At 61.7% G+C, this 110,886-nt stretch carries 118 protein-coding genes (2 of these 118 only partly in view); 35 read left to right on the forward strand and 83 right to left on the reverse strand.

Annotated elements, in window-relative coordinates:
- Positions 1–1,924, forward strand: partial view of an RNA polymerase-associated protein RapA gene (gene rapA / locus ACT5M9_RS08420; RefSeq protein ID WP_457982026.1) — the 3' portion only. Its footprint begins 944 nt before the window's first position; only the last 1,924 of its 2,868 coding nucleotides appear in the window; its start codon lies off the left edge, out of view; it ends in the stop codon at positions 1,922–1,924.
- A 96-nt stretch (positions 1,925–2,020) separates the two neighbouring features.
- Positions 2,021–2,689, forward strand: coding sequence for a bifunctional tRNA pseudouridine(32) synthase/23S rRNA pseudouridine(746) synthase RluA (gene rluA, locus ACT5M9_RS08425; protein WP_457982025.1), 669 nt, complete (start codon positions 2,021–2,023; stop codon positions 2,687–2,689).
- Positions 2,690–2,749: 60 nt separating this feature from the next.
- Here the strand turns inward: rluA and ACT5M9_RS08430 are convergent, their stop codons facing one another.
- The 5 genes from ACT5M9_RS08430 to ACT5M9_RS08450 all read right to left on the reverse strand — a co-directional run bounded on the left by ACT5M9_RS08430 (position 2,750) and on the right by ACT5M9_RS08450 (position 7,516).
- Positions 2,750–2,938, reverse strand: a complete 189-nt coding sequence (locus ACT5M9_RS08430) for a hypothetical protein (RefSeq protein ID WP_457982024.1) — start codon at positions 2,936–2,938, stop codon at positions 2,750–2,752.
- A gap of 59 nt (positions 2,939–2,997) precedes the next feature.
- On the reverse strand, positions 2,998–4,929 hold the full coding sequence (locus ACT5M9_RS08435) for a putative bifunctional diguanylate cyclase/phosphodiesterase (protein ID WP_438550620.1): 1,932 nt from the start codon (positions 4,927–4,929) through the stop codon (positions 2,998–3,000).
- 25 nt (positions 4,930–4,954) lie between these two features.
- Positions 4,955–5,452: a putative pterin-binding protein gene (locus ACT5M9_RS08440; protein WP_438550621.1), complete on the reverse strand. Its 498-nt coding sequence runs from the start codon at positions 5,450–5,452 to the stop codon at positions 4,955–4,957.
- 95 nt (positions 5,453–5,547) lie between these two features.
- On the reverse strand, positions 5,548–7,182 hold the full coding sequence (gene groL, locus ACT5M9_RS08445; RefSeq protein ID WP_438550622.1) for a chaperonin GroEL: 1,635 nt from the start codon (positions 7,180–7,182) through the stop codon (positions 5,548–5,550).
- Positions 7,183–7,222: 40 nt separating this feature from the next.
- Positions 7,223–7,516, reverse strand: coding sequence for a co-chaperone GroES (locus ACT5M9_RS08450; RefSeq protein ID WP_005309514.1), 294 nt, complete (start codon positions 7,514–7,516; stop codon positions 7,223–7,225).
- Between the two features lie 241 nt (positions 7,517–7,757).
- Here ACT5M9_RS08450 and ACT5M9_RS08455 point away from each other — a divergent pair, with 241 nt between their 5' ends.
- The gene (locus tag ACT5M9_RS08455; protein ID WP_457982051.1) at positions 7,758–9,092 is read left to right on the forward strand and encodes an MATE family efflux transporter; all 1,335 of its coding nucleotides are present in this window, start codon (positions 7,758–7,760) and stop codon (positions 9,090–9,092) included.
- A gap of 27 nt (positions 9,093–9,119) precedes the next feature.
- On the opposite strand, the gene ACT5M9_RS08460 is transcribed toward ACT5M9_RS08455, so the two are convergent.
- On the reverse strand, positions 9,120–9,593 hold the full coding sequence (locus tag ACT5M9_RS08460) for an FxsA family protein (RefSeq protein WP_457982022.1): 474 nt from the start codon (positions 9,591–9,593) through the stop codon (positions 9,120–9,122).
- A 447-nt stretch (positions 9,594–10,040) separates the two neighbouring features.
- Here ACT5M9_RS08460 and aspA point away from each other — a divergent pair, with 447 nt between their 5' ends.
- The 3 genes from aspA (at position 10,041) to ACT5M9_RS08475 (ending at position 13,782) form a co-directional block, all read left to right on the forward strand.
- Complete coding sequence (aspA, locus tag ACT5M9_RS08465) at positions 10,041–11,480, forward strand: aspartate ammonia-lyase (protein WP_438550624.1); 1,440 nt, start codon at positions 10,041–10,043, stop codon at positions 11,478–11,480.
- A 129-nt stretch (positions 11,481–11,609) separates the two neighbouring features.
- Complete coding sequence (locus ACT5M9_RS08470) at positions 11,610–12,929, forward strand: anaerobic C4-dicarboxylate transporter (RefSeq protein ID WP_457982020.1); 1,320 nt, start codon at positions 11,610–11,612, stop codon at positions 12,927–12,929.
- Positions 12,930–13,056: 127 nt separating this feature from the next.
- Positions 13,057–13,782, forward strand: a complete 726-nt coding sequence (locus ACT5M9_RS08475) for a lipopolysaccharide kinase InaA family protein (protein WP_457982019.1) — start codon at positions 13,057–13,059, stop codon at positions 13,780–13,782.
- A gap of 44 nt (positions 13,783–13,826) precedes the next feature.
- Here the strand turns inward: ACT5M9_RS08475 and gshA are convergent, their stop codons facing one another.
- From gshA to ACT5M9_RS08495, 4 genes are read right to left on the reverse strand one after another with little or no spacing between them, the layout of a single operon-like run.
- Positions 13,827–15,425: a glutamate--cysteine ligase gene (gshA, locus tag ACT5M9_RS08480; protein ID WP_457982017.1), complete on the reverse strand. Its 1,599-nt coding sequence runs from the start codon at positions 15,423–15,425 to the stop codon at positions 13,827–13,829.
- 59 nt (positions 15,426–15,484) lie between these two features.
- Positions 15,485–18,298 (reverse strand): M16 family metallopeptidase, encoded by a 2,814-nt coding sequence (locus ACT5M9_RS08485; RefSeq protein WP_457982015.1) that lies wholly within the window; start codon positions 18,296–18,298, stop codon positions 15,485–15,487.
- Positions 18,299–18,327: 29 nt separating this feature from the next.
- Positions 18,328–18,765: a YqaA family protein gene (locus tag ACT5M9_RS08490; RefSeq protein ID WP_457982013.1), complete on the reverse strand. Its 438-nt coding sequence runs from the start codon at positions 18,763–18,765 to the stop codon at positions 18,328–18,330.
- A 10-nt stretch (positions 18,766–18,775) separates the two neighbouring features.
- Positions 18,776–19,741, reverse strand: coding sequence for an NADP-dependent oxidoreductase (locus ACT5M9_RS08495; RefSeq protein WP_457982011.1), 966 nt, complete (start codon positions 19,739–19,741; stop codon positions 18,776–18,778).
- A gap of 56 nt (positions 19,742–19,797) precedes the next feature.
- Here ACT5M9_RS08495 and ACT5M9_RS08500 point away from each other — a divergent pair, with 56 nt between their 5' ends.
- Positions 19,798–19,965: a hypothetical protein gene (locus tag ACT5M9_RS08500; RefSeq protein WP_197918577.1), complete on the forward strand. Its 168-nt coding sequence runs from the start codon at positions 19,798–19,800 to the stop codon at positions 19,963–19,965.
- A gap of 91 nt (positions 19,966–20,056) precedes the next feature.
- On the opposite strand, the gene ACT5M9_RS08505 is transcribed toward ACT5M9_RS08500, so the two are convergent.
- The gene (locus tag ACT5M9_RS08505; RefSeq protein ID WP_457982010.1) at positions 20,057–21,049 is read right to left on the reverse strand and encodes a Preprotein translocase subunit SecY; all 993 of its coding nucleotides are present in this window, start codon (positions 21,047–21,049) and stop codon (positions 20,057–20,059) included.
- Positions 21,050–21,290: 241 nt separating this feature from the next.
- On the opposite strand from ACT5M9_RS08505, the gene ACT5M9_RS08510 reads away from it, so the two are divergent.
- A complete protein-coding gene (locus ACT5M9_RS08510; protein WP_438550632.1) occupies positions 21,291–21,653 on the forward strand; it encodes a hypothetical protein in 363 nt (120 codons plus the stop codon).
- A gap of 339 nt (positions 21,654–21,992) precedes the next feature.
- Positions 21,993–22,190, forward strand: a complete 198-nt coding sequence (locus ACT5M9_RS08515; RefSeq protein ID WP_457982009.1) for a hypothetical protein — start codon at positions 21,993–21,995, stop codon at positions 22,188–22,190.
- Between the two features lie 18 nt (positions 22,191–22,208).
- Here the strand turns inward: ACT5M9_RS08515 and ACT5M9_RS08520 are convergent, their stop codons facing one another.
- The 4 genes from ACT5M9_RS08520 to rpsF form a co-directional block, all read right to left on the reverse strand.
- Positions 22,209–22,952, reverse strand: a complete 744-nt coding sequence (locus ACT5M9_RS08520; protein ID WP_457982008.1) for a ferredoxin--NADP reductase — start codon at positions 22,950–22,952, stop codon at positions 22,209–22,211.
- Between the two features lie 112 nt (positions 22,953–23,064).
- Positions 23,065–23,511, reverse strand: a complete 447-nt coding sequence (gene rplI, locus ACT5M9_RS08525; protein WP_349919632.1) for a 50S ribosomal protein L9 — start codon at positions 23,509–23,511, stop codon at positions 23,065–23,067.
- Between the two features lie 49 nt (positions 23,512–23,560).
- On the reverse strand, positions 23,561–23,791 hold the full coding sequence (rpsR, locus tag ACT5M9_RS08530) for a 30S ribosomal protein S18 (protein ID WP_005313392.1): 231 nt from the start codon (positions 23,789–23,791) through the stop codon (positions 23,561–23,563).
- Positions 23,792–23,823: 32 nt separating this feature from the next.
- Complete coding sequence (gene rpsF / locus ACT5M9_RS08535) at positions 23,824–24,210, reverse strand: 30S ribosomal protein S6 (protein WP_349919633.1); 387 nt, start codon at positions 24,208–24,210, stop codon at positions 23,824–23,826.
- Positions 24,211–24,445: 235 nt separating this feature from the next.
- On the opposite strand from rpsF, the gene ACT5M9_RS08540 reads away from it, so the two are divergent.
- Both ACT5M9_RS08540 and ACT5M9_RS08545 read left to right on the forward strand, forming a co-directional pair.
- Positions 24,446–25,669 carry an Nramp family divalent metal transporter gene (locus ACT5M9_RS08540; RefSeq protein ID WP_457982006.1) on the forward strand — a complete coding sequence of 408 codons (1,224 nt, stop codon included), beginning with the start codon at positions 24,446–24,448 and terminating at the stop codon, positions 25,667–25,669.
- Between the two features lie 106 nt (positions 25,670–25,775).
- On the forward strand, positions 25,776–26,624 hold the full coding sequence (locus ACT5M9_RS08545) for an alanyl-tRNA editing protein (RefSeq protein ID WP_457982004.1): 849 nt from the start codon (positions 25,776–25,778) through the stop codon (positions 26,622–26,624).
- Between the two features lie 19 nt (positions 26,625–26,643).
- Here ACT5M9_RS08545 and ACT5M9_RS08550 read toward each other — a convergent pair whose 3' ends face one another.
- The 5 genes from ACT5M9_RS08550 to rnr all read right to left on the reverse strand — a co-directional run bounded on the left by ACT5M9_RS08550 (position 26,644) and on the right by rnr (position 31,798).
- Positions 26,644–27,480, reverse strand: coding sequence for an EamA family transporter (locus ACT5M9_RS08550; protein WP_457982002.1), 837 nt, complete (start codon positions 27,478–27,480; stop codon positions 26,644–26,646).
- Positions 27,481–27,577: 97 nt separating this feature from the next.
- Positions 27,578–28,030: a GNAT family N-acetyltransferase gene (locus tag ACT5M9_RS08555; RefSeq protein ID WP_457982000.1), complete on the reverse strand. Its 453-nt coding sequence runs from the start codon at positions 28,028–28,030 to the stop codon at positions 27,578–27,580.
- Positions 28,031–28,086: 56 nt separating this feature from the next.
- Positions 28,087–28,653 (reverse strand): Crp/Fnr family transcriptional regulator, encoded by a 567-nt coding sequence (locus ACT5M9_RS08560; protein ID WP_457981998.1) that lies wholly within the window; start codon positions 28,651–28,653, stop codon positions 28,087–28,089.
- Between the two features lie 5 nt (positions 28,654–28,658).
- Complete coding sequence (rlmB, locus tag ACT5M9_RS08565; protein ID WP_100861589.1) at positions 28,659–29,408, reverse strand: 23S rRNA (guanosine(2251)-2'-O)-methyltransferase RlmB; 750 nt, start codon at positions 29,406–29,408, stop codon at positions 28,659–28,661.
- Positions 29,405–31,798 (reverse strand): ribonuclease R, encoded by a 2,394-nt coding sequence (gene rnr / locus ACT5M9_RS08570; protein WP_457981996.1) that lies wholly within the window; start codon positions 31,796–31,798, stop codon positions 29,405–29,407. The genes rlmB and rnr overlap by 4 nt, the downstream gene beginning before the upstream one ends.
- 133 nt (positions 31,799–31,931) lie before the next feature.
- Here rnr and ACT5M9_RS08575 point away from each other — a divergent pair, with 133 nt between their 5' ends.
- A complete protein-coding gene (locus ACT5M9_RS08575) occupies positions 31,932–32,954 on the forward strand; it encodes a GGDEF domain-containing protein (RefSeq protein ID WP_457981995.1) in 1,023 nt (340 codons plus the stop codon).
- Between the two features lie 65 nt (positions 32,955–33,019).
- Here ACT5M9_RS08575 and luxS read toward each other — a convergent pair whose 3' ends face one another.
- The 8 genes from luxS to ACT5M9_RS08615 form a co-directional block, all read right to left on the reverse strand.
- On the reverse strand, positions 33,020–33,529 hold the full coding sequence (luxS, locus tag ACT5M9_RS08580) for an S-ribosylhomocysteine lyase (RefSeq protein WP_457981994.1): 510 nt from the start codon (positions 33,527–33,529) through the stop codon (positions 33,020–33,022).
- A gap of 18 nt (positions 33,530–33,547) precedes the next feature.
- Positions 33,548–34,171, reverse strand: coding sequence for a transglycosylase SLT domain-containing protein (locus ACT5M9_RS08585; protein WP_457981992.1), 624 nt, complete (start codon positions 34,169–34,171; stop codon positions 33,548–33,550).
- 26 nt (positions 34,172–34,197) lie between these two features.
- Positions 34,198–34,536, reverse strand: a complete 339-nt coding sequence (gene glnB, locus ACT5M9_RS08590) for a nitrogen regulatory protein P-II (protein ID WP_005308848.1) — start codon at positions 34,534–34,536, stop codon at positions 34,198–34,200.
- Between the two features lie 9 nt (positions 34,537–34,545).
- Positions 34,546–36,168 carry an NAD+ synthase gene (locus ACT5M9_RS08595; RefSeq protein WP_457981991.1) on the reverse strand — a complete coding sequence of 541 codons (1,623 nt, stop codon included), beginning with the start codon at positions 36,166–36,168 and terminating at the stop codon, positions 34,546–34,548.
- An 86-nt stretch (positions 36,169–36,254) separates the two neighbouring features.
- Positions 36,255–38,354, reverse strand: coding sequence for a prepilin-type N-terminal cleavage/methylation domain-containing protein (locus ACT5M9_RS08600; protein WP_457981989.1), 2,100 nt, complete (start codon positions 38,352–38,354; stop codon positions 36,255–36,257).
- Between the two features lie 12 nt (positions 38,355–38,366).
- A complete protein-coding gene (locus tag ACT5M9_RS08605; RefSeq protein WP_438550647.1) occupies positions 38,367–39,494 on the reverse strand; it encodes a hypothetical protein in 1,128 nt (375 codons plus the stop codon).
- 1 nt (position 39,495) lies between these two features.
- A complete protein-coding gene (locus tag ACT5M9_RS08610) occupies positions 39,496–40,140 on the reverse strand; it encodes a PilW family protein (RefSeq protein ID WP_457981987.1) in 645 nt (214 codons plus the stop codon).
- Positions 40,134–40,667, reverse strand: a complete 534-nt coding sequence (locus tag ACT5M9_RS08615) for a GspH/FimT family pseudopilin (protein ID WP_520395675.1) — start codon at positions 40,665–40,667, stop codon at positions 40,134–40,136. Before ACT5M9_RS08615 ends, ACT5M9_RS08610 begins: the two co-directional genes overlap by 7 nt.
- 94 nt (positions 40,668–40,761) lie before the next feature.
- Here ACT5M9_RS08615 and ACT5M9_RS08620 point away from each other — a divergent pair, with 94 nt between their 5' ends.
- Positions 40,762–41,145 (forward strand): type IV pilin protein, encoded by a 384-nt coding sequence (locus ACT5M9_RS08620; RefSeq protein ID WP_457981983.1) that lies wholly within the window; start codon positions 40,762–40,764, stop codon positions 41,143–41,145.
- Position 41,146: 1 nt separating this feature from the next.
- Here the strand turns inward: ACT5M9_RS08620 and ACT5M9_RS08625 are convergent, their stop codons facing one another.
- The 12 genes from ACT5M9_RS08625 to murJ all read right to left on the reverse strand — a co-directional run bounded on the left by ACT5M9_RS08625 (position 41,147) and on the right by murJ (position 55,044).
- The gene (locus tag ACT5M9_RS08625) at positions 41,147–41,569 is read right to left on the reverse strand and encodes a type IV pilin protein (protein ID WP_457981981.1); all 423 of its coding nucleotides are present in this window, start codon (positions 41,567–41,569) and stop codon (positions 41,147–41,149) included.
- Positions 41,551–44,922: a pilus assembly protein gene (locus tag ACT5M9_RS08630; RefSeq protein ID WP_457981980.1), complete on the reverse strand. Its 3,372-nt coding sequence runs from the start codon at positions 44,920–44,922 to the stop codon at positions 41,551–41,553. The genes ACT5M9_RS08625 and ACT5M9_RS08630 overlap by 19 nt, the downstream gene beginning before the upstream one ends.
- A gap of 14 nt (positions 44,923–44,936) precedes the next feature.
- Positions 44,937–45,407: a PilX N-terminal domain-containing pilus assembly protein gene (locus ACT5M9_RS08635; protein WP_496590647.1), complete on the reverse strand. Its 471-nt coding sequence runs from the start codon at positions 45,405–45,407 to the stop codon at positions 44,937–44,939.
- Positions 45,408–45,412: 5 nt separating this feature from the next.
- A complete protein-coding gene (locus ACT5M9_RS08640) occupies positions 45,413–46,495 on the reverse strand; it encodes a PilW family protein (RefSeq protein ID WP_457981978.1) in 1,083 nt (360 codons plus the stop codon).
- Positions 46,492–46,911 carry a type IV pilus modification protein PilV gene (pilV, locus tag ACT5M9_RS08645; RefSeq protein ID WP_457981976.1) on the reverse strand — a complete coding sequence of 140 codons (420 nt, stop codon included), beginning with the start codon at positions 46,909–46,911 and terminating at the stop codon, positions 46,492–46,494. Before pilV ends, ACT5M9_RS08640 begins: the two co-directional genes overlap by 4 nt.
- Positions 46,902–47,414, reverse strand: coding sequence for a GspH/FimT family pseudopilin (locus ACT5M9_RS08650; RefSeq protein WP_457981975.1), 513 nt, complete (start codon positions 47,412–47,414; stop codon positions 46,902–46,904). Before ACT5M9_RS08650 ends, pilV begins: the two co-directional genes overlap by 10 nt.
- A gap of 187 nt (positions 47,415–47,601) precedes the next feature.
- Positions 47,602–48,537 (reverse strand): 4-hydroxy-3-methylbut-2-enyl diphosphate reductase, encoded by a 936-nt coding sequence (ispH, locus tag ACT5M9_RS08655; protein WP_457981973.1) that lies wholly within the window; start codon positions 48,535–48,537, stop codon positions 47,602–47,604.
- Positions 48,537–48,989, reverse strand: coding sequence for an FKBP-type peptidyl-prolyl cis-trans isomerase (fkpB, locus tag ACT5M9_RS08660; protein WP_438550657.1), 453 nt, complete (start codon positions 48,987–48,989; stop codon positions 48,537–48,539). The genes ispH and fkpB overlap by 1 nt, the downstream gene beginning before the upstream one ends.
- Complete coding sequence (lspA, locus tag ACT5M9_RS08665; RefSeq protein ID WP_457981971.1) at positions 48,986–49,495, reverse strand: signal peptidase II; 510 nt, start codon at positions 49,493–49,495, stop codon at positions 48,986–48,988. Before lspA ends, fkpB begins: the two co-directional genes overlap by 4 nt.
- Positions 49,495–52,356: an isoleucine--tRNA ligase gene (gene ileS, locus ACT5M9_RS08670; RefSeq protein WP_457981970.1), complete on the reverse strand. Its 2,862-nt coding sequence runs from the start codon at positions 52,354–52,356 to the stop codon at positions 49,495–49,497. Before ileS ends, lspA begins: the two co-directional genes overlap by 1 nt.
- On the reverse strand, positions 52,356–53,330 hold the full coding sequence (ribF, locus tag ACT5M9_RS08675) for a bifunctional riboflavin kinase/FAD synthetase (protein ID WP_457982049.1): 975 nt from the start codon (positions 53,328–53,330) through the stop codon (positions 52,356–52,358). Before ribF ends, ileS begins: the two co-directional genes overlap by 1 nt.
- Positions 53,331–53,481: 151 nt before the next feature.
- A complete protein-coding gene (murJ, locus tag ACT5M9_RS08680; RefSeq protein ID WP_457981968.1) occupies positions 53,482–55,044 on the reverse strand; it encodes a murein biosynthesis integral membrane protein MurJ in 1,563 nt (520 codons plus the stop codon).
- Positions 55,045–55,235: 191 nt separating this feature from the next.
- On the opposite strand from murJ, the gene rpsT reads away from it, so the two are divergent.
- Positions 55,236–55,499 carry a 30S ribosomal protein S20 gene (gene rpsT, locus ACT5M9_RS08685; RefSeq protein ID WP_005308808.1) on the forward strand — a complete coding sequence of 88 codons (264 nt, stop codon included), beginning with the start codon at positions 55,236–55,238 and terminating at the stop codon, positions 55,497–55,499.
- A 49-nt stretch (positions 55,500–55,548) separates the two neighbouring features.
- Here rpsT and ACT5M9_RS08690 read toward each other — a convergent pair whose 3' ends face one another.
- From ACT5M9_RS08690 to rppH, 8 genes are all read right to left on the reverse strand, one after another.
- Entirely contained in the window at positions 55,549–55,851 is a 303-nt protein-coding gene (locus ACT5M9_RS08690; protein ID WP_457982047.1) for an ArsR/SmtB family transcription factor, read from the reverse strand.
- A gap of 40 nt (positions 55,852–55,891) precedes the next feature.
- Entirely contained in the window at positions 55,892–56,824 is a 933-nt protein-coding gene (gene nhaR, locus ACT5M9_RS08695) for a transcriptional activator NhaR (RefSeq protein WP_457981967.1), read from the reverse strand.
- Positions 56,811–57,215, reverse strand: coding sequence for a hypothetical protein (locus tag ACT5M9_RS08700; RefSeq protein ID WP_457981966.1), 405 nt, complete (start codon positions 57,213–57,215; stop codon positions 56,811–56,813). The genes nhaR and ACT5M9_RS08700 overlap by 14 nt, the downstream gene beginning before the upstream one ends.
- Positions 57,212–58,402 carry a Na+/H+ antiporter NhaA gene (nhaA, locus tag ACT5M9_RS08705; protein WP_457981965.1) on the reverse strand — a complete coding sequence of 397 codons (1,191 nt, stop codon included), beginning with the start codon at positions 58,400–58,402 and terminating at the stop codon, positions 57,212–57,214. The genes ACT5M9_RS08700 and nhaA overlap by 4 nt, the downstream gene beginning before the upstream one ends.
- A 248-nt stretch (positions 58,403–58,650) precedes the next feature.
- Positions 58,651–59,445: a thymidylate synthase gene (thyA, locus tag ACT5M9_RS08710; protein WP_457981964.1), complete on the reverse strand. Its 795-nt coding sequence runs from the start codon at positions 59,443–59,445 to the stop codon at positions 58,651–58,653.
- Positions 59,442–60,269 (reverse strand): prolipoprotein diacylglyceryl transferase, encoded by an 828-nt coding sequence (gene lgt, locus ACT5M9_RS08715; RefSeq protein ID WP_438550664.1) that lies wholly within the window; start codon positions 60,267–60,269, stop codon positions 59,442–59,444. The genes thyA and lgt overlap by 4 nt, the downstream gene beginning before the upstream one ends.
- Positions 60,270–60,346: 77 nt before the next feature.
- On the reverse strand, positions 60,347–62,617 hold the full coding sequence (ptsP, locus tag ACT5M9_RS08720; protein WP_438550665.1) for a phosphoenolpyruvate--protein phosphotransferase: 2,271 nt from the start codon (positions 62,615–62,617) through the stop codon (positions 60,347–60,349).
- 13 nt (positions 62,618–62,630) lie between these two features.
- Entirely contained in the window at positions 62,631–63,158 is a 528-nt protein-coding gene (gene rppH, locus ACT5M9_RS08725; RefSeq protein WP_457981963.1) for an RNA pyrophosphohydrolase, read from the reverse strand.
- A gap of 734 nt (positions 63,159–63,892) precedes the next feature.
- On the opposite strand from rppH, the gene mutH reads away from it, so the two are divergent.
- Both mutH and ACT5M9_RS08735 read left to right on the forward strand, forming a co-directional pair.
- Positions 63,893–64,567, forward strand: a complete 675-nt coding sequence (gene mutH, locus ACT5M9_RS08730) for a DNA mismatch repair endonuclease MutH (protein WP_457981962.1) — start codon at positions 63,893–63,895, stop codon at positions 64,565–64,567.
- 83 nt (positions 64,568–64,650) lie between these two features.
- Entirely contained in the window at positions 64,651–64,980 is a 330-nt protein-coding gene (locus ACT5M9_RS08735) for an isoamylase early set domain-containing protein (protein ID WP_438550668.1), read from the forward strand.
- Positions 64,981–65,085: 105 nt separating this feature from the next.
- Here the strand turns inward: ACT5M9_RS08735 and rplS are convergent, their stop codons facing one another.
- The 5 genes from rplS to ffh all read right to left on the reverse strand — a co-directional run bounded on the left by rplS (position 65,086) and on the right by ffh (position 68,605).
- Entirely contained in the window at positions 65,086–65,433 is a 348-nt protein-coding gene (gene rplS / locus ACT5M9_RS08740) for a 50S ribosomal protein L19 (RefSeq protein ID WP_005313505.1), read from the reverse strand.
- Positions 65,434–65,468: 35 nt separating this feature from the next.
- On the reverse strand, positions 65,469–66,215 hold the full coding sequence (trmD, locus tag ACT5M9_RS08745; protein WP_438550669.1) for a tRNA (guanosine(37)-N1)-methyltransferase TrmD: 747 nt from the start codon (positions 66,213–66,215) through the stop codon (positions 65,469–65,471).
- A 34-nt stretch (positions 66,216–66,249) separates the two neighbouring features.
- Positions 66,250–66,771 (reverse strand): ribosome maturation factor RimM, encoded by a 522-nt coding sequence (gene rimM / locus ACT5M9_RS08750; RefSeq protein ID WP_438550670.1) that lies wholly within the window; start codon positions 66,769–66,771, stop codon positions 66,250–66,252.
- Positions 66,772–66,795: 24 nt separating this feature from the next.
- Positions 66,796–67,044 carry a 30S ribosomal protein S16 gene (rpsP, locus tag ACT5M9_RS08755; RefSeq protein ID WP_010673084.1) on the reverse strand — a complete coding sequence of 83 codons (249 nt, stop codon included), beginning with the start codon at positions 67,042–67,044 and terminating at the stop codon, positions 66,796–66,798.
- Between the two features lie 184 nt (positions 67,045–67,228).
- Positions 67,229–68,605 carry a signal recognition particle protein gene (gene ffh, locus ACT5M9_RS08760; RefSeq protein WP_457981961.1) on the reverse strand — a complete coding sequence of 459 codons (1,377 nt, stop codon included), beginning with the start codon at positions 68,603–68,605 and terminating at the stop codon, positions 67,229–67,231.
- Positions 68,606–68,951: 346 nt separating this feature from the next.
- On the opposite strand from ffh, the gene ACT5M9_RS08765 reads away from it, so the two are divergent.
- Together ACT5M9_RS08765 and ACT5M9_RS08770 are read left to right on the forward strand one after the other, a co-directional pair.
- On the forward strand, positions 68,952–69,743 hold the full coding sequence (locus ACT5M9_RS08765; protein ID WP_438550672.1) for a cytochrome C assembly family protein: 792 nt from the start codon (positions 68,952–68,954) through the stop codon (positions 69,741–69,743).
- A gap of 38 nt (positions 69,744–69,781) precedes the next feature.
- Positions 69,782–71,062 carry an HlyC/CorC family transporter gene (locus tag ACT5M9_RS08770; protein WP_438550673.1) on the forward strand — a complete coding sequence of 427 codons (1,281 nt, stop codon included), beginning with the start codon at positions 69,782–69,784 and terminating at the stop codon, positions 71,060–71,062.
- A 31-nt stretch (positions 71,063–71,093) separates the two neighbouring features.
- On the opposite strand, the gene ACT5M9_RS08775 is transcribed toward ACT5M9_RS08770, so the two are convergent.
- Positions 71,094–71,561 carry an Rrf2 family transcriptional regulator gene (locus ACT5M9_RS08775; RefSeq protein WP_349919680.1) on the reverse strand — a complete coding sequence of 156 codons (468 nt, stop codon included), beginning with the start codon at positions 71,559–71,561 and terminating at the stop codon, positions 71,094–71,096.
- 111 nt (positions 71,562–71,672) lie between these two features.
- On the opposite strand from ACT5M9_RS08775, the gene hmpA reads away from it, so the two are divergent.
- A complete protein-coding gene (hmpA, locus tag ACT5M9_RS08780) occupies positions 71,673–72,866 on the forward strand; it encodes an NO-inducible flavohemoprotein (protein ID WP_457981960.1) in 1,194 nt (397 codons plus the stop codon).
- Between the two features lie 76 nt (positions 72,867–72,942).
- Here the strand turns inward: hmpA and ACT5M9_RS08785 are convergent, their stop codons facing one another.
- The 6 genes from ACT5M9_RS08785 to ACT5M9_RS08810 all read right to left on the reverse strand — a co-directional run bounded on the left by ACT5M9_RS08785 (position 72,943) and on the right by ACT5M9_RS08810 (position 77,971).
- On the reverse strand, positions 72,943–73,599 hold the full coding sequence (locus ACT5M9_RS08785) for a tetratricopeptide repeat protein (protein ID WP_457982046.1): 657 nt from the start codon (positions 73,597–73,599) through the stop codon (positions 72,943–72,945).
- 369 nt (positions 73,600–73,968) lie between these two features.
- Entirely contained in the window at positions 73,969–74,904 is a 936-nt protein-coding gene (gene mdh / locus ACT5M9_RS08790; RefSeq protein ID WP_457981959.1) for a malate dehydrogenase, read from the reverse strand.
- A gap of 242 nt (positions 74,905–75,146) precedes the next feature.
- Complete coding sequence (gene artM / locus ACT5M9_RS08795; RefSeq protein ID WP_457981958.1) at positions 75,147–75,809, reverse strand: arginine ABC transporter permease ArtM; 663 nt, start codon at positions 75,807–75,809, stop codon at positions 75,147–75,149.
- A 2-nt stretch (positions 75,810–75,811) separates the two neighbouring features.
- Positions 75,812–76,462: an arginine ABC transporter permease ArtQ gene (artQ, locus tag ACT5M9_RS08800; protein ID WP_438550678.1), complete on the reverse strand. Its 651-nt coding sequence runs from the start codon at positions 76,460–76,462 to the stop codon at positions 75,812–75,814.
- A 3-nt stretch (positions 76,463–76,465) separates the two neighbouring features.
- Complete coding sequence (locus ACT5M9_RS08805; RefSeq protein WP_457981957.1) at positions 76,466–77,206, reverse strand: transporter substrate-binding domain-containing protein; 741 nt, start codon at positions 77,204–77,206, stop codon at positions 76,466–76,468.
- A gap of 24 nt (positions 77,207–77,230) precedes the next feature.
- On the reverse strand, positions 77,231–77,971 hold the full coding sequence (locus tag ACT5M9_RS08810) for an ATP-binding cassette domain-containing protein (RefSeq protein WP_438550680.1): 741 nt from the start codon (positions 77,969–77,971) through the stop codon (positions 77,231–77,233).
- A 200-nt stretch (positions 77,972–78,171) separates the two neighbouring features.
- Here ACT5M9_RS08810 and argR point away from each other — a divergent pair, with 200 nt between their 5' ends.
- Positions 78,172–78,642, forward strand: coding sequence for a transcriptional regulator ArgR (gene argR / locus ACT5M9_RS08815; protein ID WP_005308670.1), 471 nt, complete (start codon positions 78,172–78,174; stop codon positions 78,640–78,642).
- Positions 78,643–78,822: 180 nt separating this feature from the next.
- On the opposite strand, the gene ACT5M9_RS08820 is transcribed toward argR, so the two are convergent.
- From ACT5M9_RS08820 to glnK, 5 genes are all read right to left on the reverse strand, one after another.
- Positions 78,823–79,728, reverse strand: coding sequence for a Dyp-type peroxidase (locus ACT5M9_RS08820; protein ID WP_457981956.1), 906 nt, complete (start codon positions 79,726–79,728; stop codon positions 78,823–78,825).
- 81 nt (positions 79,729–79,809) lie between these two features.
- Entirely contained in the window at positions 79,810–80,844 is a 1,035-nt protein-coding gene (locus ACT5M9_RS08825; RefSeq protein WP_457981955.1) for an ABC transporter ATP-binding protein, read from the reverse strand.
- 42 nt (positions 80,845–80,886) lie between these two features.
- A complete protein-coding gene (locus tag ACT5M9_RS08830) occupies positions 80,887–82,512 on the reverse strand; it encodes an ABC transporter permease (protein ID WP_457981954.1) in 1,626 nt (541 codons plus the stop codon).
- A 39-nt stretch (positions 82,513–82,551) separates the two neighbouring features.
- On the reverse strand, positions 82,552–83,559 hold the full coding sequence (locus ACT5M9_RS08835; protein ID WP_457981953.1) for a Fe(3+) ABC transporter substrate-binding protein: 1,008 nt from the start codon (positions 83,557–83,559) through the stop codon (positions 82,552–82,554).
- Between the two features lie 247 nt (positions 83,560–83,806).
- Positions 83,807–84,145, reverse strand: a complete 339-nt coding sequence (gene glnK / locus ACT5M9_RS08840; protein ID WP_011704615.1) for a P-II family nitrogen regulator — start codon at positions 84,143–84,145, stop codon at positions 83,807–83,809.
- Between the two features lie 201 nt (positions 84,146–84,346).
- Here glnK and arfB point away from each other — a divergent pair, with 201 nt between their 5' ends.
- Positions 84,347–84,763, forward strand: a complete 417-nt coding sequence (gene arfB / locus ACT5M9_RS08845; protein ID WP_438550685.1) for an alternative ribosome rescue aminoacyl-tRNA hydrolase ArfB — start codon at positions 84,347–84,349, stop codon at positions 84,761–84,763.
- Positions 84,764–84,794: 31 nt separating this feature from the next.
- Positions 84,795–85,286 carry a methylated-DNA--[protein]-cysteine S-methyltransferase gene (locus ACT5M9_RS08850; RefSeq protein ID WP_457982045.1) on the forward strand — a complete coding sequence of 164 codons (492 nt, stop codon included), beginning with the start codon at positions 84,795–84,797 and terminating at the stop codon, positions 85,284–85,286.
- A 432-nt stretch (positions 85,287–85,718) separates the two neighbouring features.
- On the opposite strand, the gene ACT5M9_RS08855 is transcribed toward ACT5M9_RS08850, so the two are convergent.
- From ACT5M9_RS08855 to ACT5M9_RS08885, 7 genes are all read right to left on the reverse strand, one after another.
- The gene (locus ACT5M9_RS08855; RefSeq protein WP_438550686.1) at positions 85,719–86,915 is read right to left on the reverse strand and encodes a NupC/NupG family nucleoside CNT transporter; all 1,197 of its coding nucleotides are present in this window, start codon (positions 86,913–86,915) and stop codon (positions 85,719–85,721) included.
- 182 nt (positions 86,916–87,097) lie between these two features.
- On the reverse strand, positions 87,098–88,033 hold the full coding sequence (locus ACT5M9_RS08860) for a LysR family transcriptional regulator (protein ID WP_457982044.1): 936 nt from the start codon (positions 88,031–88,033) through the stop codon (positions 87,098–87,100).
- A 76-nt stretch (positions 88,034–88,109) separates the two neighbouring features.
- Complete coding sequence (locus tag ACT5M9_RS08865; protein ID WP_457981952.1) at positions 88,110–88,646, reverse strand: glutathione peroxidase; 537 nt, start codon at positions 88,644–88,646, stop codon at positions 88,110–88,112.
- A gap of 66 nt (positions 88,647–88,712) precedes the next feature.
- Entirely contained in the window at positions 88,713–89,276 is a 564-nt protein-coding gene (locus tag ACT5M9_RS08870; RefSeq protein WP_457981951.1) for an NnrU family protein, read from the reverse strand.
- A 210-nt stretch (positions 89,277–89,486) separates the two neighbouring features.
- Positions 89,487–90,620: a glycerate kinase gene (locus ACT5M9_RS08875; RefSeq protein WP_457981950.1), complete on the reverse strand. Its 1,134-nt coding sequence runs from the start codon at positions 90,618–90,620 to the stop codon at positions 89,487–89,489.
- Between the two features lie 9 nt (positions 90,621–90,629).
- Positions 90,630–91,892, reverse strand: coding sequence for a GntP family permease (locus ACT5M9_RS08880; RefSeq protein WP_457981949.1), 1,263 nt, complete (start codon positions 91,890–91,892; stop codon positions 90,630–90,632).
- A 119-nt stretch (positions 91,893–92,011) separates the two neighbouring features.
- Entirely contained in the window at positions 92,012–93,127 is a 1,116-nt protein-coding gene (locus tag ACT5M9_RS08885) for a sugar diacid recognition domain-containing protein (RefSeq protein ID WP_457981948.1), read from the reverse strand.
- A gap of 213 nt (positions 93,128–93,340) precedes the next feature.
- On the opposite strand from ACT5M9_RS08885, the gene ACT5M9_RS08890 reads away from it, so the two are divergent.
- The 3 genes from ACT5M9_RS08890 (at position 93,341) to ACT5M9_RS08900 (ending at position 95,061) form a co-directional block, all read left to right on the forward strand.
- Positions 93,341–93,715: a YacL family protein gene (locus tag ACT5M9_RS08890; protein ID WP_349919707.1), complete on the forward strand. Its 375-nt coding sequence runs from the start codon at positions 93,341–93,343 to the stop codon at positions 93,713–93,715.
- 51 nt (positions 93,716–93,766) lie between these two features.
- Entirely contained in the window at positions 93,767–94,057 is a 291-nt protein-coding gene (locus ACT5M9_RS08895) for a hypothetical protein (RefSeq protein ID WP_349919708.1), read from the forward strand.
- Positions 94,058–94,230: 173 nt separating this feature from the next.
- A complete protein-coding gene (locus ACT5M9_RS08900; RefSeq protein WP_457981947.1) occupies positions 94,231–95,061 on the forward strand; it encodes a CPBP family intramembrane glutamic endopeptidase in 831 nt (276 codons plus the stop codon).
- A 75-nt stretch (positions 95,062–95,136) separates the two neighbouring features.
- Here the strand turns inward: ACT5M9_RS08900 and ACT5M9_RS08905 are convergent, their stop codons facing one another.
- From ACT5M9_RS08905 to ACT5M9_RS08925, 5 genes are all read right to left on the reverse strand, one after another.
- Positions 95,137–95,556, reverse strand: a complete 420-nt coding sequence (locus ACT5M9_RS08905; protein ID WP_457981946.1) for a DUF4426 domain-containing protein — start codon at positions 95,554–95,556, stop codon at positions 95,137–95,139.
- Positions 95,557–95,575: 19 nt separating this feature from the next.
- A complete protein-coding gene (yggU, locus tag ACT5M9_RS08910; protein ID WP_457981945.1) occupies positions 95,576–95,869 on the reverse strand; it encodes a DUF167 family protein YggU in 294 nt (97 codons plus the stop codon).
- The gene (locus ACT5M9_RS08915; RefSeq protein WP_457981944.1) at positions 95,869–96,420 is read right to left on the reverse strand and encodes a YggT family protein; all 552 of its coding nucleotides are present in this window, start codon (positions 96,418–96,420) and stop codon (positions 95,869–95,871) included. The genes yggU and ACT5M9_RS08915 overlap by 1 nt, the downstream gene beginning before the upstream one ends.
- A 25-nt stretch (positions 96,421–96,445) precedes the next feature.
- Positions 96,446–97,270: a pyrroline-5-carboxylate reductase gene (proC, locus tag ACT5M9_RS08920; RefSeq protein ID WP_457981943.1), complete on the reverse strand. Its 825-nt coding sequence runs from the start codon at positions 97,268–97,270 to the stop codon at positions 96,446–96,448.
- Positions 97,271–97,479: 209 nt separating this feature from the next.
- Complete coding sequence (locus tag ACT5M9_RS08925; RefSeq protein WP_457981942.1) at positions 97,480–98,199, reverse strand: YggS family pyridoxal phosphate-dependent enzyme; 720 nt, start codon at positions 98,197–98,199, stop codon at positions 97,480–97,482.
- A gap of 39 nt (positions 98,200–98,238) precedes the next feature.
- Here ACT5M9_RS08925 and tapT point away from each other — a divergent pair, with 39 nt between their 5' ends.
- The 3 genes from tapT to yaaA are packed head-to-tail and all read left to right on the forward strand — an operon-like array spanning position 98,239 to position 101,216.
- Positions 98,239–99,273 carry a type IVa pilus ATPase TapT gene (gene tapT / locus ACT5M9_RS08930; RefSeq protein ID WP_438550699.1) on the forward strand — a complete coding sequence of 345 codons (1,035 nt, stop codon included), beginning with the start codon at positions 98,239–98,241 and terminating at the stop codon, positions 99,271–99,273.
- 26 nt (positions 99,274–99,299) lie between these two features.
- A complete protein-coding gene (locus ACT5M9_RS08935) occupies positions 99,300–100,409 on the forward strand; it encodes a PilT/PilU family type 4a pilus ATPase (RefSeq protein WP_457981941.1) in 1,110 nt (369 codons plus the stop codon).
- A 33-nt stretch (positions 100,410–100,442) separates the two neighbouring features.
- Positions 100,443–101,216 (forward strand): peroxide stress protein YaaA, encoded by a 774-nt coding sequence (gene yaaA, locus ACT5M9_RS08940; protein WP_457981940.1) that lies wholly within the window; start codon positions 100,443–100,445, stop codon positions 101,214–101,216.
- A 181-nt stretch (positions 101,217–101,397) separates the two neighbouring features.
- Here yaaA and srmB read toward each other — a convergent pair whose 3' ends face one another.
- Positions 101,398–102,621 (reverse strand): ATP-dependent RNA helicase SrmB, encoded by a 1,224-nt coding sequence (srmB, locus tag ACT5M9_RS08945; RefSeq protein WP_438550702.1) that lies wholly within the window; start codon positions 102,619–102,621, stop codon positions 101,398–101,400.
- A gap of 127 nt (positions 102,622–102,748) precedes the next feature.
- Between srmB and ACT5M9_RS08950 the strand changes: the two genes are divergently transcribed.
- Both ACT5M9_RS08950 and brnQ read left to right on the forward strand, forming a co-directional pair.
- Positions 102,749–103,459, forward strand: a complete 711-nt coding sequence (locus tag ACT5M9_RS08950; RefSeq protein ID WP_457981939.1) for a tRNA1(Val) (adenine(37)-N6)-methyltransferase — start codon at positions 102,749–102,751, stop codon at positions 103,457–103,459.
- A gap of 236 nt (positions 103,460–103,695) precedes the next feature.
- Positions 103,696–104,958, forward strand: coding sequence for a branched-chain amino acid transport system II carrier protein (gene brnQ / locus ACT5M9_RS08955; protein WP_438550767.1), 1,263 nt, complete (start codon positions 103,696–103,698; stop codon positions 104,956–104,958).
- Between the two features lie 83 nt (positions 104,959–105,041).
- Here brnQ and ACT5M9_RS08960 read toward each other — a convergent pair whose 3' ends face one another.
- From ACT5M9_RS08960 to zur, 3 genes are read right to left on the reverse strand one after another with little or no spacing between them, the layout of a single operon-like run.
- Positions 105,042–105,269, reverse strand: coding sequence for a hypothetical protein (locus tag ACT5M9_RS08960; protein ID WP_457981938.1), 228 nt, complete (start codon positions 105,267–105,269; stop codon positions 105,042–105,044).
- A gap of 6 nt (positions 105,270–105,275) precedes the next feature.
- Positions 105,276–105,737, reverse strand: coding sequence for a chemotaxis protein CheX (locus ACT5M9_RS08965; RefSeq protein ID WP_438550705.1), 462 nt, complete (start codon positions 105,735–105,737; stop codon positions 105,276–105,278).
- Complete coding sequence (zur, locus tag ACT5M9_RS08970; RefSeq protein ID WP_438550768.1) at positions 105,727–106,185, reverse strand: zinc uptake transcriptional repressor Zur; 459 nt, start codon at positions 106,183–106,185, stop codon at positions 105,727–105,729. Before zur ends, ACT5M9_RS08965 begins: the two co-directional genes overlap by 11 nt.
- 372 nt (positions 106,186–106,557) lie before the next feature.
- Between zur and ACT5M9_RS08975 the strand changes: the two genes are divergently transcribed.
- The 5 genes from ACT5M9_RS08975 (at position 106,558) to ACT5M9_RS08995 (ending at position 110,133) form a co-directional block, all read left to right on the forward strand.
- Positions 106,558–107,295, forward strand: coding sequence for an SDR family NAD(P)-dependent oxidoreductase (locus tag ACT5M9_RS08975; RefSeq protein ID WP_457981937.1), 738 nt, complete (start codon positions 106,558–106,560; stop codon positions 107,293–107,295).
- A 10-nt stretch (positions 107,296–107,305) separates the two neighbouring features.
- Entirely contained in the window at positions 107,306–107,512 is a 207-nt protein-coding gene (locus tag ACT5M9_RS08980; protein ID WP_457981936.1) for a 2-hydroxymuconate tautomerase family protein, read from the forward strand.
- 80 nt (positions 107,513–107,592) lie between these two features.
- A complete protein-coding gene (locus ACT5M9_RS08985) occupies positions 107,593–108,507 on the forward strand; it encodes a LysR family transcriptional regulator (protein WP_457981935.1) in 915 nt (304 codons plus the stop codon).
- Between the two features lie 421 nt (positions 108,508–108,928).
- Entirely contained in the window at positions 108,929–109,981 is a 1,053-nt protein-coding gene (gene dusA, locus ACT5M9_RS08990) for a tRNA dihydrouridine(20/20a) synthase DusA (protein ID WP_457981934.1), read from the forward strand.
- A 2-nt stretch (positions 109,982–109,983) separates the two neighbouring features.
- Positions 109,984–110,133 carry a hypothetical protein gene (locus tag ACT5M9_RS08995; protein WP_457981933.1) on the forward strand — a complete coding sequence of 50 codons (150 nt, stop codon included), beginning with the start codon at positions 109,984–109,986 and terminating at the stop codon, positions 110,131–110,133.
- A 70-nt stretch (positions 110,134–110,203) separates the two neighbouring features.
- Here the strand turns inward: ACT5M9_RS08995 and ACT5M9_RS09000 are convergent, their stop codons facing one another.
- Positions 110,204–110,629, reverse strand: a complete 426-nt coding sequence (locus tag ACT5M9_RS09000; protein WP_457981932.1) for a hypothetical protein — start codon at positions 110,627–110,629, stop codon at positions 110,204–110,206.
- Between the two features lie 112 nt (positions 110,630–110,741).
- Positions 110,742–110,886 carry the 3' portion of a nucleoid-associated protein HU-alpha gene (gene hupA / locus ACT5M9_RS09005; RefSeq protein ID WP_005305063.1) on the reverse strand. Its footprint extends 128 nt past the window's final position, so the window shows 145 of its 273 coding nt (coding positions 129–273); its start codon lies off the right edge, out of view; the stop codon is at positions 110,742–110,744.

The raw sequence follows: 110,886 nt of genomic DNA on the forward strand, positions 1-110,886 counted from the left end.
GGATCAGCTCGGTCACCAGAGCCACTTCGCCCGTCTGCGCCTGCTCGACCCCGAGCGCTTCTACGATTACGACGCCTTCCTCGCCGAGGAGCAGGCCTATGGCCAGGTTGCCAGCGCAGCCCAGGAGCTGCTGGCCGGCGAGGCCTTGAGCGACGAGGCCAAGCAGATCCTCGCCAGCCAGCTCGATGGGCTGGATCTGGCCGATGCCGCCGCTCGTCAGCAGGCGGTCGGCAAGCTGCTGGATCAACATGGCACCGGCCGGGTACTGTTCCGCAACAGCCGCGCGAACATTCAGGGCTTCCCCGAGCGCCACCTCAACGTCTACCCCATGCCGCTGCCGGAGCAGTACAAGACCGCTATCAAGGTGATGGGCATGATGGGGGGCAACGGTGGCGATCTGCAGACCCGCGCCTTGCGCTACCTCTATCCGGAGAAGATCTTCCAGCAGTTCGAGGGAGATAACGCCAGCTGGACCCAGTTTGACCCGCGCGTCGACTGGCTGCTGGAACTGCTGCTCGGTGCCCGCCAGCAGAAGGTGCTGGTGATCTGCTCCGAGGCCGCCACCGCCCTGGCGCTGGAAGAGGCGCTGCGCACCCGCGAGGGGATCCGTGGCACCGTCTTCCACGAGGGCATGTCCATTCTGGAGCGGGACAAGGCCTCCGCCTATTTTGCCCAAGAGGAGAGCGGCGCCCAGGTACTGCTCTGCTCCGAGATTGGCTCGGAGGGACGCAACTTCCAGTTTGCCAGCCACCTGGTGCTGTTCGATCTGCCCCTCAACCCGGATCTGCTGGAACAGCGCATCGGTCGCCTGGACCGCATCGGCCAGCAGAATACCGTCGAGATCCACGTCCCCTACCTGACCGGTACCGCCCAGCGTGCACTGCTCTGCTGGTATCACGACGGCCTGGATGCCTTCGAGCAGACCTGCCCCACCGCCCGTCCCATCTTCGAAGCGGTGCGCGACGAGCTGTTCGAGCTGCTGGCCGCCAACGAGGAGAACCAGGAAACCCTGGATGCCTTGCTGACCAAGACCCGCGAGCTGCACGAGCCGCTCAAGGCCAGGCTGGAGCAGGGCCGCGATCGCCTGCTGGAGATCCACTCCAGCGGAGGAGCCGCCGCCCAACAGCTGGTCGACAAGCTGGCTGCCGAGGATGACGACACCGGCATGATCTCCTTCGCCCTCAAGATGTTCGACGAGATCGGCGTCAATCAGGACGATAGGGGAGAGAATGCGCTGGTGCTGACACCGGGGGATCACATGCTGGTGCCGAGCTTCCCGGGCCTGCCCCAGGATGGCATGACCATCACCTTCGATCGTCCCACCGCCCTGGCACGGGACGACATGGCGCTGCTCTCCTGGGAGCACCCCATCATGCGGGGTGGCATCGACCTGATCCTGGGGTCGGAGATAGGCGCGACCTCGGTTGCCCTGCTCAAGAACAAGGCGCTACCGATCGGATCCATCCTGCTGGAGCTTATCTTCGTGGCCGAGTCGGCCGCCCATCCCCAGCTCTATCGCTTCATGCCGCCGACTCCGATCCGCTTGCTGATGGACAAGAATGGTCAGAACCTCGGTGAGAAGGTGGCGTTCGATGCCTTCAACCGCCAGCTGACCCCGGTCAATCGCCACCTCGGCAGCAAGCTGGTGACGGCGTCCCAGCCGGTGATCCACGGTCTCATCGGCAAGGGGCAAGTCATCGCCGAAGAGCTGAAGGCGGGCATAGTCGACAAGGCGCGGGCACAGATGGCGCAGACCCTGCAGCAGGATCTGGACAGGCTGGAGGCGCTCAAGGCGGTCAATCCGAACGTGCGCGACAGCGAGCTGGATTATCTGCGCAATCTGCAGGCAGAATTGCACCACCTGATCGATCAGACCCAACTCAAGCTGGATGCAATCCGCTTTATCGTGGTCACCCATAACTGACAAGGTAGTGAAGGTGCATAGCCGGCTGCCGTGCACCTTATTTATCGTGGTCACCCATAACTCAGTCACTGATGGGGCCTGCCCCCTGGATGAAAGATGCAAGACGCTACATTTGAATACTCACCGCCTCTGGAACCCTGGCTCGATATCCTGTTCAAGGACAGGGACATCATGGTGGTCAACAAGCCCACCGGCCTGCTCAGCGTGCCCGGGCGCGGCCCCGAGAATGAAGACAGCGTCCTGCACAGGGTCAAGCAGCAACACCCCAAGGCGGCGGCGGCCCATCGACTCGACATGTCCACCACCGGGGTCATCGTCATCCCCCTCACCCCAAATTCCCATCGGGAGCTGAGTCGCCAGTTCCGCGAGCGGGAGACCGAGAAACACTACCTCGCCTGGGTGTGGGGGGAGCCTGAAGCGGACTCGGGTCAGGTCGATCTGCCGCTGTGCGTGGACTGGCCCAATCGTCCCAGACAGAAGGTGGACTTCGAGGAGGGGCGCCACGCCCTGACCCTGTGGGAGAAACTCAAGGTGGAGGATGGCAACAGCCTGATCAAGCTGACCCCCATCACGGGCCGCTCCCATCAGCTGCGGGTACACATGCTGGAGCTGGGCCACCCCATCCTCGGGGACAACCTCTATGCCCATCCCGAGGCGCTGGCTGCCGCGCCGCATCTTTACCTGCATGCGGCCAGCCTGACCATCACCCACCCTCGCAGTGGTGAGCGCATGAGCTTCGAGGCCCCCGCCCCCTTCTCGTGCTGAATCGGATCGATGTTGAACAAGAAAAGCCCCCATCCATGGATGGGGGCTTTTTTATCAGGATCAGACGTGGATATTGATGTTGCTTCCCAGTGACCCCGTCGCCGACGGAGTCGGTGCCTGGGCTGGCTGGGCGGCCGTCTGCAGCAGTTTCAGGGCGGTTTCCCCATCCTGAAGTTGCTGTTTTTTCGCCAGACTGGCCACCATCAAGGCAGAACCATATGACGAGGATGCAGTGCTAGAAATGTCCATTGTGTACCTCCTGCCTAAGCACTATCGGCCCCGATTCCCAAAACATGAGGCATTGACCATCAGATGAGGCATGCCTTGTCCGGTATCCGTCTGGCCAACCAGCGCTCCTCCATCTCCAGCAGGGTCTGATAGGCCTTCGCCGCCTGCTCCGGCCGACTGAACAGATAGCCTTGCCCGTAGAGATGGATGTCGGTCAGGGCGCGCAGCACGTCGAGCTGACCCTGGCTCTCTATCCCCTCGCACACCAGCTTCTTGCCCAGCATGGAACCCATCCGGCAGATATTGGCGACCAGCTCGGCCGCCTCCACCGAGGTGTCTATACCCTGTATGAAGGATCTGTCTATCTTCACCTTGCTCACCGGCAGCTTCTGCAGATAGCTGAGGGAGGAGTAACCGGTGCCAAAGTCATCCAGCGCCAGCTGGACCCCCTGTTGATTGAGGTCCTGCATCAGTTGCAGGGAGTTCTTCACCTCCCGCATGGTGGTGTCTTCGGTCACCTCAAGCACCAGGCTGGCGGCAGGGATGTGGTGGTCCATCAGAGCCTTGGCCACCAGTTTCAACAGGTTGCGCTGATACATGCCGGGGGAGATGTTGACGCACATCTGCAAGTCGACCAGCCCCAGGTGCTGCCACTTGTGCAACTGCTCGCAGGCGGTATTGAGGATCCAGCTGCCGAGTTTCTCCGCCAGCTGGAACTCTTCCGCCACCTGGATCACCTCGTTGGGCGGGATGAAGCCGAGCTCGGGATGACGCCAGCGCAGCAGGGCCTCCACCGCCTCGCAGCGACCGCTCTCCAGATTGACGATGGGCTGATAGTAGAGCTCGAGGGCGTTGTGCTCAAGGGCCATCACCATGTCTGAGGCCAAGTGCTTGCGCCTGGCGGTCTCATTGAGCAGGGAGTTGTCGTAGATGACATAGGGCACATGGGTCTTGCGGCTGTGGAATAGCGCCTGTTCTGCCCGGCTGAGCAGCTCCTGGGTCTGATTGCTGTCCATGGGGAAGAAGGCGATGCCTATGCCGACCTCCAGCCGGAAGGGGTAGTTGTCGATGAGAATGTCCTGCTTGAGGGCATAGAGTATTCTCGCCACCAGTTCCCTCACCTGCCGCAGATCGCTCCCCTCCCGCTGCAGCATGGCCAGTTGATCCCCCCCGAGGCGGGCGATCCACTCACCATTCTCGCACAGAGCGCTCAAGCGTTTCGCCAGCTCCTGCAACAGGATGTCCCCAGTGCTGTAGCCAAACTTGCTGTTGATGTCCCGGAAATCATTGATATCCACCAGCACCAGGCCGAATGGCGTATCCCGGCTGACGTAGGACTCCATCTTCTCCAGTAGCGCCAGCCGGTTGGCGAGGCCGGTCAGCGGGTCGATCCGGGCCATCCTGAAGTGCCGCCTGGCCTCACGTATCAGCAAGCCACTGAGCAGAATGACCGAGATCACCAGGCCGGACACCATGAACAGCAGCGCATTGCGCAACTGGCCGAAGCGCTTGTCATTGCCCGAATAGACGTTGATGTTGTTCTGCATCACGGAGGCGAGGGAGTAAGAGAGAGGCTCCTGCAGGGGGGCGATCCGCATCAGGATCTGCTGATAATCCGGCGTACCCGGCTTCAAATCCACCAGTTTAGGCTCAATCTCCCGAATGTTGCTCTCGGTCAATTGGACCAGCCTCAGGGTCTTTTGATTGTCCCCCAGGCTCTTGCGCAACTGGCCGCTCAGCAATATGGGGGTCCGGCTCCAGAGGATGTCGTAGCGCAGCAGCAGGGCATCGTGATCTATGCCCCCATAGTGGTAGATCTCCACCGCATTGAGGAAGCGACCCAACTCGAGTTGCAGTTGCATCAGGGCCCAGGAGACGTCATAGGTGTACTTTTCCATCACCCGGGTCGCATTCTGTATCTGCACCAGGCAGTACAGCGTGCTTCCCGTGAACAGCAAGATGGATAGATAGAGAACGCCGAGTAAGGGCCAGGCCCTGGTCTTCGCTTTCACCCTGAACTCCCGCAAGCCACCGTCATTACTGCTGAATATCGATCGAAGTCAACTGCCAGATCATCATGTCGGTGAACTCTGACCGTCTGATCTCCGGGTGCTGATCCAATGGCAGAATAAACCACAGGGGCCCCTTGTCACGTACCCGCATGGTCATCCCATCGTCCTGCCAGGCGAGGATGGGATCATACTGCTTGACCTTATCCCAGTTGACCCTGATCTGGAAACTGTTCAGGGCGGTGAGCGTGATGCTCTTGCCCTTGGCCCCCACCGCCGTCATCACGTCCGCCAGCTTGGGCCCCACGTATTTATGCGGCTTGTCCACCCAGGGATTGCTGGTCAGGATTTCATGCTGCGGCAGGGCCTGGATCATGGCCAGATCGAAGGCCACCTCCTCATTGCTCGGATCGACGGGTTCCACATCCCCCGTCACCTTGAGGATCACGGGACCGGTCGGGGCCGCCAACACCATGGCTGGCAGGCACAAGGAAAACAGTAATGGAATCAAACCTAAATTACGCATCTTCACCTCAGCTGATTTCACTATCAATAAATCCAGTTTAGTAGTACTAAAAAAAACGGCTCGCAAATGCGAGCCGTTTGATAACAATGGTGTGATTACATCATACCCATGCCGCCCATGCCACCCATATCAGGCATGGCCGGTGCATCTTTCTTCGGCAGCTCGGTGACCATGCACTCGGTGGTGATCATCAGGCCAGCGATGGAAGAGGCGAACTGCAGGGCAGAACGGGTTACCTTGGTCGGATCCAGGATCCCCATGGCCAGCATGTCGCCGTACTGTTCGGTGTAGGCGTTGTAACCGAAGTTGCCTTCACCGTTCTTCACCGCGTTGGCGATGACGGAGGCTTCTTCACCGGCGTTGATGACGATCTGACGCAGCGGGGCTTCCATGGCGCGCAGGGCGACCTTGATACCCACGTTCTGGTCTTCGTTGTCACCACGCAGGTTGGCCAGCTTGGCGGCAGCGCGTACCAGCGCCACACCACCACCGGCAACCACGCCTTCTTCCACGGCGGCGCGGGTCGCGTGCAGGGCATCGTCGACACGGGCCTTCTTCTCTTTCATTTCCACTTCGGTGGCGGCGCCAACCTTGATGACGGCAACACCGCCGGCCAGCTTGGCCACGCGCTCTTGCAGCTTCTCACGGTCGTAATCGGAAGAAGTCTCTTCGATCTGCTGACGGATCTGAGCCACACGGCTCTCGATCAGGGCAGCATCACCCACGCCATCGATGATGGTGGTGTTCTCTTTGGTGATGACGATGCGCTTGGCACGGCCCAGATCTTCCAGGGTCGCCTTCTCCAGCTCCATGCCCACCTCTTCGGAGATCACGGTACCGCCGGTCAGGATGGCGATATCCTGCAGCATGGCCTTGCGACGGTCACCGAAGCCCGGTGCCTTGACGGCAGCAACCTTCACGATGCCACGCATGGTGTTGACCACCAGGGTCGCCAGCGCTTCGCCTTCCACGTCTTCGGCGACGATGATCAGCGGCTTGCCAGCCTTGGCCACACCTTCCAGCACCGGCAGCATTTCGCGGATGTTGGAGACTTTCTTGTCCACCAGCAGGATGAAGGGGTCATCCAGCTCGACGGAGCCGGTTTCCGGCTTGTTGACGAAGTAGGGGGACAGGTAGCCACGGTCGAACTGCATGCCTTCAACGACAGCCAGCTCGTCTTCCAGGCCCTGACCGTCTTCGACGGTGATGACGCCGTCACGGCCCACCTTGTCCATGGCTTCGGCAATCAGCTTGCCCACTTTCTCGTCAGAGTTCGCGGAGATGGTACCCACCTGGGCGATGGCATTGCTGTCGGCGCAAGGAGTGGACAGGGCCTGCAGCTCGGCGACGGCAGCCACTACGGCCTTGTCGATACCGCGCTTCAGGTCCATCGGGTTCATGCCGGCGGCAACGGCCTTCAGGCCTTCGTTGACGATGGCTTGTGCCAGTACGGTTGCGGTAGTGGTACCGTCACCGGCGGCGTCGTTGGCCTTGGAAGCGACTTCCTTGACCATCTGGGCGCCCATGTTCTGGAACTTGTCTTCCAGCTCGATCTCGCGCGCAACGGAGACGCCATCCTTGGTGATGGTCGGGGCACCGAAGGACTTGTCCAGTACCACGTTGCGGCCTTTCGGGCCCAGGGTGACTTTTACTGCATCAGCCAGAATGTTCACACCTTCCAGCATCTTGATACGAGCGTCGTTACCAAACTTAACTTCTTTAGCTGCCATGTTCTTGAGTCCTTAAATCAATTCGGGGAAAAGGGGAGTATTACTCTTCGACAATCGCCAGGATGTCGGTCTCGGACAGGATCAGCACGTCCTGGCCATCCAGCTTCTCGGTCTTGACGCCGTAGCCTTCGTTGAAAATCACCTTGTCACCGACCTTGACGGCCAGAGCTTTGACATCGCCATTATCCAGAATTCGGCCAGTCCCCACGGCAAGAACTTCACCACGGGTGGACTTCTGGGCCGCCGTGCCAGTCAAGACGATGCCGCCAGCGGATTTGGCTTCAGCTTCGATGCGCTTGATGATGACGCGGTCGTGCAGTGGACGAATTTTCATCGATAACTCTCCCAAAATGAGTCTCTGTGTTGCTTGAGGAATGGCCGCACTCGGCCAAATTTGTTATGTCCCTGATCTGGGGCGAATTGGGTAGCCCTTCAAGGGCAAATACAAAAAAAATTTTTTCACGTACTATGAACATCTTTGATGGACGAGCGACCCGAACCAGGACGGTGAATGGACGCGGCCGGCGTGCTGGCCCTGCAGCAACAGAGACGATCCCTTGAGCCGACCCAATCCCATGCTGACCGCCCCCATGCCTGCCGTGCTGCTGCGCATGACGGGTCCCATGATACTCGGCATCGTCGCCATCCTGGCCTTCAACCTGGTCGACACCTTCTTCATCGGTCTGCTGGGCACGGAGGCACTCGCCGCCATCAGCTTTACCTTCCCGGTCACCTTCGTGGTCACCTCGCTGACCATGGGGCTGGGGGCTGGTCTGTCCGCCCTGCTCGGCCATACTCTGGGTCAGGGCCGCCATGACGAGGCGGCCCGCATCACCACGGACTGCCTGTTCCTCGCCGTCCTGCTGGTCACCCTGCTCTCCCTGCTCGGCGCCCTGACCATCACCCCATTGTTCAGCCTGCTGGGGGCCAGCGCCGAGCTCATCTCGCTGATCCACGACTACATGCTGATCTGGTATCTGACCGTGCCCCTGCTGGCCCTGCCCATGGTGGGCAATGCCGCCATCCGGGCCACCGGCGACACCAAGACCCCGAGCCTGGTGATGGCGGTGGCCGGTCTGGTCAACGGGGTGCTGGATCCCCTGCTCATCTTCGGCATAGGCCCCTTCCCCGAGTGGGGCATCCGCGGTGCCGCCATCGCCACCTCCCTCTCCTGGCTGATGGCGACCCTGGTCAGCCTGCATATATTGCGCAGGCGGGAACGGCTGCTGTCATGGCGCCTCTCCCCCCGCCCACGCCTGCTGGCCCACTGGCGCGCCCTGCTGCACGTGGCGGTGCCCGCCTCCTTCACCAACATGCTCAACCCCCTGGCCAACGCCGTGCTGATGGTCATCTTCGCCGGACTCGGCACCGAGGTGGTGGCCGCCTACGGCGCCGCATCCAGGGTGGAGGCCCTGCTGCTGATCGTGATGATGGCGCTCTCCTCGGTGCTGGCCCCCTTCGTCTCCCAGAACTGCGGCGCCGGCAACCCGGCCCGGGCCAGGGCCGCCCTGCTGCTCAGCATGCGCTTCGCCCTGCTGTTCCAGCTCGCCGTTTACGCCCTCATCTGGCTGATGGCCCCCCTCATCGCCACCCTGTTCAGCGACCAGCCCCAGGTGGTGCGGCTCATAGTGCTCTATCTGCATCTGGTACCCATCGGCTATGGCTTCCAGGGCATGGTGATGCTGCTGGCGTCCGCCCTCAACGGGGTGCGGGCATCCACGGTGTCATTTCTGTTTAACGGCCTGCGTCTGTTTGTCTTCTTGCTGCCAGGGGCCTGGCTGGGGGCAAAACTCGGGGGGGAACAGGGGATCTATCTGGGGATACTGCTGGCCAATCTGGCGGCCGGGGTACTGGCGTGGGCCTACGCCCACCGCCGCTTCGAGGGACTGTGCCACCAGGGGAGACCCTGAGGGCACAGTCGCGGGTCACTCCCGGACTCATTCCTTGCGTTCAAACTCCCCTTCTATGGTGGTGCCGCCGCGGTTGCCCGGCTGCGGCCCCTCACCCTGACCCGGTTCAAAGGGGGATGAGGGGTTCTGGAAGCCCCCCATCTGCATCCGGAACTGGCTGCTGCCCACCAGCTTGTCCGCCAGCCGGTTGCGCAGCCAGGGCTGCAGCAGCAGGATGCCGAAGAAGTCGGTCACGAAACCCGGAATGATCAGCAGCAGACCGGCCAGCGCCAGCATCATGCCCCCCATCACCTCGCGGCCCGGCATCTCCCCCTGCTGCATCTTCTGCTGGGCGCTGAACAGGGTCTTGATCCCCTCGCTGCGCACCAGGGAGGAGCCCAGCACTGCGGTCAGGATCAGCAGTCCCACGGTCGGCAGGGCGCCGATCACCGACCCCACCTCGATCATCACGGTGAGCTCCAGCACGACCAGGCCGACCAATAACAGTAACAACTTGCCCATATAATCCTCGGTGCGAGTAAAAGTGATGAACCCCAGGTGGCAAGGCGAGGGAGACCATCCCGGTGCCAGGCCACGGCGCTATCGGTTCTGACAACTAAAATGGGGCCCAGTGTCCATTTTTCAAGTCTGATGAGTGATACGGGTCGGGATTCAGACAAATATCTTCTTGAATAACTGGGATTGAAGTGGTTGTTCTGTCACAGTAATTCGCACAATTGCAGTATCTGTTTAATGACCACAAGTTATTTGGGGTCGGCTCAAATTTAGTGATCCAGGTCTAATATCAGATACCTCAATTGAGGTAATATCGTCTCCAATGATTACCCGGGGGCAACAGGCTCCCAACCGCCCCACTCGATGTGTGGTGCTTCAGGATGAAATGTGCGTAAGGAAGTCGCGCCACTCGGTGAGGATTGTTTCCATTTATCTGATTTCTGAGGCATTACAATGAGCGACATCAAGAACGTCCGCATTGAAGAAGACCTGCTGGGCACCAAAGAAGTTTCCAACGATCTCTATTACGGTGTGCACACCCTGCGCGCCGTCGAGAACTTCAAGATCAGCACCCAGAAGATTTCTGACGTTCCCGAATTTGTCCGTGGCATGGTGCTGACCAAGAAGGCCGCCGCACTGGCCAACGGTGAACTCGGCACCATTCGTCCCGAAATCGCCGACAAGATCGTCGAAGCCTGCGACCTCATGCTGAACACCGGCAAGTGCTTCGACCAGTTCCCGGTCGACGTTTACCAGGGCGGCGCCGGTACCTCCGTCAACATGAACACCAACGAGGTGCTGGCCAACATCGCCCTCGAGATCATGGGCCTGGCCAAGGGCCGCTACGACGTCATCAACCCCAATGACCACGTCAACAAGTGCCAGTCCACCAACGATGCCTACCCGACCGGTTTCCGCGTCGCCGTGGTCAACAGCACAGACACCACCCTGTTCGCCCTGGAAGGCCTGATCGCCGCCTTCGACGCCAAGGCTCAAGAGTTCAAGAACATCCTGAAAATGGGTCGTACCCAGTTGCAGGATGCGGTGCCCATGACCCTGGGTCAGGAGTTCCATGCCTTCGCCGTCACCCTGCGTGAAGAGATCAAGTCCATCAAGCGCTGCCAGGAACTGCTGCTGGAAGTGAACCTGGGCGCCACCGCCATCGGTACCGGCCTGAACACCCCGCCCGAGTACTCCGCCCTGGCCATCAAGCGCCTGGCCGAGATCACCGGTCGCGCCTATGTGCCGGCAGAGGACCTCATCGAAGCGACCTCCGACTGCGGCGCCTACGTGATGCTGCACGGCGCCATCAAGCGCCTGGCCATGAAGCTGTCCAAGATCTGTAACGACCTGCGTCTGCTCTCTTCCGGTCCGCGCACTGCCCTGAAGGAGATCAACCTGCCGGAAATGCAGGCTGGCTCCTCCATCATGCCGGCCAAGGTCAACCCGGTCATCCCGGAAGTGGTCAACCAGTCCTGCTTCAAGGTGTTCGGCAACGACGTCACCATCACCTTCGCCGCCGAAGCGGGTCAGCTGCAGCTGAACGTCATGGAACCTGTGATCGGCCAGGCCATGTTCGAATCCCTGAGCCTGATGGAGAAAGCCTGTGTCGCCCTGCGCGTCAAGTGCGTGGAAGGGATCACCGCCAACCCGGAAATCTGCATGAACCACGTGCTGAACTCCATCGGCATCGTGACCTACCTGAACCCCTTCATCGGTCACCACGAAGGGGACATCGTCGGCAAGATCTGTGCACAGACCGGCAAGAACGTCCGTGAAGTCGTGCTGGAGCGCGGCCTGCTGACCGCCGAGCAGCTCGACGAGATCCTCTCCATCGAGAACCTGATGAACCCGCAATACAAGGCCAAGCGCTACACTCGCGAAGCCGTATAAGCGGATCCATGGGCCGGGGATTACCCCGGCCCATAGAGTCAGTTCCCGATTGGTCTTCCACAGCCCCATCGGGAATTGGCTTTCCTGCCATATAAAAACCTAAAAAAACTGGAAATTGGAGTGTTCGCTATGATTGGAATCGAGTTACTCGTCGTGCTCGCCGCTATCTATCTGGGGGCCCGGATCGGCAGCATCGGCATCGGCTTTGCCGGTGGTCTGGGGGTGCTGGTACTGACCTGGGGTCTGGGCATGCCCATCCCGGGTGATCAGCTGGTGACCTATCTGCCCTGGGACGTGATCATGATCATCGCGTCCGTGATCTGCGCCATCGCCTGTATGCAACTGGCCGGCGGCATGGACTACCTGGTCTCCCTGGCCGAGAAAGCCCTGCGCAAGAACCCCAAGCACATCACCTTCGCCGCCCCGGTCGTCACCTATCTGATGACCATGCTGGCCGGTACCGGTCACACCGCCTTCTCCACCCTGCCGGTGATCGCCGAAGTGGCCAAGGAGCAGGGCATTCGCCCATCCCGCCCGCTCTCCATCGCGGTCGTCGCCTCCCAGATCGCCATCACCGCCTCCCCCATCTCGGCGGCCGTGGTGGCCTTCTCCGGTATGCTTGAGCCGCTCGGTGTCGACTACCTGACCCTGCTGGCCATCTGCATCCCGTCCAGCTTCATCGCCTGTATCCTCGGCGCCTTCGTGGCCAACATGCTGGGCAAGCCGCTGGAGCAGGACGAAGTCTATCTGGAGCGCAAGGCCAAGGGTCTGATCAAGCTGCGCGGCACCAACCAGATTGAGCTCAAGCCTTACGCCAAGCTCTCCGTCGGTATCTTCGTCGCCGCCATCGTCGCCGTCATGGCCTATGCCACCGCAATCTCCGGCAACGTGGGCCTGATCGCCAACCCGCCCATCCCCCGCGACGGCGCCATCATGGGCATCATGCTCTCCGCCGCCACCCTGATGGTGCTGCTGTGCAAGCTGGACGCCTCCCAGGTCACCAACATGCCGACCTTCAAGTCCGGCATGTCCGCCTGTATCTGCGTGCTGGGTGTGGCCTGGCTGGGTAACGTCTTCGTGAAGGGCAACATGGTCGAGATCCAGGCCTTCGCCGGCGATCTGCTGAACCAGTACAGCTGGCTGCTGGCCGTGGTGCTGTTCTTCTCCTCCATGCTGCTCTACTCCCAGGGGGCCACCACCAAGGCACTGATGCCTGCCGCCCTGGCCCTGGGCGTCAGCCCGCTGGCCGCCATCGCCTCCTTCGCCGCGGTGAGCGCCCTGTTCGTGCTGCCGACCTACCCGACCCTGCTGGCGGCGGTCGAGATGGATGACACTGGCTCAACCCGGATCGGCAAGGCGGTGTTCAATCACCCCTTCTTCATCCCGGGTGTGGCTACCATAGCCATGGCAGTGGCCCTGGGCTTCTTCTTCGGCGGCATGATCCTCTGATCCCGTCGTCGATCTCTGTGCATCAACGGCCCCGCGGGGCCGTTTTCTTTTTCCGGCATCCCATTCAGGTGCCATCAGCTTTCGAGGGAGACAATTAATCACCGTCAGCCATATTAAAAACAGCGCTATGACACTGACATCTCTGCATTTCAACGGAAGAAAACACTACTATCTACTGGTGAACGACGATCTAAAGCTGCCGACATGGACCCTGGCCCAGACCAGCCAGACCCGGCGCTTCGAAGAGCAGGGCAGCAGCCTGTTCTGGCACCATGACTCCAGCAACAGCCTCTGCAAGCTGGTCGCCGACAAGTATCCCCGCTGGACCCTGCGCTGGCTGTGCCGGGATCAGCTCAGCAAGCGGCTGGTCGGCCATATCGATGCCTTCCGGGAGTGGCGCAGCAACCGGCTGATCCGCCAGGCCGGTCTCAACGTGGTGCCCTGCAAGGCGGCCGGTCTGGCCCTCAACCCCCTCAATCCCCTCGGCTCCTTCCTCGCCGTGCAATACCTGCAGGATCACCAGGCTTGTGACGCCTATTTCCAGCGCGCCGACGAGGCGAGCCGGCTCGCCCTGCTGCGTCAGCTGGCCAGAGACATCTTCCAGCTAGCCAAACAGGGCTATTACCACCGGGATCTCCACCTCGGCAACCTGATGCAGGCCCCGTCAGGCGCCCTCGTCTGGATAGATACCCATGTGCGCCGCCTCCCCCTGTTGCAGAGCCAGCGCCGGCAGACGCTGATCGCCTCCCTGGAGCCCGGCAAGCTGTTTGGCCAGGGTTATCGTGACTACCTGCTGGCACAGCTGGAACGGCTGGTGATCGTCCATCGCGCCTCCCTGAAAAACGTCCCATAAAAAAAGCCGCTCCAGAGAGCGGCTTTTTCATCGATGGCTGGGCGTCAGACCGTGGTCTGGCGCGTGCCGAAGTAATCGGCGAGGAAGTCGTCGAACGACAGGCTGTCACCGCGCTCCCGCTCCCGCTGCTTGGCCAGGGAATCCCGCGCCTCACCGGCGAAGTAGGCCTCGTCCCAGTATTCCAGCTCACCGGCCAGCATCTGCTCACGGTAGCGGCTCGCCAGCTCGTCGCCGAAGCAGCCGTTGTCCTGACCGCTCGAAAGCAGCTGCTTGAGCAGGCGGGCGGAATAGGTCAGCTCGGGGTCGAGCAGCTTTTCCCGGTGCAGGGCCAGGGTCTCGCGGTAGCGGTTGCGACCACAGCAGCGATCCAGCAGCTCGGCCACCTGATCCAGCTCGCCGAACAGCTTGAGCCCGTACTCCTTAAGGCCGATGGGGTTGCCCTGCTCGTCTTCCAACTCCAGGCCAGGACGACGCCCCTCCAGCACCACCTTGTTCTGGTTGCGGCGATTGCGCGCCACCTCCTCGTCGGTCAGCACGGGGGACGGGCGCAGCAGACACCAGACCAGGAACAGATCGAAGAAGCGGATCTGATCCACCTCGATGCCGAACGGGGTGAAGGGATTCACGTCCACGGTGCGCAGCTCTATGTATTCGATGCCACGCTGCTCCAGCGCGTCCGACGGCTTCTCGCCGCTGCGCGGGGTGCGCTTGGGACGAATGGGGGCATAGAGCTCGTTCTCCAGCTGCAGCACGTTATCGTTGAGCTGGCGGTACTCGCCGTTCACCTTGACCCCGATCTTGGCGAACTCGGGATCATGGGTGTTGATGGCGCGGCGCAGGCTGCTCACATAGGCGGGCAGGTTGTCGTGGCTGATCTTGAGCCCCGCCTGGGCGCTGTTGGTGTAACCGAGATCGGACAGGCGCAGCGCGGTGGCATAGGGCAGATAGAGGGTCCCCTTGCCGGTCTTCTGGAACGGCAGGCTGCTCTTGCGCCCCTTCAGGAAGGAGTCGCAGATAGCCGGCGAGGCGCCGAACAGATAGGGAACCAGCCAGCCGAAGCGGTAGACGTTGCGGATCAGCCCCATGTACTTTTCGGAGATGAAGCGCTGGCTGCAGCAGCCCTCCCCCACCAGATCCTGCCACTCGCACCAGAAGCTGTCCGGCATGGAGAAGTTGAAGTGCACCCCGGCGATGACCTGCATCAGACTGCCGTAGCGGTTCTTCAGCCCCTGCCGGTAGAGGGTCTTCATCCGGCCGATGTTGGAGCTGCCGTACTGGGCCAGCCGGATGCTCTCCTCGTCCCCGACGAAGCAGGGCATGGAGAGGGGCCAGATCCGCTCGTCACCGAGGTGATGAATGGTGTGGCGATGGATGTCGCCGAGCTGCTCGATCAGGCTCTCGATGGAGTCGGTGGCCGGGGTGATGAACTCCAGCAGGCTCTCCGAGTAGTCGGTGGTGATGTTGCCATGGGTCAGGGCCGACCCCAGACTCTTCGGGTGATCGGTCTGGGACAGGGTGCCTTCCGGGGTGATGCGCAGGCATTCACGTTCTATCCCGCGGCGGATCCCCTTGAGGGCGGTGACCCGCTCCGGGGCGCCAAGGGCTGCCAACAACTCGGTGAGCGACAAGCTAGTAGTAGTCATATTCACGGCTCATGTGTGGCCGCCCCGCCGGGGCGGCGCTCATTATTTTGCACTGCCTGTCAGGGCAGTTGCAGTGGATAGATGGGAAGATGAAGCTCCGCAAGCGGTTTTTCAAGCTTTTGCTTGTCTCCCACCACCACTATCACCATGTCGGCCGGGTTCAGCCAACGGTCCGCACTGGCCTTCAACGTCTCGGGTGACACCGTCTTGATCAGCTGGTTCTGGGCCTGCACATAGTCCGGCTTCAGGTCATACATGATCATCTGCAGCAGGAAGCCCGCCTTCTGGCCCAGGGTCTCGTAGGAGAGGGCATCCTGCTGGGAGACGGCGCTGCGCATATAGGCCAGCTCCACCGGGGTCGGGCCGCTCTTGCGATAGCCATCCATCTCCTTCAGGAACTGGCGGATCGCATCCACGGTCGCATCGGTGCGCACGTTGGCGCCGGTAGCGAAGACGCCCGCCTCGCGATTGGCGGAGAAGCCCGAGCTGGCCCCATAGGTGTAGCCCTTGTCTTCCCGCAGGTTGAGGTTGATGCGGCTGTTGAAGTTGCCCCCCAGGTTGAAGTTCATCAGGTTCGCGATGAAGTAATCCCCCGTGGTGTCAAACGGCATGGCGCGGCGGCCGATACGGATCACCGATTGGGGCGCCCCCGGCTTGTCCACCAGATAGATACCCGGCTTGGCCTGCTCACCCTGAGGCTTGAGATCCCCCAGCTTGGGCGCGGCCCCCTTCCACTGGGTCAGGAAGCCGAGTTCGGACTCGATCTGCGGCTGGGTCACATCCCCCGTCACCACCACCTTGGCATTGGTCGGGTTGTAATAGGTCTGATAGAAGCGCTTCACGTCCGCCAGGGTCAGCTTCTCCACATCGGCCAGCACCCCGTTGGTCGGTTGGCCGAGACGGCTCTGCTTGCCGTACACCAGCTCGCGGAACGCCTGACCCGCCAGCCACTCCGGCTGCTGCTCGCTCTGCTTCATCCCCTGCAGCATCTGGGCCTTGAGTCGCTCGAAGTCCGCCTCCCGCATGCCGGGACGCTCGAACACCTCGCGTACCAGCGCCAGGGTCTGGGGCAGCTTGTCCGTCAGGCTGCTGATGGTGATGAGGTTGTTGTACTGGGCGGTGGAGACGCTGATGCTGGCGCCGAGTTTTTGCAGCTCGTCGCTGAGCTCGGCCTCGGAGAGGCGCACCGTGCCCTGCTCCAGCATGGCTGCGGTGAGGCTGGCGAGCCCCAGCTCCCCCTTGCCCTCGGCCCGGATGCCGCCCGGCAGGGCGATCATGATAGAGACGGCCGGGATCTCGTCACTCTGGGTGCCGATGATCTCGATGCCCTTGTCCAGCTTGCCGTGCCAGATGGCCGGCACCTTGACGCTGACCGCGTCCCCCGCCTTGGGTTGCACGCTCCGATCGAAGTTGTCCTTCACCGGGCGCAGGGCCAGGGGCCCCCCGTGCTGGCTGTAATCCGGCAGTTCACGCTTGGCCGGGGTGAAGTTCGGGGCGGCGGCCTGCCAGTCCGTCTTGCCCTTGGGCACCACGCTCAGCACCACGGCGGGTTTGCCCGCGATGAACTTGTCGTAGGCAGCCTTGACGTCAGACGCCTTGACCTCTGCGATGGCATCCAGGTTCTTGAACACATAGTTGGGATCCTGGGCCAGCACCTGGCCCATGGCGAGCTGGCTCACCTTGCCCTCTATGCTGTCCAGCCCCCAGATGGCGGCGGAGCGGTAGCTGCTGATGGCCTTCTCCAGATCCGCAGGCTTGACCCCCCGGCTGGCGAAGTCGGCGATCACCTTGTCCACCTCCCCCTTGAGGGTCTTGAGGCTGCCATCCACCGCCGGGTTCGGGTAGGCGTAGACCGTCAGGGTACAGGCCAGCTCCTCGCAGGAGTGACCGGCCCCCACCTCGATGGCCTTGCCGGTCTTGACCAGGGACTGGTAGAGCATGGAGCTGGCGGAGCCGCCGAGCACGTCGGCGAAGATGTCCAGCGCCGGCTCCCTGGGGTCGCCGAGGGCCACGGTCGGGTAACTGATATAGAGCAGCGGCAGGTGCACCTTGTCTTCCAGGGTGACATAGCGGGTCTTTGGCAGGGTGGCAGGTTCGGGGGTCGGCTCGGCCACGTCCGGGCCGCGGGGAATGGGGCCGAAGTACTGCTCAATCCAGGCCAGTGCCTGCTTGCTGTCGAAATCGCCCCCCAGGGTCAGGGTCGCGTTGTTCGGTCCGTACCAGCGCAGGAAGAACTGCTTGAGGTCATCCACGCCGACCCGATCCAGGTCCTCCACATAACCGATGGGCTGCCAGGAGTAGGGATGGGTGCGCGGGTAGAGCGCCTCCCCCACCTTCTCGCTCACCAGGCCATAGGGCTGGTTGTCGATACGCTGGGCCCGCTCGTTCTTGACGGTGGCGCGCTGGATCTCGAACTTCTTCTGGCTCACCGCATCGAGCAGGAAGCCCATGCGATCCGCCTCCAGCCAGAGCACCTTCTCCAGCTGATTGGCCGGCACGGTTTCGTAGTAGTTGGTTCTGTCCTTGTTGGTGGTGCCATTCATGTCACCACCGGCCTCGTTGATGATCCGCATGTGTTCCTGGTCACCCACGTGCTTGGAGCCCTGGAACATCATGTGCTCGAAGAAGTGGGCGAAACCGGACTTGCCCACGGTCTCGCGGGACGAGCCCACGTGATAGGTGACGTCGAGGTGCACCAGGGGATCGGACTTGTCCGGTGCCAGGATCACGGTCAGGCCGTTATCCAGCTTGTACATCTGGTAGGGAATGCCGAGCTTGCCCTCCTGCTTGACCTGTTCCGACACCAGAGTCGGGGCCGCCAGCGCGGGCAGGGCGAAGCCCAGAAGAAGGCTTAATGGGATGAGTTGCTTCACGGTTACCTCGTGAGTGAACGAAAAAATAGCTAGAAGATCTGCCTGGCCAGCAGAAATACCAGGGCATAACGCAACAATTTGCCAAGCCCGATCAAGACAAGGGAGCGCCAGAACGAGAGGCGCAGCCAACCGGCCAGCAGACAGAGACCGTCACCTATCACCGGCGTCCAGGCAAGCAGCAGACACCAGTGACCATGGAGTTTGAGCCAACCGAGTGCCTTTTGTTCCCCACGGCCTTGAAAATCTTCCGGTTTCTTCTTGAAGGTGGCGAGCCAGCCGAGCCACCAGGTGGTCATGGATCCCAGGGTGTTGCCGAGGGTCGCCCAGAACAACAGGCTGGCCATGCTCCACTGGTTCTGATTGGCCATTACCCCGAGCAGCACTTCCGAGCTGCCGGGCAGCAGGGTCGCCGAGGTGAAGGCGCTCAGAAACAGCCAGCCCAGCCCGGTTTCCAGGGACTCTATCATGCGGGCTTCCTTATGCGGGATAGTGCGCGGCGGCAGGCATGCGCAGCACCAGCTTGCCACGGGTGTGACCCGCCTCGATGGCCTGATGGGCCAGGGCCCCCTCCGCCAGCGCGTACTCACCCGCCAGGGTGATGTGGGCATCCCCCTGACGCAGCAGGATCAGCATCTGGGCCAGTTGCTTGCTGTCGGGATGCACCAGCATGCCGCTCACCTTGATCCCCTGCTCGACGCCGGCATCCTTGATGAGCTGGGCCGTGATGGTCGGCACCGTCACCAGCTGGCCACCCGGCTTGACGCAGGCGAGCGCCTGCTTGCCGCTCTCACCCCCCATCAGATCCAGCACCAGATCCACCTGGCCGACCTGGGCCACCCAGTCGGCGTCGTGGTAATCCACCATGAGATCGGCGCCGATGCCGTGCAGGAAGCCGTGATTCTCCTTGCTGGCGGTGACCACCACCTCGGCGCCGTAGGCGCTGGCGAACTGCACAGCCAGATGACCCACACCGCCGGCGCCCGCCAGGATCAGCACCCGCTGACCACGCTTGAGGCCACCGTGCTCGAACAGCCCCTGCCAGGCGGTGAGGCCCGCCAGCGGCAGCGCTGCCCCTTGCTTGAGGCTGACCCCGTCGAGTTTGACCAGCTCGCGCTCGCTCACCACGATGGATTCGGCATAGGCGCCTCCCGCCAGCGGGAAACCCACCATGCCGCACACCGGCTCCCCTTCCTTGAGGGAGGTGACACCGGGGCCCAGCTTCTCGACCACCCCCGCCACGTCATAGCCCGGGGTCCAGGGCAGCTTGTCCTTGTTCTGGGCTGCCGCCCAGCCGAGTCCGGCCCGGGTCTTGGCATCGATGGGATTGACACCGGCGTAACAGATGCGCACCCGCACCTCTCCCTCGGCGGGGATCTTGTCCTGCGAAGGCTTGAGCTGGAGTACCGAGGGGGCGCCGAATGCGGTAATCTGTAGCTGCGTCATTGCACAATCCATCCTGTTGATTGATCAAGGACTCACAGAATAACAGCGAGGACCATATGGCTCGAATGTTTCTTATTCCTCTGTTGCTGGCGCTGGGGTGGTGGGCCTTCCTGCTCTACTTCCGGATCCCGCTCAAGCAGGGGGCCAAGGGGTTTTACTGGATCATCGGCCTGGGCGGCGGACTGGCCGCCTTCCTCAGCCTGATGATGGTGCTGACGCACTAGCCCAGCCCGGCAACGAGGAGGCCACCCTGAGGTGGCCTCCGTTTATCCAGATTGATGATGGCCTCCCGGCGACAAGGCACCGGCTGCACACTCAGCCCGCCTGCGTGCTGAGGTGATAGTGGCGATTGCTGCCCTGCCCCAGCACCCCTTCTGCCAGCAGATGCTGGAACACCCTGTCCACCTCCTCCAGCGGCAGGGCCAGCGCCTCGGCCACCTTGCGCTTGCTGCACCTGGCCTCACCGCTCTCCAGCAGGCTGCGCACCCTGGCAACCAGGGCGGGCTCGGGGGCCGGCTTAGCGATCACCTGGGGCTCCACGGGGGCCATAGGGGTCGTCTCTGCCGCCCTCTGTTGCTGTTGTCGCTGCCACAGTCGGCGGAAGCGGTTCTCCTCCCCGATCAGGCTGACGAAGTAGGCACCGAAGGCATCGAGCAGGATGGATAGGAAGCAGACCAGCAGGAACTGCACCTGGCTGATGCTCATGCCCACCCCGTCCGCCAGGCTGCTCATCAGCCCCAGCATGGAAGATTGCTCGTTGAGGGGCTTGGCATCCCGCTCCTGGCGCAACTCATCCTGCTTCAGCCTGAGCTTGGTGTTGGCCTGCTGCAAGCCGTTGACGCCGCTGGAGATGCGCGCCATCTCGATGTACTTGCGGGCCGCCTCCTCGTTGAGCTGGATCTGCCGCTCTATGCTGGCGATCTGCTCATCGAAACGGGCTATCTCCCGCTCGTGGCGCGCCTGCTGGCTCAATATGGTGTTGGTGGCGCTGTTGATGCCGCCGATACTGCCGCCGATGGAGATGGCCGCCAGCACGCTGTAGAACAGCAATGACCAGAAGGCACCGCTGAGATCCCGGCGCGCCTTGCACTCCCCGTATTCGTACCAGACGTAGAACTTGCCCAGCTCGAAGATGATGGCAAGCCCGCCAAACAGCCACTTCATCAGCGGGTTGTCATCGATGGAGAGAAACAGCAGCAGGGAGAAGACGATGGAGGCCAGGATGGCCAGGCCGGTAAAGGAGTAAACGGTGCTGAGCGCGAACCACCCCTTGGGGTAGCGCAACGCGTCGGAGGCTTGTGTCGTCATGATGGCGGAAGATGTGGTGCAGAGGAAAAGTTGGCTGCCGATTATAGTCAGCCGGCCCGCAGAATGAAGGCGGATCCCCGGATTTCCTGCATATCCGCATTCGGATGGGCAGAACCCGACCGAATTGGACAAATTGCCTCCCCTCAGTCCCCCGGGCCGGGCGGCACTGGCACCACCGTTCCGCCGTGATTAAGCTAGGAGCGGATACAATGATCCCCATTTCACTGTCATCGAGGTCATCATGCGCACTCTCACTCCCCTGCTGCTCAGCTTGCTGTTTGTCCATGGCGCCGCGTCGGCGGCCCCCCCTCACCAGAACGACGACGGCATCAGGATCTCCACGGACAACGTCAAGGTGAACCTGGACTGGGACGAAAAAGAGTATCAATGGTGGCAGGACAACTGCCTGAGCGTCAGCACCCGCAACAGCCGCATTCAGCTCAACTGCGACAACATGGACGGCAAATACCGCGACCACTACAACCGCAGCATCCACAGCGGCAACAACCCCGGCAAGGGTCACGACAAGAACAACTGGGATGGCGACGACAACGTCAAATACAAGGAGAAGGGAAACGGCAACGGGAAGGGCAAGAACAAGTGATCCTGTGAGGGCCGCATCCTGCTATTCGGCATGGCGGCCCCCTCTCTTCGCCTCTCCTTCCATCAGCTACCGACAAGAGCACGATGCGGCCCTCTTCGCCCTAGCCGGTTCTTGGGGCAATCCAGCGCCGGGGTGCCAGCCGAGGTGTCGCCCGGGGAAAACCGGCCAATCCATTGAATTGTTTGAGAGATCCTGATAACTCTCGAAGAAACCGGCCCATTTGCGGTGGATAGCCGCCAATTCGCCACCAAGTTGGTGAGATCCGTCGGCGGATATCGTTCCGCTTTGGTTCAGGTTGAAGCCCATACACTTGGGCACCCTGCTACCAGAGAGGTCACCATGCGCAACTCCATTTCCCACCTGCTCTCCCGCTTGCTCAACAGTGGCGCGGCCTTTGATGCATCTCATGTCCATGGCGATGTCAGCAACCCGGGGACATCCTCGCAAGACACCAGATCTGGCGCCCAGCGGCAGAATAAGGCGTCATCTGAAAAGACGCAGCCGGATGACAGGGATCGTCAAACCGTCAAGGAGTAGTACGGAACGCCGCCTCCCCTACCAGTAATTCTCCATGCTGATGTTGCCGGGAGCGCGCCGCAGATTCTTGGCCAGTCCCAGCGCCAGCAAGGATTGCTGGGTCTCCTTCACCATGGCGGGATTGCCGCAGATCATCACCTGGCTGTGCTCGGCCGAAAACGCCATCCCCACCCGCTCCTGCAGGCTACCCGCATCGATGGCCGCCGGGATCCGCCCTTCCATGGCCCCCGGCCAGGCCTCACGGCTGACGAAGGGGACATAGCGGAAACGGGGCCCATGCTGCTCGACCAGGCTGGTGATCAGGGCCTGATAGGTAAGCTCCTCTACCTTGCGCACCCCGTGCACCAGTACCAGATTCTCGAAGCGCCGGAAGGCCTCACCCTCCGCCAGCATGGCGAGGAAGGGGCCGATGGCGGTGCCGGTGGAGAGCAGCCAGAGATCCCGTCCGGCGGGCAGTTCGTCCAAGGTCAGGAAACCGGTGGCCTGGGACTGCACCAGCAGGCTATCTCCGGGCTGGAGGGCGCCGAGGGAGGGTGTCAGCTCCCCGTCCGGGATCTTCACCAGATAGAATTCGTGATAGGGAGTCGTGGGAGGATTGACGAAAGAGTAGGCCCGCTGGACCCGTTGCTCGCCCCGTTGCAGGGCCAGCTTGGTAAATTGTCCTGCCTTGTAGGGGGCTAGCTCTGCCGCCACACGCAGGGAAAACAGGGTAGGCGTCCATTCGATGCGCTCGATAACCCGACCTTCGACCCAGGCTGCCATAGGGATCTCCGTCATAGAAACAGAGTTCCACTCTACCCCTTGATCCCCTCTTGATTCAAAAAGAAAAAAACCCGCGCAGTTGCGCGGGTTTTTTCTGCAAAGCGAGACGCTATTACAGAGCAACAACCTGGATTTGTACGGTTGCCTTGACGTCAGCGTGCAGCTGAACAACAACTTCGTACTCGCCGGTGTTACGCAGAACGTTGCCCATGCGGACTTCGCTCTTGGCAACGGCTACGCCGGCAGCAGTGATGGCTTCAGCCACGTCACGGGTACCGATGGAACCGAACAGCTTGCCTTCGTCGCCAGACTTGGAGGCGATGACCACGGCAGCCAGTTCACCCAGCTTGGCAGCGCGCTCTTCAGCGGCAGCTTTACCGGCAGCCAGCTTGGCTTCCAGTTCAGCACGGCGAGCATCGAAGGTCTCGATGTTGGCCTTGGTAGCCATAACGGCTTTGCCTTGCGGGATCAGGTAGTTACGGGCATAACCAGCTTTAACAGAAACTTGGTCACCCAGACCGCCCAGTTTGGCGATCTTATCGAGCAGGATAACTTGCATTACCTTTCCTCTATGAAAGTTGAGTTAGGCGTAAGCGCCGGACCGATTCTTACTTGTTGTGCAGATCGGTGTACGGCAGCAGAGCCAGGTAACGAGCACGCTTGATGGCGCGTGCCAGCTGACGCTGATACTTGGCGCGGGTACCGGTGATACGGCTCGGTACGATCTTGCCAGATTCAGTGACGTAGTTTTTCAGAGTAACGATATCTTTGTAGTCGATCTCGGTAACGTTCTCGGCGGTGAAGCGGCAGAACTTACGACGACGGAAATAACGTGCCATGGCCTTTATCCTCTATGGAATGATCTTAAGAATTACTCTTCGGAAGACGCTTCAACAGCATCTTCGCGGCGCTCGTCGTCGCGACGGGTGAAGCGCTCTTCCTTGGCCTTGGCCATCGGAGAAACTTCAGTCACGGCGTGCTTGGTGCGCATGATCATGTTGCGGATAACGGCATCGTTGAAGCGGAAGTTGGTTTCCAGCTCATCGATAACGGCCTGCTCGGCTTCTACGTTCATCAGAACATAGTGAGCCTTGTGCAGCTTGTCGATCGGGTAAGCCAGTTGACGACGGCCCCAATCTTCCAGGCGATGAATGGTACCACCGGAGGTGGTGATGGCGCCGGTGTAACGCTCGATCATGCCAGGTACTTGCTCGCTCTGGTCCGGGTGAACCATGAAGACGATTTCGTAATGACGCATTTTAGCTCCTTACGGATTAATTCAGCCTCTGCCCAGGTGCAGCCAGACCTCGGAGGCAAGGAACATAGTGGTGTTTTGACGCTGCTTTCTAGGGCGGCGTATTGTACGAAATCACCTCTCCCACTGCAACCGGCGTCGACATTTGTTTTTATCGATGGATCTGATGCAAAACTTCAATTGATAACAATTATCATTTAGATCCATACTATCTTCAGGACATTCTGGAGGGTGATGCATGCAACCCGCGCTGAGTACGGCCATTCCGGCCCGCAAATTCAAACTGACCCTGCTGGGGCCGGCCTTCATCGCCGCCATCGGCTACATAGATCCGGGCAACTTCGCCACCAATATCCAGGCGGGATCCACCTTCGGCTATCAACTGCTGTGGGTAGTAGTGTGGGCCAACCTGATGGCCATGCTGGTGCAGACACTGTCCGCCAAGCTCGGCATCGTCACCGGCAAGAACCTGGCGGAGCACATTCGCGACAAGTTGCCCAAACCCGCGGTCTGGGCCTACTGGGTGCAGGCGGAGATCATCGCCATGGCCACGGATCTCGCCGAGTTCATCGGCGCCTCCGTCGGCTTCAAGCTGCTGCTCGGGGTCACCCTGCTGGAGGGGGCCTGCATCACGGCCGTGGTCACCTGGGGCATCCTCATGCTGCAGAGCCGCGGCCAGAAGCCGCTGGAGTTCGCGGTGGGTGGCCTGCTTCTGTTCGTGGCCGCCGCCTATATCGTCGAGCTGGTGTTCTCACGCCCTCACCTGCCGAGCCTGCTGGAGGGAGCCCTCTTCCCGGGCCTGCCCAACAGCGATGCGGTTTACCTCGCCGCCGGGGTGCTGGGGGCGACCGTCATGCCTCACGTCATCTACCTGCACTCGGCGCTGACCCAGCACACTCATGATCAGGGCACGGTCGCCCAGCGCCTGCACACCACCAAGGTGGATGTGGCCATCGCCATGACCATAGCCGGCTTCGTCAACCTGGCCATGATGGCCATGGCGGCGGCCGCCTTCCACGGCACCGGCAACCAGCAGGTGGCCGAGCTGGAGACCGCCTACCAGACCCTGACCCCTCTGCTCGGCCCTGCCGCGGCGACCCTGTTCGGCCTCTCCCTGGTGGCCTCCGGCATCTCCTCCACCGTGGTGGGGACCCTCGCCGGTCAGGTGGTGATGCAGGGCTTCGTGCGCTTCAGCATCCCGCTCTGGCTGCGCCGGGCCATCACCATGGCCCCCGCCTTCGTGGTGATCGCCATGGGGCTCAACACCACGGAGATCCTGGTGCTGAGCCAGGTGATCCTGAGCTTCGGCATCGCGCTGGCCCTCATCCCCCTGCTGATCCTGACCGGGGACCGAGCCCTGATGGGCCAGCATCGCAATCACCCGGTGACCCAGGCGCTGGGGCGTCTCATCGTCGCCCTGGTGATCGGCCTCAATGCCTATCTGCTGGTCTCCATGATCTAGCGTCCAATCTGGCACTTCCAGACGGGCTTATTAACGCGGGTTAATGAGCCCGTCTGCACTTTGGCGTATGCTGCGGCTTTCTTCACCCATCACCTGGGAGCCATTTATGGAACATAGCCGCGCCAGCTTCGTGCTGGGCCATCACCAGGAGCGGGCCAATGTGGTCTATTGCCAGGCCGGCGAGCCGACCCTGCTGGTGACCGACCTCACCCCCTTCCATCCCCAGAGCCACCTCTGGCCCGATCAACCGGGAGACACGGGCACTGTTTGCTGGGATGGCGGTGAGGCTGATGTGGGCCCCTGCCGTATGGGCGCCATCAGCCCGGAGGGAGAGTTGTTCGTAGATCTCGATATCCCGGTCAAACGCGGTGCCGAAGGCTGGGCCTTCGTGGTGGTGCATCCGCTGGCAGGCAGACATGAGCTGGCCGTCGGCAGCATGGTCGAGCTGAGGGTGGATGCGAAGGCCCGCCATACCCTGAGCCTGGGTCACAGCGGCTGCCACCTGGTAGCCCTGGCCCTGAACCGAGTGCTGATGCCTTACTGGCGCAAGGAGGTGAGTGAGCGGGATGCCCTGGGCCAACCGGATTTCGACCGCCTCGCCATCCAGTCTTCCCGGGTCGAGCCCCTGGGCTCCCGGGAGCAGTACCGCATAGGTAAGAGCCTGCGCAAGAAGGGGGTAAACGGCGAAGCCCTGCTGGCGGAGCTGCCTCTCATCGAGCAGAAGGTCAACGCTCAGCTGGCCGCCTGGCTCGCCAGTGGCGGCGAGATCCGCCGCTCTCGTGCCGGCGATGCCATCATCGACTCCCGCTACTGGCACTGCACCCTGGAGGGTCAAGAGCTGACCATCCCTTGCGGCGGCACCCATGTCGGCAGCCTAAGCGAGCTGGGCCGGGTCAGCGTGCAGCTCAGCCCCTGTGAGGAAGGCTTTATCCTGCTGAGCCGGGTTTCCCCTTAGAGAGCGCGGGCCGGCCTGGTCAGCCGAGGCGGATCAGCAGGATGCCGCCGAGGATCACTAGGGCGGCCACCACCCTGATCCGTCCCAACCTCTCCCCCAGCCAGAGCCAGGAGAGCAGCACCGCAAACAGCACGCTGCTCTCGCGCAGGGCCGCCACCAATCCGATGGGGGCCTGAGTCATGGCCCAGATAACGATGCCATAGGCAAGCAGTGACAGAGCCCCGCCGATCGCCCCCGAGTACCAGTCCGCCCGGTTCAGGCTGCGCAAGGAGGTACGGCTCTGCCAGCGCATCAACAGCGGCATCAGCAGCGCCGTCAGGGTGAACAGCCAGAGGGTGTAACGTATGGGCTCACCGGCCGAGCGGGCCCCCATGCCATCGGACAGGGTATAGGCAGCGGTGAACATCGCCGTGATCAGCACGGCGACCAGTGCCGCCGGCGCCAGCCTGATGCCACCGCGCCAGGCCATCAGCAAGACGCCGCTCACCAGCACCAGGGCCCCCATGGCCGCAGATGGCCCAGGCCACTCCCCCAAGAGCAAGGCCCCGAGCAGCAGGGTCAGCAGGGGCGCACTGCCTCGGGCCAGCGGATAGACTTGGCCAAATTCCCCCAACCGATAGGCTCGGCCGAGGAACAGGCAGTAGCCGCTGTGCAGCAAGATGGAGAGTGCGAGCCAGGGATATTCGGCCGATGCGGGCAGCCCCACCAGGGGCAAAAAGGGCAGGCAGAACAACCCGGAACAGAGGGAGACCAGCAGCACGCTGACCCGGCCCGCGGCCTGGCGCTTGGCCAGCGCGTTCCAGAGCGCGTGCAACAGGGCGGCCAGCAGTATGGCCGCGAAGATGGAAGGGGTCACGACAGGGCTCCAATCGGTTCGGGGCTGGCATCATACCCGTTTGTGGCGCACCGATGTGGGAGCCATCTCATGAAGGTGCCCTGTACTTGATATCGGCTCAGAGAGCCTTGCGCATCCCCATATGAGGAATGTCGTCTTCTATATAGCCCTCTCCTTCTGCCACGAAGCCGTGCTGGCCGTAGAAGCCCTGCAGATGAGCCTGGGCGCCGAGCCAGATGGAGTGCGCCGGCCAATGACGCTCACAGCCTCTGACGGCTTCGGCCAGCAGGCGGTGACCCAGGCCATCCCCGCGAGAGCGGGGCGAGGTGACGACCCGGCCGATGGCGCTGCCCTGCTCGTCCCCTATGCCGGGGGCCATGATGCGGGCATAGGCCGCCAGATGCCCCTCCTCATAACCGAGCAGGTGCAACACGCCGTCGCGGCGATCCAGCCCGTCCAGATCCTGGAAGGGGCAGGTCTGCTCCACCACGAACACCTCGGCGCGCAAGGCAAGCAGCTCATACAGTTCGTCCGTGGTGAGGTCACACCAGGGCTTGAGACTCCAATTCATCGACAACTCCTTAACGATCCGGCCCGCCAGCATAAACGGCCGGGCCAGCGTCGGCATTAACCTTGGTTAAGACCCTTGAGCCGCTTGCGAATGCGGCTGAGGCTGATGGGGCTGATGCCGAGGTAGGCGGCTATCTGGTGATCCGGCACCCTGGCATTCAGGGCGGGGAAGCTCTGCAAGAAGTGTTGGTAGCGGGCCTGGGGGCTCTCGGTCAGCAGCAACAGCTCTTTTTCTTCCTTGATCCTCAACTGCACCGCCAGCAGGTGGTGATACCAGTCCGGCCAGCAGGAGAGCGTGCGCAGGGAGGACAGGGAGAAGAGCTGCAACCGGCAGGGCTCCAGCGCCTCCACGCTGTAGCGGGCGGGTTCTCCCGAGAGCTGATGGTGAAAGTCGATGAACTCGTCCCCCTCCCAATAGAACTCCTTGATGTACTCGCGGCCGTCCGCCAGCACTACCTTGGCCCGCAGCAGTCCCTGCTCCACCCTGACCAGTAGATCCGGGCTCTCCCCCGCATGCCAGAGACAGGATTTGGGGGCAAGCGTCAGCGAGCGGGCAAAAGAGAGGAGGCGCTCGGCCTCCTGCTCATTCACGACCCTCTCCAGACTGAACTGGGGTCTGTCCATCTGGCTCAGCCGCGGCGCTGACGCACGGCTTCGAACAGGCAGACGCCGGTCGCCACCGAGACGTTGAGGCTGGAGACGGCCCCCGCCATGGGGATGCTCACCAGCTCGTCGCAATGCTCGCGAGTGAGGCGGCGCATGCCCTTGCCCTCGGCCCCCATCACCAGCGCCATGGGGCCGGTGAGTTTGGCCTGGAACACGTCGTGATCCGCCTCGCCGGCGGTACCGACGATCCAGACGCCGCGCTCCTGCAGCTCCCGCAGGCTGCGGGCCAGGTTGGTGACCTGGATGAGGGGCACCACCTCGGCGGCGCCACAGGCGACCTTGCGCACCACGGAGGTCAGGCCTGTGGCCTTGTCCCGCGGCACTATGACCGCATGAACGCCAGCCGCATCGGCGCTGCGCAGGCAGGCGCCGAGATTGTGCGGGTCGGTCACCCCGTCCAGCACCAGCAGGAAGGGCTCGGCCTTTTGCTCGGCCAGGCCGTCCAGCAGGCTGGCCAGGTCGTGCTCGGCCAGCTTGGGTGCCTCGATCACCTTGGCCATGATGCCCTGATGATTGTTGCCCTCTGCCTTGTCGTCGAGTGTCTTGCGGTTCACGCTCTGCACCTTGAGGCCGAGGGATTCCAGCTCGTCCAGCAAGGGTTGCAGCCGGTCGTCATCGCGGCCCTTGAGGGCCCATACCTCGATGAAACGCTCCGGGGTGCGCTCCAGCAGCGCGGATACAGCGTGGATGCCGTAGATCAGTTCAGTACTCATTTAGTGCTCTTGGCCTTGTCGCGGGCCTTCTTGCCCGGTCGTCTGTTGCTGGGTTTGGCGCGGCCGCCCTTGTCGGCCTTGACGCCCTCCTTGCTCTCCTTGCGTTTCTCGTGGCGCTGGGCGCTCTTGGCCTTCTCTTTCTTGATCTCGGCCTGCTTGCGCGCCATCTCCTTGGCGTTCTTGCCGGTGGCCTTGAGGGGTTCTTCCACCATCACGAAGTCGATCTTGCGATCGTCCAGGTTCACGCCCATCACCTTGACCCTGACCTTGTCACCCAGGCGGTAGCGGCGGCGGAAGTTCTCGCCGATCAGCTGCTGGTGCAACGGGTCGAACTGGTAGTAGTCGTTGGTGAGGGTGCTGACGTGCACCAGGCCGTCGATGTGGATCTCGGCGAGGCGCACGAAGAAGCCGAAACCGGTGACGCTGGCGATGACGCCGTCGAACTCGTCACCCACGTGATCCAGCATGTACTCACACTTGAGCCAGTCGGCCACGTCCCGGGTGGCGTCGTCGGCACGGCGCTCGGTCATGGAGCAGTGCTCGCCCATGGGATCCACTTCGTCCAGCTGGTAGTGATAACCACCGCTCGGCGTCCACTTGTGGCGCAGGTTGCCCTGCTGCTCCTTGGCGGTCTGGTATTTGATCGCGCGGTGCAGGATGAGGTCCGGATAGCGACGGATCGGCGAGGTGAAGTGGGCGTAAGACTTCAGGGCCAGACCGAAGTGACCTATGTTGTCGGCCTGATAGACGGCCTGACGCATGGAGCGCAGCAACATGGTGGAGAGCAGCTCCGCATCAGGGCGCCCTTCAAACTTGGCGGCCAGCTCGGCGAAGTCCTTCGGCTCGGGCTCGAGTCCCCCCTTGAGCTCCAGGCCCAGTTCGGCCAGGAAGTCGCGGAAGCCGGTCAGACGTTCCTCACCCGGACGATCGTGGGTGCGGAATAGGGCGGCGGCCTCGTTCTTCTCGATGTAGCGGGCGGCCGCCACGTTCGCCTGGATCATGCACTCTTCGATGATCTTGTGGGCGTCGTTGCGCACCAGCGGCACTATGCGATCGATCTTGCGCTGGGCGTTGAAGATGAAGCGGGTCTCCTCGCTCTCGAACTCCACGGCGCCGCGCTGGTGACGGGCGTGCTTGAGGGCCTTGTAGAGGTTGTTGAGCTCCTCGATGTGGCCGATCAGCGGCTCGTACTGCTGACGCAGCTTGGGCTCACCATCCAGGATCCCCGCCACCTTGGTGTAGGTCATGCGGGCATGGGAGTTCATCACGGCCTCGTAGAACTTGTAGCCGGACATGCGGCCGGCGGCGGAGATGGTCATCTCGCACACCATGCACAGACGGTCCACTTGCGGGTTCAGGGAACAGAGGCCGTTGGAGAGCACCTCAGGCAGCATGGGTACCACGAACTCGGGGAAGTAGACTGAGTTGCCGCGCTGATAGGCCTCGGCATCCAGCGCCGTGCCGGGACGCACGTAGGCGGACACGTCGGCGATGGCCACCCAGAGACGCCAGCCGCCACCGCGCTTGGCCTCACAGAATACGGCGTCATCGAAGTCGCGGGCATCTTCCCCGTCTATGGTGATGAGCGGCAGGGCGCGCAGGTCGATGCGACCCTCTTTGGCCTTCTCCGGCACCTGCTCGCCCAGACCCGCGATCTCCTTGGTCACTTCTTCCGGCCAGGTATGGGGAATGCCGTGTGTGCGCAGGGCTATCTCGATCTCCATGCCAGGGGCCATGTTCTCCCCCAGCACTTCCAGCACGGTGCCGACCGCGTTGAAACGGGCGCTGGCGCGCTGGTTGATGCGCACGACGACGACCTGGCTCTGGCGGGCTCCCTTGTTCTCCCCTTCCGGGATGATGATGTCCTGGCCGATCCGGCTGTCATCCGGCACCACGAAACCCACACCGTTCTCGACGAAGTAGCGACCGACGATGTCTGCCTCGCGGGACTTGAGCAGACGCACCAGACGCGCCTCCTGGCGGCCCTTGCGATCGATCTCGGTAGGCTGCACCAGGGCGTAGTCACCGTGCATCAGGCGCTGCATCTCGCGGTTGTTCAGGAAGAGATCCGCTCCACCACCTTCCGGGCGCAGAAAACCGAAACCGTCCTTGTGGCCGAGCACATAGCCTTTCACCAGATTCAGACGATCCGGCAGGGCGTAACATTGGTTGCGAGTGAAGACCAGCTGTCCGTCACGCTCCATGGCGCGCAGACGACGGCGCAAGGCTTCCAACGGCTCTTCGTCGGTCAGCTTGAGGACCTTGGCCAGCTCTTCCCGGGACATGGGTTTCTCATGGCCCTTGATGAGCTCCAGCAGCATCTCGCGGCTGGCGATGGGGTTTTCGTATTTTTCGGCCTCGCGTTGGAGGAAAGGATCTTTTTGAGACATAAGCAGGCCTTTGAATAAGGAATAACGCAGACATTATATCGAAGGGGGGAGCTAATGGCATCCATCGACTGCCTTTTGGCCAATCTCTCTGTCATACTGACCGCAGTTTGCAGGTATGTGAGACTCGGAACTCATGAGCAAGGATTCGTTTGCCCAATCTGCCGCCTATTTGAAGCAGGCGGTTCCCCTGATGATCAAGTATCAAATCCCCACCACCCCGAATAATTACCATCTCTGGTACAACTACGTCTCCGGCGACATGCCCGAGCTCAACAGCGCCGTCGATCAGGCGATCAAGCAGCAGGGCACCTTCTCCCTCACCACCTGTGAGCGCCTCTACCATCAGCATCTCGCCACCCAGGACGAGCAGCAGATGGAGACCATGAAGCTTAACCTGGCCGCCATGGCCAATGAGCTCAGCCACTCCATGCAGGATGCCCTGGTCGACACCGGCCAGTTCCAGGCCATGCTGGACAAGAGTTTCGACAAGCTCAGCCTCATCGACGATGAGGGGATCAGCCTGGATGACACCATGGCCATACTGCGGGAGCTGGTGCGCGAGTCCAGGGACGTACGCCTCTCCACCCTGCATTTTCGCAATCAGCTCAGCAGCGCCGAGAAGGAGATCAAGGAGCTGAAGGAGGCGTTGAGCGAGACCCGCAAGCTGGCCACCGAAGACACCCTCACCAGTCTGCTCAATCGACGCGCCTTCGATCTGGAGGTGGACAGCCTGATCCGCAGCCGTCAGCCCTTCTCCTTGATCATGGTCGACATCGATCGCTTCAAGAACTTCAACGACGAATATGGCCATCTGCTGGGGGATCAGGTGCTGCGCATCTTCGGCAAGCGGCTGAAGGAGGCGAGCAAGGAGGGGATCACCGCCTACCGCCTCGGCGGCGAGGAGTTTGCCCTGCTGGCACCGCGCCGCTCCCTGGCGCTGACCCGCCAGATGGCGGAGAGCCTGCGCCGGGCCATCGAGAAGATGTCCATCCTGGATCGCAAGTCCGGCCGGCGCATCGATCACATCACCGCCTCCTTCGGCGTGGGTGAACACAGCGGCCAGGAGACGGCGGATGCGTTGATCGAGCGCACCGACAAGTTGCTCTACAAGGCCAAGGCGCTCGGCCGCAACCGGGTGATGCCGCTCCCCGCCTGAGCGCCCAATGACAAGAAGGCCGGTCAAGATGACCGGCCTTCTTCATTTCACAAGCACACTCGACCTCAGAGGCTCTTGAGCTTCTCTTCCGGCAGGGCCAGTTCGTCGTTGTGGTTGACGCCGATGCCGCGCTCCAGCACCTGGCGGGCGATGTCGTGGGCCTCCTCCAGGGAGTGCATGGCATAGGTACCGCACTGGTATTCGTTCAGCTCGGGGATCTTGCCCTGTTCCTGCACGGTCAGCACGTCGCTCATGGCGGCTTTCCAGGCGGCACCCACCCGGGCCTCATCCGGTGCACCGATCAGGCTCATGTAGAAGCCGGTACGGCAGCCCATGGGGGAGATATCGATGATCTCGACGCCGTCGCCATTGAGGTGATCCCGCATAAAGCCAGCGAACAGGTGCTCGAGGGTGTGGATGCCGCGCTCGGAGAGGATCTCCTGGTTCGGCACGCAGAAACGCAGGTCGAACACCGTGATGGTGTCCTTGTGCGGGGTCTGCATGGTCTTGGCGACCCGCACTGCCGGGGCTTCCATACGGGTATGGTCGACGGTAAAACTGTCCAATAACGGCATTTCTGACTCCTGATTTGGTTACGAGAACCAGCCCCCGCTGGGAAGCTGATCCTTGCATTGTCGATACTGGGCGCCGTAGCGCTGGGCGCGGGCCTCCACCTTGCGGGAGACCTTCATCAGCCACCCCTTGCTGCGGTAGCTGCCACGCCGGTAGCCACCCCAGCCTTCATGGTAATTGAGATACTGGCCGTAGGCATCCCACTTGGAGGTGCCGTTCAGCCGCTGGGCCTTGTTAGTGTACCAGCCCATAAAATCGATGGCGTCGGCGAAGTCATCCCGATCGCTCCAGCCGTTGCCGGTCTCCCGCTGGTAGTCATCCCAGGTCTCATCCTTCACCTGGGCATAGCCGTAGGCGGAGCTGGCGCGACCCGTCGGGATGAAGAGGAAATACTGCATCGGCGGCTGGGCATCGTGTACGAAGGAGGACTCCTGATACATCATGGCCATCACCACCTGCACCGGTGTGCCCCAGCGCTCGTTCATCCTGAGCGCCGCCTTGTGCCAGTCCGGCTTCTCTCGAAAGATCTGGCACAGGTTCTCCGGCTGGGCTGGCGGCGTGGTGCTGCAGGCGGTCAAGCCCATCAGCAGGCCCATCGCCACCACGAAGCGTGTCCCCATCAGCGGGAGAGCCACTTCGCGCATGTCAAACTTCCGAGACAAACCCAACATCAAATAGCGTCTTCGTTCTCTTCACCGGTACGAATACGAATGACACGTTCCACCTCACAGACGAAGATCTTGCCATCACCTATCTTGCCGGTACGGGCGGTGTTCTGGATGGCTTCAAGGCAAGCGTCGAGGTCCTCGTCCTGCACCACCAGCTCCACTTTGACCTTGGGCAGGAAATCCACCATGTACTCGGCACCACGATAGAGCTCGGTGTGGCCCTTCTGGCGGCCAAAGCCTTTGACTTCGGAGACGGTCATGCCGTTGATGCCGATCTCGGCCAGGGCCTCGCGCACATCGTCCAGCTTGAACGGTTTGATGATGGCTTCAATCTTCTTCATGGTGACTCCTTACCAGTTCTGTTTGCCAAACCCGGATGTGATGGGGTAACGGCGATCCTTACCAAAGTTGCGGGCCGTGATGCGGGGCCCGACGGCCGCCTGACGGCGCTTGTATTCATTGAGATCCACCAGCCGGATCACCTTGCGCACCACCGCCTCCTCGAAGCCTTCCGCCACCAGCTCGGCGACCGAGGCGTCCTCCTCCACATAACGCTTGAGGATGGCATCCAGGGTGTCGTAGGGGGGCAGGCTGTCCTGATCCACCTGATCCGGTGCCAGCTCGGCCGAGGGGGGACGGTCGATGACCCGCTGCGGGATCACGTAATCGACCGTGTTGCGATATTCGCATAGCTTGAAGACGAGCGTCTTGGGGACGTCTTTCAGCACATCGAAACCGCCAGCCATGTCGCCGTACAGGGTCGCATAGCCCACCGCCATCTCGCTCTTGTTGCCCGTGGTCAGCACAATGCGGCGGCGCTTGTTGGAGAGCGCCATCAGGAGTACGCCGCGGCAGCGGGCCTGCAGGTTCTCTTCCGTGGTGTCTCTGGTCGTGCCCTCGAACAAGGGGGCAAGCTGGGTCATGAAGCCCTCGAACATGGGTTCGATGGAGATGATGTCAAACTCCACCCCCATCCGCTCGGCCTGCTCCTTGGCATCCTCCACGCTCATCTGGGCTGTATAGCGGAACGGCATCATCACCGCCTGCACCTTGTCGGTGCCGATGGCATCGGCGGCAATGGCCAGGGTCAGGGCGGAGTCGATACCGCCGGAGAGGCCCAGCACGGCGCCCTGGAAACCGTTCTTGGTGACATAGTCGCGCACCGCCAGCACCAGCGCCTGATAGACCTCGGCAAGGGGCTCGAGGGAAGCGGCGGGTTCTTTCTCCTTCACCGGCTGGCCCTGCTCGAAGCGTACCAGCGCCAGCTCTTCGGCAAAGGGAGCCAGCTTGTGGGTCAACTCGCCCTGGCCGTTGAACACCTTGGAGCAGCCGTCGAAGATCAGCTCATCCTGACCGCACACCTGATTGAGGTAGACCAGCGGCAGACCGGTCTGGTCGCAGCGCTCCTCTATCAGCTCGCGGCGGATCCAGGGCTTCTCTCTGTCATAAGGGGACGCGTTGATGGTGAGCAGCAGCTCGGCACCGGCGCTCTTGGCTGCCATGGCCGGACCCGGTTGCCACAGATCTTCGCAGATAAGCAAGCCCAGCCGATGACCTCGGAACGGCACCACGCAAGTCTCTGAGCCTGCGCTGAAGTAGCGCTTCTCGTCGAATACCCCGTAGTTCGGCAGATCCTGCTTGAAGTAGCGGGCCGTAAGCCTGCCCTGCTCGAAGAGAGAGGCGGCATTGTAGAGCGCCCCCTCTTCATGCCAGGGATGCCCCACCAGGATCGCGCACTGGCCTGCCCAAGCAGAGATGCGAACCAGCGCGGCCTCGACCCGGATCATCAGGTCGGCCCGCAGCAGCAAGTCCTCCGGCGGATAACCGGTCAGCGCCAGCTCGGAGCAGACCAACAGGTCGGCACCCTGGGCGTCCGCCTCGGCGGCCGCGGCCAGCACCTTGTCACAGTTGTCTTCGATGGCGCCTACCGTCAGATTTAACTGGGCAAGCATCAGAGAGAGGGCTTTTGCCATGGCGATGCGTCTTGAATTCGAAAATGATGGGGAATGATAAAGAAAAGGCGCTGGCTGTGCCAGCGCCTTGACCCCGCGGACCGTCTCTAAGGAGAGCAGGTCAGGTTTGCTGCATTGGTGACACCGTTGTCCACCAGCAGGGTGCAGGGGCCGCTGATGACCTGACCGCTGGCCGGTGGCGTCATGGGGATGCTCAAAGAGCTGGGCTTGAGCAGGAAGGTGGTGTTGCCCGAGTAGGAGAAACTCACCACCAGAGTGCTGTTCTGCGCCGCCGTACAGGTGTATATGGCCGTCTGGTTATCACTGCTCGGCTTGTCTATCTGGCAACTTGCACCAGTAGTCGAGGTACTCATCGACAGGTTATTGAATACATTCTTCTTGCAGGAGGTGGGAGTTGGGTCATTGTTCTTGGTTTTCTCCAGGCACTGGATCTTGCCCGTCACCGTCAGCGGGGGCTGTGTCACCGCGCCGGTATCTATCTTGACGACCAGTTCAGTACCAAGAGCCAGACTCTGATCCCTCGGAGAGATCAGGGTGGCGGTGATCCCCGAATTGCCCTGATAGACGGTGGCCTTTACTTTCACCTCCTGCAGATTCTGGCTGGCATCCTTGGTGGATTTTTTGGTCGCCAGATAACCTCGGCTGTAGCTGCCGAAATAATAGTTATTGAGATCGACTATGGTATCGACCGGTTCATTGCTGACGGTGGCGTAATCAGTCACTGCACCCGTCAACTGACCGCTGAGCGGGGTCATGGACCACTCCGCCAGCATGGTCAGGTTGATATCCTGAAAGGGCACTCTCGCCAGATAGCCGGTCACGCTGGTATCGATCCCGGTCAGGTAGGTCGGGTTCAGGATATCGACGTAGATACCGCGGGCAATCAGCTGGCGCGTCCCCGTGCTCACCGTGATCCCCGTGCTGTTATCCCCGCCAGCCGCGACATTGGCAGGCGTTTGAAGCCAGGTCGGAAAATCGCTGATCGTCGGTGCTGTCGCCGTCGGGTTTGATGTCCAGTTCAGGGTCTGCTTCTGCCAGTCAATATAGGTCTTGACCACATATTGGATGTAATTCTGGTAGCTGACCTGATTCGCCGACTTTGCCAGGAAGTCCGAGGTGGTGACGATGACCTTTACCAGGTTCCAATCCGGCAGGGGGCGATAGTATCCATCCAGCCGAACGAAACGGCAGGCATCGATATAGCTCCCGCTGCCGACCAGACTGAGAGAACTGTTGTAACGCTGGCGGCCGGTATTGAGCGGCGCATAGTAGCTGGTGAAACTCCCCCCCGAACCATCAAAATGATCCTTGCAACAACTGGTACAGAGCGCGGGCTGGTTGTTGCCGCTGACGGTCCCGGTTTGTTTGCTCTGCAGTGCGCCAATGTTCCAGTACAGCTGATTGGAGGTGGTGCTGTATGCCTGACCGGGCAGATAGGCACTGAGAGTTGAGCCATAACTGCAGCCGCAACTGACCGAGGTCATGTCTTGCTGGATCTGCTGGGTATTCCCCTGTACGGCCGGCTTGTAGGTCACAGTTTCAAACTGGACCTCCTTACCAACCACATTGTTCTTGGCCACCACGGTTGGAGAAGGCTTGCTGGTCTCCTGCTTGCTGCCGTTGCCAAGATCGATGGAGATGACATCTGGTGCCACCCCTGGGGTATAACTTATCTTTGGCCCTTCCCGGGTTGTGTCCAGCCCGCCATTCAACTGCTTGGCCGTCAGCGATTCCATGGGTGAGACATAGCCAGTGAGCGCCACGGAAGCCGTTCCACCTTCACTGTTGGTCCAGCTGACCGTCGTATCGATCTGTTTTCGCCCCGGATAGTTAAGCAAATACCCTGCCGGGGCCATGTTCTGCCATGCAGAGGTAGCCCCGTTCCAATATTGATTGGTCACCGTCCAAGCCAAGGTATAACTGTCGCCGGATTGGCTCTTGGTCGCATTGCCGCTAGCGATGGCGTTATAAGTCGTGAGCGGCGCAGTCGCCGTTACCAGGCCGTTGAAATTTTGAAACTCATCTATCTTGGACTCGGCGAGGCGCATGGCTATTTCATAGCGCCGCCCATCCTGGGAAGCCGTCAGCGTCGACTTGGAAAGTATCACCAGACCGGCTACACCCACCCCCAGTACGACCAGAGTCACCAGAATCTCGAGCAGGCCAAATCCCTTTTGCCATTTCATCTTTTTCATCCTCTACCAGTCGCGCCAGCTACCCGGCACCTGCTTAAGGGTCTGGAAGGCGGCACCAGTCTTGATGTTGCTCAATACTGCCTCATCATATTTAGCATCGTAGGTGCCATTGGACTGACCCAGCTTGAAGTTCGCTGCCAGCGCCCCGTTGACAATGGCCCCACCGGTGAGCTTGATATCCGTGGTTGCGGTAGCAGGGTTGGAAGAGTATGCAAATACCAACCCATATAGCTGGCGGTTGCCATTGATGGTCAGGCTGCCATCCTTGATGATAAGCACGACGGGGGCAGCTTGAGAGCCGATATTGGCCCCGGGGCTGCAATCACCCTTGACGATGATGAGCCCCGTCGTGGTTGGCCCCAGCCCGTTGCAGTTATTGACGATCTGATTGGCCTTGGACTCTATGTTCGACCAGCCAGCTGCGTCATTGTTCTCATTGAACAGATACCAGACCAGATCGCTCGGAAAAGCGGGATCACTGTCTTTGATATCCGATTGCTTGTTGCCCGCCTGACTGATGTTGGCACTGCAACTGCCGGAGTAATCCCCCTGATTACAGGTCTGGCCCGAGCCGTTATTGAGATCTACATAGTCATTGGTCCAGATGGAGAGCGGCACTCCCAGCCCTCCCCCATTGGGATTAGCCACCACGGTAAAATTCCCGCCGACGGCCATGCCACCGGCAACGGTCAGGGGGGCGGCGGGAGTTCCAGCCAGGACACTGCCCTGAACATATTGCGCCTCAACCACGGCTTGGGCCTGACTGTTATCCAGATTGGCCACAGAGCGGATACGCACCGGGGCGATGAGTGCTGTCCCCCCGACCACCACAGGGAATGGGGTAACACATTCCACCGTCAGGGTATAGGACCCACCAGCCCCTGATGGAGACCATGAACTCCCTGACCAAGCAGGAGATGAAGGGCAAGAAGAGCCCTCACCGGATACTCGGCCAAAACCATAGGAAAGCCCCTGCTCTGCCAGCGCCATCACCTGCCGATAGAGCGTTTCGTTCAGAGTGACCCGTCGATCGGCCACCAGCAGTTTGCCGACCAGCAGGGAAACCGCCAGCAGGATCAGCACCAGGATCAGGGTAACCGTGAAGGTAGTGAAACCAGTCTGGGTTCTCATGTCAGTACCCATTGTTGCGCAGTTTGATATCGCGCTGCAGATTCAAGGTCAGCGCAGTATTGTCCTTGTATTGCCCTGATATATTGAGCTGGATGGCCCTGGCGCCACTCACCTGGCTACTCGCGAGCAAGCTATAGGTAAGCTGAGTAATCTCTATGGTGTTGTCGGTAGAAATGAGGCTTCCGCTATCGCAAGCCGCACTCGCATCAGTCGCCAACTTGACCCCTTTGCTGGCAGTGCTGTAACTATACAGGCGAGTTTCAAGACCGCTGGAGGCACTGTTGTTGAGCACCCCATTTGCATTGTCGTCATAACGGATTCTGATGCAGCGATAAATCTTGGAGCCCGTAGCAGTCTCATCCAGCAAATCGCTGCTTGCGTCGAAATAGAAAGGGGAAGGCGCTGCCCCCGAAACCAGTCGGGTGGCGGTGGCCGCACTGGCATCATAGCCGGCACGTTCTATATCACGAGCCATCATGTCGGTGATGGCTTGCATCTCCTGATTGAGCCGACTCACCTTCATGGCCGTACTGTTTGCTCTGAGAATGGTCGCAAAAAGCGTCGTCACCGCTGCAACCAACAGCAAACCCGCTACCATGGCGACCATCAGCTCCACCAGGCTGAAGCCCGCATGTTTCCTCAACATGTCGGCACCCCGCTCACATTGCTGACAGCACAAGTCCGCACTCGACCAACACTATTGGTCACAACCTGCATTGCGTAGTTTCCTGATGAGATGGCGATATTGCCTGCTGTCAGAGAACCTCGGCGGGGAGATATATTGAGGGGTCTGATATTGGTTGCCGACTCGCTGTAGCTCACCACCAAGCTGATGCCGGGAAAATCGCTGGCGTCGGCACCCTTTCTCCCCTCGATGCTGGAACAGGTGTCAGCACAACTGGCACAGCTACCATCGATATGAACACGATAGCACCAGTTACTCGTCCCGCTGTTGAAAAGGAGAAGATCCAGCGACCTGTTGCGCTTGACCGCCTCTGACTTGAGCAGCATGACATCCGTATAGATGGCTTGAGTCGCAGCCCTGACCATATGCTCCTGCCGCAGTGAGTGGTAGCTGGGGACAGCCACGGCCAGCAACAAGGCGATCACCGTCAGCGCGATGAGCAACTCGATCAATGTGAAACCGGAATAATGTCCATCTGTGCGCACCATTTGGCTCAAGACTCCTTTCTTTTTGCTCGTGTCGGTAAGGCACATTGTCGGTACTATCCTATAGTATCAACCCGTTTCCAGAGGCGTGCAGCCCATGAGAACCAAACAATCTGGTATTACTCTCCTAGAACTGATGATCGTGGTAGCCGTTGTCGCCATCCTGGCGGCTATCGCCTACCCAAGTTTTACCGATGGATTGCAGAAATCCCGCCGCGCCGAGGCAATCAAGGGCCTGCTCACCATGCAGCTAAAGCAGGAGGAATATCGGATTACCAATTCTGAATACAGTAAAAATAAGGCGGATCTTGGTAATCCCCCTAGCGACTACTACAGTTTTGACGTCGTTTCGGCATCAACTAACACCGTAACCTACAAGCTGATAGCGCAGGCTAAAGGAGCCCAGAGCGGCGACACTGGTTGCGCCAATATGTATATCGACAAGGCCGATCAGAAGACGCCAGCAGAATGCTGGAAGTGAATTACCAACAGTCCGCTGCAGTATCGGAGGCGCCTGAAACGCTTTGTCGCCCGAACTGATCCAGCATCAGGATGCCACACTCATCGCCACCCATGCCCCCAGTAGGAGTAGCCGTCAGGGTGAAGGCCGCGCCACTGGCGTTCACGGCCAACTGGTAATAGGTCGAGCCACCACCTCGCGGCAAGGTACTCAGCCCGGCCGAAGCAAGATTGGCCGAGCCGTATCCCCCCGTCAGCGTGAATTCCCGCTCCATGTATTGGGCCGCTTCAACTAAAGCGGCCTTCGCCTCGGCCCGGCGTGACGCCGCGATATGACTCTGGTAGCTGGGATAGGCGACCGCAGAGAGGATCGCGACCACCACCACCACTATCATCAGTTCCAGCAGGGAGAATCCCCCTTCCTTACTCAGTCCAGCTGAATCCAAGATTGCCTTCCCCCTTGATCACCAGCCCCTTCTTCAAGGGTCACCGACACATTGCCACTGGAGCCGCTCATGTACTTGCGCTCCACCTCGCCATCCTCCACCACGCTCGGGGTCGTTGTCAGCTCATCAAACTGCTTGCCGCTGGCGGGCACCTTGGTGGTTCCCCCATTGCCATCGGGCACATCGACATAATCGTCATCGTTGATGGCATTATCGCCGTTGACATCGAACACCGAATAACTGAGGCGGGCCCCCGAGAAGGGATCGATCTCCATCAACCAGGAACGCCCACCGAAATCACAAGCATCGGATGAGGGGATGAGGGTGTTGAAGATCAATCGCTTGTGGCGATACAACATCTCCGCCACCTGACGCTCCCCCACCCCCTTGGCAAGGCCCGGCGAGATCAGCCGAAGTGACCACCCCTTGCGTGCGCTGTAATCCACAGTGCTGTTGGAGACTACCCGAACATTGAACTTTCGAGTGGTGCCATTGGCCGCCAACTCATTGGTGATCGACTGACTCTGCAGCTGATTGGCCGTGATGGTCGTGGTCTGGCCATTGGCATCCCAGATCCCGTACACGGCATCAACCCGAGGCGTGCTCGGCAGGCTCTTGTCATCGTTGGTAAAATAGCTCCCCGTGCCAAACAGGATCATGACCCCCCCATTGGGGTGGCGCAGCGCCAGTGGCCGGATCGTGATGGGCTGGCGAGTCGTGGCGGAGCAGGTACCATCACAAGCCTGATACAAGGGTGCCGCGACCTGGTTATTGCCATTCCCGGTAGTGAGCGCCGACTTCCATTGATTGCTGTTAGTGGCGGTCAGATCAAATTTCCACAGGTTGCCCTGCAGATCCCCCGCATAGACATAGTCGATCAGCTTGTCTCCATCCACATCTACCGGCAGTGGGCTCGACAGGCCATTTGGAGCCGTGCTCGAACCAACACCGGTACTCAGTTCCTTGATGAGGCTGCCATCCGCCAAGTCGATAACAAATAGCCTGGCGACCTGACTCTGGCTGTTGTAGCCGTTGGCCACCAGAGCTACCCACTTGTCACCGGCCTTGACCCTCCCCAGAGTCGGCACAGAGAGCGCTACCCCCATCTCGGCATTGCTACTGCTGTTGAACTCCCACATCACATTGCTGGCTGCCATATCCGCGGGGTTGGTCACGTTGAGGGCAAACACGGCCTTGCCACCGGCGCCCGTGCTGCCCAGCAGAACAGTCTTCCAGCCGCCATTCAGATAGGCATCGCCAACTCTGGGTGAACCATCCACATAGTAGCGATGGGCATAACCCAGTTGGGTCAAGGGGGCCAATCCCCCGAGCAGGGATGCGGGTACATAGGCCATGGTCTCCACGCCGTCGCTGGCCCTGAATCCATGCAACATACCGTCATTCGCCCCGACATAGAGCATGGGTGGACGTCCGGTCACCAGAGTCGAGCTCAGGAAGGCGGCATAGCGCTCCCGTTCGGTCTGGGTCAAGCCACCTGCCGAGCCATATCCATAATCCTGGCGTCCCACATAAACGGGATCCGAGTTGATGATGTCTCCCAATACCGAGCTGCGATCCCTGAAGGTCCCTCCGCGCCCCTGTTCACGACTGCGATCGCCACGCAGGTAGTTCACCCTGGCCTCACCCAGAGAGTCTCCACTGATGGCGAACAATGCCTTGTTCGTTGCATTGAGGTCACTCCAGGTGAAGTTGATACCGGCCCCCCCCTGCAAGGTGAAGATCCGGCGAGCAGCAGGAGCCGGCATGACGGCGGCCGCATCCCAAGTCTGGCTCTCCAGAGCCCCACTATCATCGAGCGGGATGGCGATGAGCTGACCGGACCAGTCCCCACTGTTGTAACGGGCCTGATAGATGTGAGTATTGCTGTCGAGCCGACTCGCGTTGGCCGTCACCGAACTGGCCGAGCTGGTGCGTGAGGCGATCTGGGCCAGGGTGTTGCTGAGGGCGGTGGCAAAGGTATCTGGGTCTGCGGCACTGAAGAAGCCTCCCTTGCTGTTGACTGCCGCATGCCACAGATCATCCACCTTCTTCGCATCGGAATCATAGGGATCAGGCCAAGTGCTCGGTACCCCGTTGACAGGGTTGAGAGTGCCATTGACGCCCAGCCCTACCGTGAAGTTGACCAGGTGCTGCCAATTCGCAGGATCCGCCGTGCTGGTCGGCACCTTGTTGGCCAGATCCGTGCGCAGATCCGTCTTCCAGTAATTGAGGGCCACGTCGGCCAAGGTGTCGGCGGTCCCATCCTTGTCCACATCACCGACCGCAGGACTCGGGTTGTAAGAGCGACCCTCACTCCAGTACCCGTCCGTCATCAGGATGTTGTAACTCTGGCGACAGGTCAGGTGCGCCGCCGTGCTGCCTGCGCTGGTTGCCCAGGGGCCGTTGTTGTCTGTTCGGGAGAAGTAGTTGCCCACATCCTGGAGACTGGTTCGCAGCGGGGTGTAATTTATGCCGTTGAATTTGCCGTTATAGAGGTCCGTGAAGAACCCGGTGCGCTGAGTACCGCTAAATGGAGCCACGCTGCGCAGCATGGTGCTGCCACTGTTGATGGTGGTGAACCCCACCCTGAGGGTATTCCCCTGACTGGCGAAGGCCCGCCCGACCCCGGCCCGGGCGGCCAGTATTCTGGAGCGGTAATAGGTATACCAGTTTGCGAAATTCTGGATCTCCTCCGCATAGGTACAGACGGGGGCGGTCTTGCAATCGCTGCGATTCGGCCGGCTGTCATAGGTACTGCCAGACTTGATCTCGACCCGGGTATAGCTGCCCGCCTTCTTCAGGTCACCGCTTCCCTTGTAGGAGAAATAAACGGCCGGCCAGAATGTCTCCTCGGCGTTCCTGTTGTAGCCGGAGGAAAAATTCGTGTAGTAGTCGGCCCGCTGCTTGTTATTTTTGGTCAGATCGCGACAGCCCGCCGTGGTGTTGGTCGGATTGTGCGGCGCGCAGCTGGTGCTGGCATTCGCCATCAGAGTGCCATCCGCATTGGCCCAGGGACGATAGGTCAACAGGGGGTTGTAGTAGAGCTTGTTGTTCTGACTCGAACGGCTGTAGGCGTTGAGATCATTCGTGGTGGCGAATGTGACCGTGCTGTTGCTCCAGTCATAGGTGCCATAAACCTCGTCGGCTCTGGGATAGATGAAGAAAATACTGAGGCTGGAGGGGACCAGCTCTTCCGGCATGACCTCGGAGAGCATCGAACTCGAGTTGTCCAGCGTGAACATGATATTGGGCTCGGCACGGGTGCCCAGATAGAGAGGAGTCTGGGCGATATCGAGCGCCCCCTGCGCCGTGAGCGGCAGCAACCCCAGCAGCATCCACGATGATGTACGCATCCTTGCTCCCCCTCCTAACGACTGTAGGTTGACTGCAACAGCACGAAACTCTCATTGGACAGGCCAAATCCCCTGGCCGTAATGCGATAGAGGCGACGTTCGCCCTGGGGCTCGTCCGCAGCCAGATTCTCAGTTCTGCTCTGGGTATATGGCAGGCGTTCGATAAAGTACTCGGGCGAGTGCCCTTGACCACCGATGTTGTGGCTGCGCCACGAGGTGGCCGATGCTAGCGGATCCACGGCCGAATCCACCAACTCATAGAGCCCTCCGCTGTTGTTGAAGGGCCCTGCCGTCCCCCCTTCGATATAGCGCTCGGCCCCCCGCAAGGCCGCCTCGGCGGCCTGAAATGCCTGCAGGCTCTCCTGATAATTCCCTGCCATTTTCTCCTGCAGCACGCCACCACGCATGGCGGCCATCGCCAACAGGCTCACCACCGCCAGGAAAATGAGGCTCAGAATGAGCACCATGCCTCTTTGTCTCATCATGCCTCCTAGGGGATCCGGTTGCGCAACGCTACCGTGGTCTCGGTGGCCCAATACCAGTGGTTGTCCGGGCTCTGGAAGGTTCCACCGGCGAAGCTGACCGACTGAGGCGAGGAGAGCACTCCGCCCTGGTTGCTGCGCAGCAATAATGCGATCCCGATACTCATCACATTGTCCCAGTTGTTCACGGAACCTGCGGCGACATAGGTGTCGGCAGCACGATCCCTGTTGCGATCCTCGCCATAGGTGAGCTGTAGATCGGTGATCCCGTCCACGACGGGAACGCCCGCTGCGCTGCCGTTCTTGCGATAGAGGGTCCAGGGACGATCGGCCGCCGGACGAGCTATGTAGTAGAGTCGCGTTTCCAGGCGATGAAGCAGCGAACCCGGTCCGAACCGTTCCTCGGCCGGGGCACTGCTTCCCCCCCAGGAGCTCACCGAATTCCCGGGTACATAGCTGTTGCTGTTGGAGTGGTTGATGTTGAGCTCCCCTCCGGCGGCCTGCACATTGGTGATCTGGAAGACCCTTGCCTTCTGGCAGTCGGATACCATGACGATGTCCCCCTCACAGAAATCGCTGTAAGCAGGCTTGTTGGGGGCGCAGTAGTTGGCCTTGGTCGACAGGAGCTGGGCAAACAACTGGGCGGCGCTGTTGTTGCGTATCACGGGGACGCCGTTGCCGACCGGGCTCTGGATCAGCAGCAGATCGCTGCCGCTGCGCGGTTTGGGTTCGCTCGCCACGAACAGACCCGAGATGGCCGAAGGCAGGGTACTGCCCAGATTGTCATAGCCACGGATCCGGATACTGAAGTCGTAGGGGGTCGTCGTGGCGCTCAGGGTGCTGGTGATGGTGACCCCCTGCTTGCTGATACACCCCAGATACCCGGCCTGGCGCAGCTCTTTTTGCAACAGGTTGAGGGCAAAGCGGCTCTCCTCCTGTGCCCTGGCAACCGCTTCGGTGATCAGGAAGGTACGGTGATTGCCGAGGAATACCTGGATGATCACCCCCACGGTGAACAGGGAGAGCAGCAGGGCTATCATCACCTCGACCAGGCCGACCCCGGCCTGATAGCGTCTTGAGGGGCCGTTCACAGCTCAGTCCTCACGACGAGGACACGCTGTGCGGGTTCGCCCGCCTGACGCCCCCCCTGCCATTGCACGCTGATGGTGGCCCGCCCCTGGCTGACGACCACGGCGCCATCCCCCTGCGGCAGGGAGCCGAGCGTCTGTTTCCAGTATTGAAGATCCGCCACGGCAGCCGTCGCCCCCGATGCCCGCTCGCCCAGTGCAATATCGTACTGGCCAGCCAAGGCGGCGCTGCGATTGGCCCGCATCAGATCGCCGATCAGGTTTGCATACTGGGTGGCTTCGGTACTGCTCAGGGCGGACTGGTTGCTCTTGAGAGCCTGCAACTGGAGTGTTGCCATGCCGAGGATGCCGACCGACAGCACCAGCACGGCGATCATCACCTCCAGCAACGAAAAACCAGTCTCGCGCCTCACAGGCATGCAGACTCCTCAACCGACGGATGGCCGGTTCCATTGATGCTGATATCCCGCGCCATCTCCCCCGAACAGGAGGTTGGCGTCAGGCTGAAGATATGTCCCTGGGGGGTACGGCCGTCGAGAAAGCCAGTGTTGGTAAAGCGCAACACTGCCGTGTCGCTGCTCAGGGTATTCCCTTCGAGCGAGCCAAACTGGCGGATCAGCTCCCCTGCATCCAGGCTACCGTTGCCATTGTTGTCGCTCCACACCTGCCATCCCCTCTCCCAGTGGAGAGCGGCATTACCGGCCTGAGCCGACAACAGCACATTCCGATTGCGTCGAACCGCCTCGCTGCGCGCCAGTTGGACTGATGCCACGAACTGATTCGCCTGGGTCGTCAGGTTCATGCTTTTGATCAAGGAGTTAAAGGAAGGGACTCCCAGCATGAGCAGGATAGACAAGAGTGCTACGGTGACCATCAGCTCGATGAGCGTGAAGCCGAGAGGCGCAAACATCCTGTTGTGCACCAGCCAAACCCTCCTTCGATTCCATCCATGGTTGGGGGCGGTATTGGTGAGATGATGAAGAAAGTTTAATCAGAGTTGCTGGTATTGTTAATGTCAGCAAGGCATCCAAATGAGAATATTTACTGTCTTTATATCTCCAAAACGAGACATCAGTCACAAAAATGCCGGCACTGGGCCGGCATATCAATCAGAGGATCCTCAGCTCGGGCGGCACCTCGAACACCACGTTCTCTTCGCGGCCGGGGTGTTCGGTTACTATCTTGCCCCCCAGCTCCCGCAGACGGGTGATGACGTTCTGCACCAGGATGTCGGGGGCTGACGCCCCGGCCGTCACCCCGATGCGTTCCACGCCGTCCAGCCAGTCCGATTCGATCATGGTTGCGTCGTCGATCAGATAGGCGCGTGCCCCCACCTTCTCGGCCAGCTCCCGCAGGCGATTGGAGTTGGAGGAGTTGCGCGAACCCACCACCAGCATGGCGTCCACCAGCCCCGCCATCTCCCGCACCGCGTCCTGGCGGTTCTGGGTGGCGTAGCAGATGTCATCCTTGCGCGGCCCCTGGATCCTGGGGAAGTGCTGGCGCAAGGCGTCGATGACGTCCGAGGTCTCATCCACGCTGAGGGTGGTCTGGGTGACGAAGCAGAGGTCGTCCGGGTTCTTCACCCGAAGTTTGGCCACGTCTTCCGGCGTCTCCACCAGATACATGCCCCCCTCGGGGTTCTCGTACTGACCCATGGTGCCGATCACCTCGGGGTGGCCGGCGTGGCCGATGAGCACGGCCTCGGAGCCCTTGCGACTGGCGCGATGGACCTCCATGTGCACCTTGGTCACCAGGGGGCAGGTTGCATCGAACACCTTGAGGGCGCGGGACTTGGCCATCTCGCGCACTGTCTTGGCGACGCCGTGGGCGGAGAAGATGACGATGCTGTCGTCCGGCACCTCGTCCAGCTCCTCGACGAAGACGGCCCCCGCCTCTTTCAGCTTGTTCACCACGTAGCGGTTGTGCACCACCTCGTGGCGGACATAGATGGGGGCACCGAACTTCTCCAGAGCGCTCTCGACGATGCTGATCGCGCGATCGACACCGGCGCAGAAACCACGGGGGTTAGCCAGCAGAATGTCCATCAGTGAACTTTCTCCTCATCATCCACACCCAGGATCTCCACCTCGAAGGTCACGGTGTGACCCGCCAGGGGATGGTTGAAATCGACGGTCACCGACATGCCTTCCACCGCCCGGATGATGCCGGGCAGCTCGCCGCCGTTGGGCTGATCGAAGATCATGATGGTGCCGACCTTGGGCTCCATATCGGCGCCGAACTTGGCCCTGTCCAGATGGTAGATGTTGTCGGGATTGGAGAGACCGAATGCCTGCTCCGGCGCCAGGGTGAAGCTCTTGGCCTCCCCCTGCTGCAGCCCCAGCAGGCACTGCTCAAAACTGTCCGTCAGGCTGCCATCCCCCATCCGCAGGCGGGCCGGCTTGCCGTGCAGCGCAGTGCTGTCGGCCACCGAACCGTCTTCCAGCTTGATGGAGAAGTGGAACAGCACGCTGCTATCAACGCCGATGGGTTGGCTCATGCGGCCTCTTCCTTTTTCTTCTCACTGCGAAAACCGTCCAGCACTATCATGGCGGCGCCGATGAAGATGAAGCTGTCCGCCAGGTTGAATGCCGGCCAGTGGGATCGCTGCCAGTAGAAGTCGAGAAAATCGACCACATGACCCAGCACCAGCCGATCGAACACGTTGCCGAGCGCCCCGCCGATGATGAGGGAGTAGGCGATACCGCTCCAGCGCTGGGTCACCGACTGCTTGCGCAGCCAGTGGATCAGCAGGCCGCAGATGGCAAACGCCAGCACCGCGAAGAACCAGCGCTGCCAGCCCCCCTGATCCGCCAGGAAGCTGAACGCCGCCCCCTTGTTGTAGACGTGTACCAAGTTGAAGAAGGGGGTGATCTCCACCCCCGGATAACCAAACGGCAACAACTTGACCACGGCGAGCTTGCTCCCCTGGTCCAGTACGAAGGCCAGCACCGCCAGCCACAGCCAACGCAGGCCGGTTTTTTGAGTGTCTTGAGTCATGTTCATCAGGCAAATTGACGCGTTTCGCCGTCACCCTCGACGTTGGTGACGCAGCGGCCACAGATCTCTTCGTGACCGGCGATGGTGCCCACGTCTTCCACATGGTGCCAGCAGCGGTCGCACTTGGCGGCGGCAGACTGGGCCACGCTCAGCCAGAGGTCGTCGCGCTCGGTCGCGACAGCGCCTGCCGGTGCGGCGTCGGCCACCACCACCTTGGCCTTGGAGGTGAGCAACACGAAGCGCAGCTCATCGACCAGGGCGTTCAGGCGGGCAGCCAGTTCCGGCTTGGCGAACAGGGTCAGTTCGGCCTGCAGGGAGCCGCCGATGCGCTTCTCGCCGCGAGCCGCTTCCAGCGCCTTGTTCACTTCCCCACGAACGGTCAGGATCTCGGCCCAGAAGGCATCGCTCATCTGTTCGCCCGCTTCCAGCCCGAACAGGCCGTCATACCACTCCTCGGTGAACACGAACTCGGTGCGATCGCCCGGCAGCAGGGCCCAGATCTCGTCGGCGGTGAAGCTCATGATGGGTGCCATCCAGCGCACCATGGCCTCGGCGATGTGGTACAGGGCGGTCTGGCAGGAGCGACGGGCCAGGCTGTCGGCCTTGGCGGTGTACTGACGGTCCTTGATGACGTCCAGGTAGAAGGAGCCCATCTCGATGGAACAGAACTGCATCAGCTTCTGGGTCACACCGTGGAAGTTGTACTCGTCGAACGCGGTCACGATCTCGGCCTGTACGGCCTTGGCACGACCCACGGCCCAGCGATCCACCACCACCATGTCGGCGGGGGCGACCATGTCGGTGGTCGGGTTGAAACCGTTCAGGTTCGCCAGCAGGAAGCGGGCGGTGTTGCGGATGCGGCGATAGGCATCGGCAGAGCGCTTGAGGATCTCGTCGGAGACGGTCATCTCGCCGGTGTAGTCGGTGCTCGCGACCCAGAGGCGCAGGATGTCGGCACCCAGCTTGTTCATCACGTCCTGGGGGCTGACCACGTTGCCGATGGACTTGGACATCTTGCGGCCCTGACCATCCACGGTGAAGCCGTGGGTCAGCACCTGGTTGTACGGAGCCTTATCCTTCATGGCGACGCCGATCATGAGCGACGACATGAACCAGCCACGATGCTGGTCGGAACCTTCCAGATACATGTCGGCCGGGTTGCCGTTGAACTCGGGACGGGCGTCCACCACGGAGGAGTGGGTAGAGCCGGAGTCGAACCAGACGTCCAGGGTGTCCGGCACCTTGTCGTAGTTGTCGGCATCTGCGCCCAGCAGATCGGCCTTGTCCAGATCCCACCAGGCCTGAATGCCTTTCTGTTCAACCAGCTTGGCCACTTCTTCCATCAGACGGACGGATTCCGGGTGCAGCTGCTGGGTCTCTTTATGGACGAACAGGGAGATGGGCACGCCCCAGGTCCGCTGACGGGAGATGCACCAGTCCGGACGGTTCTCGACCATGGCCTGGATGCGATTCTTGCCCCATGCCGGCACCCAGCCGCTCTGGCCGTGCTCGGCAATGCCCTGGGTCTCGATACGCTCGATCTCTTCCAGGGCGCGTTTGCGCAGACCGTTCTGCTCCATGCTGATGAACCACTGGGGAGTGGCACGGAAGATGATCGGGGTCTTGTGACGCCAGCAGTGCGGGTAGGAGTGGTTGAACACCTGATGATGCAGCAGGGCGCCGCGCTCGGTCAGCACATCGACCACGGCGGTGTTGGCCTTGAATACATGCTGGCCGGCGAACAGCTCGGTATCCGGCAGGTAGACGCCGTTGCTGCCAACGGGGTTTGCCACTTCCAGACCGTATTTCTGACCGACCACAAAGTCTTCCTGACCGTGGCCAGGGGCGGTGTGGACGATACCGGTACCGGCGTCCAGGGTGACGTGATCACCCAGCACCACGGGCACATCGTAGTGGTAGAAGGGGTGGTTGAAGCGCAGCAGATCCAGGGAGTGCCCCTTGGCATAACCCAGGTTGTGATACTGCTCGATGCCGGCGCGGTCCATCACGTCCTTGACCAGCTCGGCGGCCAGGATCAGGCGCTCGGGGTTGTCACCTTCCACCTGCACCAGGGCGTAGTCCAGCGCCTCGTGCATGGCGATGGCGCGGTTGGCCGGCAGGGTCCAGGGAGTGGTGGTCCAGATCACGGCAGAGAGCGGACCACGGCCGGTGTGACCTTCCGGGCAGTCGAACTTGGCAGCGACCACAGCCTCGTCGACGGCCTTGAAACGCACATCGATGGAGGGGGAGTTCTTGTCGTAGTACTCGACTTCGGCCTCGGCCAGGGCGGAGCCACAATCGGTACACCAGTGCACCGGCTTGGAGCCCTTGTGCAGGTGGCCGTTCTCGACGATCTTGGCCATGGAGCGGATGATGTTGGCTTCGGTGCCAAAGTCCATGGTCAGGTAGGGATGTTCCCAGTCACCCAGCACCCCCAGGCGGATGAAGTCGGTCTTCTGCGCCTCGATCTGGGTCTTGGCGTATTTGCGGCACTCGGCGCGGAACTCGGCGGCGGAGACCTTCTCCCCCGGCTTGCCGACCATGCCTTCCACCTTCAGCTCGATGGGCAGACCGTGGCAATCCCAACCCGGCACATAGGGGGAGTCGAAGCCCGACATGCCCTTGGACTTGATGATGATGTCTTTGAGGATCTTGTTGACCGAGTGACCGATGTGAATGCTGCCGTTCGCATAGGGGGGGCCGTCATGCAGAATGAACGAAGGCTTGCCCGCTTTGGCGCGGCGAATGGCGCCGTAAAGATCCTGATCGTACCAACGCTTGAGCATGTTGGGTTCACGCTTGGCCAGATCGCCACGCATCGGAAACTCGGTTTCCGGCAGATTCAGGGTGTGTTTATAGTCGCTCATCAGTCCTGGGTTCCCTTCTTTTCTAAAAGAGTGCTGGGTAAATTGAATGATGGCAGCCCGAACCAGGCTCGGGCCGCCAGGGCATCTCGTTCGATCTGCTCTTTCAAGGCGGTGAAAGAGTCAAATTTCTGCTCTTCGCGCAGCTTGTGGCGAAGCAGCACCTTGACCTGCTGACCATATAGATCACCAGAAAAATCAAATAGATGTACTTCCAATCTGGCTTGTGTACCGCTCAAGGTCGGCCGTACACCCACATTGGCGACACCGGGGAAGGTCTTGCCGGAACATAACACTTCCACCGCGAACACGCCACCGACCGGGATCACCTGCCGTTTCAAGGCGAGATTGGCAGTGGGAAAACCTATGGTGCGCCCCAGCTTGTCGCCGTGGGCCACCCGACCGCTGATGGCGTAGGGGCGTCCCAGCATCAGCTCCACCTCCGCCATGCGGCCGGCCGCGAGGGCCTCGCGCACCAGGGTGCTGCTGACACGCTGACGGGACAGCTGGAAGCTCTGGGTGCTGATCACCTCGAAACCGAAGCGTCGCCCCGCCGCCTCCAGCAGGTGGAAGTCCCCCTCCCGCCCGCGGCCGAAGCGAAAATCGTCCCCCACCACCAGGTAGTGGACGCCGAGTTTCTCCACCAGCAGTTGCTCGATGAAGGTGCTGGCCGCCTGCTCGGCGAAGCGGTGGGTGAAACGCACGCAGAGCATGCGGTCGATCCGCATGGCCTTGAGGGCTTCGTACTTCTCCCGCCAGCGGCTGAGACGGGCCGGCGCGGCACTGCCCGCAAACAGCTCGAGGGGCTGGGGTTCGAACAGCATGACGCAGGCGGGCAAGCCCAGCTGGGCGGCTTTTGCCTGCAACCTGGCCAACACCGCATGGTGTCCCTGATGAACCCCATCGAAGTTGCCTATGGTCAATACACAACCCCGGTGACGGGGCTTGATATTGTGAATGCCGCGAATAAGCTCCATCAGTGCCTTGTGCGTTGCTGCCATGGAAATCGGCGGATTATATATCAGGCGGCCAGCAGGATCAGCCCTCCTGGCCCGATTTCAGCGGCCAGGGGTCCGTTCCCCCCACCCTCGCCATGGCCCTGCCCGATGCAGAGCCACCCGAACAGCCTTACTGCTGACCCGATTTCAAGTGTCTTGGCCGAACGCCGAGCGCCAGCAGCACTACGCCGTACAGGGCGCCTCCTGCGCAGAGCAGCAGGGTCAGCTCCAGGCTGGCCTTGCCCATGCTCCAGGCACCCCACTGGGCGAGATCCGGCGACAGGTAGGCGAGCAGGCCGCCCATCAGCAGGGTCGCCGCCAGCAGCTTGAGGCAGAACACCCCGGTCTGGCGGGAGGGACGATAGACGTTCTGCACATAGAGCCCCTTGAACAGCAGGGCCGCGTTCAGGGTACCGGAACAGGCGGTGGCGAGCGCCAGCCCCACGTAGCCCAGGGGATAGATGAAGATGAGGTTGCACACCATGTTCGCCACCATGGCCATGATGCCGATCCGCACCGGGGTCTTGGTGTCCTGGCGGGCGTAGTAGCCGGGGGCCAGCACCTTGATCAGCATCAGGGAGAGCAGCCCGGTGGTGGAGGCCAGCAGGCTGGCGCTCGACATGCTCACCTCGTGCAGGCCGAACTCCCCGCGCATGAACAGCACCCGCAAGATGGGCTCGCGCAGCACGGCGATCCCCACCATGGCGGGCAGGCCGAGCAGCATCACCATGCGTACCCCCCAGTCCATGGTGCGGGAGAAGTCCACCGGATCCGCGTCCACATGCTTCTTGGCGAGCGCCGGCAGGATCACCGTGCTGATGGCCACCGCAAACAGGCCGAGGGGAAACTCCAGCAGCCGGTCCGAATAATAGAGGTAGCTGATGGCGCCGGTGGCCAGGAAGGAGGCGAGCATGGTGTTGATCAGCAGGTTGATCTGGCTGACCGAGACGCCGAACAGGGCCGGGATCATCAGGGTGCGGATCTTCACTACCCCGGGGTGATGCCAACCCCACTTGGGCCACACCAGCATGTTGATCTGGCGCAGGAAGGGGTACTGGAACAGGAACTGCACCAGGCCGCCGAGGAAGACGCCGATGGCCAGGGAGATCTCCGGGCGCTCCATCAGGGGAGCTATCCACCAGGCCGCCGCTATCATGGTGATGTTGAGAAACACCGGCGTGAAGGAGGAGACGGCGAAGCGGCCGAAGGTATTGAGGATGGCCCCCGCCATGGCGGTGAAGGTGATGAACCAGAGATAGGGGAAGGTTATCTTGAGCATCAGGCTGGCCAGCTCGAACTTCTCCGCCGCCGGTCCCCCGTGCAGCCAGTCCCAGAACCAGCCCCAGCCGAACAGGGCGGTCAAGACCCCCGAGCCCAGCACCCCGAGCAGGGTCACTATGGTGACTATGCCCCCCAGGGTCCCCGCGACCGCGGCCAGCAGCTCGCGCACCGCTTGCTCGTCACCGTTTTTCTTGTACTCCGTCATCACGGGCACGAAGGCCTGGTTGAAAGCCCCTTCGGCGAACAGCCGACGCAAGAAGTTGGGAATGCGATTGGCGAAGAAGAAGACGTCTGCGGCAACCCCGGCACCGAGCAGATTGGCGATGACCACGTCACGCACCAAGCCCATCACACGGGACGCCAGCGTCATTCCGGACACTATCATGCCGGATTTGATCAATTTCTTACTCAAGACGAGGCCTCTGGAACTGTCAGAAAGAAAAGAATGCTGGTAGAATCGGCCGACAGTTTAACCGTCTCCCATCTGACACACCACCGGGGGGCGGTGTTTATTTGCACAAATCATTTGACAATATGTGGTTGGGAAGGCATATTTCCGGGCCTTTTCAATACACTCGCTAAGACAGTTTTAGGAGTTTTACCTTGGCTAACATCAAATCTGCTAAGAAGCGTGCTCTTCAGTCAGAGAAACGTCGTCAGCACAACGCCAGCCGTCGTTCCATGACCCGTACCTACCTGAAGAAAGTGATCGCTGCCATCGCCTCTGGCGACAAGGCTGCTGCCACTGCCGCTTTCGCTGTTGCTCAGCCGATCATGGATCGTATGGCGACCAAAGGCCTGATCCACAAGAACAAAGCTGCTCGTCACAAGAGCCGCCTGTCTGCCCAGATCAAAGCTATGGCTTAATCAGCTTCGGCTGCATAAAGCTAAAAAAACCGGCCTCTTGGCCGGTTTTTTATTTGGGTTCGCTGCAATAGAGCCGGTGCAGCAGGCCAATCATCTCCCGCACCTCGACGCTTCGCAGGGAATAGTAGACCGTCTGGGCCGCCTTGCGTGTCGCCACCAGTTCATCACGCCTCAGCACCGCCAGATGCTGTGACAGGGCCGACTGACTCAGACCGAGCCGCTCGTTCAACTCCCCCACCGACAGTTCCCGCTCCAGCAGCTGACACAGGATGAACAGACGCCGTTCATTGGCCAGGGCCTTGAGCAGGGTGACCGCGCGCCCGGCATTCGCCGCCATCTCTTCCAGTCGCATCCCCTCTCCCTGCCCGGTTTTCATGTCGTCCCCCACCCTGTTAAAACGACAGGCTGGCGGGCTGGATGGTGGAAAGGTTCTCCTCACCGGCAAACAGGAAGGAGAAGTCACTCTCGCACACCCGCTTCACCGCAGGATGCTGGATCATCCGCTCGGCGAAGATGACGTAATACTCCTCCATCAGATCCTGGGTCTCTCCCAGCAGCATCACCTCCTCCCCCTCCAGGATCTCCTCCCGGTAGATGGTGGGTGCCATGAAGATGCCCTGGTTGAAGAAGCCGAACGCCTTCATCAGGGCCGCATCGTCGAACTCACCGAGGATGCTGGGGGAGATCCCCTGCTGCTCGAACCACTGAGTCAGCTGGCGGCCCATGGCGGTGCGCCGGCCCGGGATGAGCAACTTGCGCTCCTCCAGACAGGCAGGGAAGCCTCTCTCCGGCAGGGGCGCCTTGCAGAAGAAGCTGACCCCACAGCCGCCGAGGCGCTTGGAGAGCAGGCCCGCGTGCTGGCTGGAGTCCACCGGACAGTCGGAGAGGATCATGTCGAGCTTGTGCTCACTCAACTGCTCGAGCAGCAGTTCGTGGGTCGATTCGAAGCAGCGCAGGTGGATGGAACCATCGTTCGGGATGACGGAGAGCAGCACCCGGCTCGCGAGGCGCTTGGAGAGCGCATCGGCGATGCCGACGTCAAACAGGATCTGGCTCTCCTTGCGGTAGTTGACGATATCCAGCATCTCGTAGGAGAGGCTGAACATCTTGTCGGCGTAGCGAAACACCAACTGGCCGAGTTCGGTGGCCTCGAGGGAGCGGCCCTTGCGGATCAACAGCTTGCCGCCCAAACGCTGCTCCAGCAGCTTGATCTGGCCGGTGACCGTCTGGGGGGTAAGAAAAAGGGCTTCCGCCGCTTGTGTGACGGAGCCCTTCTTCTGTGTCATCCAAAAGTAATAAAGATGATTGTAATTAAGGTGTGACATCCGATGGGGTTCCCGCGGCAGGCGGGCTCCGGTAGCAGCTGAGTTCAACTGCCAGAATGTCATACATGTCGCTGATCGAGTCAACCTTGTTTGCGCTGAACTGCTTTTGCAGCACCAGTTTCAGGCTGGCCGGATCCGGCATCCGCTCACCGCAGTAGCGCTTGTTGGACTTCTTGACCCGCTCCCCCGCCCGGCTGCTGAGGGCCCGCTCGCTGAAGGTCTCACCGAACCGGGCTTTGGCCTGTTTGTCCCCCAGCATGAGGGCACTGTCGACCACCCCGTTCAGGTAGGCGGAGCAGCCGGGCGAGGTCGCATCCTGCTGACAATCCGCCAGGTTGTTCGCCCATATCGCCGGGCTCACCAGCAGGGCCAGCCATCCTAGTTTTTTCATAACCCCTCCGTGCTCTGATCCGCCTCCCGGTTGGGAAGGGATATCCGCAGGGCGAGATAGCCGACCACGGCCGCCAGGGTGGACCCCACCAGGATCCCGAGGCGCGAGTAGCTACCGTAGTCCAATCCGCCATGCTCGAACGCCAGCGATGCGATAAACATCGACATGGTGAAGCCAATGCCACACAAAATGCTGACGGCAAAGATCTGCTTGAAGTTGACCCCGCTCGGCAACTGGGCGACCCCCAGCTTCACCGACAGCCAGCTGATGGTGAAGATCCCGAGAGGCTTGCCGACGAAGAGCCCCAGCATGATGCCGAGCGGCACCGGGCTCAGCAGGGAGGAGAGCCCGATCCCGTCCAGGGAGACCCCGGCGTTCGCGAAGGCGAACAGCGGCAAAATGAGGTAGGCACTCCAGGGGTGCAGCGCATGCTCCAGATGCTTGAGAGGCGAGGCGTAGCGCTTGCCGTTCAGCGGGATCATGAAGCCCACGATGACACCGGCCAACGTCGCGTGGACGCCGGACTTGAGCACTGCCACCCAGAGCACCAGGCCGACCAGCATGTAGAGGCCGATCCTGTCTTCCCCGCGCCGATTCATCCACAGCAGGGTCAGGGTCGCCAGGACACCGACCGCCAGCGCCCCCAGGGAGAGCTGCTGGGTATAGAAGAGGGCGATGATGATGATGACGCCGAGGTCGTCCATGATGGCCAGGGCCAGCAGGAACACCTTGAGGCTGGTCGGTACCCGCTTGCCGAGCAGCGCCATCACCCCGAGGGCGAAGGCGATATCGGTCGCCGCCGGAATGGCCCAGCCCGCCCGGGTCACTTCATCGTCGTAGTTGAAGAAGGCGTAGATGAGGGCCGGGGCCAGCATGCCCCCCACGGCGGCGATGGCCGGGAAGGTGGCCTGTACCCGGGAGGAGAGCGCCCCCTCCAGCAGCTCGCGCTTCACCTCGAGGCCGACCAGCAGGAAGAAGATCGCCATGAAGCCGTCGTTGATCCAGAGCAGCAGCGGCTTGTCGATGTCGAGGGCCGCGATGCGCACCTGCACCGGCGTATTGAGGAAACTCTGGTAATACTCCGCCAGCGCCGAGTTCGCCAGGGCGATGGCCAGCAGGGCGGCCAGGATCAGGATGATGCCGGAGGCGGACTCCAGCTTGAGAAAGCGCTTGAATACATCACTCATGGTCTGACTATCCATAACATTGCATTTTTTTCAGTCTAGAGTCGGAGTGAGTCGATGAAAAATCGTTTCTAATTGCCATTAACAACGGGAAAACCGAAGGCAAACCGGCTAAGACCTGCTATAAGCACCGTTTTACTCCCTTTCTCCGCCCCGGTCACCATTCAATTTTTCGCATAAATACACAGATAACGGCATGAAAAAAGGCGCCATCAGGCGCCTCTCTCATCCATGACACCGAGCTGGCGTCGTCAGATGGCCACGGGGGCCTTGATGCCGGGATGGGGATCGTAGCCCTGGATCTCGAAGTCCTCGAATCTGTAGTCGAAGATCGAATCCGGCTTGCGCTTGATCACCAAGGTCGGCAGCGGGCGCGGCTCGCGGCTGAGCTGCAGTGCGGTCTGTTCCATGTGGTTGGAATAAAGATGCACGTCGCCACCGGTCCAGACGAAGTCCCCCACCTCGAGATCACACTGCTGGGCCATCATGTGGGTCAGCAGGGCGTAGCTCGCGATGTTGAACGGCAGGCCGAGGAATACATCGCAGCTTCGCTGGTAGAGCTGGCAGGAGAGCTTGCCGTCCGCCACGTAGAACTGGAAGAAGGCGTGGCAGGGGGCCAGGGCCATCTTGTCCAGCTCGCCCACGTTCCAGGCGGAGACGATGATCCGGCGGGAATCCGGGTTGTGCTTGATGTCGTCCACCGCCTTCTGGATCTGATCGATGACGCTGCCATCGGCCGCCGGCCAGGAGCGCCACTGGGCGCCGTAGACAGGGCCCAGATCGCCGTGCTCGTCGGCCCACTCGTCCCAGATGCTGACGCCGTGCTCCTTCAGGTAGGCGGTATTGGTGTCGCCGTTCAGGAACCAGAGCAGCTCGTGGATGATGGATCTCAGGTGGCACTTCTTGGTGGTGACCAGGGGGAAGCCCTCGGCCAGGTTGAAGCGCATCTGGTGACCGAACAGGGAGACGGTCCCGGTGCCGGTGCGGTCGGACTTGACCGTCCCCTCGTCCAGGATTTTCTGCATCAGGTCGAGATAGGCTCTCATTGCTTTGCCTCCTTGACGCCGTTACCGAACAGCTGTGGCCGCTTGTAGGCGACCCAGATCATCAGGGCGCCGATGATGATCATCGGGGTGGAGAGGATCTGGCCCATGCTGATCTCGTGGAAGTAGAGGCCGAGCTGGCTGTCCGGCTGGCGCACGAACTCCACCAGGAAGCGGAACAGGCCGTAGAACAGCAGGAACATGCCGGAGATGGCGCCCCGCGGCGGATTCTTGCGCCAGAACAGGTTCAGGATGATGAAGAGCACCACCCCTTCCAGGGCGAACTGGTAGAGCTGGGACGGATGGCGCGGCTCCGGGCCCGCCTCCGGGAATATGATGGCCCAGGGCACGTCGGTGACCCGACCCCAGAGCTCGCCGTTCATGAAGTTGCCGATGCGGCCCACCCCCAGCCCGAACGGGATCAGGGGCGCCACGAAGTCGGCGACGGTGAAGAAGTGACGCTGGGTCTTGTGGGCGAACCAGATCATGGCGGTGATGACCCCGATGAGGCCGCCGTGGAAGGACATGCCACCGGTCCAGATCTTGAACAGGTAGGTGGGATCCGCCAGGAAGAGATCGAAGTTGTAGAACAACACGTAGCCGATGCGGCCACCCAGGATCACCCCGAGGAAGCCGTAGAACAGCAGATCGGAGACCTCGTTGCGGGTCCAGCCACTATTGGGGGCATCGGCACGGCGACCCGCCAGCCACATGGCGAAGGCGAAGCCGAACAGGTACATGAGCCCATACCAGCGTACCGACAATGGTCCCAAACTGAATGCTACGGGATCGATCTGCGAGAAAACCCAATATCCGTCGTGCTGCATGGCGCGGCCTCAATCATGAGAAAAGCCGCATTCTCCGATCATTTGTCAGCAGGGACAAGGCATGATTATCAATCGCCTTACTTCGTCTTGTGACCGGCCCGCAGCAGACCGCCCAGGCCATGCTCCTCCAGATAGCGGGCAAACAGGCCGCGCAGCACGTGGGGATTGTCGTGTTTGAGACCGTCGGCCATCAGGGCCGTCAGCTCGTCGAGATGGGATTGGCGCAGCACGTATTTAATGCGGGAGATGTTGTGGGTGTTCATGCTGAAACGGCGATAACCCATGGCCAGCAACAGCAGTACCCCCACCGGATCCCCGGCCAGCTCGCCGCACACCGACACCGGCTTCTGATAGCGATGGGAGGCATCGACCAGCAGTTGCAGGGCGCGGATCACCGCGGGATGGAAGGCGTCGTAGATGCTGGCGACCCGGGCGTTGTTGCGATCCACCGCCAGCAGGTACTGGGTCAGGTCGTTGCTGCCCACGGACCAGAAGTCGATGAGGGGGGCCATCTCCGGCAGGATATAGAGGGCGGACGGTACCTCTATCATGACCCCCAGGCTCGGATACTTGATCTCGGCATTGCGGCTGGCCGCCTCCTCGGAGACCTCGCGCCAGGCCTGATCCAGCAACCGGCGGGAGGCGCGGATCTCGCCGACACTGCTGATCATCGGCAGCATGATGGCCAGGTTGTCCAGCCCCTCGCTCGCCCTCAGCATGGCCTTGAGCTGGACCAGGAACAGCTCGGGGTGATCCAGGGTGAGCCGGATCCCCCGCCAACCAAGGAAGGGATTTTCCTCCACGATGGGGAAGTAGGGCAGTTGCTTGTCCCCCCCCACATCCAGGGTGCGCATGCACACAGGTCTGTCTCTATAGGTCTCCAGGATGCCGCGATAGCGCGCCGTCTGCTCCCACTCCGAGGGGAAGCTCTCCTGCAGCATAAAGGGGATCTCGGTGCGATAGAGCCCCACCCCATCCGCCAGCGCGTTGAGGGCTATCTCGGTATCGGCGCTGAGGCCGGCGTTGAGCAGCAAGGAGACAGGGGTGCCGTCTGCGGTCTCGGAAGGCAGGTTGTCGACGCTGCGCACCAGGGTATCGAGGGCTTGCTCCTCGCTCAGCAGCTGCCGGTACTCGGTCAGGATCACCTGATTGGGTTCGATGAAGAGATCGCCGCTGTAGCCATCCACCACCAGGGTGCGGCCGCCTATGTCGCCGAGGGGCAGATCCACCCCCATGATGGCGGCGACCCCCATGGCACGGGCCAGGATGGCGGCGTGGGAGTTGGTCCCCCCCTTGAGCGACACCACCCCGCTCAGGAATTCCCGCGGGATCTCGGCGAGTATGGTGGCCGTCACCTCGTCGGCGACCAGCACCACGGGCTCCCCTATGGTGAGCTGCTCCGGCTCATCCTGCACCAGCCGGCTGATGAGGCGCAGGGCGATGTCCTTCACATCGGCGGCCCGCTCGCGCAGGTAGGGATCCTTCATCCCCTTGAACTGTTCGATCAAACGGTCGCTGATGAGCTTGACCGCGGAGATGGCCGTCCAATGCTCCTTGCCGACCTTGTTGCGAATAGGTTTGATGTAGCCGGGATCGTCCAGCAGGTGCAGGTAGATGTCGAAGATGGCGACCGAATCCTGGCTGTAGCTCTCGCGAAAGCGCAGGGCCAGGCTCTCCAGATCGTGGCGCACCTCCTCGATAGCGAGTTCGAGGCGAGCGAGCTGCTTGCCGTGATCCTCGTCCTTGCGGGGGGTGATGGAGTTCAGCGCCTTGCGCGGGCGCCACACCCAGGCCTTGGCGATGGCGATGCCGCTGGCCCCGGCGATGCCGCGCAGAGGCTTGCTCCAGTCGGTCTTCTGCAACCAACCCTTGGCCTGGGCCTGGGCGATGCGCGCCGCCAGCTGGGCCGCCAGGGTGACCATGAAGGACTCTTCCCCCTCATCGAACAGCCGGCTCTCTTTTTGCTGGACGACCAGCACCCCCACCACCTGGCGCTGATGCATGATGGGCGCGCCGAGGAAGGAACGAAACGCCTCCTCGGCCACGTCGGGCAGGAATTTGAAACTCGGGTGGGAGGGGGCATCCGCCAGGTTGATCAGCTCCTCCCGCTGACCCACCAGGCCGACGATGCCCTGCTCGAACGGCAGGGTGGCCTTGCCCACCGCCGACTCGGCCAGACCGTCGGTCGCCGCCAGCCGGTAGCGCCGCATCTCGGGCTCGGCCACGTACACGGAGCAGCAGTGCACCGTCATGGCGAGCCGGGTCTGGCTCACCAATGCCTGCAAGGCCTGCTCGAGGGTATTGGCCTCGGCCATGCTTTCGACGATGCGTCTGAGTTCCGTCAGCAACTAGCTGTGCTCCTTAGCGAGAGCGGTTACGCCGCCCATCCTTTCGATTAACCTGCACCACCGGCACCGGCATCGCCAGCGGGGCAAACTCTTTCATCACCCGGCGGTAGACTTCCCGCTTGAAGGAGACGACCTGGCGCACCGGGTACCAGAAGCTGACCCAGCGCCAGTCGTCAAATTCCGGATGGCCATGACAGCCAAACTGGATCCTGGACTCCTTGCCCGGGTTCAACTGCAACAAAAACCACTTCTGCTTTTGGCCAATACAGACCGGTGAACTGTCCCAGCGAACGAGTCGTTTGGGTAAGCGGTACTTCAGCCAGTTGCGGCTGGTCGCCAAGATGGTCACATCGTCGGGCTTGAGGCCTATCTCCTCATACAGCTCACGATACATGGCCTGTTCCGGCGATTCACCATCATCAACTCCCCCCTGCGGGAACTGCCAGGAGTGCTGCCCATAGCGCTTAGCCCACAAAACTTGTCCGTCACGGTTACAGATCACGATGCCGACATTGGGACGAAATCCGTCGCCATCTATCACGTGATCACCATATAAAGGCTGAATCTATAAAGGGATTGTTCCACATTCACCCCGTGGCAGCAAACAGGGACTGTCATCTTACATTCATGAATAACTTGCCATTTCAAGCCAAGTTATAAACAAATTTACGACATCAGTTCACCAAGTTGCCCACCCAGGTTGTGCATAAACCTGTGATCAAACAGGTATATACAGTACTTTTCTCTCAGGGTGCCAAATCAGTCGCTATCATACCCCAACTATGAAAAAACAAAATATTCATTTAAATACATATAGTTAATATTTAAGTGCTGGATCAAGATCCATGTCTTTTGGGGTCGAGGATCCTCATCGGTATTTGTGAACAAGTTCCGCTGCTCAAAGATCCACCAAGGCTAGTTTATCCACAAGCTCGGTGCATTATCTGCACCGATATGGCGGGTAAAATCGGTGGGTTCTCACATTTATTTCTATCCATGGCCCAGGATTGATCCCTTTATGCCAGTTATCCAAGATTTCTGTGGATAACTATGTGCAACAGCCAGGCCAAACCCTTGGACAACTTATTTCCAGCGGGATCCTGTACTTTCCAGAACTGGAAAAAATCATCAATTCCCTTTAAAATCATTCAGATAAATCATTATCGGCATTCATTCCCCCCCTGTGCATAGCCGGGCGAGGATCGGTTACAAAAACAGCGATCCTCGCGCCGGATCCCAGGAGTTGGAGTGAGCGCCCCGGATCAGGAGCCCCAGATGCCCAGCAATCCCCAGTCAGAGCAAGAGTTGCTGACCCGCGCCTATGCCATGGCGGGCCTGCCGCTGGCCCAGCTCGCGGCCAGCGCCGGGATCCCGGTGCCGCGGGATCTGCGCCGCGACAAGGGTTGGGTCGGCCAGCTGATCGAGTGGCAGCTGGGGGCCAGCGCGGGCAGCAAGCCGGAGCAGGACTTCCCGGATCTCGGCATAGAGCTCAAGACGATCCCGGTGGATCCGGCGGGCAAGCCGCTCGAGACCACCTTCGTCTGTGTGGCCCCCCTCATCGGTGTCAGCGGCCAGCGCTGGGAGGAGTCGAACGTGCGCAACAAGCTGTCACGGGTGCTCTGGATCCCGGTGGAAGGCAGTCGCGAGATCCCCATCGGCGAGCGCCGGATCGGCATGCCCCTGTTGTGGAGTCCGAGCGAGGAGGAGGACGACCTGCTGCGCCAGGACTGGGAAGAGCTGATGGACATGATAGTGCTGGGGGAGGTGGAGCAGATCAGCGCTCGCCATGGCCAGGTCATGCAGCTGCGCCCCAAGGCGGCCAACAACAAGGCGCTGACCCGCGCCATCGGCCGCAACGGCCAACCGATCCAGACCCTGCCACGGGGTTTCTACCTCAAGATAGGCTTCACCCACGGCCTGCTGCAACGCCACTTCGCCCTGCCCATTTGACCCTGGCTATCAACATTCCTGTCATAAGCTGGTATAAAAACAACCAGCAGTACTTTCTTCGCAGTCAATGACAAGGAGGCGTTATGCCGATCAACAAGCAGTTTCTCAAGTCCCGTCCCGAGGTCAAGGTGACCTTTGCAGTGGAAAAAGAGGCCGCCGGTGAGGCGGAGCAGATCTGGCTGCTGGGGGAGTTCAGCCAGTGGCACCCCATCGAACTCAAACGGATGAAGAGTGGGGAGTTCAAGACCACCCTCAACCTGCCCACCGATGGCCCCAGCCATTTCGAATTCTGCTATCAGCTGGTGCAGCCGGATGGGGAGACCCATTACGACAACGACTGGGCGGCGGATGACTATGTGCCCGGCCCCTTCGGGCGGGACAACTCGGTGGTGCGGGTCAGCCAGCCGAGTTGAAGCTCGGGTTGCCGCACCGCAGAGACAAAAAAGGCTCGCCAATGGCGAGCCTTTTCACTACCTGTCGAGCTATTCGTCGACATACCGACACCAATTCGAATCGAATTAGTTGAGCTTCTCTTTGATACGAGCAGCTTTGCCGGACAGGTTGCGCAGGTAGTACAGTTTGGCGCGGCGAACATCACCACGACGCTTCAGTTCTACACTGTGGATCAGCGGAGAGTGAGTCTGGAATACACGCTCAACACCTTCGCCGTTGGAGATCTTGCGAACGGTGAAAGCAGAGTGCAGACCGCGGTTACGCTTGGCAATCACGATGCCTTCGAAAGCCTGCAGACGCTCTTTACCACCTTCTTTAACACGAACTTGAACACGTACGGTGTCGCCCTGGGCAAAAGCCGGGATGTCGGTACGCAGTTGCTCTTGTTCAAGCTGCTGAATAATCTTGCTCATTGTCTTTCCTTACCTAGGATAAACTGAAAACTCTACTAAACGCTGTCACGCACTTCGCGGACATACTCGGCAAGAAGTACTTCTTGCTCGTCAGTCAGAGCTAGGTTGTTAATAAGTTCCGGCCTTCTCTGCCAGGTTCGTCCGAGCGATTGCTTGAGTCGCCAGCGCCGAATCACTTCGTGATTGCCGCTTGTCAGCGCCTCGGGCACCGCCAATCCATCCAACAACTCCGGCCGAGTGTAGTGGGGATGATCCAGCAGGCCATCCGTGAAGGAGTCCTGCTCGGCACTGGCCTGATCGCCCAAGACCCCGGGGACCAGACGCGAAACCGCATCGATCAGGGTCATGGCAGGCAGTTCGCCACCACTTAACACGTAATCCCCGATAGACCACTCTTCGTCGACTTCGGTTTGTATCACGCGTTCATCGATACCTTCGTATCGACCGGCTACCAGAATCAATTTCTGATTCGTCGCCAACTCGGTTACGCCCGCTTGAGTCAGCTTGCGTCCCTGAGGGGAGAGATAGATGACTTTCGCCCCGTCTCCCGCCGCTTGCTTGGCCGCGTGAATCGCATCACGCAGCGGCTGAACCATCATCAACATGCCGGGCCCACCACCATAAGGACGATCATCGACCGTACGGTGTTTGTCGTGGGTGAAGTCCCGGGGGTTCCAGCACTCAATCTGCAGCAGGCCACTCTTGACGGCCCGACCCGTTACCCCGTGCTCGGTAATGGCTCGGAACATTTCCGGGAAGAGGCTGATCACCCCAATCCACATAAGAAACCTCCGGCACCCGTGTTAGCGCGGGAAACTAGAAACCAGGATCCCAATCAACTTCGATTGTGCGAGCAGTCAGATCAATATGCTTGATCACCTGCTCTTCCAGGAACGGAATCAACCGCTCCTTCGCACCGAAGGCATCTTTTACATTGGCCTCAACCACCAACACATCGTTGGAGCCGGTTTCCATCAATTCGGTCACCTTGCCCAGGTCGTATCCCTTGGTGGTTTTTACGGTGCAACCGATGAGGTCACGCCAGTAGAATTCACCTTCGGGCAACGCGGGCAACAGATCAGCGTTAACGCCAATCTCGACGTTGGTCAATGCCAGGGCATCCTCGCGCACATCGATACCATCGAGCTTGCAGATCAGACCCTTGTTGTGACGTTTCCAAGCCGAAACCCGGATCTCACGCCACGCCCCGTTCTGATTGATCAGCCAGGGGTTGTAATCGAAAATCGCTTCGGCAACATCGGTGAAGGAGTTCACTTTAAGCCAGCCCTTGATACCGTAAACGGTGCCCAGGGTGCCCAGAACTACAGGTTTTTCCACCTTAACTCCCTACCGTTTGGCTGATTAAGCAGCTTTAGCAGCGTCTTTGATCAGCTTGGCAACGCGGTCAGAAACAGCGGCACCAGTAGCAACCCAATGCTCGATACGAGCCAGGTCCAGGTTCAGCTTTTCAGCGTTACCAGCAGCAACCGGGTTGAAGAAACCAACGCGCTCGATGAAACGACCGTCGCGGGCGTTACGGCTGTCAGCAACTACTACCTGGTAGAACGGACGCTTTTTCGCGCCACCACGTTGTAAACGAATGGTTACCATATCGTCCTCATAAACATCTAATGAACAAGGCCCGCAAATACGCGGACCCTAGCTTAAAATAAGCCGCATAATTCTACTTGGATTCGTAATAATTGCAACCAAGCCAGCCACTTTTTGCACAAGGATGAGAATGAAAAGGGCTCACCTCTGGTGAGCCCTTGCATTGCCGGCTGTCCCCCTGGGATTAGAAGGGGCCGCGACCGCCACCGAAGCCCGGCGGCAACATGTTCTTCATCTGTCCCATCATCTTGCGCATGCCGCCCTTGCCGGACATCTTCTTCATCATGCGCTGCATCTCGGTGAACTGCTTGAGCAGCTTGTTCACGTCCTGTACCTGCATGCCGGAGCCGGCGGCGATGCGGCGCTTGCGAGAGCCCTTGATGAGATCGGGATGGGCGCGCTCCTTCGGGGTCATGGAGCTGATGATGGCCTCCATGCGCACGGTGAGCTTGTCATCCATCTGATCCTTTACGTTGTCCGGCAGGCCGGACATGCCGGGCAGCTTGTCGAGCATGCCCATCATGCCGCCCATGTTGCGCATCTGGGCCAGCTGCTCACGGAAGTCTTCCAGATCGAAGCCCTTGCCGCTCTTGACCTTGCTGGCCAGCTTGGCGGCCTTCTCTTTATCGACGGTGCGCTCCACCTCCTCGATGAGGGAGAGCACATCCCCCATGCCGAGGATACGGGAGGCAAGACGGTCCGGGTGGAAGGGCTCCAGCGCGTCTGTCTTCTCCCCCATACCGATGAACTTGACCGGCTTGCCGGTGATGTGGCGCACGGACAGGGCGGCACCGCCGCGGGCATCGCCGTCCGCCTTGGTGAGGATCACACCGGTAAGCGGCAGCGCCTCGTTGAACGCCTTGGCGGTGTTCGCGGCATCCTGACCCGTCATGGCGTCCACCACGAACAGGGTCTCGACCGGCTTGATGGTGGCGTGCAGATCCTGGATCTCCGCCATCATCTCCCCGTCGACGTGCAGACGACCGGCGGTATCGACGATCACCACGTCATAGAATTTCTTGCGCGCCTGATCGATGGCGGCGGTGGCGATGGCCACCGGCTTCTGGGTCACGTCGCTCGGGAAGAAGTCGACGCCGATGTCGCCCGCCAGGGTTTCCAGCTGCTTGATGGCCGCCGGACGGTAAACGTCCGCACTGACCACCAGCACCTTCTTCTTGCTGCGCTCTTTGAGCAGCTTGGCCAGCTTGCCCACCGTAGTCGTCTTGCCGGCCCCCTGCAGACCCGCCATCAGTATGATGGCCGGCGGCTGGGCGGCGAGATTGAGCTGCTCGTTCGCCTCCCCCATCACGGAGACCAGTTCGCCGTGGACTATCTTGATGAAGGCCTGACCCGGGCTCAGGGACTTGGCCACTTCCTGGCCGACCGCCCGCTCCTTGACCCGCGCCACGAAGTCACGCACGACCGGCAGGGCGACGTCCGCCTCGAGCAGCGCCATGCGCACTTCACGCAAGGTATCCTTGATGTTCTCTTCGGTCAGTCGACCACGGCCACTGACATTGCGCAGGGTGCGCGAGAGTCGTTCAGTCAAATTCTCAAACATGACGCATTCCGGTTCTTGGCGTAACAATTGGGGGGCATTATACCCCAGTCAGCCCTGTGGGACGATTATTCACCGCAAGGAGCGATGGCGACCGGCTTACAAGCAAGCGCAGCAAGTAATAAATCGGGGGGCATTATACCTCATACCTAACACAGTCCAGTAAGGACGATTATTCACCGCACGGCTGTGGCCAGCCCTCTGCGGTTGCCCCCGAATCCTGCCTATATATGGGCAGATCGGCGGCAGCTATATGGGCAGATCGGCGGCAGCACAACTGGCGAGCATATCTTGTGCAAGGTATACTGCCTCTCTTATTCCATAAAGCTTGCCTAACAACGACCTGGTTATGATCGTGATCTCCATCCTGGCCCTGGCGTTTTATCTGCTGGCCATCATCGCCTCGCTGCACCTGCTGCTCAGCGCCAAACCCGTCGGGCAAGTCTCGCTGTTCGCCTGTGTCGGCCTGGCCCTGACAGCCCATGGCGTCGCGGTCGGCAGCGAAGTCCTGGCCACCCAGTCGGGTCAGAACCTCAGCATGCTGAACGTCGCCTCCCTGGTCAGCCTCATCATCAGCTGCTTCATGACCTGCGTCACCCGCCGCTTCAACGGCTGGATCCTGCTCCCCGTGGTCTACAGCTTCTCCGCCTTGCTGCTGGCGGCGAGCGCCCTCATTCCGGGTCGCTACATCACCCATCTGGAAGCCCATCCCCAGCTGCTGCTGCACATAGGTCTGGCCCTGATGGCCTACTCGGTGCTGATGATCGCCTGCCTGTTTGCCCTTCAGCTCGCCTGTCTGGACAGACAGCTTAAATCCAGGAAAATCAGCAGCCTGCCTGCCATGCCTCCGCTGATGACGGTGGAACGACGGCTGTTCCAGCTCATCTCGGCCGGCCTCTTCCTGCTGACCCTCTCCATCGCCTCCGGCCTCTTCTTCCTCGAGGACATGTTCGCTCAGGGCAAGTCCCACAAGGCGGTGCTCTCGATCCTGGCCTGGTGCGTCTATGTGCTGCTGCTGTGGGGCCACCATACCCGCGGCTGGCGCGGCCGCAAGGTCATCACGCTGAGCCTCATCGGCAGCGTCATCCTGACTCTGGCCTACTTTGGCAGCCGCTTCGTCAAGGAAGTCTTGCTGAGCTGACGGCTCGGCCCTCCCCCATCATTCAACAGGAGCCCTTCTTGGACAGTATCTCAACGAGTACATTGCTGATTGTGCTCGTTATCTTGATCCTCTTGTCAGCCTTCTTCTCCAGTTCCGAAACCGGTCTGATGTCCCTCAACCGCTACAAGTTGCGGCATCTGGCCCAGACCAAGCACAAGGCCGCCCGCCGGGTTGAGAAGCTGCTGGCGAGGCCGGATCGCCTGCTCGGTCTCATCCTCATCGGCAACAACCTGGTCAACATCCTGGCCTCCGCCATCGCCACCATAGTCTGCATCCGGCTGTTCGGGGATCTCGGCGTCGCCATCGCCACCTTCGGCCTGACCCTGGTGGTGCTGGTGTTCGGGGAGGTAACCCCCAAGACCCTGGCGGCCATGTTCCCTGAGCGTATCGCCTATCCCGCTTCCTGGGTACTCAAGGGGTTGATGGTGCCGCTCTCCCCCTTCGTCTGGCTCATCAACGGCATCACCAACCTCTTGCTCAAGCTGATGCGGCTGGATCACCGCAAGGATGACTCCCTCAACACCGAGGAGCTGCGCACCATAGTGAACGAGGCGGGCAGCCTCATTCCCCAGCGTCATCAGGAGATGCTCATCAGCATCCTGGATCTGGACAAGATGACGGTGGAGAACATCATGGTGCCGCGCAACGAGATCTCCGCCATCGACATCAACGATGACTGGAAGACCATACTGCGCCAGCTGGCCCACTGTGCTCACACCAAGATCCTGCTGTATCGCGACAACATCGACGATGTTGTCGGTTTTTTTCACGTCAGAGATGCACTCAGACTGGTGGCCAGGGATCAGTTCAGCAAGTCCAGCCTGCTCCGGGAAGTGGATCCCATCTACTTCATTCCTGAAGGGACCCCCCTCAACGTGCAGTTGGCCAAGTTCCAGCGCAACAAGGAGCGGATCGGGCTGATCGTCGACGAATACGGGGATATTCAGGGGCTGATCACCCTGGACGACATTCTCGAAGAGATAGTCGGGGACTTCACCACCTCCATGGCGCCGGCGCCGAGCGACGAGATCCATCCCCAGCCCGACGGCTCCTTCCTGGTGGAAGGCTCAGCCAATATCCGCGAGCTGAACAAGGAGATGAACTGGCATCTGCCCATGGACGGCCCACGTACCCTCAACGGGGCCATCCTGGAATACCTGGAAGAGATCCCCCAACCCAACATCAGCGTCCGCCTCGCGGGCTATCCCATCGAGATCCTCGAAGTGGAGAACAACATGGTGAAAATGGCGCGGATCATGCCTCATCTATACCGTAACGAGTCGGGTTACGAGGATTGAAAAAAGGCTGCCGATGGCAGCCTTTTTCGTCTCATTCGTTCTCGTCGTCCGGTTCCAGCACCAGGGTCGGGATCATCTCCCCAAACACCCGCTGCAGCTCGTCGCGATTGGCCAGCAAGTCTTTCAGGGTGTAGCCATCCATCACCGCCAGGAAGGCGTTCATCGCCTCCTTCAGGGCGCTCTTGAGCAGGCAGACCGAGACGATGTGACAGACGGGCGAGTTGCAGTCGATGCCGTCCAGGTTGCCCTCCAGCGCCCGGATCACCTGGCCTATGTTCACCTCCTCCGGCGCGCAGGCCATGCGGATCCCGCCGTTCTTGCCGCGCTGGGACTGCAGATAGCCCAGCTTCACCAGCTGGTTCACCACCTTCACCATGTGGTTGCGGGACACGTCGTACAAGGCGGACACCTTGGCCACGCTCGACAGCTCCCCTTCCGGCAGCGTGGCCAGATAGAGCAGGGCTCTCAATCCAAAATCGGTATAGCTAGTCAGTCTCATAATGCCTGTGGCGCATAGCGCAGAAAAATTGGTTATTGATTCAGATCAATTAAACATCTAGGATGCCACTTATTAAATGACATTCTAGATGTTCAATTAGAAAGGATCCCTATGTTAGATCAAGCCACCATCACCGTCATCAAAAGTACCATTCCCTTGCTCGAATCGGCGGGCCCCGCCCTCACCCAGCACTTCTATCAGCGCATGTTCAGCCACAACCCCGAGCTGAAGGATATTTTCAACCTGGCGCACCAGCGCAGCGGTGGCCAACCCCTGGCCCTGTTCAACGCCGTCGCGGCCTACGCCAAGAATATCGACAACCTGGGTGCCCTGTCCGGTGCGGTGGAACGCATCGCCCACAAGCACACGGGTTTCCTGATCCAACCGGAACAATATCACATTGTGGGTAGTCATCTCTTGGCCACGCTCAAAGAATTGGGTGGCGAAGCGGTCACCGACGAGGTGCTGGACGCCTGGGGCAAGGCTTATGGGGTGCTGGCCAGCATCTTCATCGGCCGCGAGAGCGAGATTTATCGGGAGAAGGCGGCGCAGCAAGGCGGCTGGCAAGGTGCCCGCCCCTTCATCATTCGGGAGAAGCGCAAGGAGAGCGAGCTCATCACCTCCTTCGTGCTGGCCCCCGCAGACGGCCAGGCCGTGCTGCGCTTCAAGCCGGGCCAATACCTCAGCATCCAGCTCAATCACCCCGAACTCGAGTATCAGGAGATCCGCCAGTACTCCCTCTCCGATGCACCCAACGGCCGTGACTACCGCATCAGCGTCAAGCGCGAGTCAGAAGGCCAGGTCTCCAACCTGCTGCACGACGTGCTGCAAGTCGGTGACGAGGTGGCGCTGATGCCGCCCACCGGTGACTTCTTCCTGCAGGCCGATACCCGCACGCCCGTGGTGTTGCTCTCCGCCGGTGTGGGTCTGACCCCCATGCTGAGCATGCTGAACCAGCTGCTGGCCAACGGCCATGACGCCGAGATCCGCTGGCTGCACGCCTGCGAGCACGGCGCCCTGCACGCCTTCAAGGAGGAGATACGCGAGAAGAGCCGGCAGCATGTCAGGCTGGAGAGCCGGGTCTGGTATCGGGAGCCGGGGGTGCAGGACGAGCAAGGGAAGGACTATGACTTCGCCGGCACCCTGGATATTGAACGGGTCAGCGGCCTCATCCCGGCGGATGCCCACTTCTACTTCTGCGGTCCCCTCGGCTTCATGAAATCGGTGAAGGGGCAGCTGAGCAGCCTCGGCGTGTCTGCCGACAAGATGCATTACGAGGTGTTCGGCCCCCATCAGGATCTCTGAAGCTGACCGGTCCTGACATGCAGCGAGGCCCACCGCCAGGGTGGGCCTCGTCGTATCCGCAGGGCAAGAAAGAGGCTCAGCGCATCGCCTTGGCCCGCGCGATGGCATTGGCCGGCATGCGGTTGCCGAGCCGACTCAGCAGGCTGGCCGCCTTCTGGTGCGTCGCCTTGTCGCCGATGACGGCGCCGTGCAGCCAGTGATAGGCCTCCTCATAATCCAGCGGACTCCCCATCCCCTGCAGCAGCATCTCAACCCATTCGATCTGTGCCCGCAAGAAACCCAGGCTCGCCGCCTCCCGCATCAGGGTCTCGGCGCGCACCAGATCCTTTTGCACCAGGATGCCCTTCCAGTAATAGCGGCCGAGCTGCTCCAACGCGGGCGCCAATCCCTGATTGGCCGCCTCCCGCATATATTGCACCCCTATCTCGGCATCGGGTTTGATGCAGACCCCCCAGGCCAGCATGTCCCCCCACAGGAACTGATAGGCCGGGATCTTCATCACCGAGGCGCGTGCCTCGATATCCTGGGTCAGCTGGCACCTGTCCTGCTTCACCTGGGTCAGATGGCGCCCCTGCTCTATCCAGTTGAGCAGCTCATCCTGCCGATAGAGCGGCACCGCCTTCAGCTCACCCGTGGCGATGGGGGTGGGAGTGACGGGCTTGGGCTGTGGCGCCGAAGCCTGGGCCTGGGTCGAGATCGGCGCGGCCTGGGCCGGAGCCGGGGGCGCCGCCATGGCTCCTGCCACCCCGGGGGCCATGATGGGCGATGAAATGGGGGCGGCGAGATTGTCCGTGCTGGGGGCAACGGGGGCTGGCGCAGCATTCGCGGAAGACAAGGCCGTCGAGACGGCAGACGAGGCCGGTGTCGCGGACAGGGAAGGCGCTGCGGAGGATGCCGGACTCAGGGTGGCCGGGGCAGCCGAGACACTCTCTGCCCCCTGCAAGGGGAGGCTGCATAGACAGATAAGGCCGACGAGGGAACTGGGTTTTATCATAGGGATCTCCTGCTGCCTCCTGTTATCGGCCGCCTCCCCCGTTTCGTTAGCCCCTCACCAGAAATGACAAAGGGGAGCCGAGGCTCCCCTTGTGACGACTCAAACGGCTTATTTGACGAAGTCGATACCCAGCTGGATGTCGGCCTTCAGGGTGGCCAGCATGCTGTTCATGGCTTCTTGCTCGAAGGCGCTCAGCTTGCCGTAGTCCAGCACGGACTCGACGCCGTTCTTGCCGAGCAGCACAGGCTGCGCGAAGAAGGTGGCATGCTCGCCGTTGCCTTCCACATAGGCGCACTCGATGACGTTCGCTTCGCCCTGCAGGCCCTTGATCAGGGACAGACCGAAGCGGCAGGCCGCCTGACCCATGGACAGGGTGGCAGAGCCTCCACCGGCCTTGGCTTCCACCACTTCGGTACCGGCATTCTGGATGCGCTTGGTCATGGCGGCGACCTCATCGGCGCTGAAGCTGGCCCCTTCGATCTGGGACAGCAGCGGCAGAATGGTCACGCCACTGTGGCCACCGATCACGTTGATGCGGACCTTGTCGACGTTCAGGCCCTTGGCCTCGGCCACGAAGGTCTCGCCACGGATGACGTCCAGGGTGGTGACGCCGAACAGGCGACGCTTGTCATAGACACCGGCCTTCTTCAGCACTTCGGCGGCGATGGCGACCGTGGTGTTGACCGGGTTGGTGATGATGCCGATCAGCGCCTTCGGGCAGCTGACCGCACACTTCTCCACCAGATTCTTGACGATACCGGCGTTGATGTTGAACAGGTCGGAACGATCCATGCCGGGCTTGCGAGCCACGCCGGCGGAGATCAGCACGACATCGGCGCCGACCAGAGCCGGGCTCGGATCTTCACCGCAGAAACCTTTTACTTTCACGTCAGTCGGGATGTGGCTCAGATCGGCTGCAACACCCGGGGTGACCGGGGCAATGTCATACAGGCTCAATTCGGAACCAGCAGGCAGGCGATTTTTCAACAGCAGAGCGAGGGCTTGGCCGATGCCACCGGCGGCACCCAGAACGGCAACTTTCATGATCAACTCCATGTTCAAGCGTAGGTTTAAGGTTGTTTCTTGTTGGGATTAAGACGGCTTCTTATTGTGGGCATCACCTTAAAGGATCCCCTGGTAAAAAACAATCTGATAACAGTTGTAATCACAGGTTCTGTGAGCCAGGGAGCAGCGACGAGGAAAACAGAGAGGAATATGCGATTAATGGGAGGAAAAGCACAGATTTTCTGTGCTCACCTCACCATTAAGAGGTAAAAACGACTGCCTTATGCCTGGAATGCCAGAGCCCTGCGCTCGCACCAGCGGAAACCAATTGTTAACAATCCATTCATGGTCAGGTAGAGGGCGCCCGCCACGGTGAACACCGCCAGGGTGTCATAGGTCTGGGCATTGAGGCGCTGGGCCAGCCCCATGATGTCCATGATGGTGATGGTGCTGGCGAGCGAGCTCCCCTTGAGCACCAGGATCACCTCGTTGGAGTAGGCGGGCACCAGCCGGCGGGCGGCATGGCGCGTCTTCATCCACAGGGTCTGGCCGGCGGAGAAGCCGAGCGCCCGGCAGGCCTCCACCTCACCGGCGGGGATGGCGTCGAGGGCCCCCTTGAACAGCCGGGTGGAATAGGCAGCAGTGTTGAAGCCGAGCGCCAGCACGGCGCAGAACCAGGGCTGCTTGAGCAGCGGCCAGAGCGGACTTGCTTTGAGCCACTCGAACTGACCGGGGCCGTAGTAGATGAGGAAGATCTGTATGAGCAGGGGCGTGCCGGTGAAGATCAGCACCCAGAGCTGCACCAGCTGGGTGGCGACCGGAATGCGGCGCTCCAGCACCCAGGTCATGGCGGCGGCCAGCAGCACGCCGAGCAGCAAGCTGAACGCGGTGAGCTGCAGGGTGATGGCCAACCCCCCCAGCAGGGTTATGAGATAGTCCTGCATGGTCAGCCTCCGTAGCGGCGGGTATAGCGGGCAGCCTGCTTGAGGCCAAACTCACTCACCAGGCTGATGGCCAGATAAATGAGGGCTGCTGCGGCATACCAGGTGAAGGGTTCATAGGTGCTGGCCGAGGCCATCTGCGCCTGGCGCATCATCTCGTTCACCCCGATCAGGGAGACCAGGGCCGTATCTTTCAGCAGCACCAGCCACTGATTGCCGAGCCCGGGCAGGGCGTGACGCCAGGCCTGGGGCAGCACGATGCGAAAGAAGATGTGTCCCTTGCCAAGCCCGAGGGCCATGGCCGCCAGCCGCTGACCGGCCGGCACCGCATTGAGGGCGGCCCGCAGGGTCTGGGTGGCATAGCTCGCGAACAGCAGGGAGAGCGCCAGCACGCCGCAGGCGAACGGGCTGAACTCCACGTACTCGCCGGTGATGAGGAACAGCACCTGGGTCGAGCCGAAGTAGATGAACAGCACCACCAGCAGCTCGGGCAGGCCGCGGATCAGGGTGGTCAGCGTGGCCACTGGCCACACCAACCAATTCCGCTTGCTGAGCTCGGCGGCGCTGAACCCCAGCGCCAGCACCATGCCGCCCACCAGAGACGCCAGGGCCAGCCCCAGCGTCATCCAGGCCGCATCCAACAACAGACTCAACATGGCTTATTGCTGCGCGAAGTATTTGTCATAGATCTTCTGATAGGTGCCGTTGGCCTTGATCTCGGCCAGCCCCTTGTTCAGTTGACCCAAGAGCTCTTGATTGTCCTTGGCCACCGCGATGCCAAAGCCGGTACCGAAGTACTTGGTGTCAGTCACCGGGGAACCTATCACACCGTAATCCTTGTGCTGCTTCAGCCAGTCGGCGGCGACGGCGGTGTCGGCGAAGACGCCGTCGGTGCGGCCGTTCATCATGTCGAGGAAGGCGCTCTGGTAGCTGGCGTACGGCACGGTCAGCAAACCCTTGCCGATCCAGTTATCCACCAGATAGGACTGGTGAGAGGAGCCGTTCTGCACGCCGACCGTCTTGTCGACCATCTCTTCCGGCCCCTTGAAGGCGCCCTTCTTGGCCACGAACACGGCGGAATTCTGGTAATAGATGTCGGAGAAATCGACCTGGGCGGCCCGCTCCGGGGTCACGTCCATGGCGGCGATGGCGGCGTCATAGCGACGGAACTTCAGGCTCGGGATCAGGCTGTCGAAGGCCTGGTTGTGGAAGCTGCACTCCAGCTTGGCCTGGGCGCAGATGGCGCGGGCCAGGTCGATGTCGAAGCCCTGGAACTCGTTCTTGTCATCCAGGTATTCGAACGGTGCGTAGGTCGCCTCGGTGGCGAACTTGATCTCCTTGGCCAACACCGAGGTGCTCAGCAGGCCCATGGCCGCAACCAGCAACAGACTCTTTTTCATGACAGCTTCCTTATCGATTCAATATCAATGCATCAAGAATTCGGCAAACCGGCTGGTTTGCGGGGCCTGGAAGATGGCGGCGCTACCGGACTCGATGATCCGCCCCTTCTCCAGATAGATCACCTGACTGGCCACCTTGCGGGCGAACTCCACCTCGTGGGTCACCACCACCTGGGTAATGCCGGTCTGGCTCAGGGTGCGGATGATCTCCGCCACCTCTTTGGTAATTTCAGGATCGAGCGCCGCGGTGGGCTCGTCAAACAGCAGCACCTGGGGATCCATCATCAGGGTGCGGGCGATGGCCACCCGCTGCTGCTGGCCACCGGACAGACGCGCCGGCCAGGCGTCGCGCTTGTCCGCGAGCTGCAACTGGGTCAGCAGATAACTGCCCTTCTCGATGGCGGCCTCACGACTCATGCCGAGCACCTTGACCGGGGCCTCGATGAGGTTCTCCATCACGGTGAGATGGGGCCAGAGGTTGTACTGCTGGAACACCATGCCCACCTTGCGACGCAGGGCCTGGGCCTGGCGATTGAATTCAGCCGGGGAGAGGTCGCTCGGGAAAGAAAATTCACTGTCAGCGATGCGCAGCACACCGGCGTCCGGGGTATCCAGCAGGTTCATCATGCGCAACAGCGAACTCTTGCCCGCACCGCTCGGGCCCAGTAATACCAAGGTCTCGCCGGGAGCGGTCTTGAAGCTGACCTGCTGCAGTACCTGCACCTTGTGCCAGGATTTCTCGATGCCGATTAATTCAATACCCATACGACCTAATTGAATAAGTTTTCAAAATTTCGTCCTGATTCTAGCGCCGGCATAAGTGGATGCAAGCTATATTTGAATCAATATGCAGAAGAAGCGCCGCTTCCTTGCCAAAACCGGCATATGAATGCAAAATAGCAGCGCTGTTCGTATCTGCCGCCTGAGCGTGACAGGCGGCCACACCCCTCATTCGTGAGTCCAAGATGAAACATAACGACAAGCAAGAAAAACTGGCCAAGGCCTTTAAAGCCCTGCTAAAAGAGGAGCGCTTTGGCTCCCAGGCAGAGATAGTCACCGCCTTGCAAGAGATGGGCTTCGAGAACATCAACCAATCCAAGGTCTCGCGCATGCTGAGCCGCTTCGGCGCCGTCCGCACCCGCAACGCCAAAATGGAGATGGTCTACTGCCTGCCGGTGGAACTGGGTGTGCCGACCACCTCCAGCCCCCTCAAGAACCTGGTACTGGACGTCGACCACAACGGCGCCCTGGTGGTGATCCACACCAGCCCAGGTGCCGCCCAGCTGATCGCCCGCCTGCTCGACTCCCTCGGCAAGGCCGAAGGGATCCTCGGCACCATAGCCGGTGACGATACCATCTTCATCACACCGACCAGCGACACCGATATCGAGGAACTCTATCTCTCGGCCCTCGAGCTGTTCGAACAGACCCCCTGATCAGGCTGGCCTCCCGGCCCGTGACCTGAACGAAAAATCCCGGCCTAGGCCGGGATTTTTGTTATCTGGGCTGCCTGCTGGCCGCCTGACGGTTAGTCGGGCTCTGTTGCCCGGCGCCAGCGATGGGCCGACGGGGTCGGGGCCCGTATGTCGGCGCATTCCTTCAACGTGTTCGCGCCGTTATTTACCCTGCGACAGCAGGAAATCTTGCGAGGGTGCGAACAGCGCCACCCCGGTCACCGCCTTGGTGAAGCGCAGCAGGTGATCGTAGTGGCTGCCCTCCCCCTTGTACATGCTCGCCAGCATGGCGTTGAAGTGCTGCGGGGTGCGGCAGCAGGAGATGAAGTAGAGCCCCTGCTCCTGCATGGTGCCCCAGGGCATGCTCTGGCGCAGTATCTCCATGGACTCCCCCTTGGGAGTCTTGAGGTTGACCCGCTTGATGTGGGAGGTCAGCGGCTTGTCGGCGGACTCATACTCGATGTTGTCGACCTTGGTGCGGCCAATGATGTCTTCCTGTTCCTTGGTCGCCAGCTTCTGCCAGTCGGTCAGGGCATGGACCCAGCGCTGCACGTGGATGTAAGAGCCGCCAGCGAACTCGCCACCCTCCAGCAGTGCCACCTCGGCCCTGTGCCCGTCCTGCGGGTTCTCGGTACCATCGACGAAGCCGGTGAGATCCCGGTAATCCAGGTTGCGGAAGCCCCGTACCTCTTCGGCCAACTCCACCAGACCCGTCAGCAACGCCATGACGCGGTGGCCGGCGTGATGCAGCACATCCACCCGGTCGGCGCGCAGTTGCACGAAGAGATCGAAGGGGGTGCTCGGTGCCTCCTGACCATTGGCGGACTGGGCCATAAAGCCACGGAACTGGGGCGGACGGGCGGCCGGGTAGATGGCATCCCAGCCTTCGGCGCCCACGGCCACCAGGCCGCTGAAACCGGCATCGGGGAAGTCGGCACTCACCGCATCCCACAGCAGCGGCAGCTTGGCCAGACGGGCCGCCAGCTCGGCGCCATCACCGGTGCGATTGAACATCAGATAGAGGGCGTGCAGATTCGGCTCTGCGCAGATCCCGGCTTGGGCTTTCATTTCTCTCTCCAAAGACATTGGCTAAGGGCGTGGCGGGATTATAAACCGGAACCGGGTCAATTCCTTGATTTCACATCGCTATCAGGGCAAAGAGTCGAACAGCACCAGGGCATGGGGGGCGACCGTCACCCTCACCCTATCCCCTTCGACGGGCTCCCCCGTGCTGGCCTCCAGCAGTTGTTCCCCGCACGCCAGCAGCACCCGGCAGTGGTGACCGAGGAACTGCTGTTCCCGTATAACCAGCCCCCCTTCGACTGCCGCCGTCAGCGCCAGCTGCTGGGGCCTGAGCATCAGCTGCAGCCGCTCACCGACGGCGCGGCCGTGGGGCTCCTGACCGCAGATCCGCCCCAGGGCCGTCTCGACACAGCGCTCGTCCACCACCTCGGCGGCCAGGTAGTTGACCCCGCCGAGAAACTCCGCCACGAAGCGATTCTGTGGGCGGCGATAGAGCCGCTCCGGCTCCCCCACCTGCTCGATATGGCCGGCCCGAAACAGCGCCAGCCGATCGGCGAAGGCGAACGCCTCCTCCTTGCTGTGGCTGACGAAGATGGCCCCTATGCCCTGGCGCTTGAGCAGGGCGCGGATCTCGAGGATGAGCTTCATCCGCACCTGGGTGTCGATGTTGGAAAAGGGCTCGTCCAGCAGCATCAGCCGCGGCTTGCACACCAGGGCGCGAGCGATGGCGACCCGCTGCTGCTGACCGCCGGAGAGCTGATGGGGGTAGCGCTCCCCCAGCCCCTGCAGGTTGACCAGGGCCAGCGCCTCCTCCACCTGCTGCTGGCGGGAACTGCGATCGAGCCGGGTCAGGCCGAAGCCGACGTTGTCGGCCACCGTCAGATGTGGAAACAGGGCGTAATCCTGGAAGATCATGCCGATGTTGCGCGCCTCCGGCGCCAGGCTAGTCCCCGGCCCGTCCAGCAGGGTCTCGCCGAGCCGGATCTCCCCTTGCACCAGCGGCAGCAGGCCGGCTACAGCCTTGAGCAACGTGGTCTTGCCACAACCGCTCGCACCGAGCAGGCAGACGATCTCGTTGTCGGCCACTCGCAGGGATAGTTGCTCCAGCACGGGGCGACCGTTGTAGTGGCAGCTGACCTTCTCGATATTCAGGCAAGACAAGGCTCGTCTCCTTTGTTCTTTGACGCCAGACCGGACATGGGCTCAGTGACCCTGGCTGTCCAGGCTGCGGTTGATCCAGATGAGGGGCACCAGCCCCACCAGCACGATGACGATGGCGCCGAGCGCCCCCCGCTCCAGCATCTCGTCCGAAACGAACTGATAGACGTGGGTCGCCAGGGTCTCGAAGTTGAACGGCCTCAGCAACAGGGCGGCGGGCAGCTCCTTCATGGATTCGATAAACACCAGCAGGGCACCGGCGAACAGGCCGCGCCGCACCAGGGGCAGGTGCACCCGCCGCAACATGCCCCCGCTCCCCTGCCCCAGGGAGCGGGCCGCCGCATCCAGGCTCGGGGAGATCTTGCCCATGCTGCTCTCCACCGAGCCGATGGCGATGGCCACGAAGCGCACCAGATAGCCGAAGACGATGGCGGTGAGGGTGCCGGTCAGCAGCAGGCCCGGCCCCTGCATCCCGAGCCAGTCGGCCAGATCGTTGATGCCAAAATCCAGCGCCGTCAACGGCACCAGCACCCCGATGGCGAGCACGGTACCCGGCATGGCGTAACCCATGGCGGCGATGCGCAGGGGCAGCAGGCTGCGAGCACTGCCATCGAGGCGGCGGCAGAAGCCGAGCAGCAGGGCGACAGCCATGGCCAGCAGGGCGGTCAGGGCCGAGATAAGCAGACTATTGCCGGCGAAGCGCACAAATTCCGGCGTCCAGGAGAGCGCGAAGTAGCGCACCCCGTAGTCGAGCAGGATGGCGAACGGCAGGGCGAAGCCCGCCAGCACCAGGCCCCAGCACCAGAGGCCGGCCAGCAGGCGAGGCAAGCCCTTGAGGGGGTAGCTCAGGGGCGCCTCATGGCCCATGGACTTCTGGAACACCTGCTGGCGCCGGCGGGAGCGGCGCTCCAGCGCGATCAGCAGCACCACGGCCAGCAGCATCAGGCAGGAGAGCTTGGCGGCGGTGGCCAGGCTGCCGTAGCCGAGCCAGGTGTCGTAGATGGCGGTGGTGAGGGTGTTGAGGGCGAAGAAGTGGACGGTGGCGAAGTCGGCCAGGGTCTCCATCGCCACCAGGGAGGCGGCCACCATGATGGCGGGGCGCGCCAACGGCAGACTCAGGCGGCGAAAGCTCTGCCAGGGGCTGCAGCCGAGCAGCCGGCTGGAGTGAATGAGGCTGACGGACTGCTCCAGGAAGGAGGCGCGGGCCAGCAGATAGACGTAAGGGAAGAGCACCAGGGCCAGCACCCAGGCGGCGCCCCCCAGGGTACGAATGGCCGGGAACCAGTAATCCGCCGGGCTCTGCCAGCCGAACAGGGCGCGCAGCCCCCCCTGCAAGGGGCCCGAGTAGTCGAGCAAGTCGGTATAGACGTAGGCGACGATATAGGAAGGCATGGCCATGGGCAGCATCAGCGCCCACTGCAGGGCACGGCGCCCCGGCACCTGACACATGGCCACCAGCCAGGCGGTGGGTACGCCGAACAGCAGGCTGAGCCCCACCACCCCCAGCACCAGGCCGGCTGTGTTGCCGAGGTAGTCCGGCAAGACGGTGTCGGCGAGATGGGAGAACAGCTCCCCGTCCGCCGAGAAGGCGGAGAAGACGAGGGCGAGTACGGGTAAACCCAGCAGCAGGGCGCTCGCCCAACTGCCGGCAATCCAACCAGGATGTTTCATGAGATCACAGAGGTTGATGGGGCCGACGGCCCCATCCGATTAGAGGTCGAACTTCACTTCATCCAGCAGCTGCAAGGCATCCTTGCGGTGCTTGGCGTAGTCGCTGACCGGCAGGGCGTCAGACTTGAAGCTGCCCCAGGATTTGACCATGGCGGACGGCTCGACACCGGCCTTGACCGGGTACTCGGCGTTCACGTCCGCGTACATGTGCTGGGCGGTGTCGCCGGAGAGGAACTCCATCAGCTTCTGGGCCGCTTCCTTGTTCTTGGCGTACTTGGTCATGGCCACGCCGCTCACGTTGACGTGGGCACCGCGATCGGCCTGGTTCGGGAAGTTGATCTCCACCGCGTCGGCCCAGGACTTCTGCGCCGGATCCTTCAGCATGGCGCCGAGGTAGTAGCTGTTGCCGAGCGACAGGTCACAGATGCCGTCCTTGATCGCCTTGACCTGATCCCGATCGTTGCCCTGGGGCTTGCGCGCCAGGTTGGCCTTGACCCCTTCCAGCCAGGTCTTGGTGTCGGCCATGCCGTGGTGGACGATCATGGAGGAGACCAGGGCCAGGTTGTACTCGTGCTTGCCGCTGCGGGTACAAATCTTCCCTTTGAACTCAGGCTTCACCAGATCTTCATAGCGGATGGTGTCGAGCTTGCCGAGACGATCCTTGCTGGAGTAGATGGCGCGCACCCGGGTGGTCAGGGCGAACCACTTGTTGTCCGGATCCCGATAGATGGCGGGGATGTTCTCCTGCAGGGTCTTGCTGTCAACGGCCCGCACCAGATCCTTGTCCACCAGATCGGTCAGGCGGCTGATGTCGACGGTCAGCATCAGGTCGGCCGGGGAGAGCTTGCCTTCCCGCTCCAGACGCTCGTTCAGCCCCTCTTTGGCGAACACCACATTGACCTTGATCCCCGTCTCCTTCTCGAACTGCTGGATGATGGGCTTGATCAGCTCATCCTGGCGGTTGGAGTAGACATTCACTTCCCCGGCGGCAAAGGCCGACTGGGCGACCAGGGTGGAGAAGGCCAGCGCCAGCATCTTCATTTTCATCGTCCGTTCCTTGTGTTGCGTCTCATTGATAATTATTTTTTTTTGCATTCTGCCCGAGGCGCAACCCAGGGATCAAGGCGATTCAGGGAGACAGGATCACATATTCAAACATCGACCAAACAAAAGAGACCGGATGGTGTCCCATCCGGTCTCTCGATGATAATTCACTCGATACTTTGGCTTGCCTGGCACGTCCTGCTGCCCATCCCCATTCAGACCCGTGACACGGGGGATCCGGCTGCCGGGATCACAGGGCCTCGTCGTCGCTCTCGCCGGTACGGATCCGCACCGCCTGCAGCAGGTCGTAGACGAAGATCTTGCCATCGCCGATCTTGCCGGTGTAGGCCGCCTTGCAGATGGCCTCTATCACCCCTTCCACGTTGTCATCGGCGGTGGCGATCTCCAGCTTCACCTTGGGCAGGAAGTCGACCTGATACTCGGCTCCCCGGTATAATTCGGTGTGACCCTTCTGGCGGCCGAAACCCTTGACCTCGGACACGGTCAGGCCCTCGACCCCCAGGTTGGCGATGGCCTCGCGCACGTCGTCCAACTTGAAGGGTTTGATAATCGCAGTAATCAGCTTCATCTGGTTGCTCCCAATCCATGGTATGTCCTGCAAGAGTCATCAATTCTTGTGCCAAGTATTTTTATTGTTTATTTTCATAAAGATAGGCTTTAACCCTTGGGCCATTAGGGCCCGGGATCACCAAGGAAGCGCAACTCGCCCCATAATGAGGCACCAAGCTGCACCAGACTCCCTTGATGCACCAAATGAGAGCATCACCCCATGTTAGTCATCTCCAACAGCGTGACCATTCCCTGGCATGAGCTGCAGTTCCAGACCATGCGCGCCCAGGGCAACGGCGGCCAGCACGTCAACAAGACAGACTCCGCCGTCTGGTTGCGCTTCGATTACCGGGACTCCCCCAGCCTGACCCCCCTCTACAAGGAGGGGCTGGAGCGGCTCGCCGACAGCCGGGTTCACGATGGCTTCATCCAGATCAGGGTCGAGACCCACCGCAGCCAGGACATGAACCGCAAGGAGGCCATGAACCGTCTGGTGGAGCTGCTGAAGAAGGCCGCCTGGCGACCCAAGGCGCGTCACGCCACCAAGCCGACCCGCAGCTCCCAGCGCAAGCGCGTCGACGCCAAGAAGCGCAAGGGGGAGATAAAATCCACCCGCGGCAAACCCGGGCTGGACTAGCCCCTTCACCCATCAGAGGGAAACAGTGCAGATACGATACGGTTTTTGTGACAGTGCCATCGGGCCCCTGCTCGTCGCCATCGACAAGGATGGCTTGCGCCACGTGGAATTTGTGCAGGGAGAGCGCCCCATCCAGCCGGCGCCGGAGTGGCTGAGGGATGACCAGGCCTTGGCCCCCTTTGTCGCCCAGTTCGAGGCCTATTTCGCCGGCCGCCTGCAGCGCTTCGACCTGCCGCTGGCCGCCCGGGGCACGGCCTTCCAGCAAGCGGTCTGGCAGGCCCTGTGCGACATCCCCTATGGCGAGACCGTCAGCTACCTCGACATCGCCAACGCCATCGGCAACCCCAAGGCGGTGCGCGCCGTGGGGGCCGCCAACGGCCAGAACCCCCTGAGCATCATAGTGCCCTGCCATCGCGTCATCGGCCGCAGCGGCAAGCTGGTCGGCTACGGCGGCGGCCTGCCCATCAAGCAATGGCTGCTGGCGCTGGAGCAATCAGGCCGTGACTTCACCCTCACCCCCTGACTGACACGATGGCCGAGCCGGGGTGGCCACCCCACTAGCAGGCAACCGCAGGGCTTCGGGGGCATAGCCCTCCCTGTCTCAGGGAGGCGGGATCTCTTGGTCGCGCCGTGAAATTGGGGCCATTCAAAATAAAACGCTGATTATTTAAATAAACACAGCATCAGGTGCATGCCGCATGGGCTGGCGGCAGCGTTTATCAAAATGAACACAGTATGAAGAATCGCCTCAGAAGGGCTTCAGAGAGTGGCAGGCATGATGGCCCTGTACCTGGATGGCATGGCTCATCCCTCATCCAGGTAGCACCCATGTGACGCTTCCAATCTGTCTTTTTCCCCGCGCCTCCCCAGAGGCGCTTTTTTTTTGGCCGTCGTTTGCCCACAAAAAAGCCCGCCGAAGCGGGCCTTGACCGGAAGGTGCTAGCTTCGGGGTCAATCAGAGGGCCAGGAAGAGACCCGCCAGGGAGGCGCTCATCAGATTCGCCAGCACACCCGCCAGGATGGCGCGCATGCCGTAACGTGCGATGAAGGCCTTGCGCTCCGGCACCATGGCCCCCAGGCCGCCGATGAGGATCGCCATGGAGGAGATGTTGGCGAAGCCGCACAGGGCGAAGGTGACGATGGCCTTGCTCGACTCGCTCAGGGTCTGATCCTGTACCAGGGCGATGAAGGCGACGAACTCGTTGATGACGATCTTGGTGCCGATAAGGGCCCCTGCCGCCTGAGCCTCACCCCAAGGCACGCCGATGAGCCAGGAGACGGGGGCAAACAGCCAGCCCAGGATGATCTGGAAGCTCAGATCCAGCCCCACCAGATCCCCAGCCCAGCCCAGCAGGCCGTTGAGCAGGGCGATGACGCCAACGAAGGCCAGCAGGGTCGCCCCCACCGCCACGGCGATGTTCAGGCCGGCCATGGCCCCATCAGCTGCCGCCTCGATGACGTTGGTCGAACGCGGGATCTCCACGTCCTGATGATGATCCACCTCCTCTTCGGTGGGCGGCACCAGGATCTTGGCCATGGCCAGACCGGCGGGGGCAGACATGAAGGCCGCCGCGATCAGGTACTTGAGCTCGACGCCGATGCTGGCATAGCCCACCAGGGTGCCACCGGCCACGGAGGCGAGGCCGCAGCTCATCACCGCGAAGAACTGGGAGTCGGACATCTTGGAGAGGTAGGGCTTGACCACCAGGGGCGCCTCCACCATGCCGACGAAGATGTTGGCGGTGGCGGAGAGGCTCTCGGCCCGGCCGGTACCCAGCAGCTTCTGCAGGCCGCCGCCCAGCAGGGCGATCACCTTGGGCATCAGGCCGATATGATAGAGGATGGCGATGAGGGCGGAGAAGAAGATGATCACCGGCAGCACGTTGAAGGCGAAGATGAAGCCCAGCTTGAACTTGGCGAGATCCCCGAACAGGAAGGCTATCCCCTCCTGGCCGTAGCCGATCACGCTGCTGACGCTCTCGCTGACGCCGTTCAACACGTGCTGGCCGGCGGGCAGCCAGAGCACCAGGGCGGCGAAGAGCACTTGCAGGCAGAGGGCGAGGCCCACTGTTCGCAACGGGATACGACGACGATTATCAGAACAGAGTGCGGCCAGGGCCAGGATACTCAGTATGCCGAGCAGGGCGATCATAGGGGGTCCATCGGGTGAGCTGAAAGATGGGCGCGGATTCTGCGCCCCCTCCCCCGTCACTGCAAGCCCGCTTGGTTACAGCCTTGTTATAAAAAACGTTTGCACGATACCGGTTGCGGCAAGCTGCTGATTTCGCTGATATTTGATATCACGCGAAAGCCAGTGTTCTTATATGGAAACGATTATTCCTCCCTGCCGGACAATTTGCCCCCGAGCCAGGGGGAGAGATGCTGCTCCCAGTAGGGGTGGGGGCCGAAGCTCTCCTTGAGGAAGTCGATGAACAGGCGGATCTTGGGATCCAGGTGTTCCCGCCTGGCATAGACGGCGTGCACCGCCATCTTCTGGTTCGGTCGCCACTGAGGCAGCAGGGGAATGAGCTGGCCGGTCTGCAGCTCCTTGTCCAGCAAGTAGTTGGCCACGTAGGCGATGCCGAGCCCGGCCAGGGCGGCGTCCCGCACCGCCTCCGCCAGATCCACCCGATAGTTGCCCGCCACCTGCACCGTCTGACGCTCCTTGCCCTGGCGAAACGACCACTCGTGGTAGCGCCGCTCCCGGCTCTGGTAGGTGATGCAGTTGTGCTGGGCGAGATCCTTGGGTTGCAGCGGGGTGCCATGGCTCAGCAGATAATCCGGCGAGGCCACCAGCACGAAGCCGATGTCCGCCAGCCGCTGCCCCACCAGGGCTTCCGGCTTGTCCTCATAGGTGGTGATCCAGAGATCCAGCCCCTCGTCCACCAGGTTGGTGCGGTGATCGAACAGTGAGACCTCCAGCTCCAGCTCGGGGTAGCGATCCTGGAACGCCTTGAGCCGAGGGATCACGTGCAGCCGGCCGAAGGACTGGCCGACCCCGAGGTGCAACACCCCGCTCACCTTGCCGCGCCGCTCCGCCACCATGGAGTCGGCCTCCAGTGCCACCGCCACCAGGGCGCGGCAGTGGCGGGCATACTCCTGACCGAGGTCGGTCAGGGCGAAGCGGCGGGTGGTGCGCTGCACCAGCTGGGCACCGAGTTCGGTCTCCAGCAGGGCCAGCTGCTTGCTGATGTGGGACTTGGAGACCCCGAGCCGGCGCGCGGCTGCGGAGATGCTCTGTTCACGGACCAGGGCATCGAAGATCACCATTTGGGGCAGACGTTGCAGCACGGGATGTCCAGATGAAGGGAGAGGCCGCCATTATTCCAGAGCGGCCCGCCTGAGCCTAGCGCCCGAGCGCCTGTTTCAGCTCACCCAGCAAGGGATCCTCCCCCGGCGCCTGGTTGGCGCCATAGCTGCCGATCAGCTTGCCATCGCGGCCGATCAGGTACTTGTGGAAGTTCCAGCCGGGGGCGTCACCACCGGCGGCGGCCGCCAGTCCCCGGTAAATCGGGCTGGCATCCGAGCCGCGCACGGCGATGCGGTTGAACATGGGGAAGGTGACCCCGTAGTCACGGCGGCACACCGAGGCCGTCTTGCCCTCATCGGCGGACTCCTGCCAGAAGTCGTTGGAGGGAAAACCCAGCACGATCAGGCCCTTATCCTTGTAGCTCTGGTAGAGCCGCTCCAGATCCGCGAACTGACCGCGATAGCCGCAATAGGAGGCGGTGTTGACCACCAGCACCACCTTGCCCTCGGTCAGCTGGCAGAGGTTGTGACGCTGGGTGCCGTTAAGCTCCCGCTGCTCCAGGTTGAAATAGTCGGGGCAGGCGGCAGAGACTGCGCCCGCGCCGAGCAATAGCAGCATAATCATCCATTTCATCGCAGGGCTCCTTCCGGCTAGATGAGGGGCATACGCGCAGAACTGAAGTTTGGTTCAGCCCGGGCTTCAGTGCAGCGGTATGCCGGTGAGCCAGCCGTGCCCCCAGAAGATGAGCAGGGCCGTGGCGGCCAGTCCCGCCCCCAGGCTGATCCCCGTCCCCTGCCAGGTCGCCGCGGGACGGGGCTTCTGCCGCCAGTCCCGCACCGAAATCCAGACGATGCTGATGAGTGCCCACAGACCCAGGCCACCGAACAGCACCAGGGAGCGGGCCTCGCTGTTCACCGCCAGATGACCGCCCGACCACAACAGGGCGCCGATGAGCTGGGGATGCACCAGATAGCGTCTGAAGTGATTGGCCCCCTGACCGGCGCACAGCAGGATCAGCGCGACCGGCAGGATCCCCATGGCCAGCATGGGGCCCCAGGTGGGCAGGAAATAGAGCGGCATGGGGCTGGACATGCGCCAGCCGGCAATGATGCAGCCGATGGCCACGAACACAACCAAGGAGAAGAGCCCCTTGTAGCGGTTCTCTCCCAGCCGTTCGCGCAGGCGGGTACGGTGGGTCGGGGCGAAGCAGGGGTACAAGTGGGTCAGGGTAAACAGCGCTACCCCCAGGGTCAGCAGGATCATGGGCGTCTCCTCGCACCTTGCCCTTCATGGGGGATCACTATGCCGCAAAGGCTGGAACGAGAATAGAAAAACCTTAGGGAAGACAGCGGGATAATGAAAAAAGCCGATCAGGGATCGGCAAGGTGCGTCAGAGGGTCTGGAGCCAGGCAACCAGCCACATCCGCTACACGGGGCGGGGTTGGCCGGTGCCAGGCACCGGCCGAATGAGGTTTATTTGCGCAGCAGGTAGAGGGCGGCCACGTTGCGGGCCGTGAGCTCCAGATTGGTGGTGGCGGTGGCCAGCGCCTCCGGCAGGGACATGGCGCGGTTGACCACGGCGAAGACCGCATCCAGACCGTGCTCGTGCACTACACCGTAATCATCGGTGAGACAACCCGAGATGCCGATCACCGGCTTGCCGAACTGCTTGGCGCAGCGGGCCACCCCGATCGGGGTCTTGCCGTGGATGCTCTGGCTGTCGATGCGCCCCTCGCCGGTGATGACGAGATCCGCATCCGCCACCGCATCCGCCAGTTTCAGCGCCTCGATGACGATCTGGATGCCGGGTTTCAACTCGGCGCCGAGCAGCCCCACCAGGGCGGCTCCCATGCCGCCGGCGGCACCGGCCCCCGGGATCTCTTTCACCTGCTTGCCGAGCGCCTGCTCGATACAGTGGGCGTAGTGGGCCAGGTTGGCGTCGAGCTGCGCCACCATTTCGGGGGTCGCCCCCTTCTGGGGACCGAACACGGCGGAGGCGCCCTTGGGGCCGCACAGCGGGTTGTTCACATCGCAGGCCACCTCGATGTGGATCCCGGTCAGACGGGGATCCAGCCCGCTGAGATCTATGCTGGCCAGCTCGCTCAGGCCGCCGCCCCCCGGCGCTATGGGGGTACCGTCCGCTTTGAGCAGTTTGCCGCCCAGCGCCTGGATCATGCCGGCGCCGCCGTCGTTGGTGGCGCTGCCGCCGATGCCGAGGATGAGGTGAGAGATCCCCATCTCCAGCGCCGCCAGGATCAGCTCCCCCGTGCCCCAGCTCGAGGTGAGCAATGGGTTGCGGCGCTCCGGCTCCACCAGGTGCAGGCCGGAGGCGGCGGCCATCTCTATGATGGCGCGCTCCCCGTCCCCCAGCAGGCCGACGAAGCCCTGCACCCGGTTACCGAGGGGTGCAGTCACCTCCACCGGCAGGATGCGGCCACCTGTGGCATCCACCAGGGACTGCACAGTCCCCTCGCCGCCGTCCGCCATGGGCAGCTTGACGTAGGTGGCGTCGGGCAACACCTGCTTGAAACCGGCCTCGATGGCATCGGCCACCGCCATGGCGCTCAGGCTCTCCTTGAATGAATCCGGGGCGATCACAATTTTCATATCAGTTCCTTAGGCGAGGCCGAACACGCCAAACATCAGGGTGGAGACGGCAGCTATGGTCAGACCGACGGCGGTTTCGTAGGGGATGAGCTTGAGACGCTCGCTCACCCCCATGTGGACGCTGCCGCCGGTGGCATGGAAGAAGGAGCCGTGGGGCATGTGGTCGAACACGGTGGCACCGGCGTGGATCATGGCGGCCCCCGCCAGGCTGCTGATGCCGAGCTCGATCAGGGTGGAGCTGAACACGTTGGAGGCGACCACGGTACCGGCTGTGGTCGAGGCGGTCGCCAGGGACATCAGGGCACCCGAGATGGGGGCCAGCAGGTAGGAAGGCAGGCCGGAGGCGGTCAGGCCGCTGATCAGTACGTCTTTGAGGCCCGAGTTGGCGATGATGCCCGCCAGGGTACCCGTCCCCAGCAGCATGATGGCGACCGGCGCCATGCGGGCCAGACCGGAGACGGCGAACTGGTTCACCTTGCCGAACTTGCCCATCATCAGGGCACCCACCAGGCCACCGAGAGGCAGGGCGATGAGGGGATCCACGACGATGCCGGCGACCGGGCGCAAAGCCAGCAGCAGAATGGCCACCAGGGGGGCGCTGATGGCCGCCAGGAAACCGGGCAGCTTGGTGTCATCGACACTCACCACCTCGTCGGCCGCGACCTTGCTGCCCTTGTTGTTCAGGCGCTTGGCCAGCCAGTAGGCCATCACCAGACCGAACAGACCCGGGATGATGCCCGCCGCCATGACGGAGGTGAGCGGCAAATGGAAGGCGTCCGCCGCGGCTATGGCGTTCGGGTTCGGAGACATGACGTTGCCCGCCTTGCCGCCCCCTATCATGGCCAGCAGGATGGCCGCCTTGGAGAGATCGGCGCGGCGCGCGATGGCGAGCGCTATGGGGGCGACAGTGATGACGGCCACGTCCACGAAGACGCCGACCGCGGTCAGGATCAGGGTGGCCAGCGCCAGGGCCAGCAGGGCACGGGTCTCGCCGAGCTTCTTGACTATGGTCTCGGCTATGGTGGTGGCCGCCCCCGATTCGATCAAGACGCCCGCCAGCACGCCGGCCGCCAGGATCCGCATCACGGCGGTGGTGATCCCCTGGGCGCCGCCGATCATCAGGGCGACGGTCTGGGTCAGATCGGCACCGCCGATCAGGCCACCGGCCAGGGCACCGACGATCATGCCGTAAGCAGGCGGCACCTTCTTCAGGATGAGGAAGATGGCGATGGAGAGCGCGGCGAGAGCGCCGAGCGCGGATACAGGGATCATGACGGGCACCTTTTGTTGTCGTTAGTGGCCGCCATTATGAGGATCCCGGCTCGGAATTCTTTGGATGAAAAGCCAAAATTTGCCGATTGAAAGCAAGACTATTTGTTCAATAGAACAAATCAGCTCTCGAGATTCAGCCCGAGATAGAGCAGGAACTTGTCATCTAACTTGTTGAAACTTAACCCTGTTATCTGCTCTATCCGGGTCAGCCGGTAGCGTAGGGTATTGGGATGAATGAAGAGTGAATCGGCACAGGGATGCAGATCACAGTCCTGCAAGAAATATTGGCGCAGCGTCTTCTGCAGCACCCCCTTGGCGTCCTCCCTCGCCAGTTTCTGCAGGGGGGCCCGCAGCTGATCCGCCTGCCAGGAGTCCGCCAGGCTGCCGAGCAGCACCGGCAGCCGGTAATCCTCGAAGAAGTAGACCTGCTTGCGCGGCGCCTGGCGCATGCCGCGGCGCAGGGTATCCCGCGCCGTCTGGTAGGAGCGCGCCAGCCCGTCGGTACCGGCGAAGTAATCACCCACCCCGATGCGCATCCTGAAGTGGGGAATACGGGCCAGCAACTGCTTGATGCGGCTGCGCTCCTGATCCGATTGCCAGATCCCGTCGCTGAGCTGGGCCGGCTTGAGCACCACTATCTCGTCCAGGCCGTTGATGGCCACCAGGTTGTCCCGCTCCGGGTTTTCCAGCAGGTGCACCAGCTCCCGCAACCGGGCAGGATCCGCCTCCTCCAGCGCCAGCACGGCCACCACCCGGGGCTGAGCCAGATCCAGGTCGAGGAAGCGGGCCGCCTGCTGCAGCTGATCCACCCGCCCCTCGCCGCGGATGAGCTGCAGCACCAGCTCCTCCTTGTGGCGCTTGTCCCACTGCAACTGCTCGGTGAGGGCCGCCTGCTCCAGGATGAGCTCGGCGGTCATGCGCACCAGTTCGGCGTAAGCGCGCACTTCGTCCGGATCCCCCGAGATGCCGATGACCCCGAGCAGCTCCCCCTGATAGGCGATGGGCAGGTTGATGCCGGGGCGCACCCCCTTGAGCTGCTGGGCAGTCGCCTCGCTGATCTCCACCACCCGGTTCTCGGTCAGGGCCAGCACGGCCCCCTCGTGACGCTGGTGCAGCCGATCCGGGTTGCCGGACGCTATGATGAGGCCGTGTTCATCCATGACGTTGACCGAGAAGGACAATATCTTCATGGCCCGGCTGACGATCTGCCGCGCCAGGCTCTCATCAAGCTGCATGGAGACTCCAGTCGACTGAGGGGGAACGAGATAGGAATGCCATGGGGTCTCCGTGTAAACGCCGGGTGGCAGCGCAAAGATGCCACATCATCAAGACAAGCGAGGGGGGGATCGCTAGAATAGGCCACTTTACCTCAGGTGTGCCCCACCAGGGATCACGGATTTGACGGGATCTCCTGATGATGAGCCTGCCGTTATCTGATGGACACCGCTATGGACTATGAATTTCGCCGCGACCCGTTCGGTGGCTATCGCGCCCGGTTTTCCATGGGCCACGAAGCCATCGGTCAGTGGCTGATCGACGAGGTGGGCAAGGATGAGGAGAAGCTCGATCTGCTGTTCTCCATCATCGACGAGCTCTCCAGCCGTGCCCGCGTCGAGTATCAGCTGGCCGGGGGCGACTACTCCCTGCTGCTCACCCACGAGGAGGCAGAGGTGAAGGCCAACGTCCTCAATATCGAGCTGGGCGAGGATCTCGACGATCTCGCCTACTACGATGATGAACAGCTGGCCATGTGCGGGCTGGAAGATTTTGCCCAGGTGCTCGCCTCCTGGCGCGCCTTTATCCGCAACGAGGATATGGGCTAGGAACCTTATAGGCCGGGCGAGTGCGCCCGCCACAACCCAACAGGATTGACTATGTCTATTTACGATTTTGATGACGAACTGCCGGAAGACGAGCAGGATCAACCGAAGAAAGCCGCCCCGGCCAAGAAGAAGGGCAAGCAGGTGCTGAACACCCAGGTCAACCTGAGCCCGCGCGATGCCAGTCGCCTGAACGGCATGCACGTGGAGGCCATCACCACCCTGGACGACGTCAGCCTGCCGAAGAACGTCATCTTCAAGGCCGGCCTGATCGCCCTGGGTGAGCTGGAAGCCACCAAGCGCGCCGACATCATCGCCCGGGTGATCGCCGAATCCGGCCGATAAACCAGCACCTCTGCGCCATATCGAACAAGAAGCCGGAGCCTCTGCTCCGGTTTTTTTATGGCCCGCCGTCAGCAAAGAAGCCGGCTTCCCCGGGATCCGACCAGTCTATTGACCCTTGTGTCACGGCGGGGGGAGCCGGTAAGGTGCCTCCCCTAGACCCATAAGGAGACTCCATGTTACCGCTTCCTGATGCCCTGATCTGGGGGGCTCTGGCCCTGGCCGTGTTGCTCTGCCTTGCCCGCCAACGCACGCCCGGCCTCTTCCTGCTCGGGGTTTCCCTGAGCGCGGCCCTCGTCCTCGGCCGCATCACGCCCCTGGCCCTGCTCATCAGCCTCGCCGGCCTGTTGCTGGCCTGGCGTACCCCCAGCCTGCCCCAGCCCTGGCGCCCGGCGGCCCTCGCCCTGATGCTGCTCTGGGCCCTGGCCCTCACCCTGCACCTGGTCCCGGGCTTTGACAATCTGCGGGTGCTGGACAAGGTACAGGCTGGCCCCGCCAGCGTCCCCTTCACCCTCTACCTCAACCTGGACAAGCCGCTGATCTTCTTCGGCCTGCTGCTGGCCTGGCCCCCCCTGCTAGGTCAGGGTGTCCCCCTGCGCTGGCGCCCCCTGGCCCTGCTGGTGCTGCCGCTGGCTGCCCTGCTGCTGCTCGCCTGGCAGCTCGGCGCCCTCAGGCCAGAGGTGGGGCTGCCCCACTGGTGGTGGCTGTTTGCGTTCAACAACCTGCTGTTCACCTGCGTGGTGGAGGAGGCGCTGTTTCGGGGCTTCATCCAGCAGGCCGTTGCCCGGCGCAGTCGGGTCTGGCTGGGGATCCTGGTCGCCAGCCTGCTGTTCGGGGTGGCGCACCTGGCCGGCGGACCGCTGCTGGTGTTGTTCGCCGCCCTGGCGGGGGCCTGCTACGGGCTGGCGTTCCAGCTGAGCGGACGGCTCGGCGTCGCCATCCTGTTGCACTTCCTGTTCAACTTCGCCCACCTCGCCTTCTTCACCTACCCGCTGGCCAGCCGCTAAACGTCGGGCGCGTCAGTACATCGCGGATAAAAAAAGCCCCGAACCGGTTCGGGGCTTTTTTTGCGAAGGGCAGGCTCAGTCGACGTAGAAGGTCTGCTGGAAAGTCAGCGTCTGTTGCTGCCCCTCCCCCATGATAGTCAGGGTGAACTGGTAGGTGTCCTCGTTGCGATAGGGCAGCACCGCCAGGTAGTAGATGGACTCCCCTTCCTTCACCTCCTGGAAGCTCAGGGTGCGGATGGTACCGGTGAGGTTCTTGGCCTCCCCGCTGATGCCGACCGCCTGGGCCACCCCCTGCTTGTTCTGCACCGCGATATTGACGATGCCGTTGTAGCGGCTGCGCTCCAGGCCGTATGCCTTGGCCACCTCGGGAGTGAGGAAGCTGGAGTTGAAGGCGCTGTAGTGCACCTGCCAGGGTCCCAGCTCCTTCATCTGTTCGGCCCGCAGTGGCAGCGCCATCAGCAGCGCCAGCAGGCAGCTCATCCAGACCGTTTTCATGATGTCATCCTTCTCGTGTTCAGCTTTCCAGCAGGGCATCTATCTCGGCGGGGATCTGCCTCGGCGCCTCTATGGCCACCGTCTTGTGCCGGCCGAGTTCCCCCCGCACTATCCTGACCTGCCCCTTGGCCACCTTGAACTGCTTGGCCAGATACTTGATCAGATGGCCGTTGGCCTGGCCATCCACCGGCGGCGCCGTGATGGCCACCTTCAATTCATCGCCGTGCAAGCCGACGATCTGATCCCGACTCGCCTTGGGCTGGATCATCAGATGCAGCATCAGGTCGTCCCCTTCACGCAGGACGGCCGGCATCAGATCATCCACCACAGCTGGCCGAACAGATCCCCCAACAGATAGTTTATGGCCTGCAGCGCGATAAAGGCGACCAGCACGGAGAGATCCAGTCCGCCCAGGGCCGGCAGTATGCGGCGGATGGGGGCCAGGAAGGGCTCGGTCAGCTGGTGCATCACGTATTCGATGGGGTTGCGACCCTGGCTGACCCAGCTCAGGATGGCGCGGATCAGCAGGATCCAGAAGATCATGGAGCCCGCCTTCTTCAACACAGTGAGGAAGGCAAACAGGCTGAGGGTGAGCCAGTCAACCAGCAGCACGTTCATGCTCTTGAGCAGCGCCAGCTTGGCGAAGGCGATGAGCAGCGCCAGCAGCACCGAGGCCATGTCCAGCCCGCCAAAGCCCGGAATGATGCGGCGCAGGGGCACCACCAGCGGGTTCGTCAGCTTGACCACCATCTGGCTCATGGGGTTGTAGAAATCGGCGCGGGCCCACTGCAGCCAGACGCGCAGCAGCACCACCATGAGGTAGAGATCGAAAATCGTGTTAATCAGAAAGTAAGCGGTATTCATCTGGGCTCCCGGTTAAGGACTGTGTTCAAAAAAGGGTTTCCATCTCGGCGGCGCGGGTCACGGCCGCCTGCATGGCGCGAGCGGTGAGCGGCATCAGCCCCTGCTCCTGGAAGGTCTTGACCGCCTCGGCCGTGGTGCCCCCCTTGCTGGTCACCTGCTCCCGCAGGGTCTGCAGGGAGAGCCCGGGATTGCGCTCCACCATGGCGGCGGCGCCGAGGGCGGTCTGCTGCACCAGCAGGCGGGCCTGCTCCGGGGTAAAGCCCATGGCCTCGGCCTCCTCGGCGATGGCCTGCATGAACAGGAAGAAGTAGGCCGGCGCACTGCCCGCCGCGGCGATGACGCCGTTGATCCCCGCCTCTTGCTCGGTCCAGAGGGTCTTGCCCACGGACTGCATCATCTGCTCGGCGAAGTCGCGGTCGGCCTGGTCTATCCCGGCCGGCGCGTAGAGGCCCGTCATGCCGAGCCCCAGCAGGGACGGGGTGTTCGGCATGGTGCGCACTATGCGGCCATGACCACCGGCCATCTCCTTGAGGCGCTCGACCTTGATACCGGCGGCGATGGAGATGAGCAGCTTGCCCTCCAGCGACCCGAGCTCCGCGACCAGCGCCGCCAGCATGCCGGCCATCAGCTGGGGTTTGACCGCCAGCACTATGGCGTCCGCCGCCCTGGCCGCCTCGGCGTTGTCCTGGGTGACGCGAATGCCAAACTGGTTGGCCAGCTCATCCAGCTTGGGGCGGCTCGGGTTGGCGGCCAGGATGCAGTCGGCGGGATAACCCGCCTGGATGAGGCCGGCAATGATACTGCGGCTCATGTTGCCTGCGCCGATGAAGGCAAGAATTCTGTGTTGCATCACGCACTCCTGTGGTCGATGTGATTGGGAGATTCTGTCATGCCGGCGCCGACCCGTCGGGCGCCCCATGGGGCATCACAGACTCCTGAAACTGATGGTATCCCCGGCGGCCGGCCCATGACGGGCAGAGTCCTTTCGGCAACCAGGATCTGCGGCACTAGGTAATGGCACCCGGCTTGCTCACCGGGAGTACCAGCCTGTCATGCTCGCTATGAGTAGTCGCGGGCGCCGAAGATGGCGGTGCCGACCCGCACCATGGTGCTGCCATGGGCGATCGCCGGCTCCAGATCCTCGGTCATGCCCATGGAGAGGGTATCGACACTCGGGTATTGTCGCGCAAGCTCGGTGAACAGAGCCTGCATGCGCCGCATCTGTCCGGCCAGTACCGCCTCGTCGCTGGTGTGCTCGGGGATGGCCATCAGGCCCCGCAGCCGCAGCCGCTCGCAGTTGGCTACCAGGGCCGCCAGCCGGAAAATCTCTTGCTCCGACGTACCGGATTTGCTGCTCTCTCCGCTAATATTGATTTGCAGACAGATATTTAGCGGCGCCATCCCGGCCGGACGCTGATTGTTCAGGCGCTCGATCAGCTTGTCGCGATCGACACTTTGAACCCAGTCGAATCGCTCCGCCACCAATCTGGATTTGTTGGATTGCAGCGGCCCGATAAAGTGCCACTCTATGTCTGCGTAGTCTGCGCCCGCCGTCTGTTCGGCCTGGGCGCGCAGGGTGTCGATCTTGGTGGCCGCCTCCTGGGCATAGGATTCGCCGAAGCGGCGCTGGCCGGCGGCATAGGCGGCCTGAATATCCTCAAGGGGTTTGGTCTTGCTGACCGCGAGCAGCAAGATAGGATCGGCACCGCGGCCAACCCGTCGGGCCGCCTGTACAATACGTTCCTTTACCTGAAGCAGGTGCTGGGCAATCTGGCTCATATTTCGTTCGTGATCTTGTGATGGGAGAATAACAAATCTATGGATATCACAGAGTTATTGGCTTTCAGTGTAAAGCATAAGGCCTCGGATCTACACCTCTCGGCCGGGGTTCCTCCGATGATCAGGGTTGATGGGGAGGTTCGCAAGATCAATTTGCCCGCCCTGGATCACAGGGAAGTGCACGCCCTCATCTACGACATCATGAATGACCACCAGCGCAAGGAGCTGGAGGAGCATTTCGAGGTGGACTTCTCCTTCGAGGTGCCCGGCATGGCGCGCTTCCGGGTCAACGCCTTCCAGCAATCCCGCGGCTCGGGCGCCGTGTTTCGTACCATTCCCAGCCAGGTCATGAGCCTCGAAGAGCTGGGGGCGCCGGAGATGTTTCGCAAGATTGCCGAGTTCCCCCGCGGCCTGGTGCTGGTGACCGGACCGACCGGCTCCGGCAAGTCCACCACCCTGGCGGCCATGGTCGACTACATCAACGACAACTTCCACCAGCACATCCTCACCATCGAGGATCCCATCGAATTCGTGCACGAAAACAAACGCTGCCTGGTGAACCAGCGCGAGGTGCATCGCGACACCAAGAGCTTCACCAACGCCCTGCGCTCGGCCCTGCGGGAAGACCCGGACATCATACTGGTGGGGGAGATGCGCGACCTCGAGACCATACGCCTCGCCCTGACCGCCGCCGAGACCGGCCACCTGGTGTTCGGCACCCTGCACACCTCGTCGGCGGCCAAGACCATAGACCGTATCATCGACGTCTTCCCGGGCTCGGAGAAGGACATGGTGCGCTCCATGCTGTCCGAATCCCTGCGGGCCGTCATCTCCCAGACCCTGCTCAAGCGGATCGGCGGCGGCCGGGTGGCGGCCCACGAGATCATGCTGGGGATTCCGGCGGTGCGAAACCTCATCCGGGAGGACAAGGTGGCCCAACTATATTCCGTCATCCAGACCGGGATGACCCACGGCATGCAGACCATGGACCAGAGCCTCAAGCAGCTGGTCAACCGCGGAGTCGTGGCCGCCCTGGACGCCAAGGCCAAGGCGACCGACCCCAACAGCATTTAATACGACCTCAAATCCAAGGAGACACTATGAACATGGATGTTCTGTTGGCTGCACTGGTTGAACAAAAGGGCTCGGATCTCTTTATCACGGTCGGTGCCCCCCCCACCCTCAAGGTCAACGGCCGCCTGGTGCCCCTCGGCGAGGCGTCGCTGGACAAGCAGGCGGCCCTGGCCCTGGTCAGGGATAGCCTGGATACGGAGCACTTCGATCGCTATCTGCGCACCCGGGAGGCGAACTACGCCATCGCGCGCGAGGGGATAGGGCGTTTTCGGGTCAGCGCCTTCTGGCAGCAGGATCAACCAGCCATGGTGCTGCGCCGCATCGAGACCCGGATCCCCGGCTTCGAGGAGCTGCTGCTGCCTCCCATACTGCAGGACGTCGCCATGGCCAAACGCGGACTTGTGCTCTTCGTGGGAGCCACAGGCGCCGGCAAGTCCACCACCCAGGCCGCCATGATCGGCTTTCGCAATCAGCATGGTGACGGCCATATCCTGACGGTGGAGGATCCGGTGGAGTTCGTGCACAGCCACGGCCGCTGCCTGGTCACCCAGCGGGAGGTGGGCATAGACACCGACTCCTTCGACGTGGCCCTCAGAAACTCCATGCGCCAGGCGCCGGATGTGATCCTGATCGGCGAGATCCGCACCCAGGAGACCATGGAACTGGCCATCCAGTTCGCCGAAACGGGCCACCTCTGTCTCGCCACCCTGCACGCCAATAACGCTAACCAGGCGCTGGATCGCATCCTCCACCTGGTGCCCCAGGAGAAGCACCGCCAGTTCCTGTTCGATCTCTCCTTCAACCTGCGCGCCATCGTCGCGCAGCAACTGCTGCCCAGCCTGCACGGCCAGCGCCGCATCGCCGCCTTCGAGATCCTGCTCAACACCCCCCTCATCACCGACATCGTCCGCAAGGGGGAGGTCCATCGACTCAAAGAGGTGATGACCAAATCCACCGAGCTCGGCATGCAAACCTTCGATCAGGCGCTGTTCGCCCTGTTCTGCGCCGGCCAAATTGGCTACAGTGAGGCCCTCGCCCATGCCGACTCCGCCAACGACCTGAGGCTGCAGATCAAGCTCTCCGGTCGCGAGCAGCTGGGCACAGGTTCACTGGACAACGCCACCCTGGACGAATGAGGGAGGCGTCGCCGCCGCGAATGAAGGAAAGTTATGCTGATTGTGGTTTCCCCGGCCAAGACGCTGGATTACGAGTCGCCGCTGGTGACCTCCCGTTTCACCCAGCCCGAACTGCTGGATCACTCCGCCCGGCTCATCACCCGCGCCCGCCAGCTAACGCCGGCCCAGATCGCCAGCCTGATGAAGATCAGCGACAAGCTGGCGGGGCTCAATGCCGCCCGTTTCAGCGAGTGGCAGCCGGACTTCAACCCGGCCAACGCCCGCCAGGCGCTGCTGGCCTTCAAAGGAGATGTCTATACGGGTCTGGCGGTGGAGGACTTCAGCGAGGGGGACTTCGACTTCGCCCAGGCGCATCTTCGCATGCTGTCCGGCCTCTACGGGGTGCTGCGCCCGCTGGATCTGATGATGCCCTACCGGCTGGAGATGGGGATCCGCCTCGACAACGAGCGCGGCAAGGATCTCTATCAATTCTGGGGAGATGTCATCACCGAGCACCTGAACAAGGCGCTGACGGCCCAGGGGGACGAGGTGCTGATCAACCTGGCTTCCGACGAGTACTTCAAGTCGGTAAGACCCAAGGTACTGAAGGGACGGATCATCACCCCAGTGTTCAAGGACGAGAAGAACGGCCAGTACAAGATCATCAGCTTCTACGCCAAGAAGGCTCGCGGCATGATGGCCCGCCACATCATCAAGCACCGCCTGACCGAGGTGGAGCAGCTGACCGGTTTCAATGACGGCGGCTACCGTTTCGTGCCCGAAGAGTCGGACCAGCACACCCTGATGTTCAAGCGCGCTGAAAATTAATTACAAAAAAAGTGAACCAACCACGGGATCCTCGGGTCTGAACCTATGAATCCTCTGTTGTAAGCACTTTTTTGTTAGCCGACGTTTATGCGTCGGCTTTTTTCTGTCCGCGATCCGGCGGGATCCTGTCAGGATCCCCATCAACACAAAGGCCACCCCAGGGTGGCCTTTGTGTCAGCGATTATTTCTTTTTCTTCTTGGCAGACTTCTTCTTGCCGTCTTTCGGCTTCTTCTTCTTCACCGGCACCCGGGCTTCCTTGTGCTTGGGGCGCAGCTCGTCGATCACCCGGCGCTTGAGGCGCTCCTCGGTGTAGCGCTCGATCTTGGCCACCATAGCCATGTCGTGAGCCTCCACCAGGCTGATGGCACAGCCCCGGTTGCCGGCGCGGCCGGTGCGGCCGATGCGGTGCACATAGACATCGGTACCGTAGGGCATGTCGTAGTTGATGACATGGCTGACATTCGGCAGGTCGATGCCGCGGGCGGCGACGTCGGTGGCGATGAGGAAGGGCACCTCACCTTCGTGGAACTTGCGAATGGACTCGATGCGCTTGGCCTGCTCCATCTCGCCGCGGATCCAGGCGCAGGGGACACCCGCCGCCTGCAACTGGCCGGAGAGCTCGGCCAGCCGCTCGCGGGTCTTGACGAAGACGATGGCCTTCTGGGTCTGCGGATCCTTCAGGATGTGCACCAGCAGCGCCAGCTTGTGGGCGGCGTCGTCGGCGAGATGCACCCACTGGGTGATGGGGCGGCGCTCGCTGCGGGGGGGCTCTGCGTGCAGTTCCACCGGATCTTTGAGGATCTCGTTGGCAAACTTGGTGAGGCCGGCTCCTTCCAGGGTGGCGGAGAAGAGCATGGTGTGCTTGCGGTAACGCGCCTCTTCGACGATGCGGTTCACGTCCTTGATGAAGCCCATGTCCAGCATGCGGTCCGCCTCATCCAGCACCAGCACCTCGATGTCGTGGCTCTCGAACTCTTCCTTCTCGATGTACTCGAGCAGGCGGCCCGGGGTGGCCACGACGATGTCGGTGGTCTTGGTGAGCGCCGGCAGCTGCTCCTCATGGCTGACGCCGCCGATGATGGTCTCGATGCTGAGGTGAGTGTGCACCGCCAGCGCCTTGGCGTGGGCACTGACCTGCAGCGCCAGCTCCCGGGTCGGGGTCAGGATCAGCATGCGGCAGGGGCCCGGCTTGCGGCGCGGGAAGTCCAGCAGGTGCTGCATGGCGGGCAACAGGAAGGCGGCGGTCTTGCCGGTACCGGTCGGCGCGGAGGCCAGGATGTCGCGGCCGTCCAGGGCTGGCTCCAGCACCATCTGCTGGATGGTCGTGGGGCGGGTGAAACCCATCTCGGCCAAGGCCCGGTTGAGGGCGGGATTCAGGTCGAAATCATCAAAGGACTGGCTCATGGCAATACTCGGTCATTTAGGAAGCGGCAGATTATAGGCGATTATGCCGCCGGCTCCTATGGCGCTGGCACCTTAGCCGCTATAATCGCCGACCATTTTTTGTATAGCAGACGGGATAGAGGGCCAGATGGGGCGCAGCAACGGCTTTACCTTCAAACAATTTCACGTCGCCCATGACCGCTGTGCCATGAAGGTGGGCACGGACGGCATACTGCTCGGCGCCTGGGCGCCCCTGGTTGGGGCCCGCCGGGTGCTGGACATCGGCAGCGGCAGCGGCCTCATCGCCCTGATGCTGGCTCAGCGCAGCACAAATGACTGCCGGATCGACGGGGTAGAGCTGGATAAAGATGCAGCCGGGCAGGCCAGAGAGAATGTCGCTGCCTCCCCCTGGGCCCACAGGGTCAACATAGTGGAAGCGGCCATCCAGGATCATCGGGCGGCCCCCTATGATCTCATCGTCTCCAACCCCCCCTACTTCGTGGCAGGCCAGGTTTTCAGCGACCCGGCCAGGGCCCTGGCCCGGCACACCGGCGCCCTGGATCCCCGGGCGCTGCTGGCCGCCTGTCAGCGCCTGCTGGCTCCGAGTGGCCGGGTCGCCCTGGTGCTGCCCACTCCCATGGCCGATGAAATTTTATGCATTTCGGCGAATTATGAGCTGCAGGCCAGTTGTTATACAGCTGTTATCACCAGGGAAGGGAAAGAGGCAAATCGCGTTTTATTGCTACTTGGCAGAGGATTAAACAGGTGTGAACGGGGTGAAATTGTGATCCATTCTGCTACTGGAGGCTATTCCGACAGATACATCCAACTAACCCACCACTTCTATTTGAAGATGTAAATTTTGCCTTGAAGAATTTTTCCACATCATTATGCTGACTCTTAAACGAGCACCCGCTCCAGACCAGCAAAAACCACTGGTCGCGATGAAAAAAGCAGCGGGGCTCCTTTTTTTTATCCCCGAGGGGCCTGGGTCATTGACCAATAAAAAACTATAACAAGCAATAGTTTACAAGACAGACGAGGTTGAACTTGACGAAATCACTCACGACGTCCGACGTACTCGGATTGGGCTTTATGACCTTCGCCTTCTATCTGGGCGCCGGCAACATCATCTTCCCGCCCCTGGCCGGCTATCTGGCGGGTGAGCACCTCTCCCTCGCCATGCTGGGCTTCCTGGTCACCGCCGTGGGCCTGCCCCTCATCACCATCATCGCCGTCGCCAAGGCCGGCAACGGCTGGGCCGGCATGACCAAGTTGCTGCCCGCCGGCATCGCCACCGCCCTGGCGGTCGCCATCTACATCATCATAGGCCCGGCCTTCGCCGCCCCCCGTACCGGCCTGGTGGCCTACGAGATGGGTCTCAAGCCCTTCATCGGTGACATGGGTCAGGCCGGTCTCGCCGCCTATACCGTCATCTTCTTCGGCATCGCCATCCTGGTCTCCATGAACCAGGGCAAGCTGATGGACGCCATCGGCAAGTACCTGACCCCGGTGCTGATGATCCTGCTGCTGACCCTGGCCGTCGGCGTCTTCATCGCGCCGCAAGGCACCATGCCTGCCGCCGCCGGTGACTACCAGAACGGTCCCTTCGTGAAAGGGATCCTGGAAGGCTACAACACCATGGACACCCTGGCGTCCCTGATGTTCGGCGCCCTCATCGTCGATCTGCTGCGCCAGAAGGGTATCACCGACTACCAGAGCCAGTTCAAGTACCTGGCCATCGCCGGCATCATCTCCGCCATCGGCCTGTCCGTGGTCTATGTCTCCCTGTTCCAGCTCGGCAACACCGCAGCCGGTGTGGCCAGCGACGTCAGCAACGGCGGCGCCATCGTCAACGCCTACGTGCTGAGCCTGTTCGGTCAACCGGGTCAATACATCTTGGCGGCCATCATCACCCTGGCCTGCTTCACCACCGCCGTGGGCCTGATCTCCGCCTGCTCCGACTTCTTCCACAACCTCACCGGCATGAGCTACAAGAAGCTGGTGGTGTTGCTGGGGGTCATCTGCGCCGTGGTCGCCAACGTCGGCCTGAGCCAGCTCATCAGCCTCTCCATCCCGGTGCTGGTCGCCATCTACCCGGTGGCCGTGGCCCTGGTGCTGGTCACCTTCCTGAAGGGCTACTTCGGTCGTCCACGCCTGGTATTCCGCTCCGTGCTGCTGGTCGCCTTCCTGTTTGGCTGCCTGGACGGTCTGGGTGCCGCCGGCATGAAGATGGATGCGTTCGCCTTCCTGCCGCTGTTCGACAAGGGACTGGCCTGGTTGTTGCCGACCCTGCTGGCCTGTGGCCTGGGTGTGATGATCCGCTCCGGTGACAAGCTGGCTGCCGAAGCCGCCTGATAGTCCACCGCACACACACAACAAGAAAGGGGCCAGCATCTGCTGGCCCCTTTCGTTTTGACTGCCGAGGAAAATCCGTAATGCTAGAGCATGGATGCCGGCTTGGGTTTGCCGGCCAAGCCGTACCAGTGATGCTCTATCATGCCTGCATGCCAGCTGAGGGTGCCCCAGGGCTGCTTGGGCTGCCAGCGCGGGAAGCTGATCAGGACGCTGTTGTCCTCATACTTGTAGATGGAGGTCTTGAGCTGAATGTCCGACAGGATCAGCAGCAGGACTGCCGCGATGAAACTCCATTTCAACGCTTTCCACATGATGGGTTACTCGAAGCAGATTTCGATGGTGGCGCGACCGTAGTCGGAATCGAACGGCATCATGATCTTGGCGCCGTCCGCCCTGTGGGTGATGGTATGGTTCGGACCCGAGACGATGATGGGGGTCGCCATGTCGAACTCGTAGCCCTTCTCCCCCAGCATCCGCTTGGCCCCGCCGGTCACCATGTTGGTGATCTCCCCCACCATGTCGGTCACCTCCTCGTTGAGGCTGGTCGGCGCCTCCCCCAGCATGCGGCGCATGATCTCCAGCGCCAGCCCCTTCTCGAAACTGATGGAGAGGGAGCCGCGGGTCTGGGGGCCCACCATGCCGATGAGGCCGGAGACATCCCCGCGCGCCAGCTCGTCCGTCTTGCGCTTGGGAGCGCCGGGTTTGAGTTCCAGCTGCGCCATGGTGGAGATCACGTTGAGCAGGGAGAGCAGGAACGGGTTTACAAAATCAGCCTTCATCGTGACTCCCCGGGGTCTCGGCGCAACGGGCACATTGGCCGTGAGCCTCTATGGTCTTGTTGGTAATAGTAAAGCCATGCTGGCGAGCCTGCTCGGAAAAGGCGCCGTCGATGGCGTCGTCGTGCAGCTCCACCACGTCGCCGCAGCGATCACAGATCAGCAACTGCATCGGGTGGGCATGGTCGAAGTGACAGCAGAAGATGAAGGCGTTGAGGGATTCCACCTTGTGGGCAAACCCCTGCTCCAACAGGAAGTCGAGGGCCCGGTAGACGGTCGGCGGCTTGGCATGGGCCTCGGTCTGCTGCAGTTGGGCGAGCAGATCGTAGGCGCTGATGGCGTTGCCGTGGGCCGCCAGCAGGCGAAACACCTGGCGCCGGGTGGGGGTGAAGCGGATCCCGCGCTGTTCGCAGAGGCGTTCCGCCCTTAGTAAGAGTTGGTCTTGATTCATCATCACGCAGCTACCCTGTCAATTAGCCGGATACTATCACAGGGCCTCGCCAGCGCGGGGACAAAATTCATTTTCCCGGCCCCCCTCACAGCCTCGCGAACGGGCGTGAATCCCACACGCTCGCACCACCATCACCCCCCTGCTGCTCCCCATCTCTCGCCCTGCGAACCAGGGCACCGGGAAGAGGGGCTCCTAGTTTATCCCCACACCACAACGGGAACAGCACCTGCCCGTCCCTCCCCCGACAATGCCAAACGGCACGCCCTATTTGTTCCTTCAAGTAATAAAAGATGCAACCTAGACGCCATCCAACCCTCACCAATGCCGGTTTACACTGCATGCAATGTAATAATCATTGAAAGGAGAGTGAAAATGAAGAGCAAGACTGTGATAGTGACCGGCGCCTCGAGCGGCATCGGCTTTGCCCTTGCCGAGGCCTACCTGGCACGGGGCTACAACGTGGTGGCCAATGCCCGCACCGATGCGGATCTGGCAGAGGCCGCCGAGCGCCTCGGTGCACCGAATAACCTGCTGCTGGTGGCCGGCGACATCGCCAGGCCCGAGACGGCAGGCTCCCTGTTCGACCGGGCGGAGCAGCGCTTCGGCCGGGTGGATCTGCTGGTGAACAATGCGGGGGTCTTCATCTCCAAACCCATCGCCGAGTACGACGAGGCCGATATCGAGACCATGCTGGGCACCAACCTCAAGGGGTTCATCTATCCCTCCCAGGCCGCCGCCGCCCACATGCGGGCCCACGGTGGCGGGCAGATCATCGCCATCACGGCGGCCCTCGCCATGCAGCCCAATGTGAATGTCCCGGCCCTGCTGCCCATCATGGCCAAGGGGGGGCTGAACCAGGCCGTGCGTGGACTGGCGCTGGAACTAGCGGAGTCCAACATCATGGTCAATGCCGTCGCCCCCGGCATCATCGCCACCCCGATGCACGGCCAGGATCCGAAAGTGTTGGAAGCCCTGAAGTCCATGGCACCGACCCATCGCGTGGGAGAGGTACAGGACATCGTCCAGGCGGTGATGTATCTGACCGACGCCCGCTTCGTCACCGGCAGCATCATGGTGGTGGATGGCGGCTCCACCGCCGGCAAGTGGTAAGGATAGCGCCATGCCCTACGTCAACATCAGGATCACCGACGAGCAGGTGACGGCAAAGCAGAAGCAGGCGCTGATAGAGGGGGTCACCAGCCTGCTCGAGCGGGTGCTGAGCAAGCACCCGGCCACCACCTTCGTGGTCATCGACGAGGTCGCGACCGACAACTGGGGTGTGGGCGGCGAGACCGTCTCGGCCCTGCGCCGCCGGCAGGGAAAATAGGGCGAAAGGGGCTGGTTTGAAAGGACAGGACCCGTGCCCCTGATAGAATGGGTGCGTTATCACAAGGGAGCCGACGCCGTATGCAACACAACTTGAGCGACATCATGCTGAGCAGCATCGACCTGTTCTGCCTCGCCGCCGAGCACCAGAGCTTCACGGTAGCCGCCCAGGAGGCCGGCATCTCGCCGGCGGCGGTGAGCCGGACCATGATGCGGCTGGAGGAACGGCTCGGTATTCCCCTGTTTATCCGTACCACCCGCCAGGTGCGCCTGACCGATGTCGGACGCCAATATGCCGCCCAATGCCGTGTGGCCCTGGCGCTGCTGCACGAGGCCGAGCAGCAGGCCATGGGGGCCCGGCAGATCCCCGCCGGCAAGGTGCGCATCAGCCTGCCCGCCCCTTATGCCCACTGGCGGCTCTTCCCCCGCATCGCCCACTTCCAGCAGCGCTATCCCCTGGTCGAGCTGGAGTTTCACATCAGCACCCACAGCGTCAACGTCTCCCGCGACGACTACGATCTGGCCATTCGCGGCAGCGAGCTGGCGGACTCGACCCTGATTGCCCGCAAGCTGGAGGACGCCGAACTGGTGATGGTGGCCTCGCCGGATTACCTCGCCCGGCACCCCCCCATCAAGAGCTGGCAGGGGCTCGCCGACCATCAATGCCTCGGTTTCATCCTGCCGGGCAGCGGGCGCCCCGCCCCCTGGCTGCTCAAGGTAGACGGCGAGGCACGAGACATTGCCGTCGGCGGCGGCGCCCTCTGTTCCGAGGATTATCTCGGCGGCCTCTCCCTGGCCAGGGGGGGCGCCGGCATCTACCAGATGTATCGCTTCGTGGTGGCGGATGCCTTGCTTCGCGGTGAACTGCAGGAAGTGCTGCCCTCCTGCAACGGCGCCACCCGCCCCTTCTACCTCGTCTATCCCCAGGCCAGCTTCATGCCCCTCTGCGTGCGGGTCTTCGTGGACTTTCTGCTGGCTGAGTTACGTCAGCCCTGAGCCGGGCATATGGCCACCCAAGGCAGGACTGCCCAGGCTCGGACCCAACCTATCGAGCCCGGTTCGGTGACAAAAATTGCCCGACAAGCCATTGGCGGCGATATCGGGCCAAGGGGGTGAGCTGACAACCGGCCAGACAGGCGCAGATCTCGGCCCCCTTCCCAGGCTCCCCTTCAGGTCACTTGGCAATGTGGACCCAGGCCGGACCGGATCGGGCGCTTCCTCTACTCAATCGCCGGTTTTCCTGCCAAAAACCGGCGATTCAGGCTAAACTGTCGCGCTCTGCGGGCAGGGGCCGACGCGTCATACGCGGTGGCCATCCCCCTATTTTGCGCACCCCAGGGTGCAACCCGGCCAGCCCCACGATCGGCTCGCCGGGTACTGATATCGCTAGTCTGAAACAGGTTGAAAACGGTTAAGCATGGCTCACGCACAGATCTCCGACACACAAGACGACGCTCGGCTCACCCCGCCATCCCCGGGTACCCCGAGCGCCCAACGATTCTCCATCGCCCCCATGCTGGACTGGACCGATCGGCATTGCCGCTATTTCCACCGGTTGATGACCAGCCAGACGCTGCTCTATACCGAGATGGTCACCACGGGCGCCATCATCCACGGCAAGGGGGACTATCTGGGCTACAGCGAGCAGGAGCACCCCATCTCCTTGCAGTTGGGGGGCAGCAACCCGGCGGATCTGGCCCGCTGCGCCAAGCTCGCCGAGGAGCGCGGCTATGACGAGATCAACCTGAACGTGGGTTGCCCCTCGGATCGGGTGCAGAACGGCCGCTTCGGCGCCTGCCTGATGGGGGAACCCGCCCTGGTCGCCGACTGCGTCAAGGCGATGCGGGATGTGGTGGCTATTCCGGTGACGGTGAAGACCCGGATCGGCATCGACGATCAGGATTCCTACGAATTCCTGCAGGCCTTCATCGAGCAGGTGCGGGACGCCGGTTGCGACACCTTCATCGTCCATGCCCGCAAGGCCTGGCTGAGCGGCCTGAGCCCCCGGGAGAACCGCGAGATCCCGCCGCTCGACTACCCGCGGGTCTACCAGGTCAAGCAGGACTACGCCAACCTCACCATAGCCCTCAACGGCGGCGTCACCAGCCTGGAGCAGACCCTCGAACATCTGCACCATGTCGATGGCGTCATGATGGGGCGCGAGGCCTATCAGAATCCCTACCTGCTGGCCCAGGTGGACAACCTGCTGTTCGGCCTGAACAAGGCGGTGCCGAGCCGCCACGAGGTGGTACGCATGATGCTGCCCTACATGGAGCAGGAGCTCGCCAAGGGCAACTATCTCTCCCACATGACGCGCCACATGCTGGGCCTGTTCCAGAACATGCAGGGGGCCCGCGCCTGGCGCCGCCACCTGAGCGAGAACGCCTGCAAGCAAGGTGCCGGCATCCAGGTGGTGCTGGACGCCATGGCCAAGGTGCCGGAGTTCCCCCAGACCGAGGCGGTGGAATAAGCATGTATCGCTTCACCGGCTCCTGGCTGCACAAGGCCCTGGTGCGCCTGTGCGCCGGCCTGCTCGCCATCCTGGGCATCAAGCTCAGCCCCTTCTATCTGCTGGGGCTGCTGGTGGTGATCGGGTTGCACAGGGATCAACTGCTGGGCTGAGGCAGACTCCGCCAGCAGACACAAAAAAAGCCGGAACCTTGTCGTTCCGGCTTTTTCATTGGGGCTGCGGCTACTCGGTCGCCTCGACGAACTGCAGCTCGGGAGGCAGGGAGGTCAGCACGTCGGCGCAATAGTCCCAGGTCGAGATGCGGTAGTGCTGCAGATCCTCGTCCAGATGCAGGCCATCGGACTCTTGATGGAACCAGCTGGCGAAACGGGAGGGAATGATCAGCTGGATCTGCTCCTCCAGGGTGTGGCTGTCCCGCCCTTCCGCCAGATCGCAATCCTCCATCACCCGCACCGCGAAGATGTGGCGGAAGCTGACCCGGCAGAGCGGCTGCGGCGGCAGATCGATGCTGCGCGCGCGACCCAGCACCACGGTCAGGGTGTCGCTCCAGATATCCTGATGCAGTTCGGCCACGACCAGGCCGGGGGGAAGTTGGCGGGAGGGTGCCCAGGGCACGGCCACCTGCCGAATGGCATTCTTCTGTTCCATATCCACCTCGCTACAGCGACTGCCATATCCTGAGTGTATCTGAAACAAATTTCGCCGGCGATGGCAAGAAAAAACCCGGCAGGTGCCGGGTTCACAGGATTACTTGACGCTATTACTTGACGGCGTCTTTCAACGCCTTGCCTGCCACAAAGGACGGCACATTGGCGGCTGCAATCTGGATCTCTTTGCCAGTTTGCGGGTTGCGACCGGTACGGCCCGCACGATGGTTGACCTTGAAGGTACCAAAACCCACCAAC

It is taken from the genome of Aeromonas sp. AE23HZ002T15 (genome assembly GCF_054165525.2).

Bases quoted from the DNA above. Each gene is read 5' to 3' on its own strand.
- trmD (WP_438550669.1), bottom strand. From the start codon at position 66,215: ATGTGGATTGGGGTGATCAGCCTCTTCCCGGAAATGTTCCGAGCCATT.
- lspA (WP_457981971.1), bottom strand. From the start codon at position 49,495: ATGAACATGACTCAAGACACTCAAAAAACCGGCCTGCGTTGGCTGTGG.
- ACT5M9_RS08935 (WP_457981941.1), top strand. From the start codon at position 99,300: ATGAACATGGATGTTCTGTTGGCTGCACTGGTTGAACAAAAGGGCTCG.
- ACT5M9_RS08490 (WP_457982013.1), bottom strand. From the start codon at position 18,765: ATGATAGAGTCCCTGGAAACCGGGCTGGGCTGGCTGTTTCTGAGCGCC.
- ACT5M9_RS08890 (WP_349919707.1), top strand. From the start codon at position 93,341: ATGGACTATGAATTTCGCCGCGACCCGTTCGGTGGCTATCGCGCCCGG.
- yaaA (WP_457981940.1), top strand. From the start codon at position 100,443: ATGCTGATTGTGGTTTCCCCGGCCAAGACGCTGGATTACGAGTCGCCG.
- ileS (WP_457981970.1), bottom strand. From the start codon at position 52,356: ATGAGCGACTATAAACACACCCTGAATCTGCCGGAAACCGAGTTTCCG.
- ACT5M9_RS08810 (WP_438550680.1), bottom strand. From the start codon at position 77,971: ATGGGTATTGAATTAATCGGCATCGAGAAATCCTGGCACAAGGTGCAG.
- arfB (WP_438550685.1), top strand. From the start codon at position 84,347: ATGTTAGTCATCTCCAACAGCGTGACCATTCCCTGGCATGAGCTGCAG.
- ACT5M9_RS08950 (WP_457981939.1), top strand. From the start codon at position 102,749: ATGGGGCGCAGCAACGGCTTTACCTTCAAACAATTTCACGTCGCCCAT.
- ACT5M9_RS08765 (WP_438550672.1), top strand. From the start codon at position 68,952: ATGATCGTGATCTCCATCCTGGCCCTGGCGTTTTATCTGCTGGCCATC.
- rnr (WP_457981996.1), bottom strand. From the start codon at position 31,798: ATGTCTCAAAAAGATCCTTTCCTCCAACGCGAGGCCGAAAAATACGAA.
- ACT5M9_RS08615 (WP_520395675.1), bottom strand. From the start codon at position 40,667: ATGGTGCGCACAGATGGACATTATTCCGGTTTCACATTGATCGAGTTG.
- ACT5M9_RS08620 (WP_457981983.1), top strand. From the start codon at position 40,762: ATGAGAACCAAACAATCTGGTATTACTCTCCTAGAACTGATGATCGTG.
- zur (WP_438550768.1), bottom strand. From the start codon at position 106,185: ATGAATCAAGACCAACTCTTACTAAGGGCGGAACGCCTCTGCGAACAG.
- ACT5M9_RS08805 (WP_457981957.1), bottom strand. From the start codon at position 77,206: ATGAAAAAGAGTCTGTTGCTGGTTGCGGCCATGGGCCTGCTGAGCACC.
- ACT5M9_RS08460 (WP_457982022.1), bottom strand. From the start codon at position 9,593: ATGGGCAAGTTGTTACTGTTATTGGTCGGCCTGGTCGTGCTGGAGCTC.
- ACT5M9_RS08450 (WP_005309514.1), bottom strand. From the start codon at position 7,516: ATGAAAATTCGTCCACTGCACGACCGCGTCATCATCAAGCGCATCGAA.
- ffh (WP_457981961.1), bottom strand. From the start codon at position 68,605: ATGTTTGAGAATTTGACTGAACGACTCTCGCGCACCCTGCGCAATGTC.
- tapT (WP_438550699.1), top strand. From the start codon at position 98,239: ATGGATATCACAGAGTTATTGGCTTTCAGTGTAAAGCATAAGGCCTCG.
- ACT5M9_RS08510 (WP_438550632.1), top strand. From the start codon at position 21,291: ATGCGCACTCTCACTCCCCTGCTGCTCAGCTTGCTGTTTGTCCATGGC.
- ACT5M9_RS08690 (WP_457982047.1), bottom strand. From the start codon at position 55,851: ATGCGACTGGAAGAGATGGCGGCGAATGCCGGGCGCGCGGTCACCCTG.
- ACT5M9_RS08600 (WP_457981989.1), bottom strand. From the start codon at position 38,354: ATGAAATGGCAAAAGGGATTTGGCCTGCTCGAGATTCTGGTGACTCTG.
- ACT5M9_RS08475 (WP_457982019.1), top strand. From the start codon at position 13,057: ATGACACTGACATCTCTGCATTTCAACGGAAGAAAACACTACTATCTA.
- ACT5M9_RS08875 (WP_457981950.1), bottom strand. From the start codon at position 90,620: ATGAAAATTGTGATCGCCCCGGATTCATTCAAGGAGAGCCTGAGCGCC.
- ACT5M9_RS08505 (WP_457982010.1), bottom strand. From the start codon at position 21,049: ATGACGACACAAGCCTCCGACGCGTTGCGCTACCCCAAGGGGTGGTTC.
- ACT5M9_RS08515 (WP_457982009.1), top strand. From the start codon at position 21,993: ATGCGCAACTCCATTTCCCACCTGCTCTCCCGCTTGCTCAACAGTGGC.
- ACT5M9_RS08700 (WP_457981966.1), bottom strand. From the start codon at position 57,215: ATGAAAAAACTAGGATGGCTGGCCCTGCTGGTGAGCCCGGCGATATGG.
- ACT5M9_RS08560 (WP_457981998.1), bottom strand. From the start codon at position 28,653: ATGGACAGACCCCAGTTCAGTCTGGAGAGGGTCGTGAATGAGCAGGAG.
- ACT5M9_RS08585 (WP_457981992.1), bottom strand. From the start codon at position 34,171: ATGCGCGAAGTGGCTCTCCCGCTGATGGGGACACGCTTCGTGGTGGCG.
- rpsR (WP_005313392.1), bottom strand. From the start codon at position 23,791: ATGGCACGTTATTTCCGTCGTCGTAAGTTCTGCCGCTTCACCGCCGAG.
- ACT5M9_RS08610 (WP_457981987.1), bottom strand. From the start codon at position 40,140: ATGTTGAGGAAACATGCGGGCTTCAGCCTGGTGGAGCTGATGGTCGCC.
- ACT5M9_RS08960 (WP_457981938.1), bottom strand. From the start codon at position 105,269: ATGTGGAAAGCGTTGAAATGGAGTTTCATCGCGGCAGTCCTGCTGCTG.
- ACT5M9_RS08995 (WP_457981933.1), top strand. From the start codon at position 109,984: ATGTATCGCTTCACCGGCTCCTGGCTGCACAAGGCCCTGGTGCGCCTG.
- ACT5M9_RS08545 (WP_457982004.1), top strand. From the start codon at position 25,776: ATGGAACATAGCCGCGCCAGCTTCGTGCTGGGCCATCACCAGGAGCGG.
- artM (WP_457981958.1), bottom strand. From the start codon at position 75,809: ATGCAGGACTATCTCATAACCCTGCTGGGGGGGTTGGCCATCACCCTG.
- luxS (WP_457981994.1), bottom strand. From the start codon at position 33,529: ATGCCGTTATTGGACAGTTTTACCGTCGACCATACCCGTATGGAAGCC.
- ACT5M9_RS08430 (WP_457982024.1), bottom strand. From the start codon at position 2,938: ATGGACATTTCTAGCACTGCATCCTCGTCATATGGTTCTGCCTTGATG.
- fkpB (WP_438550657.1), bottom strand. From the start codon at position 48,989: ATGAGCCAACCCATCGGCGTTGATAGCAGCGTGCTGTTCCACTTCTCC.
- ACT5M9_RS08470 (WP_457982020.1), top strand. From the start codon at position 11,610: ATGATTGGAATCGAGTTACTCGTCGTGCTCGCCGCTATCTATCTGGGG.
- ACT5M9_RS08975 (WP_457981937.1), top strand. From the start codon at position 106,558: ATGAAGAGCAAGACTGTGATAGTGACCGGCGCCTCGAGCGGCATCGGC.
- ACT5M9_RS08455 (WP_457982051.1), top strand. From the start codon at position 7,758: ATGCTGACCGCCCCCATGCCTGCCGTGCTGCTGCGCATGACGGGTCCC.
- hmpA (WP_457981960.1), top strand. From the start codon at position 71,673: ATGTTAGATCAAGCCACCATCACCGTCATCAAAAGTACCATTCCCTTG.
- ACT5M9_RS08900 (WP_457981947.1), top strand. From the start codon at position 94,231: ATGTTACCGCTTCCTGATGCCCTGATCTGGGGGGCTCTGGCCCTGGCC.
- ACT5M9_RS08520 (WP_457982008.1), bottom strand. From the start codon at position 22,952: ATGGCAGCCTGGGTCGAAGGTCGGGTTATCGAGCGCATCGAATGGACG.
- glnK (WP_011704615.1), bottom strand. From the start codon at position 84,145: ATGAAGCTGATTACTGCGATTATCAAACCCTTCAAGTTGGACGACGTG.
- ACT5M9_RS08835 (WP_457981953.1), bottom strand. From the start codon at position 83,559: ATGAAAATGAAGATGCTGGCGCTGGCCTTCTCCACCCTGGTCGCCCAG.
- ACT5M9_RS08500 (WP_197918577.1), top strand. From the start codon at position 19,798: ATGGCTCGAATGTTTCTTATTCCTCTGTTGCTGGCGCTGGGGTGGTGG.
- ACT5M9_RS08885 (WP_457981948.1), bottom strand. From the start codon at position 93,127: ATGCAGCTTGATGAGAGCCTGGCGCGGCAGATCGTCAGCCGGGCCATG.
- lgt (WP_438550664.1), bottom strand. From the start codon at position 60,269: ATGCAGCACGACGGATATTGGGTTTTCTCGCAGATCGATCCCGTAGCA.
- ispH (WP_457981973.1), bottom strand. From the start codon at position 48,537: ATGGACATTCTGCTGGCTAACCCCCGTGGTTTCTGCGCCGGTGTCGAT.
- ACT5M9_RS08925 (WP_457981942.1), bottom strand. From the start codon at position 98,199: ATGAGCCAGATTGCCCAGCACCTGCTTCAGGTAAAGGAACGTATTGTA.
- ACT5M9_RS08735 (WP_438550668.1), top strand. From the start codon at position 64,651: ATGCCGATCAACAAGCAGTTTCTCAAGTCCCGTCCCGAGGTCAAGGTG.
- nhaR (WP_457981967.1), bottom strand. From the start codon at position 56,824: ATGTCACACCTTAATTACAATCATCTTTATTACTTTTGGATGACACAG.
- ACT5M9_RS08860 (WP_457982044.1), bottom strand. From the start codon at position 88,033: ATGGTGATCTTCGATGCCCTGGTCCGTGAACAGAGCATCTCCGCAGCC.
- ACT5M9_RS08980 (WP_457981936.1), top strand. From the start codon at position 107,306: ATGCCCTACGTCAACATCAGGATCACCGACGAGCAGGTGACGGCAAAG.
- ACT5M9_RS08865 (WP_457981952.1), bottom strand. From the start codon at position 88,646: ATGAAATGGATGATTATGCTGCTATTGCTCGGCGCGGGCGCAGTCTCT.
- proC (WP_457981943.1), bottom strand. From the start codon at position 97,270: ATGCAACACAGAATTCTTGCCTTCATCGGCGCAGGCAACATGAGCCGC.
- rluA (WP_457982025.1), top strand. From the start codon at position 2,021: ATGCAAGACGCTACATTTGAATACTCACCGCCTCTGGAACCCTGGCTC.
- ACT5M9_RS08595 (WP_457981991.1), bottom strand. From the start codon at position 36,168: ATGGCAAAAGCCCTCTCTCTGATGCTTGCCCAGTTAAATCTGACGGTA.
- rpsP (WP_010673084.1), bottom strand. From the start codon at position 67,044: ATGGTAACCATTCGTTTACAACGTGGTGGCGCGAAAAAGCGTCCGTTC.
- ACT5M9_RS08895 (WP_349919708.1), top strand. From the start codon at position 93,767: ATGTCTATTTACGATTTTGATGACGAACTGCCGGAAGACGAGCAGGAT.
- rlmB (WP_100861589.1), bottom strand. From the start codon at position 29,408: ATGAGTACTGAACTGATCTACGGCATCCACGCTGTATCCGCGCTGCTG.
- pilV (WP_457981976.1), bottom strand. From the start codon at position 46,911: ATGCCTGTGAGGCGCGAGACTGGTTTTTCGTTGCTGGAGGTGATGATC.
- ACT5M9_RS08830 (WP_457981954.1), bottom strand. From the start codon at position 82,512: ATGAAACATCCTGGTTGGATTGCCGGCAGTTGGGCGAGCGCCCTGCTG.
- brnQ (WP_438550767.1), top strand. From the start codon at position 103,696: ATGACCTTCGCCTTCTATCTGGGCGCCGGCAACATCATCTTCCCGCCC.
- gshA (WP_457982017.1), bottom strand. From the start codon at position 15,425: ATGACTACTACTAGCTTGTCGCTCACCGAGTTGTTGGCAGCCCTTGGC.
- ACT5M9_RS08785 (WP_457982046.1), bottom strand. From the start codon at position 73,599: ATGGCGGCGCCCCCGGCTCCGGCCCAGGCCGCGCCGATCTCGACCCAG.
- nhaA (WP_457981965.1), bottom strand. From the start codon at position 58,402: ATGAGTGATGTATTCAAGCGCTTTCTCAAGCTGGAGTCCGCCTCCGGC.
- aspA (WP_438550624.1), top strand. From the start codon at position 10,041: ATGAGCGACATCAAGAACGTCCGCATTGAAGAAGACCTGCTGGGCACC.
- ACT5M9_RS08440 (WP_438550621.1), bottom strand. From the start codon at position 5,452: ATGCGTAATTTAGGTTTGATTCCATTACTGTTTTCCTTGTGCCTGCCA.
- ACT5M9_RS08820 (WP_457981956.1), bottom strand. From the start codon at position 79,728: ATGAAAGCCCAAGCCGGGATCTGCGCAGAGCCGAATCTGCACGCCCTC.
- ribF (WP_457982049.1), bottom strand. From the start codon at position 53,330: ATGGAGCTTATTCGCGGCATTCACAATATCAAGCCCCGTCACCGGGGT.
- mdh (WP_457981959.1), bottom strand. From the start codon at position 74,904: ATGAAAGTTGCCGTTCTGGGTGCCGCCGGTGGCATCGGCCAAGCCCTC.
- ACT5M9_RS08630 (WP_457981980.1), bottom strand. From the start codon at position 44,922: ATGCGTACATCATCGTGGATGCTGCTGGGGTTGCTGCCGCTCACGGCG.
- ACT5M9_RS08540 (WP_457982006.1), top strand. From the start codon at position 24,446: ATGCAACCCGCGCTGAGTACGGCCATTCCGGCCCGCAAATTCAAACTG.
- ACT5M9_RS08965 (WP_438550705.1), bottom strand. From the start codon at position 105,737: ATGAAGGCTGATTTTGTAAACCCGTTCCTGCTCTCCCTGCTCAACGTG.
- artQ (WP_438550678.1), bottom strand. From the start codon at position 76,462: ATGTTGAGTCTGTTGTTGGATGCGGCCTGGATGACGCTGGGGCTGGCC.
- argR (WP_005308670.1), top strand. From the start codon at position 78,172: ATGAAACATAACGACAAGCAAGAAAAACTGGCCAAGGCCTTTAAAGCC.
- ACT5M9_RS08905 (WP_457981946.1), bottom strand. From the start codon at position 95,556: ATGAAAACGGTCTGGATGAGCTGCCTGCTGGCGCTGCTGATGGCGCTG.
- ACT5M9_RS09000 (WP_457981932.1), bottom strand. From the start codon at position 110,629: ATGGAACAGAAGAATGCCATTCGGCAGGTGGCCGTGCCCTGGGCACCC.
- ACT5M9_RS08855 (WP_438550686.1), bottom strand. From the start codon at position 86,915: ATGATCGCCCTGCTCGGCATACTGAGTATCCTGGCCCTGGCCGCACTC.
- ACT5M9_RS08555 (WP_457982000.1), bottom strand. From the start codon at position 28,030: ATGAATTGGAGTCTCAAGCCCTGGTGTGACCTCACCACGGACGAACTG.
- ACT5M9_RS08985 (WP_457981935.1), top strand. From the start codon at position 107,593: ATGCAACACAACTTGAGCGACATCATGCTGAGCAGCATCGACCTGTTC.
- ACT5M9_RS08635 (WP_496590647.1), bottom strand. From the start codon at position 45,407: ATGATGAGACAAAGAGGCATGGTGCTCATTCTGAGCCTCATTTTCCTG.
- ACT5M9_RS08575 (WP_457981995.1), top strand. From the start codon at position 31,932: ATGAGCAAGGATTCGTTTGCCCAATCTGCCGCCTATTTGAAGCAGGCG.
- ACT5M9_RS08605 (WP_438550647.1), bottom strand. From the start codon at position 39,494: ATGAGAACCCAGACTGGTTTCACTACCTTCACGGTTACCCTGATCCTG.
- rplI (WP_349919632.1), bottom strand. From the start codon at position 23,511: ATGCAAGTTATCCTGCTCGATAAGATCGCCAAACTGGGCGGTCTGGGT.
- ACT5M9_RS08915 (WP_457981944.1), bottom strand. From the start codon at position 96,420: ATGAATACCGCTTACTTTCTGATTAACACGATTTTCGATCTCTACCTC.
- yggU (WP_457981945.1), bottom strand. From the start codon at position 95,869: ATGCCGGCCGTCCTGCGTGAAGGGGACGACCTGATGCTGCATCTGATG.
- thyA (WP_457981964.1), bottom strand. From the start codon at position 59,445: ATGAGAGCCTATCTCGACCTGATGCAGAAAATCCTGGACGAGGGGACG.
- glnB (WP_005308848.1), bottom strand. From the start codon at position 34,536: ATGAAGAAGATTGAAGCCATCATCAAACCGTTCAAGCTGGACGATGTG.
- rplS (WP_005313505.1), bottom strand. From the start codon at position 65,433: ATGAGCAAGATTATTCAGCAGCTTGAACAAGAGCAACTGCGTACCGAC.
- ACT5M9_RS08775 (WP_349919680.1), bottom strand. From the start codon at position 71,561: ATGAGACTGACTAGCTATACCGATTTTGGATTGAGAGCCCTGCTCTAT.
- mutH (WP_457981962.1), top strand. From the start codon at position 63,893: ATGCCCAGCAATCCCCAGTCAGAGCAAGAGTTGCTGACCCGCGCCTAT.
- rpsF (WP_349919633.1), bottom strand. From the start codon at position 24,210: ATGCGTCATTACGAAATCGTCTTCATGGTTCACCCGGACCAGAGCGAG.
- srmB (WP_438550702.1), bottom strand. From the start codon at position 102,621: ATGAGCCAGTCCTTTGATGATTTCGACCTGAATCCCGCCCTCAACCGG.
- dusA (WP_457981934.1), top strand. From the start codon at position 108,929: ATGGCTCACGCACAGATCTCCGACACACAAGACGACGCTCGGCTCACC.
- ACT5M9_RS08870 (WP_457981951.1), bottom strand. From the start codon at position 89,276: ATGATCCTGCTGACCCTGGGGGTAGCGCTGTTTACCCTGACCCACTTG.
- groL (WP_438550622.1), bottom strand. From the start codon at position 7,182: ATGGCAGCTAAAGAAGTTAAGTTTGGTAACGACGCTCGTATCAAGATG.
- ACT5M9_RS08880 (WP_457981949.1), bottom strand. From the start codon at position 91,892: ATGATCCCTGTATCCGCGCTCGGCGCTCTCGCCGCGCTCTCCATCGCC.
- ACT5M9_RS08495 (WP_457982011.1), bottom strand. From the start codon at position 19,741: ATGACGCAGCTACAGATTACCGCATTCGGCGCCCCCTCGGTACTCCAG.